Source organism: Ruegeria sp. CDSC068 (genome assembly GCF_059610545.1).
In genome coordinates, this window is the sequence record NZ_JBXWNV010000009.1 from 112,923 (window position 1) to 198,163 (window position 85,241).

Annotated in this window: 91 protein-coding genes (1 of these 91 only partly in view); 39 read left to right on the forward strand and 52 right to left on the reverse strand. The window is 58.0% G+C overall.

What is annotated here, in order from left to right; genetic code table 11:
* On the reverse strand, positions 1-629 hold the 5' portion of the coding sequence (locus AC2FID_RS17710; RefSeq protein WP_282120321.1) for a porin. Its footprint begins 397 nt before the window's first position; only the first 629 of its 1,026 coding nucleotides appear in the window; its start codon is at positions 627-629; the stop codon falls past the left edge of the window.
* A gap of 283 nt (positions 630-912) precedes the next feature.
* On the opposite strand from AC2FID_RS17710, the gene AC2FID_RS17715 reads away from it, so the two are divergent.
* The 4 genes from AC2FID_RS17715 to holA all read left to right on the forward strand — a co-directional run bounded on the left by AC2FID_RS17715 (position 913) and on the right by holA (position 5,694).
* The gene (locus tag AC2FID_RS17715; RefSeq protein ID WP_108861114.1) at positions 913-1,401 is read left to right on the forward strand and encodes a DUF3576 domain-containing protein; all 489 of its coding nucleotides are present in this window, start codon (positions 913-915) and stop codon (positions 1,399-1,401) included.
* Positions 1,402-1,473: 72 nt separating this feature from the next.
* Positions 1,474-4,191: a leucine--tRNA ligase gene (gene leuS / locus AC2FID_RS17720; RefSeq protein WP_496837984.1), complete on the forward strand. Its 2,718-nt coding sequence runs from the start codon at positions 1,474-1,476 to the stop codon at positions 4,189-4,191.
* Positions 4,178-4,669: an LPS assembly lipoprotein LptE gene (gene lptE / locus AC2FID_RS17725; protein WP_496722006.1), complete on the forward strand. Its 492-nt coding sequence runs from the start codon at positions 4,178-4,180 to the stop codon at positions 4,667-4,669. Before leuS ends, lptE begins: the two co-directional genes overlap by 14 nt.
* Positions 4,666-5,694, forward strand: a complete 1,029-nt coding sequence (holA, locus tag AC2FID_RS17730) for a DNA polymerase III subunit delta (protein WP_496837987.1) — start codon at positions 4,666-4,668, stop codon at positions 5,692-5,694. Before lptE ends, holA begins: the two co-directional genes overlap by 4 nt.
* Here the strand turns inward: holA and AC2FID_RS17735 are convergent.
* Positions 5,691-6,875 carry a TIGR03862 family flavoprotein gene (locus tag AC2FID_RS17735; protein WP_282170503.1) on the reverse strand — a complete coding sequence of 395 codons (1,185 nt, stop codon included), beginning with the start codon at positions 6,873-6,875 and terminating at the stop codon, positions 5,691-5,693. The two genes, holA and AC2FID_RS17735, sit on opposite strands and share 4 nt — an antisense overlap.
* A gap of 48 nt (positions 6,876-6,923) precedes the next feature.
* Here AC2FID_RS17735 and AC2FID_RS17740 point away from each other — a divergent pair, with 48 nt between their 5' ends.
* Positions 6,924-7,220, forward strand: coding sequence for an HNH endonuclease (locus tag AC2FID_RS17740; protein ID WP_282120326.1), 297 nt, complete (start codon positions 6,924-6,926; stop codon positions 7,218-7,220).
* Here AC2FID_RS17740 and AC2FID_RS17745 read toward each other — a convergent pair whose 3' ends face one another.
* From AC2FID_RS17745 to AC2FID_RS17755, 3 genes are read right to left on the reverse strand one after another with little or no spacing between them, the layout of a single operon-like run.
* Positions 7,221-7,958: a VOC family protein gene (locus AC2FID_RS17745; RefSeq protein WP_496837989.1), complete on the reverse strand. Its 738-nt coding sequence runs from the start codon at positions 7,956-7,958 to the stop codon at positions 7,221-7,223.
* On the reverse strand, positions 7,955-8,563 hold the full coding sequence (locus AC2FID_RS17750; protein WP_496837991.1) for an enoyl-CoA hydratase/isomerase family protein: 609 nt from the start codon (positions 8,561-8,563) through the stop codon (positions 7,955-7,957). Before AC2FID_RS17750 ends, AC2FID_RS17745 begins: the two co-directional genes overlap by 4 nt.
* Positions 8,560-9,303 (reverse strand): SDR family oxidoreductase, encoded by a 744-nt coding sequence (locus AC2FID_RS17755; protein ID WP_058272579.1) that lies wholly within the window; start codon positions 9,301-9,303, stop codon positions 8,560-8,562. The genes AC2FID_RS17750 and AC2FID_RS17755 overlap by 4 nt, the downstream gene beginning before the upstream one ends.
* A gap of 131 nt (positions 9,304-9,434) precedes the next feature.
* On the opposite strand from AC2FID_RS17755, the gene AC2FID_RS17760 reads away from it, so the two are divergent.
* The 5 genes from AC2FID_RS17760 to lpxK all read left to right on the forward strand — a co-directional run bounded on the left by AC2FID_RS17760 (position 9,435) and on the right by lpxK (position 15,483).
* Entirely contained in the window at positions 9,435-10,958 is a 1,524-nt protein-coding gene (locus AC2FID_RS17760; RefSeq protein ID WP_109310654.1) for a DUF2125 domain-containing protein, read from the forward strand.
* A 174-nt stretch (positions 10,959-11,132) separates the two neighbouring features.
* Complete coding sequence (locus AC2FID_RS17765; RefSeq protein ID WP_058272581.1) at positions 11,133-12,479, forward strand: TldD/PmbA family protein; 1,347 nt, start codon at positions 11,133-11,135, stop codon at positions 12,477-12,479.
* Complete coding sequence (locus tag AC2FID_RS17770; RefSeq protein WP_496837992.1) at positions 12,466-13,266, forward strand: inositol monophosphatase family protein; 801 nt, start codon at positions 12,466-12,468, stop codon at positions 13,264-13,266. The genes AC2FID_RS17765 and AC2FID_RS17770 overlap by 14 nt, the downstream gene beginning before the upstream one ends.
* Positions 13,263-14,498, forward strand: coding sequence for a 3-deoxy-D-manno-octulosonic acid transferase (locus tag AC2FID_RS17775; RefSeq protein ID WP_496837994.1), 1,236 nt, complete (start codon positions 13,263-13,265; stop codon positions 14,496-14,498). Before AC2FID_RS17770 ends, AC2FID_RS17775 begins: the two co-directional genes overlap by 4 nt.
* Complete coding sequence (gene lpxK, locus AC2FID_RS17780) at positions 14,485-15,483, forward strand: tetraacyldisaccharide 4'-kinase (protein WP_109310650.1); 999 nt, start codon at positions 14,485-14,487, stop codon at positions 15,481-15,483. Before AC2FID_RS17775 ends, lpxK begins: the two co-directional genes overlap by 14 nt.
* 38 nt (positions 15,484-15,521) lie before the next feature.
* Here lpxK and AC2FID_RS17785 read toward each other — a convergent pair whose 3' ends face one another.
* Positions 15,522-16,184: a DsbA family protein gene (locus AC2FID_RS17785; protein WP_496699425.1), complete on the reverse strand. Its 663-nt coding sequence runs from the start codon at positions 16,182-16,184 to the stop codon at positions 15,522-15,524.
* Between the two features lie 14 nt (positions 16,185-16,198).
* Positions 16,199-16,705: a DUF721 domain-containing protein gene (locus tag AC2FID_RS17790; protein ID WP_108861099.1), complete on the reverse strand. Its 507-nt coding sequence runs from the start codon at positions 16,703-16,705 to the stop codon at positions 16,199-16,201.
* An 81-nt stretch (positions 16,706-16,786) separates the two neighbouring features.
* On the opposite strand from AC2FID_RS17790, the gene mutY reads away from it, so the two are divergent.
* Both mutY and AC2FID_RS17800 read left to right on the forward strand, forming a co-directional pair.
* Positions 16,787-17,842 (forward strand): A/G-specific adenine glycosylase, encoded by a 1,056-nt coding sequence (gene mutY, locus AC2FID_RS17795; protein WP_496837996.1) that lies wholly within the window; start codon positions 16,787-16,789, stop codon positions 17,840-17,842.
* Between the two features lie 59 nt (positions 17,843-17,901).
* Complete coding sequence (locus AC2FID_RS17800; protein WP_282170513.1) at positions 17,902-19,038, forward strand: alkane 1-monooxygenase; 1,137 nt, start codon at positions 17,902-17,904, stop codon at positions 19,036-19,038.
* A gap of 82 nt (positions 19,039-19,120) precedes the next feature.
* On the opposite strand, the gene AC2FID_RS17805 is transcribed toward AC2FID_RS17800, so the two are convergent.
* From AC2FID_RS17805 to AC2FID_RS17820, 4 genes are all read right to left on the reverse strand, one after another.
* Complete coding sequence (locus AC2FID_RS17805; protein WP_496837998.1) at positions 19,121-20,503, reverse strand: adenylate/guanylate cyclase domain-containing protein; 1,383 nt, start codon at positions 20,501-20,503, stop codon at positions 19,121-19,123.
* 144 nt (positions 20,504-20,647) lie between these two features.
* On the reverse strand, positions 20,648-21,751 hold the full coding sequence (locus AC2FID_RS17810; protein WP_058272589.1) for a site-specific DNA-methyltransferase: 1,104 nt from the start codon (positions 21,749-21,751) through the stop codon (positions 20,648-20,650).
* A 107-nt stretch (positions 21,752-21,858) separates the two neighbouring features.
* Positions 21,859-22,476 (reverse strand): ribonuclease HII, encoded by a 618-nt coding sequence (rnhB, locus tag AC2FID_RS17815; RefSeq protein WP_496838000.1) that lies wholly within the window; start codon positions 22,474-22,476, stop codon positions 21,859-21,861.
* A 110-nt stretch (positions 22,477-22,586) separates the two neighbouring features.
* The gene (locus AC2FID_RS17820) at positions 22,587-23,054 is read right to left on the reverse strand and encodes a hypothetical protein (protein WP_496838002.1); all 468 of its coding nucleotides are present in this window, start codon (positions 23,052-23,054) and stop codon (positions 22,587-22,589) included.
* A 177-nt stretch (positions 23,055-23,231) separates the two neighbouring features.
* Here AC2FID_RS17820 and AC2FID_RS17825 point away from each other — a divergent pair, with 177 nt between their 5' ends.
* From AC2FID_RS17825 to AC2FID_RS17835, 3 genes are all read left to right on the forward strand, one after another.
* Positions 23,232-23,516: a hypothetical protein gene (locus tag AC2FID_RS17825; RefSeq protein ID WP_058272591.1), complete on the forward strand. Its 285-nt coding sequence runs from the start codon at positions 23,232-23,234 to the stop codon at positions 23,514-23,516.
* Complete coding sequence (locus tag AC2FID_RS17830) at positions 23,488-24,189, forward strand: winged helix-turn-helix domain-containing protein (protein ID WP_058272592.1); 702 nt, start codon at positions 23,488-23,490, stop codon at positions 24,187-24,189. The genes AC2FID_RS17825 and AC2FID_RS17830 overlap by 29 nt, the downstream gene beginning before the upstream one ends.
* A gap of 106 nt (positions 24,190-24,295) precedes the next feature.
* Positions 24,296-25,867, forward strand: coding sequence for a DUF427 domain-containing protein (locus AC2FID_RS17835; protein ID WP_282170517.1), 1,572 nt, complete (start codon positions 24,296-24,298; stop codon positions 25,865-25,867).
* Positions 25,868-25,954: 87 nt separating this feature from the next.
* Here AC2FID_RS17835 and AC2FID_RS17840 read toward each other — a convergent pair whose 3' ends face one another.
* The 6 genes from AC2FID_RS17840 to AC2FID_RS17865 all read right to left on the reverse strand — a co-directional run bounded on the left by AC2FID_RS17840 (position 25,955) and on the right by AC2FID_RS17865 (position 29,643).
* Positions 25,955-26,746: a DUF1217 domain-containing protein gene (locus AC2FID_RS17840; protein WP_496838005.1), complete on the reverse strand. Its 792-nt coding sequence runs from the start codon at positions 26,744-26,746 to the stop codon at positions 25,955-25,957.
* Positions 26,746-27,144, reverse strand: a complete 399-nt coding sequence (gene flbT / locus AC2FID_RS17845) for a flagellar biosynthesis repressor FlbT (protein WP_109310643.1) — start codon at positions 27,142-27,144, stop codon at positions 26,746-26,748. The genes AC2FID_RS17840 and flbT overlap by 1 nt, the downstream gene beginning before the upstream one ends.
* Positions 27,144-27,518: a flagellar biosynthesis regulator FlaF gene (gene flaF / locus AC2FID_RS17850; protein ID WP_282120341.1), complete on the reverse strand. Its 375-nt coding sequence runs from the start codon at positions 27,516-27,518 to the stop codon at positions 27,144-27,146. The genes flbT and flaF overlap by 1 nt, the downstream gene beginning before the upstream one ends.
* A 77-nt stretch (positions 27,519-27,595) precedes the next feature.
* Complete coding sequence (locus tag AC2FID_RS17855; RefSeq protein ID WP_282120390.1) at positions 27,596-28,807, reverse strand: flagellin N-terminal helical domain-containing protein; 1,212 nt, start codon at positions 28,805-28,807, stop codon at positions 27,596-27,598.
* A gap of 211 nt (positions 28,808-29,018) precedes the next feature.
* Positions 29,019-29,378 (reverse strand): flagellar biosynthesis protein FlgN, encoded by a 360-nt coding sequence (locus tag AC2FID_RS17860; RefSeq protein WP_282120342.1) that lies wholly within the window; start codon positions 29,376-29,378, stop codon positions 29,019-29,021.
* Entirely contained in the window at positions 29,362-29,643 is a 282-nt protein-coding gene (locus tag AC2FID_RS17865) for a rod-binding protein (protein WP_282170519.1), read from the reverse strand. Before AC2FID_RS17865 ends, AC2FID_RS17860 begins: the two co-directional genes overlap by 17 nt.
* 111 nt (positions 29,644-29,754) lie before the next feature.
* On the opposite strand from AC2FID_RS17865, the gene AC2FID_RS17870 reads away from it, so the two are divergent.
* Genes AC2FID_RS17870 through AC2FID_RS17880 form a run of 3 tightly spaced genes read left to right on the forward strand, consistent with a single transcriptional unit; the run spans position 29,755 to position 32,555 of the window.
* On the forward strand, positions 29,755-30,966 hold the full coding sequence (locus AC2FID_RS17870; protein ID WP_496838007.1) for a flagellar hook-length control protein FliK: 1,212 nt from the start codon (positions 29,755-29,757) through the stop codon (positions 30,964-30,966).
* Complete coding sequence (locus AC2FID_RS17875) at positions 30,963-31,634, forward strand: flagellar hook capping FlgD N-terminal domain-containing protein (protein ID WP_496838009.1); 672 nt, start codon at positions 30,963-30,965, stop codon at positions 31,632-31,634. The genes AC2FID_RS17870 and AC2FID_RS17875 overlap by 4 nt, the downstream gene beginning before the upstream one ends.
* A gap of 54 nt (positions 31,635-31,688) precedes the next feature.
* Positions 31,689-32,555, forward strand: coding sequence for a phosphotransferase (locus tag AC2FID_RS17880; protein WP_496838011.1), 867 nt, complete (start codon positions 31,689-31,691; stop codon positions 32,553-32,555).
* Here the strand turns inward: AC2FID_RS17880 and AC2FID_RS17885 are convergent.
* The 5 genes from AC2FID_RS17885 to AC2FID_RS17905 form a co-directional block, all read right to left on the reverse strand.
* Entirely contained in the window at positions 32,552-33,862 is a 1,311-nt protein-coding gene (locus AC2FID_RS17885) for an NAD(P)/FAD-dependent oxidoreductase (RefSeq protein WP_496838013.1), read from the reverse strand. The two genes, AC2FID_RS17880 and AC2FID_RS17885, sit on opposite strands and share 4 nt — an antisense overlap.
* Positions 33,859-34,677, reverse strand: coding sequence for an ABC transporter permease (locus tag AC2FID_RS17890; RefSeq protein ID WP_496838015.1), 819 nt, complete (start codon positions 34,675-34,677; stop codon positions 33,859-33,861). The genes AC2FID_RS17885 and AC2FID_RS17890 overlap by 4 nt, the downstream gene beginning before the upstream one ends.
* Positions 34,674-35,564, reverse strand: a complete 891-nt coding sequence (locus AC2FID_RS17895) for an ABC transporter permease subunit (RefSeq protein WP_108861206.1) — start codon at positions 35,562-35,564, stop codon at positions 34,674-34,676. The genes AC2FID_RS17890 and AC2FID_RS17895 overlap by 4 nt, the downstream gene beginning before the upstream one ends.
* Positions 35,564-36,691, reverse strand: coding sequence for an ABC transporter ATP-binding protein (locus AC2FID_RS17900; RefSeq protein WP_109310740.1), 1,128 nt, complete (start codon positions 36,689-36,691; stop codon positions 35,564-35,566). The genes AC2FID_RS17895 and AC2FID_RS17900 overlap by 1 nt, the downstream gene beginning before the upstream one ends.
* Before the next feature lie 69 nt (positions 36,692-36,760).
* Positions 36,761-37,846, reverse strand: a complete 1,086-nt coding sequence (locus AC2FID_RS17905; RefSeq protein WP_282120349.1) for a polyamine ABC transporter substrate-binding protein — start codon at positions 37,844-37,846, stop codon at positions 36,761-36,763.
* Between the two features lie 140 nt (positions 37,847-37,986).
* Here AC2FID_RS17905 and AC2FID_RS17910 point away from each other — a divergent pair, with 140 nt between their 5' ends.
* Together AC2FID_RS17910 and AC2FID_RS17915 are read left to right on the forward strand one after the other, a co-directional pair.
* Entirely contained in the window at positions 37,987-38,670 is a 684-nt protein-coding gene (locus AC2FID_RS17910; RefSeq protein ID WP_496838017.1) for a GntR family transcriptional regulator, read from the forward strand.
* Positions 38,671-38,746: 76 nt separating this feature from the next.
* Positions 38,747-40,144 (forward strand): aspartate aminotransferase family protein, encoded by a 1,398-nt coding sequence (locus AC2FID_RS17915; RefSeq protein ID WP_282120351.1) that lies wholly within the window; start codon positions 38,747-38,749, stop codon positions 40,142-40,144.
* A 390-nt stretch (positions 40,145-40,534) separates the two neighbouring features.
* On the opposite strand, the gene AC2FID_RS17920 is transcribed toward AC2FID_RS17915, so the two are convergent.
* From AC2FID_RS17920 to AC2FID_RS17930, 3 genes are all read right to left on the reverse strand, one after another.
* Complete coding sequence (locus tag AC2FID_RS17920) at positions 40,535-41,719, reverse strand: lytic murein transglycosylase (protein WP_496838064.1); 1,185 nt, start codon at positions 41,717-41,719, stop codon at positions 40,535-40,537.
* Positions 41,679-41,825 (reverse strand): hypothetical protein, encoded by a 147-nt coding sequence (locus tag AC2FID_RS17925; RefSeq protein WP_496838066.1) that lies wholly within the window; start codon positions 41,823-41,825, stop codon positions 41,679-41,681. The genes AC2FID_RS17920 and AC2FID_RS17925 overlap by 41 nt, the downstream gene beginning before the upstream one ends.
* A 71-nt stretch (positions 41,826-41,896) precedes the next feature.
* Positions 41,897-42,610, reverse strand: coding sequence for a helix-turn-helix transcriptional regulator (locus tag AC2FID_RS17930; RefSeq protein WP_496838020.1), 714 nt, complete (start codon positions 42,608-42,610; stop codon positions 41,897-41,899).
* 82 nt (positions 42,611-42,692) lie between these two features.
* On the opposite strand from AC2FID_RS17930, the gene AC2FID_RS17935 reads away from it, so the two are divergent.
* Complete coding sequence (locus tag AC2FID_RS17935) at positions 42,693-43,391, forward strand: glutathione S-transferase family protein (RefSeq protein ID WP_496838021.1); 699 nt, start codon at positions 42,693-42,695, stop codon at positions 43,389-43,391.
* Positions 43,388-43,774, forward strand: coding sequence for a DUF1801 domain-containing protein (locus tag AC2FID_RS17940; RefSeq protein WP_496757124.1), 387 nt, complete (start codon positions 43,388-43,390; stop codon positions 43,772-43,774). Before AC2FID_RS17935 ends, AC2FID_RS17940 begins: the two co-directional genes overlap by 4 nt.
* On the opposite strand, the gene rnr is transcribed toward AC2FID_RS17940, so the two are convergent.
* From rnr to dapE, 3 genes are read right to left on the reverse strand one after another with little or no spacing between them, the layout of a single operon-like run.
* Positions 43,765-46,026: a ribonuclease R gene (gene rnr / locus AC2FID_RS17945; RefSeq protein ID WP_496838023.1), complete on the reverse strand. Its 2,262-nt coding sequence runs from the start codon at positions 46,024-46,026 to the stop codon at positions 43,765-43,767. The genes AC2FID_RS17940 and rnr overlap by 10 nt on opposite strands.
* Positions 46,027-46,072: 46 nt before the next feature.
* Positions 46,073-46,648, reverse strand: a complete 576-nt coding sequence (locus AC2FID_RS17950; protein ID WP_496838025.1) for a TIGR04282 family arsenosugar biosynthesis glycosyltransferase — start codon at positions 46,646-46,648, stop codon at positions 46,073-46,075.
* Between the two features lie 3 nt (positions 46,649-46,651).
* On the reverse strand, positions 46,652-47,791 hold the full coding sequence (dapE, locus tag AC2FID_RS17955) for a succinyl-diaminopimelate desuccinylase (protein ID WP_496838027.1): 1,140 nt from the start codon (positions 47,789-47,791) through the stop codon (positions 46,652-46,654).
* A 209-nt stretch (positions 47,792-48,000) separates the two neighbouring features.
* Between dapE and AC2FID_RS17960 the strand changes: the two genes are divergently transcribed.
* Entirely contained in the window at positions 48,001-49,059 is a 1,059-nt protein-coding gene (locus AC2FID_RS17960; protein WP_496721939.1) for a transporter substrate-binding domain-containing protein, read from the forward strand.
* On the opposite strand, the gene AC2FID_RS17965 is transcribed toward AC2FID_RS17960, so the two are convergent.
* Positions 49,056-49,400, reverse strand: coding sequence for a DUF8846 family protein (locus AC2FID_RS17965; protein WP_496838029.1), 345 nt, complete (start codon positions 49,398-49,400; stop codon positions 49,056-49,058). The two genes, AC2FID_RS17960 and AC2FID_RS17965, sit on opposite strands and share 4 nt — an antisense overlap.
* Positions 49,401-49,514: 114 nt before the next feature.
* On the opposite strand from AC2FID_RS17965, the gene AC2FID_RS17970 reads away from it, so the two are divergent.
* Positions 49,515-49,850, forward strand: a complete 336-nt coding sequence (locus AC2FID_RS17970; protein WP_496838031.1) for a cupin domain-containing protein — start codon at positions 49,515-49,517, stop codon at positions 49,848-49,850.
* A 57-nt stretch (positions 49,851-49,907) separates the two neighbouring features.
* Here the strand turns inward: AC2FID_RS17970 and dapD are convergent, their stop codons facing one another.
* The 3 genes from dapD to AC2FID_RS17985 form a co-directional block, all read right to left on the reverse strand.
* Positions 49,908-50,735 (reverse strand): 2,3,4,5-tetrahydropyridine-2,6-dicarboxylate N-succinyltransferase, encoded by an 828-nt coding sequence (gene dapD, locus AC2FID_RS17975; RefSeq protein ID WP_496768641.1) that lies wholly within the window; start codon positions 50,733-50,735, stop codon positions 49,908-49,910.
* Between the two features lie 109 nt (positions 50,736-50,844).
* Positions 50,845-51,444 (reverse strand): GntR family transcriptional regulator, encoded by a 600-nt coding sequence (locus tag AC2FID_RS17980; RefSeq protein ID WP_496761245.1) that lies wholly within the window; start codon positions 51,442-51,444, stop codon positions 50,845-50,847.
* A gap of 44 nt (positions 51,445-51,488) precedes the next feature.
* Positions 51,489-52,406, reverse strand: coding sequence for a threonine/serine dehydratase (locus AC2FID_RS17985; protein WP_496838033.1), 918 nt, complete (start codon positions 52,404-52,406; stop codon positions 51,489-51,491).
* A 79-nt stretch (positions 52,407-52,485) separates the two neighbouring features.
* Here AC2FID_RS17985 and AC2FID_RS17990 point away from each other — a divergent pair, with 79 nt between their 5' ends.
* Both AC2FID_RS17990 and AC2FID_RS17995 read left to right on the forward strand, forming a co-directional pair.
* Positions 52,486-53,328 carry an LOG family protein gene (locus AC2FID_RS17990; RefSeq protein ID WP_058272611.1) on the forward strand — a complete coding sequence of 281 codons (843 nt, stop codon included), beginning with the start codon at positions 52,486-52,488 and terminating at the stop codon, positions 53,326-53,328.
* A 3-nt stretch (positions 53,329-53,331) separates the two neighbouring features.
* Positions 53,332-54,432, forward strand: coding sequence for a cystathionine gamma-lyase (locus AC2FID_RS17995; protein ID WP_496838035.1), 1,101 nt, complete (start codon positions 53,332-53,334; stop codon positions 54,430-54,432).
* Here the strand turns inward: AC2FID_RS17995 and AC2FID_RS18000 are convergent, their stop codons facing one another.
* Positions 54,433-54,816 (reverse strand): hypothetical protein, encoded by a 384-nt coding sequence (locus tag AC2FID_RS18000; RefSeq protein ID WP_058272613.1) that lies wholly within the window; start codon positions 54,814-54,816, stop codon positions 54,433-54,435.
* 158 nt (positions 54,817-54,974) lie between these two features.
* Here AC2FID_RS18000 and AC2FID_RS18005 point away from each other — a divergent pair, with 158 nt between their 5' ends.
* Complete coding sequence (locus AC2FID_RS18005) at positions 54,975-55,892, forward strand: DnaJ C-terminal domain-containing protein (protein WP_496838037.1); 918 nt, start codon at positions 54,975-54,977, stop codon at positions 55,890-55,892.
* Positions 55,889-56,233 carry a hypothetical protein gene (locus AC2FID_RS18010; RefSeq protein ID WP_109310624.1) on the forward strand — a complete coding sequence of 115 codons (345 nt, stop codon included), beginning with the start codon at positions 55,889-55,891 and terminating at the stop codon, positions 56,231-56,233. The genes AC2FID_RS18005 and AC2FID_RS18010 overlap by 4 nt, the downstream gene beginning before the upstream one ends.
* 7 nt (positions 56,234-56,240) lie before the next feature.
* On the opposite strand, the gene AC2FID_RS18015 is transcribed toward AC2FID_RS18010, so the two are convergent.
* From AC2FID_RS18015 to AC2FID_RS18035, 5 genes are all read right to left on the reverse strand, one after another.
* Positions 56,241-56,867: a cytochrome P460 family protein gene (locus AC2FID_RS18015; protein ID WP_282170534.1), complete on the reverse strand. Its 627-nt coding sequence runs from the start codon at positions 56,865-56,867 to the stop codon at positions 56,241-56,243.
* A 232-nt stretch (positions 56,868-57,099) separates the two neighbouring features.
* On the reverse strand, positions 57,100-58,287 hold the full coding sequence (gene rlmN / locus AC2FID_RS18020) for a dual-specificity RNA methyltransferase RlmN (protein ID WP_282152923.1): 1,188 nt from the start codon (positions 58,285-58,287) through the stop codon (positions 57,100-57,102).
* A 79-nt stretch (positions 58,288-58,366) separates the two neighbouring features.
* On the reverse strand, positions 58,367-58,744 hold the full coding sequence (locus AC2FID_RS18025) for a lysozyme inhibitor LprI family protein (protein ID WP_282170535.1): 378 nt from the start codon (positions 58,742-58,744) through the stop codon (positions 58,367-58,369).
* Positions 58,745-58,891: 147 nt separating this feature from the next.
* Positions 58,892-59,059 (reverse strand): hypothetical protein, encoded by a 168-nt coding sequence (locus tag AC2FID_RS18030; protein WP_186437396.1) that lies wholly within the window; start codon positions 59,057-59,059, stop codon positions 58,892-58,894.
* Positions 59,060-59,230: 171 nt separating this feature from the next.
* On the reverse strand, positions 59,231-59,764 hold the full coding sequence (locus AC2FID_RS18035) for an invasion associated locus B family protein (RefSeq protein ID WP_058272619.1): 534 nt from the start codon (positions 59,762-59,764) through the stop codon (positions 59,231-59,233).
* A 178-nt stretch (positions 59,765-59,942) separates the two neighbouring features.
* Between AC2FID_RS18035 and AC2FID_RS18040 the strand changes: the two genes are divergently transcribed.
* On the forward strand, positions 59,943-60,941 hold the full coding sequence (locus tag AC2FID_RS18040; protein ID WP_496838041.1) for an asparaginase: 999 nt from the start codon (positions 59,943-59,945) through the stop codon (positions 60,939-60,941).
* 2 nt (positions 60,942-60,943) lie between these two features.
* Here AC2FID_RS18040 and AC2FID_RS18045 read toward each other — a convergent pair whose 3' ends face one another.
* From AC2FID_RS18045 to hutI, 8 genes are all read right to left on the reverse strand, one after another.
* Entirely contained in the window at positions 60,944-61,264 is a 321-nt protein-coding gene (locus tag AC2FID_RS18045) for a YciI family protein (RefSeq protein WP_282120369.1), read from the reverse strand.
* Between the two features lie 23 nt (positions 61,265-61,287).
* Positions 61,288-61,716 (reverse strand): SRPBCC family protein, encoded by a 429-nt coding sequence (locus AC2FID_RS18050; RefSeq protein WP_282120370.1) that lies wholly within the window; start codon positions 61,714-61,716, stop codon positions 61,288-61,290.
* Positions 61,704-62,033 carry an ArsR/SmtB family transcription factor gene (locus AC2FID_RS18055; protein WP_282120371.1) on the reverse strand — a complete coding sequence of 110 codons (330 nt, stop codon included), beginning with the start codon at positions 62,031-62,033 and terminating at the stop codon, positions 61,704-61,706. The genes AC2FID_RS18050 and AC2FID_RS18055 overlap by 13 nt, the downstream gene beginning before the upstream one ends.
* A 40-nt stretch (positions 62,034-62,073) precedes the next feature.
* Complete coding sequence (gene serB, locus AC2FID_RS18060; RefSeq protein ID WP_282120372.1) at positions 62,074-62,952, reverse strand: phosphoserine phosphatase SerB; 879 nt, start codon at positions 62,950-62,952, stop codon at positions 62,074-62,076.
* A 68-nt stretch (positions 62,953-63,020) separates the two neighbouring features.
* A complete protein-coding gene (gene hutU, locus AC2FID_RS18065) occupies positions 63,021-64,703 on the reverse strand; it encodes a urocanate hydratase (protein WP_496782885.1) in 1,683 nt (560 codons plus the stop codon).
* Positions 64,700-65,518 (reverse strand): N-formylglutamate deformylase, encoded by an 819-nt coding sequence (gene hutG / locus AC2FID_RS18070; protein ID WP_496838044.1) that lies wholly within the window; start codon positions 65,516-65,518, stop codon positions 64,700-64,702. Before hutG ends, hutU begins: the two co-directional genes overlap by 4 nt.
* Entirely contained in the window at positions 65,518-67,053 is a 1,536-nt protein-coding gene (gene hutH, locus AC2FID_RS18075) for a histidine ammonia-lyase (RefSeq protein WP_496838046.1), read from the reverse strand. Before hutH ends, hutG begins: the two co-directional genes overlap by 1 nt.
* Positions 67,053-68,258, reverse strand: coding sequence for an imidazolonepropionase (gene hutI / locus AC2FID_RS18080; protein ID WP_496838048.1), 1,206 nt, complete (start codon positions 68,256-68,258; stop codon positions 67,053-67,055). The genes hutH and hutI overlap by 1 nt, the downstream gene beginning before the upstream one ends.
* An 81-nt stretch (positions 68,259-68,339) precedes the next feature.
* Here hutI and AC2FID_RS18085 point away from each other — a divergent pair, with 81 nt between their 5' ends.
* From AC2FID_RS18085 to AC2FID_RS18095, 3 genes are all read left to right on the forward strand, one after another.
* On the forward strand, positions 68,340-69,695 hold the full coding sequence (locus AC2FID_RS18085; protein WP_496838050.1) for a formimidoylglutamate deiminase: 1,356 nt from the start codon (positions 68,340-68,342) through the stop codon (positions 69,693-69,695).
* A gap of 29 nt (positions 69,696-69,724) precedes the next feature.
* Positions 69,725-70,429, forward strand: a complete 705-nt coding sequence (hutC, locus tag AC2FID_RS18090; protein ID WP_496838052.1) for a histidine utilization transcriptional repressor HutC — start codon at positions 69,725-69,727, stop codon at positions 70,427-70,429.
* An 82-nt stretch (positions 70,430-70,511) separates the two neighbouring features.
* Entirely contained in the window at positions 70,512-72,029 is a 1,518-nt protein-coding gene (locus tag AC2FID_RS18095; protein ID WP_496838054.1) for a malonate--CoA ligase, read from the forward strand.
* Here the strand turns inward: AC2FID_RS18095 and AC2FID_RS18100 are convergent.
* The 5 genes from AC2FID_RS18100 to AC2FID_RS18120 all read right to left on the reverse strand — a co-directional run bounded on the left by AC2FID_RS18100 (position 72,016) and on the right by AC2FID_RS18120 (position 77,660).
* On the reverse strand, positions 72,016-72,753 hold the full coding sequence (locus AC2FID_RS18100; protein WP_058272632.1) for a metallophosphoesterase family protein: 738 nt from the start codon (positions 72,751-72,753) through the stop codon (positions 72,016-72,018). The two genes, AC2FID_RS18095 and AC2FID_RS18100, sit on opposite strands and share 14 nt — an antisense overlap.
* A 118-nt stretch (positions 72,754-72,871) precedes the next feature.
* Positions 72,872-74,467, reverse strand: coding sequence for a phosphoglycerate dehydrogenase (serA, locus tag AC2FID_RS18105; RefSeq protein WP_496838055.1), 1,596 nt, complete (start codon positions 74,465-74,467; stop codon positions 72,872-72,874).
* 58 nt (positions 74,468-74,525) lie between these two features.
* The gene (locus tag AC2FID_RS18110) at positions 74,526-75,680 is read right to left on the reverse strand and encodes a phosphoserine transaminase (protein WP_496838057.1); all 1,155 of its coding nucleotides are present in this window, start codon (positions 75,678-75,680) and stop codon (positions 74,526-74,528) included.
* Positions 75,681-75,839: 159 nt separating this feature from the next.
* Positions 75,840-76,937: a Gfo/Idh/MocA family protein gene (locus AC2FID_RS18115; protein WP_496838059.1), complete on the reverse strand. Its 1,098-nt coding sequence runs from the start codon at positions 76,935-76,937 to the stop codon at positions 75,840-75,842.
* Between the two features lie 12 nt (positions 76,938-76,949).
* Positions 76,950-77,660, reverse strand: a complete 711-nt coding sequence (locus AC2FID_RS18120) for a GntR family transcriptional regulator (protein WP_496699515.1) — start codon at positions 77,658-77,660, stop codon at positions 76,950-76,952.
* Between the two features lie 106 nt (positions 77,661-77,766).
* Between AC2FID_RS18120 and AC2FID_RS18125 the strand changes: the two genes are divergently transcribed.
* Genes AC2FID_RS18125 through AC2FID_RS18150 form a run of 6 tightly spaced genes read left to right on the forward strand, consistent with a single transcriptional unit; the run spans position 77,767 to position 83,342 of the window.
* The gene (locus AC2FID_RS18125) at positions 77,767-78,921 is read left to right on the forward strand and encodes an LLM class flavin-dependent oxidoreductase (protein WP_496838061.1); all 1,155 of its coding nucleotides are present in this window, start codon (positions 77,767-77,769) and stop codon (positions 78,919-78,921) included.
* Entirely contained in the window at positions 78,921-79,811 is an 891-nt protein-coding gene (locus AC2FID_RS18130) for an aldo/keto reductase (protein ID WP_058272638.1), read from the forward strand. Before AC2FID_RS18125 ends, AC2FID_RS18130 begins: the two co-directional genes overlap by 1 nt.
* Positions 79,811-80,326, forward strand: a complete 516-nt coding sequence (locus AC2FID_RS18135) for a flavin reductase family protein (protein ID WP_058272664.1) — start codon at positions 79,811-79,813, stop codon at positions 80,324-80,326. The genes AC2FID_RS18130 and AC2FID_RS18135 overlap by 1 nt, the downstream gene beginning before the upstream one ends.
* Positions 80,327-80,378: 52 nt before the next feature.
* Complete coding sequence (locus AC2FID_RS18140) at positions 80,379-80,966, forward strand: TRAP transporter small permease (protein WP_058272639.1); 588 nt, start codon at positions 80,379-80,381, stop codon at positions 80,964-80,966.
* Positions 80,967-82,256 (forward strand): TRAP transporter large permease, encoded by a 1,290-nt coding sequence (locus AC2FID_RS18145; protein WP_058279679.1) that lies wholly within the window; start codon positions 80,967-80,969, stop codon positions 82,254-82,256.
* 24 nt (positions 82,257-82,280) lie between these two features.
* Positions 82,281-83,342, forward strand: a complete 1,062-nt coding sequence (locus tag AC2FID_RS18150; RefSeq protein WP_058272641.1) for a TRAP transporter substrate-binding protein — start codon at positions 82,281-82,283, stop codon at positions 83,340-83,342.
* Positions 83,343-83,375: 33 nt separating this feature from the next.
* Here the strand turns inward: AC2FID_RS18150 and AC2FID_RS18155 are convergent, their stop codons facing one another.
* Positions 83,376-83,846, reverse strand: coding sequence for a tetratricopeptide repeat protein (locus tag AC2FID_RS18155; RefSeq protein ID WP_282120386.1), 471 nt, complete (start codon positions 83,844-83,846; stop codon positions 83,376-83,378).
* Between the two features lie 84 nt (positions 83,847-83,930).
* Between AC2FID_RS18155 and AC2FID_RS18160 the strand changes: the two genes are divergently transcribed.
* The gene (locus AC2FID_RS18160; RefSeq protein ID WP_496757214.1) at positions 83,931-85,130 is read left to right on the forward strand and encodes a cytochrome-c peroxidase; all 1,200 of its coding nucleotides are present in this window, start codon (positions 83,931-83,933) and stop codon (positions 85,128-85,130) included.
* The last annotated feature ends 111 nt before the right edge of the window (positions 85,131-85,241 follow it).

The following is an 85,241-nucleotide window of genomic DNA, read 5'->3' on the forward strand; positions in this document are numbered from 1 at the left end:
GTTGCGCTGATGTCCCAGCGGTCTGCGTCCTGCGCAACACCGTCAAAAGCAATAGTTGCTTGGTCATATGACGCGCCGAATGCGAAATCGCCAACTGCGTACTGGAAGAACACAGCGTTCGAACCCGAACCGGTCGACGAGTAAGCCAGGAAGCTATAGTCAACGCCCGAGTACTGACCGATGAAGGCTTCCAGGCCAGGCTCGTTACCGTAGTAGTTTGCCAGGTTGTCGAAGGAACCCGCAACGTTGCCGGCGTCAACACGCAGACCACCGTAGATGACCGAGAAGCGTGCGCCGTTCAGGCCAGCGCTGTTCTGCTCACCGTTGCCGGCGTTTTCGTCAGCCTGCAGACGAACACGAGCCGAGAACTCAACGCCGCCATCGGTTTCTGCGGTGCCGTCGATGTTCAGACGGAAACGCGAGACCAGGATGGTGCTGTCGGTTTCGACGGTCGAGGTGCCATCAGCGATGATGTCGCCGTTTGCATCTGTGGTGAAGTTGTTAACAGTACCGGTACGATCTTCGTAGTAGCCAATACCAAAACGGCCATAGCCGCTGAATTTAACGTCGGCCGCTGCAACACTTGCGGTTGCGATCAGAGCGGTCGATGCGAAGAGAACTTTTTTCATCTTGTTTCCCTCGGTTTCAAAAGTTTTTCTACTCGACACATGCCTCAGCACATGTCTCAGCACGGGAACCGTTTCGCTCGAATTACCCCCTTCACGCAAGCTTGCCTTAAATGTGAAGGGTGCATTGGCCCCAAATTGGTGCAAGGATGCCACAGTCGATATTCGGGGGCTAAACTGCCGTCCACACTGACATGTGTAACAAGAATAGGGTTGTTGCTGAACTGGACCTTGTCTAGGAGTAACACGTAACAAAGTAGACCAAGTGAAACAGGACCAGTCGACAATGCGCCTGCAGACGATTTTCGGTTTGATCATAATGACTGCTGCCGTGTCGGCCTGCGGACAGAATCAGAGTGCGGCTCCGAATCCCGCGTTGCTGTATACAGATAGCACACGCACGGAAGAACGAGAGCTGAACGATCCAGAACGCACGACAATCTGGGACGTGTTCAACCGCGGGAATGCTGAACAGATCGTCAATGTGAACCGGTATTTGTGGGCGGCCTCACTGGATGTGCTGAATTTCCTCCCAATTCAGGAAGTTGATCCATTTACCGGCGTGATCGTAACAGGTTACGGCACGCCTCCTGGTGGCGGACGTTCTTATCGCGCGACCGTGCATATAAGTGATCCGGCCCTGGCGGCGCGGTCGCTTTCGGTAGCACTGCAAAGCAGCGGAGGCGCTCCGGTCAGCGCTGCAACGGCCCGGGCGGTCGAGGATGCGATCCTGAATCGCGCACGCCAGTTGCGCATTGCGGACAACAAACTCTAGCCACCCGCTGAAAATCACAATATTACCACGCCGGGTTCACGCCCGGCGTTTTCATTCACGAAGGACCGCACAATGTCGCGCTACTCGGCCACCGAAATCGAAGCAAAATGGCAAGAGGCCTGGGACAAGGCCGGGATCTTCACCGCCGACCATAAGGCGGACAAGCCGAAATATTATGTGCTTGAGATGTTCCCCTACCCGTCAGGGCGAATCCATATGGGGCATGTGCGCAACTATACGATGGGCGACGTCATTGCGCGTCACAAGCTCGCGACGGGGCATAACGTGCTGCACCCGATGGGCTGGGATGCCTTCGGGATGCCCGCAGAGAACGCCGCCATGGCCATTGGCGGCCACCCGAAAGACTGGACCTATAGCAACATCGCCGACATGCGCGGACAGATGAAGCCACTGGGTCTGTCCATTGACTGGTCCCGCGAATTCGCCACCTGTGACCCCGAATATTATGGCCAGCAGCAGGCTCTGTTCCTCGATATGCTCGATACTGGGTTGGTTTACCGCAAGAACGCCGTGGTGAACTGGGACCCGGTCGACATGACCGTTCTGGCCAATGAACAGGTGGAAAATGGACGTGGCTGGCGCTCGGGCGCGCTGGTGGAACGGCGCGAGCTGACCCAGTGGTTCTTCAAAATCTCGGACTATTCCGAAGAATTGCTGGATGCGCTTGATACGCTGGAGAACTGGCCTGCCAAAGTGCGGCTGATGCAGGAAAACTGGATCGGCAAGTCGCGCGGCCTGCAATTTGGCTTCGAACGTACTGATGGTGGTGAGCCCATCACCGTCTATACGACTCGGCCCGATACGCTGTTGGGCGCGTCCTTTGTTGGTATTTCGCCGGATCACCCGATTGCAAAGCAGCTTGAGGCCGAGAATCCTGAAGTGGCAGAATTCGTTGCCGAATGCCGCAAAGGCGGAACCACCGAAGAAGCCATCGAGACTGCCGAGAAGCTGGGCTATGACACCGGCATCAAGGTCAAACACCCGCTGGACCCGAATTGGGAACTGCCGGTCTGGATCGCCAACTTTATCCTTATGGACTACGGCACCGGTGCGATTTTCGCCTGCCCGGCACATGACCAGCGCGATCTCGACTTCTGCCGCAAATACGGGCTGCCTGTGGTCGATACGTTCTTTGCGTTGGATGATGATTCCCCGGTAGACAAGATCGCCTTTGTCCCGCCAAAGACCGAGAAAGTCCGCTGGGTGAACCATTTCGCTGGTCTGACCGAGGCCACCGGTGAAGAAGCGATCAACGCCACCGTAGATTTTGCGGAAAAGGCCGGATGGGGCGAAGGCGTCACCAAATACCGATTGCGCGACTGGGGCCTTAGCCGCCAGCGTTACTGGGGTTGCCCGATTCCGGTCGTGCATTGCGACAAATGTGGCACCGTGCCCGAGAAGAAAGAGAATCTGCCGATCGAATTGCCTTACGACGATGGCAACGGCAAACCCATCGACTTCTCGATCCCCGGCAACCCGCTGGACCGCCATGCCAATTGGCGTGACACCCCTTGCCCGTCTTGCGGCGCGCCTGCCAAACGTGAAACCGACACGATGGACACCTTCGTCGATTCGTCGTGGTATTTCGCCCGTTTCACCGCACCACGCGCTGACACACCCACCGATCTGGCCGAGGCCGAATACTGGATGAATGTCGACCAGTATATCGGCGGTATCGAGCACGCGATTCTGCACCTGCTCTATTCGCGCTTCTTCGCGCGGGCGATGAACATTACGGGTCACCTGCCTAAGAAAGCCATCGAGCCGTTCAATGCGTTGTTCACGCAAGGCATGGTCACGCATGAGATGTACAGGGTTCGCACGCAAGAGGGTCGAGCGTATTCTATTGAAGGCTTGAGCGAAGATAAAATTGCTGAATTAGAACTTAAATCTGCAGGAAAAAGCGAGTTTGCGTTCCCTGAAGACGTTGTTGTTTTCACTAACAATGGAAAGCGTGAAGCAGTTCTGAAAAGTCGCCTAGCGGAGAACAATCGCGACTCAGAAAATGAGAGTGATCTGCACATTCAGTGGGAAGAGGACTTCGGCAAAGTTGGCTGGGTACAAGTTATTCCGTCAGCCAAGATGTCAAAATCCAAAAAGAACGTGGTCGACCCGGTCAGCATCATCTCGGCCTTCGGCGCGGATACTGCGCGTTGGTTCGTCCTGTCCGATTCGCCGCCTGAACGGGATGTGGAATGGACCGCATCCGGGGCCGAGGCTGCGTTCAAGCACCTCAGCCGTGTGCATCGGATCGCCTCGGAAATCGCCGAATCGGATGTTCCGGCCAATGCCGAGGATGAAACCCTGCTGCGCGAGATGCACAAAGCCATCCATGACGTCACAGGCGGAGTCGAATCTTTCGGTTTCAACGCCTCAATCGCCAAGCTTTATGCTTTCACCAACACCCTGGCCAAATCCAAGGCGGGCACCGCAGCCAAACGCGAGGCCGCCAAAACGCTGGCACAGCTGATGTCGCCGATGACCCCGCACCTGTCCGAGGAGCTTTGGCAACTGCTGGGTGGCGAAGGGCTGGTTGCCACGGCATCATGGCCGGTTGTGGATGCAGCTATGCTGGTGGACGACACCGTCACCCTGCCGATCCAGATCAACGGCAAGCGCCGCGCGGAAATCAGCGTGGCCAAAGATATGCCCAAGGACGAGGTTGAAAAAGTCGCGCTGAGCACCGAAGCTGTGCAAAAGGCGCTGGATGGCGCCACACCCAAGAAAGTAATCGTTGTACCGGGCCGGATTGTGAATGTCGTCGTTTAACCGCAGAACCTTTTTGCTGATGCCGCTGGCCCTTGCCGCCTGCGGGTTTGAACCTGTGTACGCTCCGGGCGGATCGGGCTCGGCCCTTTTTGGTCGCGTAGAAGTGTCGGCACCAAACACGGTCACCAGCTTTCTTCTGGTCGAAGATCTGGAACAAAAGCTAGGCCGTAGCGCAACATCCGGCAGTGAATACAGTCTGGACGTTTCCGTCGTGACCCAGACGGTGGCGGCATCGATCACCTCAACGAACGAAACCAACCGTCTTATCATCAACGGGACCGCCAACTATTCGCTTAGATCGAAAGCGACGGGGCAAGTTCTTGCCTCTGGCTCGGTGACGGACTTCGTGGGGTATTCGGCTGCTGGTTCCACCGTATCCACCCTGGCTGATGAGCGGGATGCAACGCAGCGCCTGATGGTGATTCTGTCCGATCAGATCATCAGTCGGCTGTACGCCACGCCGGACCTGTCCGCATGAAGCTGAGCCCGCGCGAGGCCGAGGGATATTTCTCGAGACCCGACGCGGATAAGACCGGGCTGTTGATCTACGGTGCGGATGCGATGCGCGTGGCGCTAAAGCGGCAACAGGTTTTGGCCGCTCTGCTGGGCGCCAATGCCGAAGAAGAGATGCGGTTGACCCGCCTGCCCGGAAGCGATCTGCGTGGCGATCCGGCCTTGTTGCTGGACGCGGTCAAGGCGGTCGGGTTCTTTCCCGGGCCACGCGCTGTATTCGTCGAAGACACAACCGACACGGCCGCCCCCGCAATCCTTGCCGCGCTGGAAGATTGGGTAGCTGGCGATGCCCAAATCATCGTCACCGCCGGGCAGCTCAAGGCCAGCTCCAAGATTCGCAAAGCGTTCGAATCGCACCGCTCGGCCTATGCGGTAGGTATCTATGACGACCCACCATCCCGGGCCGAAGTCGAACGCATACTTTCTGAGGCCGGTTTGCAAAACATCCCGCGCGATTCGATGGCCGCGATTGCTGAGCTGGCAACCGGTATTAGCCCCGGTGACTTTACCCAAACGATTGAGAAACTGTCGCTTTACAAGCGCGGTGACAGTTCCGAGCTGACCATTGAAGACGTCGAAGCCAGCGCGCCCCGCTCGACCGAGGCCGCACTGGATGATGTGCTGAACGTGGTTGCCGATGGTCGCGCGGGTGAAATCGGCCCGCTGATCCGACGTTTGCAATCACAGGGAACCAATGCGGTCAGCCTGTGCATCGGCGCGACAAGGCACTTCCGCACTTTGTACGCCTGCGCATCCGATCCGGGCGGAGCAGCACAGGGCATCGGAAAGCTGCGCCCCCCGGTTTATGGGAAACGGCGCGACCGCATTCTGCGTCAGGCCCAAGGGTGGGGTGCGCCAAAATTGCAAACTGCGTTGACGGTTCTGACAGATACGGACCTGTCGCTGCGCTCGGCCGGGCAAACGGCACCGGCCATGGCATTGGTCGAACGTGCCATGATCCGTTTGGCGATGCTGGCGCGGACCCGCTAACCGCTTTGATCCAACCAATATGCCGCCGAACGCCCAGCCCAACGGCCGGTCGCCAGGCAGGCTGTCAGAAGGTACCCCCCGGTCGGGGCCTCCCAATCCAGCATCTCGCCCGCGCAAAACACTCCGGGACATGCAGTAAGCATGAGCCCCTCATTAAGCGCCGAACGTGGCACACCTCCTGCTGTGGAGATGGCCTCGTCCATCGGGCGCAGGCCCGAGTGTCTGATCTGCAGATGCTTGATCACGCTTACGTCTAGCGATGGAAACTGGCCATCGCGCTTGGACATTTCATGAAACAGGGCGACCTTTTGCGGAGACAGGTGCAGAGATTTCTTCAGCCACTGCGAAAAGGTCGTTTTCGATTTCTTTGACGCAAAACGACTTCGCAACGTATCGGCATCCAAATCCGGAACCAAATCGACAAAAAGCGGTGCTCTGTCACGCAAGGCCGGGGTCAGTGAGTACAATCCACCCCCTTCCAACCCTTTCGCCGAAACCGCAGCCTCGCCGCGACTTTCCAACTCTCCGGCCCTCCATCGCACCGATTTCAAAGCCGCGCCAAAATGCGGCTGCATATGGGGGCTCCATTCCACGGAAATGGCTGAGTTTGCGGGTGCGAAAGGTGTGAGGGGCACGCCTTTACCCGTCAGCACCGATGCCCATGCTCCGTCTGATCCCAACCGCGACCAGCTTGCCCCGCCCAGCGCAAGAACGGTCACATCGGGGAATAGCTTCTGCCTGCCATCATCCGTGTCGAATACGGCTTGGGCACCGTCCCAACCAACCCACCGCCAGCGTGTTCTGACCTGAACGCCAGCCTCTGCCAGCCGTGCCAGCCACGCCCGCAACAGCGGAGAGGCCTTCATCGATGTCGGAAACACCCGCCCGGTCGAGCCTGTGAACAGCTCTTGCCCCAACCCTTGCGCCCATGTTTGCACGTCCGAGGCATCAAATTCGGCAATCATTGGTCGCAACCAGGTCGCAGCCTCACCATAGGATCCCAGCAAAGTCTCAAGCGGCTCGTCCTTGGTCAAATTCAGCCCGGACTTCCCGGCCATCAGGAATTTTCGCGCCACCGAAGGCTTGGCCTCGGCCACAACAACAGAATGCCCGGCTTTGGCCATTTCCTCGGCCACCATCAGGCCTGCGGGTCCGCCGCCGATCACCAGTGCCTTTGCCATCCCTGCCCTCTTGCCTTTCGCGCCACCTGACGCAACCTTACCCTCGTCATGACGAACCGCGATCCGACCTGCCCGCTCTGCAACCGCCCGATCCCGGACGGGGGCGGAAGCCTGCACCATCTGATCCCAAAACTCAAAGGGGGCAAGGGCGGACCCACCGTCCTGCTGCACCAGATCTGCCATAAAGAGGTGCATGCGACCCTGACCGAGGCGGAGTTGGCCCGTGAATTCAACAGCGTCGAGGCTCTGCGCGCCCATCCGAGGCTGGAGAAATTCCTGAATTGGGTTCGCAAACGCCCGCCCGGCTTTCGCTCGAAAGTTCCGGGCAAGCGTCGAGGTCGTTGATCAGCCGGGATTAACCGGGTCGCCAAACGCGTCCCGGGTTGGCGCGGCAAGCCCCTGAAACTCCAACCCGCGATAATCGGGTACATAGGCAAACCTGACGCCTTTGACGTGTTGGAACTCCAACGTTGTGTAGGGGCGTTTCCACAGCCATTCGCGATTTTCTACTGACCAAGGGTCTGGATTTGGCGGAGCCTCGTCGGTGAACGCGTAAAAATGCAGATCAAAGCCGTATTGCCCAATGTCCTGCATCGAAAGCAGGCGCATGCCCTTGCCTCGGCAGAATTCATCCTCGGCTTCTATATTTCCGGTGCGCAGGGTGATCTGGCCGATACAAGCCTGTGCAAACGGATCGCCCGGGTCTGCAGCGTTTGGCGGCCGGTTGCCTTCAAAATCATGCTGAAGCAGCTCAATCACAAAGCCTTCGGGGTCTTTGAGGTGACACATATACCCGATGTCCAGAAACTGTTTCGGGTCCGAAACTTCAATTCCCTTTTCGCGCAGGAATGCGGCCGCCAGATCGACATCCGGTACGGTTATGCCGATTTTCCAATAACGTTGCCCTGTGTCATGAGTGTAGCCCCCGCCGCCAGGCATCAGCAACAAATCGGCGTCTTGCCCCGGATAGCCCATGCGCAGGCACACACCCTGGTTCCGAACTGACATACCAAGGGCGTTCGAATAGAAATCACTCAACTTTTCAGGATCAGCGACGCGCAGTCGCAAGCCAGAGAGCCTCATGCGCACAGCCCGGCGATACCGGCAGCGATCCTTGGATCGGCGGCGGTGCTATCAGCGACCAGCTCGCGCGCTGTTTGCATCAGGTCATCCGGTGCCACCACCCGATCCACCAGGCCAAAGGTATAAGCCTCATCCGCGGTGATCTTTTGACCGCCCATCAGGACCAACTTAGTGCGTGACGGCCCTATCAGCGCCGACATGCGCCCAGGATCGGACGGTTGCGGCAGAAAGCCCAGCTTCATCACAGGATAAAAAAACTTGGCGGACGGGACCGCTATTCGAATGTCACAGGCGAGCACCATCCCGTTCGCGCCGCCGGCCAAAGTGCCATTCAAAGCGGCAACGGTCAGGCATGGCAGGGCAGCGATCGCACCCGACAAACGCTCCCATACGTCCGAGGTTGCAAGCCCGGCGCGCGCCTCGTCCAGATCGGCGCCGGCGCTGAACACGCTGCCCGCTCCGGTCAGGATAAACGCGCGCGCCTCGGTAGCGGCTTCGGCAATCTCGGCCAATTCGGTCAACATCGCCCCGGTCAACGCGTTGGCTTTGCCGGGGTTGTTCAGAGTGACGATCCACAACCCGTCTTCTTTGTTCAGTTCGATCACGTCAGCCCAACCCTTTGTCGAATATCTTCACGCCGCAAGGAGATTTCGGTCCCCAAAAATTCATCCGCATCGGACGTGCACATCCACAGCAGCGCCTTCGCTGGCCAGTCGGCAGGGATATGATCGCTCCAGTCTAACTGGCTGACGGCGTTGATACCGCTTGTCTTGATAACCCGCTGCATATCCGTCGCCACGGTCCCCGGGGACAGACCCATGGCGCGGATACCGTGCAACGATTCCTCAAGATGGAGGCATTCCGTCAGCATTTTTGCACCAGCCTTGGAGGCACAATAGTGGCTCCATGCCTCAACCGGGTTCGAGGCCGCGCCTGATGATACGGTCAGCACGGTGCCTCCACCTGCTGCGCGCATGATGGGCAGGGCAGCGCGCATTCCGTAGAACACACCCTTGAGGTTTATGTCTATCGCCTTGTCCCAGGCCGCGACATCCGCGTTCGAAAGATGGAAGATCGGGTCAATAACACCGGCATTCCCGATCAGAACATCCAAACCACCAAAGCGGTCGACGCAATCTGCAACGGCCTGTTCGACCTGCGCAAAATCACTGACGTCACATTCCAGTGCGATTGCGTTTTCGCCCAGCGCAGATGCCAATGCGGCGATCTGATCGCGGCTACGCGCGAGCAGCGCCACGTTCGCACCTACTGCGGCAAAAAGGCGCCCTGCCTCTGCTCCGATGCCGCGGCTGGCCCCAGTTATCAGTACGGTTTTCCCCTGCATTTGGTTCCTATACCTCCAACGGTTTGAATTTGTGTGAATGCTTACCGCGCGAAGGGGGAAATGGTCCAGCCCTTGACGCCCGACGCCACAAGCACGACGATGCCGGCAAAATTATCTAGAAGGGTACTGTAATGTCCGTTTTCCTTCGCCGCAGTTGCGGTGCTGTTTTGGCTTATGCCGTTATCACACAAGGCGCACTTGCCGACCTGACCTCACAGGATGTCTGGAATGACTGGAAAACCTATCTGGGCCAAATGGGGTACACCGTTTCGGGCGACGAAACCGTTTCAGGCAATGTAACTACGATTGCCGACATGGCTGTTTCGATGGACCTGCCGGAAGAGGATGCAACCTTCCAGATGGTCGTTCCGGAAATGAGCCTGACGGAAAACGGCGACGGCACGGTCAGCATAGATTTCCCTGACACCTATGTGATGACCGTGTCCGGTCAGGGAGATGGCGAGGAATTCTCGGTCGATATCAACTATTCTGAGACCGGAATGAACCTGGTCGTTTCAGGCTCGCCCGACGAAATGACCTACGACTATTCGGCCGACACGATAGGTATCAAGCTGGATGGTCTGAATGTGGACGGCGAAAAAATGCCCGCTGATGCGCTCGCGCTCAGCTTAAACATGACAGATCTGGCTGGCAGCTCGGTCATGAAAATCGGCGAAAACCGTGACATTGATCAGAAGTTCACCGCGGGTGGGATGACCTATGATATGGCGTTCCAAGACCCGGACAGCGGCGACACGGCTAGGGTTGACGGCTCGATGAGCCAGCTGGCGTTTGAGGGCACAAACGTTATCCCATCCGAATTCGACATCTCGGACCCGCAGGCCTTCTATAAGGCGGGCTTCTCGTTCTCGGGGCTGTTCACCTACGGATCCGGCCAGAACGCGATTGCAGGCACCAGCGAAGGCGAGGCATTCTCGGTCGGAAGCGAGTCTCAGGGTGGCAAATTTGGCGCCAGCATCGACGCAGAGCGTCTTGCCTATGACATCGAGCAGAACAGCGCGAAAGTCGCAGTGACGACGGCCGACCTGCCCTTCCCGATCGAAATCGCGATGGAGAATGCCGGGTTCAAGTTTGAAATCCCGGTGCAGAAATCCGAGGAAATCCAACCGTTTGGGTTCGCCATGAACCTGACCGACTTCACCATGTCGGATATCCTGTGGAGTATGTTCGACCCAGCAGGCGCCCTGCCGCGCGACCCGGCAACGATTGCGCTGGACACCACCGGAACCGCCAAGGTTCTGTTGAACATCTTTGATCCCACCGCGGTCGAAAACCTGGATACATCCGACGCAGCCCCGGGCGAGTTGCACTCGCTGAAGATCAACGAACTTCTGGTGTCTCTGGTCGGAGCCAAGCTGACAGGTGAAGGCGATTTCACCTTCGACAACTCCAACGTCTCAGAGTTCGACGGAATGCCCACGCCGACCGGCGTTGCCAAGCTGAAACTGAATGGTGCCAATGCCCTGATCGACAAGTTGATCGAGATGGGGCTGGTGTCGGACAGCGATGCAATGGGCGCGCGGATGATGATGGGTCTGATGGCCGTACCGGGTGACGAGCCCGACACGCTGAATTCGGAAATCGAATTCACTGCGGACGGTCAGATTCTGGCGAACGGCCAGCGTATCAAGTAACACTTCGGGAAGGCGGCACCGCTGCCTTCCCAATCCTTCGCCGTGGTGCGAACTCCGGCACTGGGCGCATCGTGCCGAATTCCATTTCAATAGTTTGCTCAACCTAAAATAGCCGCAGGCCTTGCGAGACCGGCGGTCCAAGGCTAGGTCGAATGCACACAGACCGGAGGCCTCATGACCCGCACACCAGAAGAAATCAGCCATAACCTGCTGGACGCGGCCCGCAAAGCCGGGGCCGAAGCGGCGGATGCCATCGTTCTGGATGGCTCATCGGTATCGGTTGAAGTCCGCGGTGGCGCGCTGGAGCACGCCGAACGGTCCGAAGGCACCGACCTGGGACTGCGTGTGTTTCTAGGCAAGCGGCAGGCGATCGTCTCAAGTTCGGACAGTCGCCCCGAAACGCTGACGGCGATGGCGCAACGTGCAGTGGCCATGGCAAACGAAGCTCCGGAAGATCCTTTTACAGGGTTGGCCACGCCCGACCAGCTTGCAAAAGACTGGGATATCGCGGCGCTGGAACAATTCGACCCGACGCCGGAACCATCGGCGGATACGCTTTTGCAGGATGCACTGGCTGCCGAAGCTGCCGCTTTTGCCATAGAAGGCGTGTCCCAAGTATCAGACGCCGCGGCCGCTTATGGCACCCACCGCGTGCATCTGGCTGCCACAAATGGCTTTTCCGGCGGGTATTCCCGCAGCAGCCGCTCGACCTCTTGCGTTGCTATCTCGGGCCAAGGCACAGGGATGGAACGCGACTACGACGGCGACAGCCGCACATTCCAGAGTGACCTGCGCAGCCCTGATGAGATTGGCCGCTCGGCAGGTGAACGCGCCGTTGCGCTGATTGGGGCACAAAAACCCGCGACAGGCACATTCCCTGTCCTGTTCGACGAGCGGATTTCGTCTTCGCTGATCGGTCATCTTTTGGCCGCCAGCAACGGCGCCGCCATTGCCCGTGGTGCGTCATGGCTGAAGGACAACCTGGGAGAGCAGGTCCTGCCTGAACACCTGTCACTGATCGAAGACCCGCATCGCCCGCGTATCTCGGGCTCTCGCCCCTTTGACGCCGAAGGTTTGCCAACACAGCGAAGGGCCGTTGTTGAAAACGGAGTACTGACCGGGTGGACCCTGGATTTGGCCAGCGCACGAAAACTGGGCATGGCCTCGACCGGGAATGCGGCGCGTGGCGTGTCCGGCCCCCCGTCGCCCAGCAACTGGAACCTGAGCCTGACCCAAGGCACGCACAGCCGGGACGATCTGCTGCGTGACATGGGAACCGGCCTGTTGGTGACCTCGATGATCGGATCGACGATCAACCCCAATACCGGCGACTACTCACGTGGGGCATCAGGCTTTTGGGTCGAAAACGGGGAAATCACCCACCCCGTCAACGAATGCACGATCGCTGGCAATCTGCGTGACATGCTGAAACGGATTATTCCGGCAAATGACGCACGTACGTACTTGTCCCGCGTGGTGCCATCGATCCTAATCGAAGGAATGACACTTGCCGGCACCTGACCTGCAACTGCTGATTGACGCCGCATTGGAAGCCGGAAAGATCGCCACTCGGTTTTCGGGGACCACGGCGCAACGCTGGGATAAACCCGACGGAGCCGGCCCGGTGACCGAAGCAGATCTGGCCGTCAACGCGATGCTTGAGCAAATGCTGCCCGCAGCGCGTCCGGGGTATGGCTGGTTGAGCGAAGAGACCGAGGATTCAGCTGACAGGCTGTCGAAAGACCGTGTTTTCATCATTGATCCCATCGACGGCACCCGCAGCTTTGCCGAAGGCTCGCGGACCTGGGCCCATTCCTTGGCCATCGCCGAACAGGGCGAAGTGACGGCCGCTGTGATCTACCTGCCTTTGCGAAACCTGCTTTATGCCGCATCAAAAGGTCAGGGTGCTACACTCAACGCTGAAAAGATTCGGGTCAGCGAACTCGGTGTGTTGGAAAGCGCCGAGGTGTTGGCCGCGAAACCCAACATGCAGCCGCAACACTGGCGTCAGGGGCAGGTACCCGAGTTCAAACGGAACTACAGGCCATCTCTGGCCTATCGCATGGCCCTTGTTGCACAGGGACGATTTGACGGGATGATGACCCTCAGGCCCAGTTGGGAATGGGACATCGCCGCCGGTGATCTGATTATACGCGAAGCCCTCGGCCGGTGTTCGGACCGCGCGGGGCTGCCTCTGCAGTTCAACAATGCAATTCCGCGTCTGAACGGTGTGATCGCTGCGGGTTCAGGTGTTTATGGGCTACTGTCGGAACAACTCGAACCGGAAAGCCCTGGAATCGGACCATGAGCAAGCCACGCTCGTTAAGCCTTGCCGCCTATCGCGTGCTGTCCTGGGGTATGCAGAATACCGCCAGCAACGGCGATATTGCGCGCCCCGAGGGTGAGGTTCTGTGGTTGCACATAAATGCATGGGAACGTCACCGCGCTATTGTTGATTTTTGCCAGCGGTTGCAGCAGACGCGCCCCAATCTGTCGGTGGTTCTGACCGCGCCACCCGATGCAGATCTGACAAGATGGGCCAGCAGCGGATACCCTTTGGTCAACCTGCCCGCCGAACAAACCGGGGCTGCGCGCGCGTTTCTGGACCATTGGCGTCCGGATATCGGAATATGGGTCGGGGGCGGCCTGATGCCTAACGTGATCACGCGCGCCGAGGAACGCGGGATTCCCCTGATGTTGATCGAAGCACAGGCGGACGTGAAAATCGCACGGGGCGGCCGTTGGTTGCCCGATATCACAAGATACACGATTGACTGTTTTCAGACGATCCTGTGCACGACACCGGAAATCGCGCGTCAAATTCGGCGGCTAGGCGTCGCTTCGAACAAGGTGCATGAGGCACCGCCCCTTCATATCAGCCCAAATCCGCGCCCATGGCCCGAGGACGAGCTGATCGAAGTGAACCATGCGCTGTCTGGCCGACCGGTCTGGTTGGCGGCGTGGGTCCAGGACAAAGAATTCATCTCGGTCCTCAGCGCCCATAGACAGGCAATGCGCATGCTGCCGCGTTTGGCGCTGGTATTGCAAGTGGCCGATGTTACCGAAGCCGGACCGCTGCATCGGCGGCTTGAAGCGATGGATCTGCGCTGTACCAACTGGGATGAAAGCGGGACGATCGAGGATATGACACAGGTGATCCTCTCCGCCGTGCCCGAGGATCTGGGTCTTTGGCAGCGGGTATCGCCCGTTACCTTCATGGGCAGCTCTCTGGAACGCGGCGCCGGGGGCGCGGATCCGCTGATCGCCACGGCGCTGGGATCAGCTGTGATCCACGGCCCGTTTGTGCACAGCCAACAACAGCTTTACGATCAGCTTGACCGGGCCGGGGCCGCGCGCACGGTCAGGTCCGCCACCGAACTGGGCGATGCAGTGGTGGAACTGTTGGCACCGGATCAGGCCGCCAATATGGCGCTGGCCGGGTGGCAGATCGTTACCGAGGGTGCGCCGCAAGCGGATCACCTAATCGACATGATTCAGGACTACCTGGACCAGCGGAGTGCAGACGATGCGAGCACCTGATTTCTGGAATACCGCGCCAGATCGGCTGGACCTGCGCGCACGGCTACTGGCACCGCTTGGGCGGCTCTATGCTGGCGCTACGGCGCGTCGGGTCGCCTCGGAACCCGGCATTAACCCGGGTGTTCCTGTCATTTGCATTGGCAACCTGAACGCGGGTGGCACCGGCAAGACCCCGACTGTGATCTGGATGATCGAGCAGTTGCGCGATGCCTGGCATGAGACACATGTGGTCACGCGCGGCCATGGCGGCTCGCTCGAAGGGCCGGTGCGCGTGGACCCCGGCAAGCATACCGCGGCGCAGGTCGGGGATGAGCCCCTGTTGCTAGCGGCATTTGCCGATGTCTGGGTCGCCAAAGACCGCGCCGCTGGCGCAAAGGCAGCCGCCGCGGCGGGTGCCACAGTCATCGTGCTGGACGACGGGTTTCAAAACCCCTCGGTGGCCAAGGACTTCTCGGTCATTGTGGTGGACGCATCGCGCGGATTTGGAAATGGACTATGCCTCCCGGCTGGCCCCCTGAGGGAACCGGTGGAAGACGGGTTGCAGCGCGCTGATCTTGTGCTGTCTCTTGGCGAAGCTAATGCCCAAATCGAGTTTGCCGAACGCTGGGGGAAAAAACTGTCCGTCCCACATGCGACCGGCGCGGTTGAGCCGCTGCAAACCGGCATGGATTGGAGCGATACGCCTGTTCTTGCCTTTGCGGGCATCGGACACCCCGAGAAGTTCTTTGCCACTTTGCGCCAACAAGGCGCGACCTTGCTGCGGGCCGAAGCGCTGGATGACCACCAGCCGCTGACGCCCGCACTGATGACCCGTCTTGAAAACGAAGCCCGCTTGTTGCGCGCGCAAATGGTCACCACGGAAAAAGACGCCGTTCGCCTGCCCGCGGCTTTTCGCAGCAAGGTCATCACGCTTCCGGTTCGTCTAAAGGTCGATGAGGCGGACAAGATCAGGCAGATGCTTTTGCAGATCGCCCCGTCGCCCTGAAGGACGACCGGCCCGGATTGAGCCGGTCGTAAAAGCAATTAGCTGCCCAGTTCGTCTTCGATCAGCTTTTTGAAGCCGTCATAGGACTGATTCTCAACCGACTTGCCATTCACTATGAAGGATGGGGTCGCCTGAATACCGTCGCGCTCGGCGTTTTCCTGATACCAGGCGACCAGCGTCTGCGCGCGGGTTCCGTCCTGCAAGCAGGCTTCAAGCTGATCATTGTCGATACCAGCCAGACGCCCGATTTTGCGCAGCTCGTCCACGATTTCAGCGGGACCACCGGCTTTGGTCCACTCGGACTGACCTTCGTAGATCAGGTCGGAGATGCCAAAGAACTTTTCGGGCCCGCCGCAGCGTGCAACCATCGACGCCCACAGGCCATAGCGGTCAAAGTAGACCTCGCGGTAGATGAACTTCACCTTACCGGTGTCGATGAAATCCTTCTTGAGCTGCTTGTACGCTCCTGTGTGGAAATTCGCACAATGCGGGCAGGTATAGGACGCATATTCGATGATCTCGACTGGTGCGTCTTCGGCGCCCAGAGTCATCTCGACGATGGTCGAGGTGTCCAGATCGGCCTCTTGCGCCTCGGCGCTGCTAATCAGCGGATAGGCAGGGTTGGAATTTGACAGCGACAGCCAATAACCGCCAGCGGCCACGGCGACGGCCGCACAAATTCCGGTTGCAATACGGCTCATTTCTCAGCCCTTTCTCAGCGTTTTTGCTTGGATAAAACGTTACGGCCCAGACGTTCAAGGGCTGCGCGCAGATCACCATCGTGAACTTCCTGCGCAGCGCGGTCTGCCTCGGCTTCTATTTCTGGTTCGATCTTGGGTTTCGCTTGTTTCGGCTTGTGGTCGAAACTGGCCTGCCCCTCGGCAAATCCTGTCGGAGCGGTCTGGGTGATGCGCACCCGGCTGATGGCATTATAGCCATAAACCGCGTTCACCTTGCCACGCAATTGTTCCTTCTGCATCTCCAGCATCGGGGCCTGCGGTCCGGTGGTCAGAACCGTTAGCGTGGCACCAATACCACCCTTCCCGTAACCCACTTTTACCGGTCGCGCGATAGCGGCCATATCCTGTCCAACGATCTCGGACCAATGGGTCAGCAGGCGTGATACGGCAAAGCCCCGGCTTTCACCGGCGCGCCTGATCTGGTCGTTCAGCAATGTCGCGGTGCGTTTGAACCCGCGGGTCGAAGAACGTCTGCGCTGCATCTGGTTTCCACCTCCTGCGCCGCTATTGTAAAGGGCAGGACAACAGGCGCCAGCGAAACCCGACAGGGAGATAGATAAAACTTGCGTGACTCCGGTGAATTTGACGTGAGCAGTGCGCTGCTGGATTGGTACGACCGCCATGCCCGCGAGATGCCTTGGCGCGTAGCTCCCGCCGATCGGGCTGCGGGTGTGATGCCCGACCCCTACCGCATATGGTTGTCCGAGGTCATGCTGCAGCAGACCACTGTTGCGGCCGTACGCGACTATTTCGTGCGGTTCACAACCCGTTGGCCGACAGTTCAGGCACTGGCCGCCGCCCCGGATGATCAGGTCATGGGGGAATGGGCAGGACTTGGCTATTACGCTCGCGCCCGCAATTTGTTGAAATGCGCCCAAGTCGTAGCCGAACAGCATGGTGGAACGTTCCCCGATACCTATGACGCGCTTCTGAAACTGCCGGGAATCGGTCCCTACACCGCCGCTGCAATTTCCGCCATCGCCTTCGACCGACCCGAAACCGTGTTGGACGGCAACGTGGAACGGGTTATGGCCCGACTTTTCGACATTCACGACCCTTTGCCCGGTTCAAAACCGCAACTGAAAAACCATGCGGCTGCACTTACGCCTGCCACGCGACCGGGAGACTATGCGCAGGCGGTCATGGACCTGGGGGCAACAATCTGTACACCAAAATCTCCGGCCTGCGGTATTTGCCCGGTGCAAGCCCGCTGCGCCGCTCGCGCCGCTGGAACGCAATCCGATTTGCCTCGCAAGACTCCAAAAAAGCCCAAACCCACGCGATATGGCCATGTCTATATAGCCCAAGGCGACAACGGAGCCTTTCTGATGGAACGTCGTCCCGACAAGGGCCTGCTGGGTGGTATGCTGGGCTGGCCGGGGTCAGAATGGTCAGACGGCCCGGCCGAGGCACCGCCCTTTCCGTGCGAATGGCAGGTGCTGCCGGGTGAGGTACGCCATACATTTACCCACTTTCACCTGATCCTGCGGATCTGGACGACCACGCTGCCGGTCGGCTGGTCGCATGACGATCTGATTGTCATGGAAAAACACGCTTTCCGCCCCAGTGACCTACCAACTGTTATGCGCAAAGCGTATGACCTCTGGCGCTCTACGTAACCCATTGTGTGGCATTGCCGGGTGAGGCTAGTCTGCCCACAGTTTCTCGGAGCGAAGCGATGATCGCATCAGACAGTCTGTCACGCTGGCAAGCGGCATTGCCCTTCTGGGTGTCCTTCCTGCTGATCCCCGTCATTTGGCTTACCGCCGTTGCCGGAGGTTGGTGGGTCTTGCTTGTGCCTCTTTCGACTTGGTGGGCGTTTGCAGTTCTGGATCGGTTAACGGGGCTGAACCTTGAAAATGCCGATCCGGCCACGCCGGACGGCGGTCTCAAATGGTACATTCTGCTGACCAAGGCATGGGCCCCGGTTCAGTTTCTTACGCTGTTTGGGTTGCTATGGTACGCCACACATACCGATCACCTGTCTGTTTTTAGCAAGATTGGATTGTTCTTCGGGATGGGTGTGATCTCGGGCACCATCGGGATCAACTACAGCCATGAACTGATGCACCAGAAAGGGCGGTCGGAACGTTGGCTGGGTGATATTCTACTGGCCATGGTGTTGTATTCTCATTTCCGGTCCGAACACCTGCTGGTTCACCATCGCTATGTCGGAACACCACGCGATCCGGTCACTGCACGGTACAATGAAGGGTTTCACCGCTTCTATCCGCGCGTTCTGTGGCAATGCCTTGCGTCCGCCTTCCACGCAGAAAGGGACAAGCTGGGGCGCAAGCAACGTCCGTGGACCGACCCCGCGAACCCGTTCTGGCGCTATTGGGCGCTTCAGGCGGGTATGCTGGCGTTGGCTTTCGTGGTCGGGGGATGGCCGGGCGTTGCCCTGTTCCTGGTGCAGGCGGGCGTCGCCATATGGCAGCTGGAACTGGTGAACTACGTCGAACATTACGGCCTGACCCGCAAACACCTTGGCGATGGCAAGTACGAGCATGTCCAGCCGCGCCACTCGTGGAACGCTTCGCAAAAAGCGTCGAACTGGCTGCTGATCAACCTGCAGCGTCACTCGGACCATCACTACAAACCCAACCGACGCTTTCCGCTGCTGCAGCATCATTCGGAAGATGCGGCCCCGCAACTTCCCTATGGCTATCCGGTTATGACCGTCGCTGCGATGGTCCCACCGCTTTGGCGGCGCGTCATGAACCCCCGCGTTCGGGCCTGGCGACGTCAATATTATCCCGAAGTCACCGATTGGAAGCCGTACAACAGATCTCGCAACCCGTTGCCGCGGTCCTGACCGCAGCGCGCCCGCGCGCTGCCCGGCCCAACAGAATGACGCGCATCTCTGATGCGTGTCAGATCGGCGGGAGCTGCCCGTTCTACTGCGCCCAGATATCCATAGTGCCCTGCACCCCGCGGACTGGCTGGTTTTCATGCTTCACAAAACCTGCTGTCAGGTCAGCGGCGTTATTGCCCTCCTGCATCACCTGTGCCCGGATCGCGTCACTCAGCACCACGCGAACACCAAGGTCACGCGTCATCGCTTCGAGCTTGGCGGAGACATTCACCGCATCCCCGATAACCGCAAATTCCAGTCGGTTCGCTCCGATATCTCCCAATACCACCGAGCCATAGTGAACCCCAATTCCTACACGAATTTCCGGCTCACCTGCCCGTCGCCGCTCCAGGTTCCAGCGATCAATCACATCCACCATATCGCGCGCGCAAGCCACCGCGTTACTGGCATCCAATGGGGTCGTCACCGGCGTACCGAATGTGGCCATCAAACCATCCCCAAGATATTTGTCCAACGTGCCATGATGGCGAAACACTTCGGTTTCCATTCGGGCGTGAAAGCCGCGCAAAACTTCGATGACTTCATACGGGTCGCGCCCGGCAGCGAATTTGGTAAACCCCACGATGTCGATGAACAAAACGGCGATGTCTTCTTTGCGAACCTGCTTGAGCGGCTCATCATTCTGGCTGAGTTCGTCCACGACGTTCGGAGAGAAATATCGCGACAGGTTTGCACGCTCCCTCTCAAGCCCGGCATTTGTCATCAACAATCGATTGAGCCGCCGCATCGAGATACCAAGCGTAACCGCGACCATTAGGAATACGATCACCTGCTGAATACGCTGAGGGACCATGAAACTGTTGGGGTCCAGCAACTCCGCAACATCCGGATACCCGGCCAATGCCTCGTACACGCGCTCACTGATGCCCGGGATTGGCGTAGCCACCCACCAGGCGATGATCCAGCCTACTGTCCACATCGCCGCCGTCCACGTGCCGATAGCCACGACTGTGCGCCACGAATAGGCCAGAGTTCCCGCGGCTAGAATGATGAAGAAATACTGGAAGTTGTCGAACCGGTATTGCATTGCCAGCGGTCGAACATCATCGCTGAACGGGTTCGGCACGATCATCCCCAAAGTCATGATCAGCAAGTCGACGAAGATCAGTAAAAGCTCGACCCGTGACTGGCCCACGCTGCCAGCCCGCCGGATCAACCAACCATTGGCGCAAATCAATAACAGGATGAAGTGATACCACAGAACGTCCCAATGGGGGTTCAGATAGATCAACAAAATGCCGGTAAGGCCCATCGCCACCCAGCGGGCGCGGACGGCAAGTTCCAACCCTTCACGCTTGTGCCGTTCCAGCGCTGCCTCGGTGTACTTGTTGTCCAGATCATACTTGTCTGGCTGTGTTACAAAAAACCGCCCAAATCGGGATTCGCTGGCTGTTATTTCCGACATTGCCAAGGTTCCTTCCGTAAGCAGCAGGACAAGGAATCTCATATCGGAACTGAATGAGGAATAAAACAAAAGACCCCGCCGAGATCGGCGGGGCAAGGCGTAGTGCCTTGTGTCAGGCCACAGGCACCGGCGGTATTCTTGAAATCAGTTGTGCAACTCGGCCCGGATCTGCTGACGCAAAACGTCGATCGGCACCGTTTTGCCATCGCGTTTAAAGCACCAGTAAGTCCAGCCATTGCAAGAGGGCGCGTTTTCCAGATGCGCGCCGACCTGGTGGATCGAACCTTTGACGTTGTCGCCCACCAGCGTTCCGTCAGCCCGAACCTTGGCCTTGTGGCGTTGATTCATCGAATAAAGCTCTTCACCCGGGCGCAGCATGCCACGTTCGACCAGCTGACCGAAGGGCACGCGCGGCTCAGCGCGCTTGCTTGCGCTGACTTCCAGCGCCTCACGGTCGAACTTGCGGACTTTGGAAATCCGCTTCTCGGCGACCTTGCGATAGCTTTCCTCGCGTTCGATCCCGATGAATTCGCGGCCCAGCATCTTGGCGACAGCACCAGTGGTACCCGTGCCAAAGAACGGATCCAAAATAACATCACCGGGGTTGGTCGAACCGATCAGGACACGGTGCAAAAGGGATTCCGGCTTTTGCGTCGGATGCGCCTTGTCGCCGTTTTCATCCTTGAGGCGCTCATGCCCGGTGCAGATTGGCAGAACCCAATCGCTGCGCATCTGCACGCCTTCGTTCAGCGCTTTCAGGGCTTCGTAGTTGAAAGTATACTTAGCACCTTCGCGCTTTGAGGCCCAAATCATCGTCTCATGCGCGTTGGTAAACCGCTTGCCGCGGAAATTCGGCATCGGGTTCGATTTGCGCCAGACAACGTCGTTCAAAATCCAGTATCCGGCGTCCTGCAGGGCTGTGCCAACGCGAAAAATGTTGTGGTAGGACCCAATCACCCAAATCGCGCCATTGGGCTTGAGCAGACGATGCGCCGCTTTCAGCCATTCGCGGGTGAACTGGTCATAAACACCAAAGCTTGAAAACTGATCCCAGTGATCGTCGACCGCATCAACCTGGCTGTTATCGGGGCGATGCAGCTGGCCTTTGAGTTGAAGATTATACGGCGGATCCGCGAAAATCAGGTCAACCGATTCCGCAGGTAGACTGTTCATCACATCGATGCAGTCGCCAGATAGAATCGTGTTTAAAGGGAGCGCTTTTGCGCCCTTTTTAGTGGTTGTTGTCATTCTACTGCCTCAAGTATCCACGGCGCTTTTGCGCTCATTTGGTTGAGACAAGGATGAGTCAAAGTCGATTCGCCGTCAATTTCTTTTTTGAATCAGCGGCTTACGATTTACTCTTGATACAAGATATTGTGTACCGGCTTGAACGAACGTCTATGATGTGGGGTCACACCAAGTTTTTGCAGCGCTTCCCTGTGTTGTTTTGACGGATAGCCTGCGTTCTTCTCCCATCCATAGCCTGGATGCTGTTGCGCCAAATCCACCATCAGTTGATCGCGCCAGTTTTTGGCTATGATCGAAGCCGCTGCAATCGACACGGAATGCGCGTCGCCTTTGACTACCGCTTGCGCCGGGATCGTCAAACCGCGAGGGATCATGTTTCCGTCGATCAGCAGATAGTCAGGCGGCGGATCCAGGGCCGCAACCGCACGTTCCATCGCCAGATGCGAGGCACGCAAGATGTTGTGTTCGTCAATCTCGGCAACCGAAGCGTCGGCAATGGCGAATTCCGCCCGGTCGCGAACGGTAGCGTCCATTGCAACGCGCCGTTTGGCCGTCAGTTTCTTGGAGTCATTTAGCCCCTCGGGAATATCTTCGGGGTTCAGGATCACGGCGGCAGCAACCACAGGCCCGGCCAATGGCCCACGGCCCACCTCATCCACACCGGCAATGCGCAGATATCCTTGCGCCACTGCCGCCCGTTCAATCGAATAATCTGGCGTTGTCATACCAACCGAAAACCGCGTTTCGCACCCCACCGCAAGACAAAAAGAGAGGGCGGCTTGTGCCACCCTCTCCTGCGCGGCGCTTCTGTGGCACCGCTCCTGCTCGAAAGTGATTACTTGTAAACGACGCGGTATCCCTTCTGGCGCAGGCATGCGGGTTCATATGCCCGGTTCACCTTATTGCCGTTCCAGAAACCGACCTTGCACTCTTGCGGCAGGCTATTGGCATGTTTGTAGTGCTTCTTTAGGCAATTCGGTGCCAGAAGCGGGTGATTGTTCGAATAGGCGCTATACTTGCGCAGGCATTTCTGCGGCAGATCATACCGCGCGACGTGTTGCGGCAAGGGGCGCACTGGGTAACTGGGCTGGGCCACATAAGGCTGAGGCGTATAGGTCTGATGACGCGTTGTCCGGTCTTTGCGTTTTTCCTTGTTGTAGTAGTGGACCCCGGCACCGATGATCGCGATGGCAGCAAGCCCGCCAAGGATGTCCTTGGCATCCGCCGCCCGCGCCTGCGAGGCTGAGACGCCGGTGATGGTGATAGCGGTGGCAACGATAAAAGCGATGAACTTCCGGTGCATAGTGCGTGTCCTTCCTGGTGTTTCGGGGCGATCCGGCACAGACCGCAAACGTGATGCCCCAACACTGGGTCCGCACCCTTCAGACAAGCAATAACGGGCGGTTGTTATCCGATATCACGCCCCTCAAACCCCTTAGGTTATTGAATATCGTGCAAACCCATGCGCAGGATGCAGCCTATGAAACCGATCCTCTCTTCTCTGGCCGTTGCGGCCCTGATATCGCTTGGTACCGCCGCGTCGGCAGAGTGCTATGCGGACTACAAGGCCAAGCAGGACAACCCCCTGCGGCTGCATTATGGCGTGATGCAGGTTTCGGCCTGTGACAAAGGACAGGCTCAGCAAGAAGCCTCAAAACGCCTTAGTGCTTCGGGCTGGACCTTGTTGAACGTCATGTCTGTCTTTGGGCCGGAAGGATTGGATAAAAGGAAGGCCAATGCCGGACAATTCTATCTCCGTTACTGATACCCGGCGATCTGGCACAAGACTGGTCGGCGCAGGCATCGCGGCAATCGTCCTGATCCTGATAACCGCCGCCGTCTTCCTGTTCTGGACCCTGCCAGACGCCAACGCCTTCAACGCGCGAGTGGAGCGATTGTTTGTCGAAAGCGACCTGACGTCGCAGACGGAAATCCGGCTGCTTGAGATTCTGGCCCAGTCCGGCACCGCCTTTGCCGATACCCTGTCCAGCTATCGGATGGTGATTTTCGTATTGCTGGTCTTTGCCAGCGCCATGCTTGTGACGGCGCTGGTTTTTCTGGTGATGCTGGTGATGCTGAACCGCCGGATGGCGCAGATCGAGCGCACGGGTATTCAGGTCACGTCGCTGCTGATCAGTCGCGAGGAAAACACCGTATATCTGAATAATATGGACTTCAAACTAACCCCAGCTGCGATGGAGACCCTGTCGGTCCTTGCCGAATCCCGATTGGATGACGAGGTCCTGTCCGGCGTTCAGATCGAAGCAGTGATTTCGGGCAAAAGCGCCGCCGATTGTGACGAAGCCGCTGGCGCTACGCGGATAAAACGGCTGCGTGACGCCTTGGGTAATCAGATGGTCAGCGAATTGCTGGTCAAGAACATCGCCAAGAAAGGCTATATGTTGTCCATCGAAAAGGACGTGATCCAGATGGTCTGATCCAATAGGACCGCACAGCTATCGTGCAGAAAATGCCGAGGCTGCCCCTTGGAAAACCTCTTCACAAGGCCCATCCTATAGGGACCCCGCGCCAGGGAGGATGAAGATGAACGTCCACGCCACAGCAAGACCAAAAGGCTATGGAATCTCGGTCGAACGGTTAGATGGTAAGATTGCGATTTACCGGGACCAGACCCTTTTAGCTGAAAGCAGCAACGCCAAAGTCATGTACGAAACACGGCTGCCGCCGACGATCTACATTCCGCGCGAAGACGTGCTGGTGGATCTCAGCGACGAAACCGAGCTGCAGACTTTTTGCCCCTTCAAGGGCACCGCAACCTATCACGACGTCATTCTTGGCGGCGAACGGCTTGCCAATTCCGTTTGGGCCTACGAAGAAGCTCTCCCCGAAAGCGCCGCCATTCAGGGGCATATCGGGTTTTTACCCAATGCTTATTCCCGGATGGATTTGGGCGACAACCAACTGCGGGAACCCCAAGACGGCAATATCAGCGGCCCTTTGATCGATTGGTTGATGCGTGGGGCGTCCGCAAACAACACGCCTGAGGCGTTCACCAAAGCACTGGCTGAGAAAATGCTGGAACACGGGATTGCCATTCAACGCCTCAGCATTCTGACATGGTCCCTACACCCTTTGATCGCCGGCAAACACTATATTTGGGAAAAGGGCGAGGCTGAGATCTCGACCAATGTTCCGACCTATGAAATCCACGACCACCCGGCATACATCAACAGCCCGTTGCGCCATGTGTCGAACGGGCTAGGCGGTGTGCGTCAGCGGCTGAACGCCGAAAACCCCCACAACAGCTTTCCGATCATGGAAGACCTGCGGGAAAAGGGGGCAACCGACTATGTCGCCATGCCGTTGCCGTTCTCGGATGGGCGGACCAACGTTCTGACCCTGACCTGTGATCACCCGGACGGATTCACGACCGAAAACCTTGGGCTGGTGTTCGAATGTTCGCTGGTCATCGCCCGATTCTATGAGGTTTTCATGCAGCGCGAAAACGCACAGGTCCTGCTGGAAACCTATGTCGGCAAGCGCTCGGGCGCGCGTGTTCTTGGGGGTGAAATCCGTCGCGGTGACGGCGATGAAATTGATGCTGCCATCATGTTCTGCGACCTCCGCAATTCGACCAGTCTTGAGGAACAGCTTGGGCGCGAGGCGTATATCAATCTGTTGAACGACTTTTTCGAAACCGTTTCTGGCATCGTGCATGAAAATGGCGGCGAGGTCCTGAAGTTCATAGGCGACGCTGTCCTTGCCGTGTTTCCGGCAGGCGAGGATGCAAAAGCCGCCCGCGATAATGCCCAGCGCAGCGCCATCGATATCGTCGAAAAACTGGGAGAGCTGCGCCAATCAGGGTCCGATGTGCATTGCGATTGCTCCATCGGCGTTGCCTATGGGCGCGTGACCTACGGCAATGTCGGCTCGCGCGAACGGCTGGACTTTACCGTGATCGGACAAGCCGCGAATATCGCTGCGCGTCTGGGTGAATACGGAAAAACCAAGAACCACAGGATTGTCGTGTCTGCCGATATTCTGCCTGCTTGCGCCAACGCCTTTCCGCTTGGCGACGTCAAGCTGCATAACGTGTCGCAACCTGTCGAGTCATATGCTCTCAGGACTTCCGCGGATGCCGTTCTGAACGCTTGAAGTCCGCAATCGGCTTGCATGTTTCAAAGCGCTGAGTGTTGGGGTTTCTGATCAAGGTTCGGGTGCGTGACCAATGGTTTCCATGCCTTACCCGCCCAGTAGGATCAGCGCGGTCTGCGCCGGGGAAATGATGCTTTCAAGCTGGGCGATCTGACTGCGGGCAAGGAACTGATCTGTCAGCCGCCCGACCGCGGCCTCATCCTTAAACTGGGTCAGGTCGTCGGACCCGGTCAGCCCTGACAACCTGTCTTTGAATACTTCCAACTGTCTGTCGATGTTCAACTGGCCAAAGCTGGACGGTAACCCAAGTGCCGTCTCCATCATGCGTCGCAGCGGTGGCAGGCTCATCAAATCGAACCATTTGGTATCTTTGCTGCCCGCCTTTTGCGCCAGATCACCCAGCGCATGCTGGGCATACAAAGCGATACGCATCGTTTCATTTGACTCGCCCACCGCGATTTCAAAACGCGACACGACATTGTCGTGCGCAATGTCCTCCATGTTGATGATCAGCCCGGTTTTGCGAACCTCGCCCGGCCCCAGCCCAAACGCCTCGGAAAATTGCCGATACCTTTTGTCGGACAGACGGTTGGATAGCGCATCCTGGGCTTTTGTTCCGTCGGACAGGATTTTCTGGATGAAATAGCGATTGTCCAGGTCAGACTCCAACCCAAAGGCGCCCAGCGCGACTTGCAACAGCCGGCGGTCGGACACCAGATCCTCTGCTGTTTGGACCTTTTTGATGTTTTGCAGAAAGTACTCGCTGTCCCTCTTGTTGACGGAGGATGAGGAAAAGCTGTCGATCTGGGCGTCATATGTACGCTGCAGAAACCGCCAACCGACAATGCCGCCCGAAGGTATGACCGGCTGGAACGTCATTACTGGTAGGCCATCAGCCGCTCTTCGCGCGGCAGCAGCGCGCGCAGAGCCTTGAGGCATTTGTAAAATTGCTGGTCCAACAGCGCCTGGGTTGCCTCGGACAAAACCCGGCGACTGTCGGCGTCGGTAAAGACCTGGCTCAGCTCTTCGACGCGGCGCAACAATTGTTGGCGGGCCTGATCAGGTTCCATATCGCCAGACAGCACCAGCTGAGCGGCGTAGCAGACGCGTCGAACCGGCGTATTTACCTGATCCGGGTGAATCGCATCCCGCAGGCGCAATACGTTTGCCTCAGGCGTCATGATCGAAAACCGACTGCGCCGGTCGCCATTTTCAACGACTACGCCGTTGATCAAAACCCGCTCTTTCGGTGCCAATTTCAAAACCAATCCGGCCATCAGGTCGCCCCCATTTGGCGAAGGCCGCGCAGGACTGCCATGTTGATCTCTAACAAAGGTTCAACCGATGCTTTGTTCCCTAGTACCTGACTACTGTGCTGTTCGGTAAACTCGGCCAGATAGAATATCCGCGCACGCAGATCATTGGGTAAAGCATTGTCAGAGTCGGTGACACCACTGGCCAATACAGTCCACAGGCGCCGGTTTTCATGCAGAGCCTGCACAAATGCGCCAAAATCGGACTGCTGACCGGCCGCAGCGGCCTTGAGCCTGCGTGTGATTTTCGAAATCGCTTCGTATTCAGTGTCTCGCGGGGTACGCGTTGGCGCGGCGGTCTGTGCATATGCGCGTTGTGCAAGGGCTTGCGGTGTCACGTGAAATCCTTCCAGTAATCCGCCATTTGGCGGTTAGTATCGGGGCGTGTCGCCGCGCCCCGACCATTGTCCTGAACTTAGCGGAACAGAGACAAAATCGACTGCGGTGCCTGATTGGCAATCGACAGCGACTGGGTGGCCAGCTGCTGCTGAACCTGAAGAGCCTGCAGGCGTGCCGAGGTCTCCTCCATATCCGCATCGACCAACGCGCCGATCCCGGATTTGAACGAATCCGCCAGGTTCGAAATGAACTCTTTCTGCGTCTCGATCCGACCTTGCGAAGAACCAAAAGCGGCCGATGCGTCGATCGATGTGTCGATCAGCGTTTCGATTGTGGCCAACGCGGCCGTTGCCCCTGCACCGGTCGAAACGTCAATGCCGGTCAACGCGCCAAGACCACCCGAACCCGCGTTCACGTACTGGGCCGAGAACGAGATGTCTGTGCCGGTCGCATTGGCAACGGATAAGGTGCCTGCCGTACCCGAGTCATAGTCGACCGTCAGACCCGAGATACCCAGCTCTTCAATCTTCGCCTTCAGGCCAATGGCAACAATATCACCCGTGGTCGCGGCAGCCGCATCCGTTGCAGAAACCGTGTAGGACACGACCTGATCGTCGATCGCCACGACAACTTTGTCACCGGCCGCAAACGCACCACTGGATTCATCCGTAACCAGCGCAGTTGCCGAAGTTGCGCCGTTGTCAATCGTTGCACCCACACGGTCGTTGCCGGTGGAAGATCCGGTCGATCCGTCAAAGACCTGAGCCGCCGTGTACCCACCGGTCGAAAGGTCCTGACCCGCAACAGTGATGGAAGACGCGGTTACGTTGCCTGCATTGTCCCGGTCAAGGGACGCGAGGATCGAAGCGGATCCGGCTGAACCGTTAACCAGGTTGAGACCGTTGAATTGCGCGGCGTTCACCACCGAGTTGATCTGGTCCTTCAACGCGGTAACATCGTCGTTGATTTTGTCGCGATCTACGTTGTCTTCCTGTGCTGCAACGATCTTGCTTTTCATCTGAGACAGCAGATCGGTGACCGTTTCGGACGCGTTACGCGCAACCGCCACGGTGGATTCACCCAGGGCCAGGCTGTCCTTGATCGCATTGAAGCCTTTGACATCCGATTCCATGACCTTGGAAATCGCCCAGACGGCCGAGTTGTCTTTCGCAGTCGCAACGTCCTTACCCGTCGAGATCGCGTTCCGCGTTGCCCCAAGATCCTTGTTGACCGACTTGAGAGTTTGCAGCGCAACCATGGCGCCATTGTTTGTCAGAATGCTGGACATTAGCTTTCTTCCTTTTCCGTTCGGGCCCTTTGCGCCCATGCTCATCCCGCCACTGGTGCGGGCTTTGACGTCTTTCTGATCGGTGCGACCCGCCGTCGGGCTGTTCGCGCCACCTGATTTGTCCAGGTGCCCGAACACCTTTGACGTCGATCCCCTAACGGAGTGCTAAAGCGCGAAGGTCAGAAACCTCGGATTTGAATCAAACCCTTATCTATGCCCGTTTTTCCAGCTTGGCTTGATGGCGGACGGCAAATTCGCTGCGCTGCCCGTCCGCACCATAGGTGGTGAATTCTTGCCGCACGCGCCGTAACTCGGCCATGCGGTTGGCCACCGCGCGAATCCCTTCGGCGGCGCTGTTTAGTAACGCCTGGTTCCGCTCGACCTTTCTTTGCAGGCGGATCAGTTCATCACTATCAAAGACGTCAAGATCATTAATCGCACCGATCAGTTTTTCCTTTTCCGGAGCCGTGTTATGCAGACGATCCAGATCGCCCTGCACCAGCGCGTTTCGCTCAAGCTCAAGAACGTCTTCGAGTGATTTTACAAGGTCGGCTTCAGACGTCTTTGGCATCGGTTTTCTCCATCATGGATTGGAACAGGATTTCGGACAGCCCAACGCCACCGGATCTGGCCAGCGCACGGGCCTGATGCTGAACAAGAAATGAGGCAAACTGATCTTCGCCTGCACCGCCGCCAAAGGATTGGCGCGCTTTGCCCAGCCCGGCCGATTTCAGCATCTCACTCAGAAACGCAGCCTCTAGTTCTATGGCCGCCTCCCGCAATTTCTGGGAATAGGCAGGGGGTTGAGATGGGGAGAGAGGCGGGGAAACCTTCATTGCTTTCTCCAAAAATTGCATCGAACTTTTTCGATCAAAAGCGAAAGCAGTTAAAATAAACGTAACTTCCTGCAGGCAGGTTTCCGGTCACACAACCGGAGTCGGAGCAAAATGCCCAACCCTCTTTCAGTGATGTCATCCTCGCCGACCGCAACCGCAAAACCCCACGGGATCAATCCCGAGCAGGGGGATGAAAACGGCGCGACGTTTGAGGCCGTGCTCAATCAACACAAAGGTGAGAACAAGCAAGAAGCAGCCGCTTTTAAAGGCGCTGAACCTGAACAGGACGTCGACGTTGAAACGGACGAGGCTGTCTTGCTTGAAGATGCAGAAGTGTCCGCTGATCGCAACCAGAGTGAGCGGACACCCCTTTTGGACACGCGTCTTGAAGTGAGCACAAGACGCGATCCTGCCGAAACACCCGTGTCAGCTGCGTTACCCGACTCGCGCAGTCCGAAAGTGCCTGAAACCGAGCAAACCGGCCAGGCCAACACGGTCGATAAACCGGATGCAGGCATCAATGATTCGCGCAAAGTCACCCCGGATTTTCGGCACAGCTCGGCTTTGAGACCCGCGTCACAACCAATGGCAAGCCGGGGGCAGGCGGACCTCGCGACTTCTGTGTTGCAACCTGTGGGTATATCCCCAAAAGAGACCGCAGACCTGACCGTTCATCCAGAGCGGCACCAGCGTGAAACGCAACGTCCGCCGCAAAGCAATCTTGCACCTCAACAAACGACCAACCCGGATCGCGCACCAAGCATCGCTCAATTGCAGATGTTCGCGCCGGAAAAAACCCGCGCTCAGACTGACGCGCCAGCATTTCACGAGGTGGAAGACGTTCACGCCCTCACGGCAGATTCGCCCGTTTCGGCGGGTCGGGATTCGGTATCTTCTGCGCAAGTCATGGCACAGACTGCCCGGTCCGAGACAGCGCGCGCCGTCGCCGGGCAAATGGCGGCCGTCATCAATACTCAATCGAAATCCGGTTCAGTGGAGATCGCGCTGAACCCCGAAGAACTGGGGCGAGTGTCCATCATGTTGAACGGTCGCGATGACGGATTGCATCTGACAATTTCCGCCGAGCGCCCGGAAACCCTCGAGATGATGCGGCGTCATTTGGCGGTGCTGGAGGAAGAGTTCAAGAATTTTGGCTTGGGCGATCTGTCAATTGACCTTGGGACATCCGAAGACGCCGAGCATAACCAGGCCGGCCACCAGGATGGATCGCCTACTGAGACCGCGCAACTCACCGATTCCTCTTCAAACGCGTCACCCATTCCCAAAACCGGCCCCGTTGGCCGCATCGACATGAGGTTGTGAAATTGATTACCCCGACCCAACCCAACGCCCAACCGTCAGCCACAGCGCAATACAAAGACGCGCCAAAGCAAACAGGTCTGGCATCAGACTTTGAGACATTCCTTACAATGCTGACCGTACAGGCCCAGAATCAGGATCCTTTGAAACCATTGGATGCCTCAGAATATGCATCGCAACTGGCGCAATTCTCGATGGTCGAACAACAGGTTCAGACAAATGATTTGTTGGCGACACTTGGACAGGCGCTGGGTGGCGCAAATCTGGACAAACTCGGCAAATGGATCGGGATGAACGTGCGAGCGCCCGCGGCTTTCCAATATGAGGGCGAGCCTGTGACGCTGTTTGCCACACCTGCACCCGAGGCTGACAAGGCGGTCATGGTCATCCGCGACAGCGACGGTGCCGTTGTCGATCGTGTGGCTGTTTCCACGACCGACAACAAAACAGTTTGGACTGGTCAGGGAAGCGATGGGCAGCCTCTGGTGGCGGGAAGTTACTCGGCCACACTGGAAAGTTATGATGGTGACGAACTGTTATCGACACAGCTGGCAGAGACCTATGGCGAAGTTGTCGAAGCTCAGGTTACGGACAATCAGGTTATGCTGACCCTCGAAGGCGGGCAGGTTGTCGCTGCCACGACGGTAACCGGGGTCAGAGCCGGAACTTGATCTGCCGGGCAGGACAGTTCACACCTTGGCAGATTCGACTCGCTAACTGCATTGGTGAAACTCCTGCCTGCCCTAACCCACCCCCCTTCTGATCTGATCGACGATCTGCGCGCCCGTGGCCTTGTTCAGCCCGGCGCAGAGTTTCAAACGTTGTATGGCGGGCGAACAAATCAGGTCTGGAAAGTACTGGGTGGCAGCGGTGACAAGGTTCTGAAGCTGTATCGCGCTACACCGCGCAATCCACTGTTTCGCAACGATCCCGAACTCGAAGCGCAATGCCTGCGCGCCCTTGAGCCCACCGGATTTGTTCCCCGCCTGCGTGCGACCGGAACACATGATACAGGCCATTGGGTGTTCTACGATCACGCCCCCGGATCACCGTGGCAAGAAGGGCCTGAGAGTGTCGCCGGTTTGCTGCGTGAATTGCATAGGCTTGATGTTTCGGTCCAAGCGCCGGATGGCTGCAATGGCAGCTGGGATTTGGCTGAACATGCCGAACGTATTCTCAGCGTGTGCACCTCTGATACACGCGCACGGCTCGCAAAGCTGCGCCCCAAAGGCCATGTGCCCGCGACCACACACACATGCCTGATCCATGGCGATACCGTGGCCGGAAACATCCTTGTCGCGCCGACTGGCATGACCCTGATCGACTGGCAGTGCCCGGCTTGGGGCGATCCGTGTGAGGACATTGCGATGTTCCTGTCCCCGGCCATGCAACGGCTTTATCGGGGCGCACCCCTAAGCGTGACCGAGGAAGAGCGGTTTCTGGCTGCATATGGTCACGATGAAACTGTCGCGCGATACCGGGATATGCGCCCGTGGTATGCATGGCGCATGGCTGCCTACTGTTTGTGGCGGTTCGAAAACGGAGCTGCGGATTATGCCCAAACGCTCGAACTGGAAATCGCCGCGCTTTAGAGCGATAGCCGATCCGCGATTGCCATCGCGGCATAGGCGGGCGGCATCAAGGCGCGCCGCCAGAACCCAAGGGGAAAGCGGCCTGGCGGCTGTGCAATCGGCGCGGGCAACTCGGTCTGTCTATCCAAAACCTCGCGGGCAAGGGCGCGCCCGCAATACGTCCCCATAGCAACGCCGTTCCCGTGATAGGCAAAGGCGGCAAACATTCCGGGTTGATCGGGAACCGGCCCGACATAAGGCGTCAACTTGCGCGACAGGCACACCATTCCGGACCACATATGGGTCACATCCACATCTTTCCATTCCGGAAACATGGCCTGAAAGTCCCGACGCATTGTCCGGCGAATGGCGGCCTCGGCCCGAGGGGACGACTGTAACCCTCCGCGCATGCCGAACAGGAACCTCCGATCAGGCATCAGGCGGAAATAGTGCAGCAGGTTTCGGGTGTCATAACACATCTGCTCCGAGGTCCACCCCTGCGCTTGCAACTCAGCGTCTGTCAGGGGCCGGGTCACCAGAACCGTGGATTGCGTGGGCATGTAGCGTCCCGAAAACCACGGCGGCATATCCTCGCTGGAGTATCCGTTCGTGCAAATCAGAACATTCGTGGCGCGGATGTGACCTGATCCGGATTCAATATCGAACCCGGCCTGAGTTTTCCTGATGGTTTCAACCGGCGATTTCTGGAAAATCTGTACGCCCCGCGCCTTGGCGGCACTTGCCAAGCCAAACAGATACTTTCGAGGGTTAAGAGCGAAACCAACCGGATTTGTATATGCACCATGAAAGGAACCGCCCAGACCCAGGCGCTGCAGGTCATCAGAATCGTGCAAGACACCTGATGCTTCAGCGTTACGACGCAGCTTTTCCATCGCCCGTGCCGAATGAGCCAGTTGGGTTTCCCCTTTCGAATGGGTATCGGCGTCGATCTGATGCTGTTCCAGCAAATCTGCGACAAGCTGAACAGCATCTTCTTCCGCTTGTTCGTAGGACTGCGCAGCCTCAGCGCCAAACCCACGGACCAAAGACCCATGGCTTAGCTTAGACCCTCCGAGACAGCAAAATCCGCCATTCCGGCCCGAGGCACCCCACCCCGGGGTTGCGGCCTCAAGAACCGCAACTTTCACACCTGCCTCGGCCAGATGCAGGGCTGCCGAAAGCCCCGTGAAACCGCCGCCGACGATTGCGACGTCAACGTTCAGATCACCTTTATGGGTCGGCCAATCAGGTGCCGAAATTGTCTGATCCCACCAGCAGTTCTGACGGGGTCCAGGCCCATAGGTGTAGTCCGGAAAAAGACGCTTCATTCGGTGCGCGCAGCGGCAAGTTCATCCTGCTTTTGCCGAACCATTGCGCGTTTCGTCACCAGCGAGGCGGTGACAACGCCAACCGTGACGACTGCAATCATGATGGTAGACAGCGCGTTGATCTCGGGGCTGACGCCCAGACGCACCGCCGAGAATATCTTGATCGGCAGCGTTGTCGCCGACGGGCCCGAGGTAAAGGACGCGATAACCAGATCGTCCAGCGATAGGGTAAAAGCCAGCAGCCAGCCTGAAATCACCGCGGGCGCAATGATCGGCAGTGTCACAAGACGGAACGCCTGCGCTGGCGAACATCCCAGATCCAAAGCGGCCTCTTCCAGCGATTTGTCAAAGGTCACAAGACGCGAGGACACGACGACCGACACAAAGCACATCGAAAAGGTTGTGTGGGCCAGAACGATGGTCAGAATGCCCCTGTCCAGCCCAATGCCGATAAACAGCAGCAGCAACGACAGGCCGGTGATTACTTCGGGCATTACCAGAGGCGCGTAAATCATTCCGGAAAACAGTGTCCTGCCAAAAAACCGCCCGCCTCGGACCAGAACATATGCGGCAGCGGTGCCAAGAACCGTGGCCAATGTGGATGAGAACACCGCAACCCGTATTGTCACCCAGGCCGCGTTCAGAAATGCCTCATTCTGGGCAAGCTCACCGTACCATTTGGTCGAGAACCCTGCCCATACTGTGACCAGCTTGCTTTCGTTAAAGCTGAAGATGATCAGGATGACCATCGGGATATAGAGGAACGCAAAGCCCAGTGTCAGAGACACCGCGTTGAACCAACTCAGCCTGTTCATTGCTCGGCCTCCGTCTGTTTCTGCTGGTTGCGCTGGAACAGCACAATCGGGATCACGAGGATAAGCAACAACACAACGGCAACGGCACTGGCCACCGGCCAATCGCGGTTTGAGAAGAACTCTTCCCACAGCACCTTGCCGATCATTAGCGTGCTGGACCCGCCCAACAGCGACGGGATCACGAATTCACCGATCACCGGGATCATCACCAGAAAACAGCCGGCAATGATGCCGGGGCGCGACAGCGGTATAGTCACCAGCCAGAACGCCTTCAGACGGGAACAGCCCAGATCTTCGGCTGCTTCGATCAGGGATTCATCCATGCGCTCCAACGACGAATAAATCGGCAGGATCATGAAGGGCAAATAGGTGTAGACGATACCGATGTAGACGGCAGTGTTGGTGTTCAAAATGGTCAGCGGGGTCGAAATGATACCCAGCCACAACAGAATCTGGTTCAGATAGCCTTCATTGCTGAGAATTCCCATCCACGCGTAAACGCGGATCAGGAACGATGTCCAGAACGGCAGGATCACCAGCATCATCAGCGTCGGGCGCCATTCGGCTGGCGCACGAGCCATTCCATAGGCAATCGGATAACCCACCAGCAACGTCAGAACCGTCGAGATCAGAGCGATCTTGACGCTGGACAGGTAGGCTTTCCAGTAAAGGTCATCTTCGGTCAGCCAGACGAAGTTTTCGAAATCCAACTGGCTGAAAAAGTCGGTTATCCCAGACCAACCCTGCGACAGATCCAGTGTCGGCGTATATGGCGGGATCGCCAGTTCGACATCCGACAGCGAAATCTTCAGAACGATGAAAAACGGTATCAGAAACAGGGCCAGCAGCCAGACGTAAGGAACAGCGATCAGAAGGGCGCGGCGCATCAGTTTGCCAACAAAACCGCAGCCGTTGCCGTCCACGACAGCCAGACCGGGTCTTCCCATGTAAAGGATCGGCGCGAGATTCGGCGCGTGTTGGCCGATTGCGCCTTGATGATCGTGCCATTCGGCAGTTCCACGTAGTACGTGGACAAGTTGCCCAGATAGGCAATGTCAAGCACCTTACCCTGTACCGCATTGATGGCATCCGCCGGGCGGTCGGCCGAGATCGTCACCTTTTCGGGGCGGATCGCAAGATGGCAGCTTTGCCCGTTCGAGAATTCTGTCGACGAGGTTGCGGTCAGCGGCGATTGCCCCTCGGCCCAGTCGATTTGGTAGGCTTCATCGCCGTTCGCAGTCGCCCGGCCTTCGATGATATTCACATCCCCGATAAAGTCAGCGACATAGACTGAGTTGGGGTTTTCATAGATCCTGTCCGGCGTAGATACCTGCATCAACTTGCCCTGATCCATCACGGCGACGCGGCTGGCAACAGTCATCGCCTCTTCCTGATCGTGGGTCACGATCACAAAGGTGGTGCCGGTCTTTTCCTGAATATCCATCAGCTCGAACTGAGTGTCCTGCCGCAGTTTTTTGTCCAGCGCACCCAAGGGTTCGTCTAGCAACAGCAGTTTTGGCGCTTTTGCCAGTGACCGTGCCAGCGCGACCCTCTGCCGTTGGCCACCCGAAATCTGGTGCGGTTTACGGCGGGCGAATTGCTCAAGCCGGGTCAGGCGCAACATCTCTTCCACGCGGTCTTCAAGGTCCCGCTTGGGCATGTTGTCCCGGCGCAGACCGAAGGCGATGTTCTCCCAGATGCTAAGATGAGGAAACAGCGCATAGGACTGGAACATCATGTTCACAGCCCGCTTGTTTGGCGGGATCGGGTCGATGTCCTGCCCGCCCAGCATGATGTGCCCTTCGGTAGGCTTTTCAAACCCTGCCAGCATCCTCATCATGGTCGTCTTGCCGCAGCCGGATGGACCGAGCAAAGCAAAGAATTCCTGTTCAAATATGTCCAGTGACAGGTTGTCGATCGCCGTGAATCCGCCAAAACGTTTGGTCACATTCTGGAATTGGATCAATGGTTTCGCCTGTGGATCTTCCCACGGCGCAAAGACGTTTGTGTTCAAGGCGGCCCCCGTTCGACGGTCTGATTGAAAGGGCAAGGCGGTCGGACCGCCTTGCTCAGATACTTCGGTTCAGGTGCCCGATTTGATTTTGGTCCACAGGCGGGTCACGCTCCGCTGCGTTTTGACGGGATAAGGCGTCGTGATGTAGAGATTCTGCATCGTGGCATCACTCGGATAGATTGCCTGATCACCAATCACGTCTTCCTCAAGGAACTCCTGAGAAGCCTTGTTGCCATTGGCATAGTACACATAGTTCGATGCGGCAGCCATGTTGTTGGCGTCCAGAATGAAGTTCAAGAACTGGTGTGCGCCTTCCGGGTTCGGAGCATCCGCCGGGATGGCCATCTGGTCGAACCACATCAGCGAACCTTCAGCGAATGGGTGGTATTCAATTTCCACGCCATTTTCGGCCTCGGCCGCGCGATCCCGCGCTTGCAGGATGTCACCTGACCAACCGACAGCTACGCAGATATCGCCATTTGCCAGCGCGTTGATGTATTCCGAGCTGTGGAATTTCTGGATATGCGGGCGAACGCCCGCCAGGACTTCTTCGGCTTTACCGATCACTTCGGTGTCATGGCTGTCCGGATCTTCACCGATATACTGCAGCACCATAGGAATAATCTCGGCCGGAGCGTCCAGGAAATGGACGCCGCACGAGGCCAGCTTTTCCATATTCTCCGGCTTCAGAACCAAGTCCATGCTGTTCAGAGCAACGTCATCGCCCAGCACTTCCTTAACCTTACCAACGTTAACGCCGAGGCCGGTCGTCCCCCACATGTAGTTGATCGAATAGGCGTTGTTCGGGTCATAGCCTGCGGTACGTTCCTGAATCACATCCCAAAGGTTTCCTGAATTCGAAAGCTTTGCTTCGTCCAGTTCCTGAAAGGCGCCAGCTTGAATCTGACGCTGTAGAAACGTGCCCGACGGCACAACCACGTCATAGCCTGATCCTCCGGCCAGCATCTTGGTTTCCAGAACCTCGTTGCTGTCAAACACGTCGTAGATCAGGGTCAGCCCTGTCTCTTCTTCGAATTTTTTCAGTAGATCCTCGTCGATATAGTCGGACCAGTTGTAGACGCGCACCTCTTCGGCAAAAGCCGCCGAAGTCCCCAGCGCGACAATCGCTGTCATCGTCAGCGTTTTGATTGACATATTTCTCTCCCTGCAAGTGTACGGGTATTCTCCCGTTTTTTTTGATTTGATCAAGTTTTGCGTTTTCCCCCGATCCATCGTATGGTTTCACGAGGTCAGGCGTCTGGCAAGTCGACACCACGCGAAACAGGGTAAACCACTTGGATTTGATCAAAAATAAAGCATCCAGCTCGAAGGTGGATGAGGGAAAAAGACCGGCGCATGAACAGGTGTACCAAACCCTGAGATCGCAGATCATGTACGGTGATCTGGTCCCGGGACAACCCGTCACGATACAGGGTTTGACCGAATCGCTCGGGGTTGGAATGACCCCCGTCCGCGAGGCGATCCGGCGGCTGATTTCGGATGGCGCACTGGTGTTTCAGGGCAATCGGCGCGTCAGCGTGCCTTTGTTGTCGGGCACCGATGTCGAGCAGATGATTTTTGCCAGAATATCAATAGAATCAGAGCTTTCCAGACGGGCAACCGCGAATCTAAAACCTGCTGATATCGATCAGCTCGAGAAGCTTGATCAGCGATTGGATCAGACCATCACAGACGGCGACGTCAGTGGTTATTTGCGCTTGAACCACCAGTTTCATGAAACGCTCTATGCGCATGCGGATGCCCCGATTCTCAACGATCTGGCCGAGCGGCTTTGGCTGCGGTTCGGCCCCTCACTACGCGTTGTCTGCGGACGGTTCGGAACACATAGCCTGCCGGATCGGCACAAGGACATCATCGCAAGCTTGCGGGCGAAAGATGCGGAAAAGGTCGCGAAAGCAACCGCTCAGGACATTGAGCAGGGTATGGAATTGATGTTGGACGCTTTGATCTCTGCCTGATTCAGGTCGATTCGATTGACACAAAAAAATTTGATCATATTGTGACGGGTAACCGCCTTTTGCAGGAGATTCTCTGATGTCGACCATCACCAATCACATGCCGACCGCCGAATTGCAGGCGCTGGATGCGGCGCATCATATGCACCCGTTTTCGGCCAACGGATCTTTGGGCGAGGAAGGTGCGCGCGTCATCACTCGTGCCAAGGGCGTGTACCTGACTGATAGCGAAGGCGAAGAGATTCTGGACGCCATGGCCGGTCTTTGGTGCGTCAATATCGGTTACGGTCGCGATGAACTGGCCGAGGTTGCTGCCCGTCAGATGCGTGAACTGCCCTATTACAACACGTTCTTCAAAACGACCCATATTCCAGCCATCGCTTTGGCAGCCAAGATCGCAGAACTGGCGCCGGGGGATCTGAATCACGTGTTCTTCGCGGCCGGTGGGTCCGAGGCAAATGACACCAACATTCGCCTGGTGCGCACCTATTGGGCTGAGAAGGGTCAGCCGGACAAGAATATTATCATCAGCCGCCACAATGCCTATCACGGGTCCTCCGTTGGTTCGGCCTCTCTGGGCGGTATGGCGGGCATGCATGCGCAGGGCGGCATCCCGATCCCGAACATCCACCACATCAACCAGCCGAACTGGTGGGCAGAAGGCGGCGACATGGCGCCGGAAGAATTTGGCCTGGCCCGCGCGCGAGAGCTGGAAGAAGCCATTCTGGAACTGGGCGAAGACCGCGTCGCGGCCTTTATTGCCGAACCCGTGCAGGGCGCGGGCGGGGTGATCGTTGCCCCCGATACCTACTGGCCCGAGATCCAGCGCATTTGCGACAAATACGATATCCTGTTGATCGCCGATGAGGTGATCTGCGGCTTTGGGCGCACAGGCAACTGGTTCGGGTCCGAAACCGTTGGTATCAAACCGCATATTATGACCATCGCCAAGGGCCTCAGCTCGGGTTACGCGCCCATCGGCGGATCCATCGTGAATGACGAGATTGCCGAGGTGATCGGCGGCACCGAGTTCAATCACGGCTATACCTATTCCGGCCACCCAGTTGCGGCGGCAGTCGCTTTGGAGAACCTGCGCATCCTCGAAGAAGAAGGCATCGTCGACCACGTCCGCGACGTGGCCGCCCCTTATCTGAAAGAGAAATGGGAGGCCCTGGCCGATCATCCATTGGTCGGTGAGGCCAAGATCGTCGGCATGATGGCCTCAATCGCTCTGACGCCGGATAAGGCCAGCCGCGCCAAATTCGCGTCCGAGCCCGGTACGGTCGGCTACATCTGCCGCGACCGCTGCTTTGCCAACAACCTGATCATGCGCCATGTGGGCGACCGGATGATCATCTCACCCCCGCTGGTCCTGACTCCTGCGGAAATCGATGAGATGTTCGTGCGGATTCACAAGTCACTGGACGAGGCGCAGGCCGAGATCATCGCGCAGGGGCTGATGAAAGCAGCGTCATAGTCCAGATTGCTACTTTCCGGGTTTAAGGGGCGCACTAAAATGCGCCCCTTCTCACTTTCTAAATCGCAATTGCACGTCAATCGATCCAGCTTAATTGCTGAACACAGCTAGATTCAATCAAATCGATCGACAAAAAGAAGTAATCTTGTATCGCGCGGCAACTAAAAATTTATCGCGCGATAAATATCTTGATTTGATGTGTCTCAGATTCAAGTATGCGAATGCGAGTCGGTTATTTGTATTACCTCTACCGGCGTCGCGACCCGCTCTACTGCTGGGTCCACCTCCCGTCTATCGTAGTGAGTGCCGGTAGTCGGGAGGTTGCACAGCCAATAACTGAGAGAGTATCAGCGGCGCATACCCAGGCAATAGATCAACGCCCTTCCATTGTCACCGCAACGCTTCCAAGAGGTTCAGACTGGCATATCCGTCTGGCAGCAACCCCTGCGCCAATTGATAAGCCCGAACAGCTTTGACTGTGTTTGGCCCTGTGCGCCCGTCGACGCCTTGGGTATCAAATCCAGCCTCTGTCAGTCGGGATTGCAGTTCCTTTTTCTCGGTGAAACTCAACACCCGGTCACCACGCGGCCATTCGGTCTGGAATGACCCCCGTCCAGCCAGACGGTCGGACAGATGGCCGATGCCGATCACATAGGCGTCGGCACCGTTGTATTTCTCAATGACTTTGAAATTATCGAAGATCATCAGCGCGACGCCCTGCCCTCCGGCTGGCAACAGGATCGCCGCCTGCCCGTGATCCGATACAGGCGCGCCGTTCGCCGCCACCACTCCACGTGCGGCCCATTGTGAGGGCATCAATGTGTGATCCCGCCTTGCGGTGGAGTAGTCGAACCCTTTGGGCAGGGTCACCTCAACGCCCCACGGCTGCCCCTTGGTCCACCCATGTCGCGCCAGATAGGCGGCGGCCGAGGCCAGCGCATCGGTTGGATCGTCCGACCAGATATCGCGCCGCCCATCCCCGTCGAAATCAACCGCATGGTCCAGAAACGAGGTTGGCATGAACTGCGTATGCCCCATCGCCCCGGCCCAGCTGCCCTTCATGTTGCGCGGTCTGACGTCGCCCGCCTGAATGATCTGCAAGGCAGCGATTAACTGGGTTTCGAAAAACTGGGCCCGCCGTGCGTCATACGCCAAAGTTGCCAATGATCGGATGGTGTGGTCGTTGCCCCGAAACGTTCCAAACGACGTCTCAAGTCCCCAGATCGCTGTCACGACCTCTTTTTCGACGCCGTACTTGGCTTCGATGCGGGTCAGTGCGTCGCGATGGCGCTCCAACCCCGCCCGGCCGTTTCTGATGCGCGTGTCTGAGACTGCAGAATCCAAATACTCCCAAATGGGTTTCGAAAACTCTGCCTGGTTGCGGTCGCGCCTGATCACGTCCTTATCGTAGGTCAAACCCGCCAACGACCTGTCCAGTGTTGAGGCTGATATCCCCTGCTCGGACGCCCGTTCACGAAATGCTCCAAGCCACGCCTGAAACCGTGCGTTTCCTTCCGTCGACACCCGGTACTCCTTAGCTGAGGGTCGTAAAACTGGCCGGATCGATATCGCCACGCCAGCTGATGCCAGCTGTATGGCCTGTGACCCGCCCAGAGTATTGATAGATTCCGCCTGCACAATGGATGCCCATAATGCGGCGGTCATAACGCCACCTATGCATTTACGCATTCCGAATTTTCCTGGTTACTGCTCGACTTCAGAGTACCGCAAAATTTGCGTTTTCCAAAGCGTTCAGCTTGACCCCTCGCGATCTTTTGCTTTGTGTTCCGCACGAATTCCGGCAAGTGCCTCACGCAGCAAAGGGATGCGGTTTGGTCTAAAGCTTTCGCCTGTCATGGACATTTCGCGTATCCGGTCAAGCCGAAAGACGCGAAAATCCTGTCTCAGATGGCACCAGGAAATCAAAACGCTGGCGCGGTCCATATAGACGATACTCAGCGGGTTTACCTTGCGGTGGGTGTCATCGCCCTTGGCATCGGTGTAGGCAAACTCGATCGTGCGTTCGTCCCATGTGGCCTGCCGCAGGTCAGCCACCGCAATGGTGGGCTTGGCTGGGCGATCAAACCGCGTCGCTGTCAACACGGCATGGGTCAGGCGGTGCGACTGGCGCTGGGGTAGGCGTCCCTGAAGTTTTCGTAACGCATGGCCCGCCGCATCCGCTAAACCGGGGTCGCCAATGGCCTGAACCTCTCGCAGCCCCAAAACCAGCGCTTCAAGTTCATCATCTGTGAACCCAAGCGGCGGCAGGGTTGCGTCTTCGATCAGGGTAAAGCCAAAACCGGCCTCACCGTCGATCACCGCCCCAAGCCCGCGCAACGATTCTATATCGCGATGGACGGTGCGCGGCGAGACGCCCAGATCCTGCGCCAGGTGTTGGGACGTCTTGGGTGACGGACCAGAGCGCAGGGCTTGCATCAATTGGAACAGGCGGGCGGTACGGGACATAATGCAGGTTAGACTAGACCTGATGACAGAAACTGTCATCAGACAACGCTAATCTTTGGGTGTCCCAAATACGGAGCCCCCAATGCTGACCCTTCTGATCTACCCATCGGCCTTTGGCCTGTTCAGCGCTAGCCCCTTCTGCGTCAAGGCCGCGTATATGCTGGAACACGCGGGCCAGCGTTGGCAGCGGTCTGATATGTTGGACCCCCGCAAGATGCCCCACCAGAAACTGCCGGTTCTGCGCACGCAAGAACGCCTTGTCCCCGACAGCGACCTGATCCGCGATTGGCTTGAGGCGCAGGGCGCGAACTTCGACACTGGGTTAAGTGACATACAAAAGGCGCAGGCACGAACGCTGATCCGCATGGCAGAGGAGCATATCTATTTTCAGGTCGTCCAGGACAGGTGGGCCAATGACGAGGTCTGGCCAATTCTGCGCAAGACCTTCTTTTCGGTTATTCCTGCGTTGATCCGAACGCCGGTGTCGAACTCAATCCGGAAAAAGGTCGTCCAGGGATTGGTGTTTCAGGGTGTCGGCCGCTTCTCTCCCACTGAGCGTCAGGATCGATTGGAGCGGGACCTTGAAGCGATATCCGCCTATCTGTGGCAATCGCCGTACCTTCTGGGCGACCGGCCAACATCAGCAGATATGAGCGTTGGGCCCATGTTGGCTGCAATGCGCGCAACACCGGTGGTAACCCCGCTGACCCAGCGGATCAAACAGGATAGGCTGCTCAACGACTACGTGGACCGAATGGAACAGGCGATACCGCTGCCATGACACCTTTTGACGACCCTGCCGTGCAGACCGCCTTTGAAGCGTTTCCCGAAGACACCCGTTCGGGTGTTCTCGTCTTGCGCGAGCTGGTGTTTTCAACCGCTGGGGCCTTGCCTAAAGCCCAGCCATTGAATGAAGCACTGCGGTGGGGTCAACCCGCCTATCTGGCGCCCAAAGGGTCAACCATCCGGCTGGGCGGGCACAAAGCGGCATCCTTTGCACTGTTCGTGCATTGTCAGAGCCGACTAATGGGTGATTTCACCACTGCCTTTCCGGGCGAGGATCGGTTGGACGGCAACCGGGCCATTCTGTTTGATGACCCGGATCAGATTGATGAAACGCGTCATGGCTGGCTGATTGCTCGGGCGCTAACCTATCACCTTTGACGACGTTTGCGTTCGACCTTGCGCTTGATCTTGTCCTTCTTGCGCTTGGTACTGACCGCCTTGCGCCGTGCGCCTCCCCGCTTAGCGGGCCCGCCTCCGCGCGGCAGGGCCTGGTCATCGATGGACAGCAGCTCCAGCTCGAGCCCGCCGGTAACAGGCGTGGCCTCGGTCAGGCGCACGGTGACACGCTGACCAATGGCGATGATCAAACCGGTGTCTGATCCCATCAGCGTGCCGGCTTCGCGGTCGAAATGGAAAAACTCGCGCCCCAGTGACCGGACGGGCACCAGGCCGTCCGCGCCAGTTTCGTCCATCTTCACAAATGCACCGAACCGGGCGATGCCGCTGATACGACCGCTGAACTCATTACCCACACGCTCGCTCAGATAAGCGGCCAGATAGCGATCCGTCGTATCACGCTCGGCCATCATCGAGCGGCGCTCGGTGTCCGAGATATGCGTTGCCGTTTCATCGAGCCGCGCGATCTCATCCTCGGTCAGCCCGTCATCGCCCCAGTCATGCGCCGTGATCAGCGCCCGGTGCACGATCAGGTCCGCGTAACGGCGAATGGGCGAGGTGAAATGCGCATAATTCCGCAACGCCAACCCAAAATGGCCGAAATTCTCTGGATTGTAATAAGCCTGTGCCATCGAGCGCAAAGTTGAAAGGTTGATCAGCTCTGCATCCTCTGTCCCGGCAGCCGCGTTCAGCAGTGCATTGAGATGCCGGGTTTGCAGCACCTGCCCCTTGGCCAGGTTCAGACCAGCTGCCTGTGCGGTTTCCCGCAGACTTTCCAGCTTTTCTTGCGCCGGTTCCTCATGCACGCGGAACAGCAACGGGCGGCGTTTGGCGATCAATGTCTCAGCCGCAGCCACATTGGCGAGGATCATAAATTCCTCAATCAGCTTATGCGCGTCCAGCCGGTCGCGGAAAGCCACGCTTTGGACCTCGCCCGCGTCACTGAGAACGATCTTGCGTTCGGGCAGGTCCAGTTCCAGCGGTTGCCGTTCTGCCCGCGCATTCTTTAGCGCGGCATAGGCATCATAGAGCGGCTTCAACACAGGGTCTAACAAAGGCCCTGTGCGGTCGTTTGGATTGCCGTCGATAGCGTCTTGAACTTCGGCATAGTGCAGCGACGCGGCCGAGCGCATCAGACCACGCACAAAGCGGTGACCGATCTTGTTTCCATCCGCATCGATCTGCATCCAAACAGCGATACAGGCGCGCGGAACGCCTTCGTGCAGCGAACACAGGTCTCCAGAGAGGCGATCCGGTAGCATTGGCACCACCCGATCCGGGAAGTAGCTGGAGTTGCCGCGCTTGCGCGCCTCACGATCCAGCGCGGTACCGGGCTGCACATAGGCCGCAACGTCGGCGATGGCGACCCAGATCACATGCCCGCCTGGGTTCTTGGGGTCATCGTCGGCGTGGGCATAACAGGCATCGTCATGATCCCGCGCATCTGACGGATCGATGGTCAGCAAAGGTATATCCCGCAGGTCTTCGCGGCCTTTTAGACCAACCGGTTTGGCCTTATCGGCTTCGGCAATCACCTTGTCGGGGAAATCATCCGGAATACCGTGCTGATGAATTGCAATCAGTGACACAGCCTTGGGCGCAGATGGATCACCCAGCCGTTCCACAATGCGCGCGCGCGGCAGGCCCATTCGGTTCTTTGGCCCAGCCTGTTCAGCCTCGACCAATTCTCCATCCTTGGCACCCAATACAGCCCCATCAGCAACCAGCCATTCGGTCTGACCGGCTTTGTCGATGGGCACGATCCTACCGCCTTCGGCCCCTTTGCGAAAGATGCCCACGATCTTGCGCGGGTTCGTCCCGACACGTCGGATCAGGCGTGCTTCGTAATTGTGGTCTTCTTCATGCACAACCGTGAGGCGGGCCAGAATGCGGTCGCCCTCGCCCAGCGCAGGATCGCTGGCACGGGTGATGAGCAGAATGATCGGCTCGACCCCTTCGCCATGCCATTCCAAGGGCCGTGCGAACAGGTCGCCATCCGCATTCGGAGCCTTCACCTGCAGCACACTGACCGGTGGCAGGCGGTCCGGGTCGCGATAGCTACGCTTGCGCTTCTCCAGATGCCCCTCGGCCTCTAGCTCTTTCAGGATGCGTTTAAGATCGATCCGGTCCGCGCCCTTGATACCAAAGGCTTTGGCGATATCGCGTTTCGAGGTCAGGGTGGGGTTCGCCGAGATCCAATCGAGGACCTCCTGCTTGGTAGGTATGCGAGTCATATCTCCGGCCTATCACGGGTATGCGACCGCGTCATGATCAAAAAGCTCAGGGTTTCAGGTCGGCCACCGAATCAACGTCGCGCAGATGGTCCAGCAATCCGACACGACAACCCGGAACTGAGGCCAGAGTGTCGGCCAGGGCGGTTTCGGTAGACCAGCGCACATTACGGAACAGGCTTGTCGGCAACGCCTTGTACCGCTGAGCCCCTACCAGCCAATAGCCACCGTCCGGCGCAGGGCCAAAAACGAATTGCGACCGCCCCAATTCCTCGAACGCCCGTGCGATATGCTGCGATGCGATCCCGGGAATATCCGCGCCGATCAGACAAACCGGTCCATGTGGCATCCCGCGTAGCATACGCCCCATACGATCGCCCAGATCGCCGTGCCCTTGACCTGCGCGGGGCAAGTCAGCGGGCCAGATGCGGCTGGTCAGACCTTCCCGATCCGGGGCGACGGCAAGCACTATCTGCCAGCGTGGGTCCCGCAAACGCCGGATCAGCGCGCGTGTCTGATGGCGAAACCACCATGCAGCACCAACCATGCCGATGTCTCGCCCCAGCCGCGTCTTGACCCGACCCGGGCGAGGTTCTTTCACCATGATGACTAATGTGCGTTGCATGGTTCAGGCGAAATAGTCCCGAAGGATGCGCGTGTAGATCGCCTTGAGCTGTTCGATCTGCGCCACCTCGACGCATTCATCGACCTGATGCATCGTTCTGCCGACAAGGCCGAACTCAACCACTGGGCAATGGTCTTTGACAAACCGCGCATCCGAGGTGCCACCTGTTGTCGACATCTCGGGGCGCACACCGGTTTCGGTCTCGACCGCTTTCGCGACCAGATCAGACAGGGGGCCGGGTGGGGTCAGAAAGCTCTCGCCTGAGATCTTGATCCGGACGTTGACCGCGACATCATAGGATTCAGCCACGGCATTGGCTTCGGCCTGCAACCACTCACTAAGGCTGGCGCCCGAGTGCAGATCGTTAAAGCGGATGTTCACCGCTCCGATGCATTGCGCCGGGATCACATTGGTAGCTGCGTTGCCCGTGTCAATATTCACAACAGCCAGGGTTGAGGCATCAAAATGGTCCGATCCCTGATCCAGTTCGTGGCTGGCCAGCTGATGCATCAAACGCGCCATGGCGGGCAGAGGGTTCTTGGCCCGGTGCGGATAGGCCGAATGCCCCTGCTCACCGGTCACCGTGAACCAGGCGGTCATCGAACCACGCCGCCCGATTTTCATCATCTCGCCCATTGTGTTTGGGCAGGTCGGCTCACCCACCAAACAGGCAGACATGCGTTCTCCGGCCTTGGACATGTAATCAAGCAGTGCCGTAGTGCCATCCACTGCGTCCGCCTCTTCATCGCCCGTGATCGCAAGAATAATCGCCCCGTTCGGGGGGGAGTCGCGCACGAAATCCACAGCGGCCGCCGCAAAGGCCGCCACGCCGGATTTCATGTCTGTGGCACCGCGCCCATACATCACACCTTCGCGGATTTCTGCACCGAACGGGGGCATCGTCCAGGCCGCTTCGTCTCCCACCGGGACAACGTCTGTATGCCCATTGAACCCAAAGCTGCGCGGATGGGCTATCGGCCCCCAGCGCGCGTACAAATTGCTGACATCGCCCCGGTCCACGCGGGTGCAGTCGAAGCCTGCGTCGGACAGAAGCTTCTCCAACAACACAAGCGCGCCACCTTCCTCAGGTGTGACTGATGGGCAACGGATCAGGTCCGCCGTCAACTTTACCGGATCTGTCATTTCTGGGCCCTTTTGGTTCGTTCAATCGCGGGATCGTGCACAGATTCAACGAATTGGACCAATTGCCAACCCCTCGCCACCGGATTCCGGGCGCTTTTTTTCGCGAGTCTTGAAATGACACCCCAATAAAACATGGCGGTTTACCTTGCGGCCACCTTGCCGTGCCTTTCAAATCTGCGTTAGAGGGCCGCGAAACAGGTGAATTGACGATGACACGTGCGCTTCTCGTTTGGATCTGCCTGACTTTCGCCGTTCTTGCACAGCAAAGCCAGGCGCAGACGCTTTCGGTCACGACCGTGACCCGCCCCCCGTTTTCCTATGTCGAGGACGGGGCCCAAACCGGTTTTTCAATGGACCTGCTACAAGCCTTGTCCGAGGCACTGAATTGGGACTACTCGGTCACCAGGGTCGAGGCCTTCAGCGATATGCTGGGTGCTGTGCAGGAAGGAACCGCGGACCTGGCTGTGGCCAATATCTCGATCACGGCTGCGCGTGAAACGCAGATGGATTTCAGCCAGCCCATATTCGAGGCCGGTCTGCAGATCATGGTGCCATCGGATGCAGCGCGCAGACCATCGCTGCTGCACGCTTTGCTGTCCGTTGAATTGTTCATCGCCATCGGACTGGCCTTTGCGATCCTGCTTGGCGGCGGGATGCTGATGTGGGGGTTTGAGCGTCGAGCCCAGCCCTATTTCGACCGTAAGCTGAATGAGGCATGGTTCCCGTCATTCTGGTGGGCGCTGAATCTTGTGGTCAATGGCGGATTCGAGGAACGCATGCCGCGCACTCCGTTCGGACGGTTGCTGGGCGTGGTACTGGTGGTGTCCTCACTGTTCATCGTATCGGTCTTCACAGCGCGCATCACGTCGGTCATGACCGTGGATGCCATCAGCGGCAACGTGAACTCGGTCAACGATCTTTACGGCAAGCAGGTGGGCACAATCTCGAACTCAACTGCCGCAAACTTCCTGAACCGGCGCGAGATTGAATTTTCCGGTTATGAAAACCTGGATGATGTGCTGACCGCATTCCAGGATAAGGAGTTGGACGCCGTAGTCTTTGACGCGCCGATCCTGTCCTATTACGCGGCGCATGAAGGGCGTCGGATCGCATCGATGACTGGCGGTGTTTTTCTGCGAGAGAACTACGGGATCGCGTTCCCAACCGGCTCGCCATTGGTCGAGGACGTGAACCAGGCTCTGCTCGCGCTGCGCGAAGACGGCACCTATGATGAAATTTACCGCAAATGGTTCGGGGTGCGAAACTAAGCCGGTTCTTCATCCCCGAAAAACGGCGTCATTTGCGCCACGATAACGGCGTTTTCGTCCAAGGCCCGCTGCATCAAGTCGCGTTCGTTCGGGTCGATGTCGTGCCCCTGCGCCTCACGCTCGGCCAGAGTTCCGTATCCTGTCACGTCCAGTGGCGCGGTGTCCGCCTGTTTCAGGATCGCCACGGTTTCACGTACCGCTTCAGCCTCATCCACCCCGCTGGCAAAACACATCAGCGCTGCTCCGGTCGCGCCTTCGGGCAAGCCGTCGCCTTCTTTGCGGCCAATCTGAACGAGCAAAGTGTAAACTTGCTGACGGGACGGTTTCTTTTGCTTTTCCATGCAGGGGGCCATAGCCGCGCGCCTGTCCGTGGTCAAGCAGCCGGGAATTGCGGGAAGCCCCCAGCACGTCCATAGTACCCGGGAAAACCCATTTCAAACTGCAAAGGATTTTTCATGGCCTACCCAAATTTTATTACAGACTTCCCTAGCCTCGACGTCCCATTCCCCGAGGACGTGGTGCAAACCGCCGTCATCCGGTCAGATGCGGGTTTGGTCGCGTTCTTCACCTTCCTCAAGGATTTCGAACTGCCACCGCATTCACACAAGGCGCAATGGGGCACGGTGGTCGAGGGCGAGGTTGAACTGACAATAGGCGGAGAAACTAAGACCTATCGCCCCGGCGACAGTTACTCGATCCCGTCTGGTGTTGAACACGGCGGGAAAATCAAAGGCGGCAGCCGCGTGATCGACGTGTTTGAGGAACCCGACCGCTATCCAGTCAAAGGATAAACAAAAAAAGGGCTGCAGCGAGATACGCTACAGCCCCGTTTCAAATCCGCACTTGATTTAGTCGCGCAGCAGTTCGTTAATCCCGGTTTTCGAACGAGTTTTCTCGTCCACGCGCTTTACGATCACGGCGCAATACAGGTTGACGTTGTTCTTGGACGGCATCGAACCCGCGACAACCACCGAATATGGCGGCACTTCGCCGTAAGTGACTTCGCCGGTTTCGCGATCCACGATCTTGGTGGATTTGCCAATAAAGACACCCATGCCCAAAACCGAGCCTTCGCGCACGATGCAGCCTTCGACCACTTCCGAGCGTGCGCCGATAAAGCAATTGTCTTCGATGATGGTCGGGCCGGCCTGCATCGGTTCCAGAACGCCGCCGATGCCAACACCGCCTGACAGGTGTACGTTTTTACCAATCTGCGCGCAGGAACCAACGGTGGCCCATGTGTCCACCATAGTGCCTTCGTCGACATAGGCGCCCAAATTCACGAAGGACGGCATCAGAACCACACCGGGTGCGACATAGGCCGATTTGCGCACAACACAGTTCGGCACCGCGCGGAAACCAGCGGCACGCCACTGGTTTTCACCCCAACCGGCGAACTTGCTGTCCACCTTGTCCCACCAGCCGCCGTCCTGCGGACCACCGGTCTGGATTTCCATATCCTTGATGCGAAAGCCCAGCAGAACTGCCTTCTTGGCCCACTGGTTCACATGCCAATCACCGCTCTCCAGCTTTTCAGCAACCCGCAACGTGCCGCTGTCCAGCGCGTTCAGCGTGTCTTCGATCGCTTCACGTTGTTCGCCGGTGGTGGCGGGCGTGATGGTGTCTCGCGCCTCCCAGGCGGCTTCGATAGCGGTTTCCAGTTGCGCGTTGGACATCGGATGGCTCCCTGCAGAATCTGTTCTCGTTTGTTTGGCCTATACGCAACTGCACCTCGCGGTGCAATGCGACGCAGAAGGTACGATTTGCGGCTAGCTTGACCTGTGTTCAGCTTGCGCGGCGGATATGGCGCGTCAGAATGGCCGTCGCCGTAGACGCGTCCTTGCGCTTGAGCGCTTGAACGATGGCTGCGTGGTCACCATCCGCACGGTGTACCCATTTGGGGCGCCAATGGGCAAACAGGTGGCGCGCGCCGGCAATATGAAGGTCATCGATTGCATGCAGCAGGCGTGGCAACCCGCACGGCGTCAGGATCGAGCGATGAAAGGTACGGTTGCACGCTTCCCACTCGGGCATCGTTTGCGCAGCATCACAGGCGATCCGAGCGTCATCCGCCTCTTTCAGCGCGCCAGGCGTCATATTCTGTACCGAATGCTGCAAGGCCAGGGATTCAAGCGCGACACGCATTTCAACCACTTCGCGCACTTCTGCCGGGTCCAGCGCCGAAACACGCATACCGCGGCGCGGCTCACTTTGGGCCAACCCGTGCGCTTCCAGACGCAGCAAAGCTTCGCGCACCGGTACATGGCTGGTCTCAAATGCCCGCGCGATGTGATCCTGACGCAGCTTTTCACCGGCAAGCAGTTCGCCGGTGATAATCTTCTGTCTAAGATTTTGGTAGATTGTGTCAGCGATCGTAGTGGTCATAGATTATCTATAAAATCACTAACCACCTTCCACAAGGCGATAATTTACTCCATCAACGGGTCAGGGGCAATATTTCCACCACAAACCAGAACGGCCACGCGTTCGTTCGGTTCAGGCTTATATGCACCCGAGGTCAAGGCCGCCAACGCAGTCGCCCCGGCCGGTTCGACCAATATGCGATGGGTTTGCCAAAGCAACTTTTGCGCACTGGCAATCGCAGCGTCTGACACAAGAACAGACGTCATTCCCTTCGCAAGTTCGAAACAAATCCCTCCGATCCGACGCGCGCCCAGCGCATTGGCGGCAATCCCGGATACAGAAACATCCACCGGCTCACCTGCCCGCAGCGCAGCATTCAGCGCGCAGGAGGTTTCCGGCTCTACCGCCACGACCTTGCGCGCACCGTCAAACCAACCCAAGGCCCCGGCGATCAGGCCGCCGCCTCCCACGGCAATCAGTACGGTGTCGGCCTGTAGTCCCTGCGCCTCCCATTCCGCAAAGCACGACCCCTGTCCGGCCACCGTTGCTGGTGCATCATAGGCGTGGATTTGCATCGCACCGGTGGTCGCCTCATGCGCCTTGGCCTCGCTCAGGGCGTTGGCATATTCGCCCTTTACCACTGTCAAATCTGCACCTGTCTGTTCGATCAGGGCAATTTTTGAGGGTCCGGCAAGGTCCGGCACGAAAATCTTGGCCGGATAGCCCAGCGTTTGCGCCGCATAAGCCGCCGCCGCTCCGTGATTGCCGCCTGATGCAGCCACGACGCCAGCCGTTGGCACATCCATACTGAGCAGCGTGTTAAACGCCCCGCGTGCCTTGAAGCTGCCCGTGTGCTGCATATGCTCGAGCTTCATTTCGACCGGATGATCCAATCCAGGTACCCGGCTTTCAATCACCGGTGTCACCTGCGCATAGCCATCGATCCGGTTGGCTGCGGCTGAAATTTCACTCTTCCAATTCATTCTTGTTCTTCCGTGACTGGCACTCTGCCTGCGAACCCTATAGCTGTTTTATGAACACGCAAGCAGGGAACCATCACCCATGAGAGAAGACCGCCTCAGCCCTTTCCGCGACGCCCAGACTGACCGCTCGACCGCGAGCGAGGTGCCGGACACGCCGCAGACGCGCTCACCCGCCTATCGCCTTGCCTTCGCAGACGATGATTTCCTGTGTCGGGATGAGCTACGCCCCGTGCGTTTGCAGCTGGAGTTGCTGAAGCCCGAGATGATCATGACCGAACGTGAGATCACCTCGACCATCGTCATGTTCGGTGGCGCACGCATTCCTGAGCCGTCGCAGAAACACACTGCGCGAACCCAGACGCTGGCCAACCTGTCGCAATATTACGACGAAGCGCGGGAATTCGCCCGTCTGATGACCGAAAAATCCAATGAAACCGGCTGCCGCGAGAACGTGATCGTCACCGGCGGTGGCCCCGGCGTGATGGAGGCGGGAAACCGTGGCGCCCAGGATGCTGGCGGTTGTTCGATTGGCCTGAACATTGTGCTGCCGCACGAGCAGGCGCCGAACCTGTATGTAACGCCCGATCTCAGCTTTAATTTCCACTATTTCGCCATTCGCAAGATGCATTTCCTGATGCGCGCCCGCGCAATCACCATCTTCCCCGGCGGCTTCGGCACGATGGACGAGCTGTTCGAGTCGCTGACGTTGATCCAGACTGGCCGGATGGAGCGTGTGCCCTTCCTGCTGTTCGGTCGCGAATTCTGGGAAAAAGTCATCAATTGGGAGGCGCTGGCCGATGCGGGGACCATCTCGGACGAGGATCTCGATCTGTTCCGCTTTGTCGATACCGCACAAGAGGCGGTCGACATTATCGATAACTGGGAACCGGCCCCACCGCGCGACGAAATACCGGGGCGCTGAAACATGAAACCGCCAAAAACCGGTGAGATGCTGCACCTGCGTGGGAACGCACTGAACAAGGGCGATCCGGTGGCCCTGCCGCTGACGCAAAGCAGCATGTACCACCTGCCCGGCGCACCGGATGGGCATCCGACCTATGGCCGGGTCGACAACCCGACATGGGTACATCTGGAACATGTGCTGGCACATCTGGAAGACGCGCCCTGCCTGACCTTTCCGTCAGGTATGGGGGCGATCTCTGCGGCTTTGTTCGCGACGGTCAAAGCCGGGTCCCATATCCTGATCCCCTCGGACGGGTATTATGTCACACGACTGCTGGCCGATCGGTTCCTGTCCAATCTGGGCGTCTCGGTTACTGAGCGTCCGACGACGGCGTTTGCCGAGGGCGGGTTTGACGGCTTCGACGTGGTCTTTTTGGAAAGCCCCTCGAACCCCGGGCTGGATATGATGGACCTGCCCGCGATCGCTAGCGCCGTTCGCGCAGCCGGCGGCCTCACGATTGCCGACAACACGACGATGACGCCACTGGGCCAACGCCCGTTGGATTTGGGCATCGACGTGGTGGTCGCTTCGGATACCAAGGCAATGGGCGGGCATTCGGACCTGCTAATGGGTCATGTCGCCAGCCGCAACGCGCAGATCATGGAACGGGTCGAAGAATGGAGGCGCGTTTCCGGCGCGATCCCCGGCCCGTATGAGGCATGGCTGCTGCATCGCGGGTTGGAAACGCTGGACGTTCGTTTCGACCGGATGTGTGCATCGGCGCAAGTGCTCGCGGAACGGTTGGCAGAACATGAGGCCGTGAAACAGATCCGCTATCCCGGCCTGTCGGATGACCAGTCCTATGCTCTGGCCAAGGCGCAGGCATCTCGGTTTGGGTTCTTGTTGTCGATCACGTTAGAGGCCGAGGAAAAGGCCGAAGCTTTCATCAACACCTGCCCGATGCTGCGACCGGCCACATCATTTGGCGGTGTTCACAGTTCTGCCGAACGACGCGCACGCTGGGGCGATGACGTCGATCCGGCCTTTATCCGCTTGTCTGTCGGCTGCGAACCGGCGGATGAACTGTGGCAGGCGATTGAAACCAGCCTGAACGGGCTTTGATTATTTCTTGGGCTCACGCAGTTCGGTGAACACATAGATCGGCAGCAGAACGCTGGCGATCAACGCGCCCAGCCAAACGAGCAGGGTCGCTGCTAACAGATTGGCAACGCCGCCAACGGTCAGCCCTGCCGTAATCAGATCCGTCACCAACAGACCGACAAACGTTACGATCAAAGCAATCCCACCTTTGATCGAGGGGGCTTTTTTCTCACCCAGCTTCAGGATCAGCGGCTCGGCCACCACCTGCACCAGGGTGAACACGATCACCACGACGATGAATGAAATTGGCTTGATCGCAAACCCCGACAACAACAGCGTCGCAAGCAACAACCCGATGGCATTCCCGGCCAACAGGGCCAGTGCGGATTTTATTCTGCGCGTCATGGGGTTCTCCGTGAATGATCAATTAGAAACATGCAGATGTTAACAGACTCGAAGGAATTTGCGAGCGGTTTCAAAAGCCACTTCCTTTTGGGTCATTGAAATCGCATGATAAAACACATTCATAAAGATCAGACCCACCCCCATCGACGAGAGATGTGATGAGCGACGATCCCTATACCGTTCTTGGTGTCGTTAAAGACGCCAGCGCCGCCGAGATCAAGAAGGCTTATCGGCGCATCGCCAAAGAGTGCCACCCGGACCTGAAACCCGGGGATGACGAGGCTGAAGCCAAGTTCAAGGCCGCCGCTTCGGCTTATGACCTGCTGAAAGATGCGGACACACGCGCGCGTTACGATAGTGGCGAAATTGATGCCTCGGGTCAGGAACGTCCCCAGCAGCAGTATTATCGCGAATATGCCGAGGCCGCCGGGAACCCTTATCGTGCGCGCGCAGCAGACCCGGATGACATGTCAGACATCTTTGCCGAATTCATGCGTGGCCGCGGAGGATACCAGCAGCGCACGCATGAATTCCACGCGCCGGGCCACAACCGCGCTTATAACCTGCAGATCAGTTTTCTGGACGCGGTGTTCGGCGCCAGCCAGAAGCTGACTCTGCCCGATGGCGATCGGATCGAAGTCAAAATACCCGCTGGCATCACCGACGGGCAGACCATCCGCCTGCGCGGTAAGGGTGATCCGGGGTTCGGCGACGGGCCCGCCGGCGACGCCTTGGTAACCGTGTCTGTGGCAAAGCATCCTGTATTCGATCGTCAGGGCGACGATATTCATATTACTCTGCCGATCACGATCGACGAAGCCATTCTGGGTGGCAAGGTACCCGCACCCACCATTGATGGCGGCGTCAATGTCAGTGTCCCCGCAGGCACCAGCAGCGGTAGGACGTTGCGCCTGCGCGGCAAGGGGGTCAAGAAGCGCGGCTCGTCCGATCGCGGCGATCAGTTGATCGAACTGACCGTGTCCATGCCCGATCAGATTGATGACGAGTTGAAGCAATTCATGGAGACTTGGCGCGAAAGCCACAGCTATGATCCGCGGAAAGGAATGCCGTCATGACCCGCGCCCTGACCGAAGAGCAACTGATCGCAACCGTCACGCGCCTGACCTCGACCCGCCTGACCGAATACCTGGCTGCCGAGATCGTCATTCCCGAGCAAACCGAGCAGGGGTTGGTGTATCACACCCTCGACGTGGCGCGGTTGGAGCTGGCGTGCGAGCTGCACGACCAATACGAGATGGAGCCTGATGCGCTGTCGATGATGATCTCACTGATCGACCAGATGCACGGCCTTCGGGCCGAGTTACGAGAGGTTCTGAATGCGGTAGAAACGCAACCGGAGCCGGTGCGTCAGACATTGATCGAGGTAATTGGAACGGCGCGGTTCGGTCGCAAGTAACCCGCGCTTAGTTGCCGACAACATACTCTTCGGGAACAAAGAAAGTGTAATCCCGATCAGCCACCGCTTCGTGACAATCGTGGCAATAGACGACAGCGTCCGAACGCGCGCCCATCGTGTCACCAAACAAAGACCCGTCCGGCATGACCATGATATAGCGCCAGTCCGCAGTTTCCGGGCTGGTGCCTTGACCGAGTTTTTCCATCACGAACAAAGCCCCGGGATGGACGTTGCCCTCGTCCGTGACCGTGACGCTGTCCTTGGCCAGCACCGACCCCATCGGCAGTTTTTCACCCTCGGCCAAAGTACCATAGTTGTGCGCCATGCGGTTGGCATAGCTGTTCACATAGCGCTGCCCATGGGTTGCCGAGATGTAAGGCGCGTCGTTGAACAGCGGCCATGCCTGATAGTTCATCAGCAAATCTAACTGCGCGGCGGCATAGCCACGCTCCATCCGTCGCTGCAGGGACTTGTAGATGCCCAAGGCTTCTTCTTTGGACAGCTCGGCAGGATTTTCAATGGCAAGGTGAGCATCCTCACCACTGGATTGAGCGCCAGCCTGATGCGCAGCAAGCCCCACCACAAACAAAGCCGCAAGAGATGTCGGAAACAGTCTTATAAATCGTACAAACATGTATTTGGCCCACCTGCTTCAAAAGGTTCGCCTGAACGCCGCAAGTTACGTGTAAAATGATAGCGGCCATGAACAAACGCGCCACGACCGGAATGCGACTCTCACTGCTTTGTGCGCAAGCGTGAGGCCTAGGCAGCCGGTTTCAGCCCCCAAAACATATCAAATTGTGCATACAAATAACAGCGGCCAGAAAATTAATTTCTCGGCGTAGTTTGCACGAAGTTTGGGCTTATCAGCTCTGCAATCCGGCTTCGGCTTCGATCTGCTTGCGCGATTTGCGCGCGCGCTCTGTGGCCGATTTTAACTGGCCACAAGCTGCCATGATGTCCTCGCCACGCGTCTTGCGAATGGGAGAGGCATAGCCTGCCTGATAAATGATGTTCGCAAACGCCCGGATGCGGTTGTTCGAGCTGCGCTTGTAAGGCGCGCCGGGCCATTCGTTGAACGGAATCAGGTTGATCTTGGCGGGAATGTTGTGGCTTTTGATGTGGTCGATTAGGCGGTGCGCATCTTCGTCACTGTCATTCACACCATCCAGCATCACGTATTCAAAAGTAATCCGCTCGGAATTGGACACCTTGGGATAGCTTGCCAGCGCCTGCAGTAGCTCTTGGATGTTCCAGCGCTTGTTGATGGGCACCAGAAAATCGCGGGTTTCATCCGTTGTCGCGTGGAACGAGATCGCCAGCAAGCAGCCGATCTCGTCAGCTGTGCGCGCAATTTCCGGCACCACGCCGGACGTCGACAGGGTGATCCGACGGCGTGACAGAGAAATGCCTTCGGGGTCCATGGCGATCTTCATCGCGTCGCGCACGTTTTCGAAGTTATAAAGCGGCTCACCCATGCCCATCAGAACGATGTTCGACAATAGGCGTGTTTCGTCCTTTGGCGCACCAGGGGTCGGCCATTCGTCCAGATCGTCGCGGGCCATCATCACCTGACCGACGATTTCTGCAGCCGTCAGGTTGCGCACCAGTTTCTGCGTGCCCGTATGGCAGAAGGAACAGGTCAGCGTGCAGCCAACCTGAGACGAGATGCACAGCGTCCCGCGATCCTCTTCGGGGATGTAGACAACCTCAACCTCATGGCCACCCGCGATGCGGCACAGGTACTTGCGCGTGCCGTCCTCGGACACCTGCCGGGTCACGACCTCGGGGATCTCAACAACGAAATTCTCAGCCAGTTGCGCACGATACGCTTTGGCGAGGTTGGTCATCTCGGCAAAATCGCGCACGCCCCATTGATAGATCCACTGCCAGATCTGCCCGGTCCGCATCTTGGCCTGCTTTTCCGGCGTGCCATGTTCGATCAGAGCGTCACGCAACTGATCACGGGTCAACCCGACAAGGTTGATCTTCCCCTCGGGCAGTTTGCGGGGGATGGTCATGACATCTTGAGTGATCGGCGCTTTGGGCGACATATTGCTATCTCAACGAATTCGGGCTTGGGATGCGCCTCTATATAGGATCGCGCGCAAAGATCAAAAGAATTCGTATCATTTAATTTGCCATGCGCAGCAATTCATCCACACGCGCCCGGCCCAGATCAACGCGGCAGGACGCAATGGCAATACCGGTACCAGAGCCGCCACCGTATGAGGCCCCCACTGCTTCACATTGCGCATCGCGATATCCTCTCCATGCCTCTTGTGCAGCCTCAAGTGCCGGTTGTGCGACCACACGGTCTGTGACCTCGTCCAACTCAACTGCGGACTGTATGGCGAAGCCATAGCTTGTCTCAACAGCCATATTCACGCGTTTCTCCATTTCCCCAACGCAGGCTCCGATTTCGACCTGCGAACCTGCGTCGAAACATTCCAGGCTGGGATCTGCCCACGCGGCCGAAGAGAAAAGCACTGCAATCAAGACGTAACGCATTATCCGTTTCCACATATGAACCCTTGTATGAGGCCACCGTAGCACGCGTTGCGCCATAGTCCCAATTGCAAGTCGGCCGCAAAGGCCAAACCGATGCGACCGAACTATCTGCATTGCGATTGCGAGGAATCAGATCAGGTAAACATATCAGATCCCTGCTGGCAGAATGTCGCAATCATCCGCGTCCAAAGTTTGCACGGGATCTTTCGGACCGCATTGCTCGCCAGAAACCGGATAGGTTTCGTTGTTTTTTTCACATGCGCTCAGAAATACGGCGGCGACCACCAACACAGCAGCAAGAGGTTTGTTAAGCATGGATAAGCTCCTTCCATATATTTGAACTGATTGGTTCAGAAAGATGGATCGCTTGCCTTGATGCGGATCAATTTGGGGTGGTGGACGTAGCGTAAAGATCGGATGACACGTATGATCGCCCACGAAAAAGCCCCGCCAAATGACGGGGCTGCGTAGACCTTTTGTCCTTGCTTATTGAGTGCAGCGCTTTTCGGCGTCTTCGATCGCAGCGCTGAAACCCAACAGCGAGAACGTGTCTTTGGTCTGGGTTCCGCGCTCGGACCGGGCGGTCAGAACGGCCTCGGTGCCGCGCTTCATCGCTGCGACGACCTTCAGGTCTTCGCCCTCGGTTGCCGGCCAGGCCCATTCACCTTCGGTGATCAAAGCGAACTCGGTGCCGTCAATCTCAAGGGTGACCGTCGATCCTGCCGCGAAAGGATAGCCGCCGGTAAAGGTCACCTGACCTTTGACTTCGGCATTCGGGCGGTAGAACACGAACAGCAGGATGTCGCTGCGGCGCACCGAAACCACGCGTCCACCTTTGGTGTTCACAGTCTCTTTGGGCGCGGATACGCTCCAGCACTCTGTGGGATCTTTCTCCACAAAAACGCTCCAGTCGGTCTTCGCAGCAACCCGATTGGTGCTGGTCGCCTGCTGAGCGATTGCGGTTGTGGCCATTCCTGCCACGCACAGACCCGCAATTGTGCGGACGAGTTTTAATCCCATCTGTCCAGCCTCCTAGCTCGACCTAATACCTCATACCCATCGAGACCGCATACGAACTCTGTCGGTTCGTCTGTAAGTTGCGTATTCCGATGATTGTCGACATACACACACTAACGCAGGTTTCGCCACAGGCGAAAGGGCGATTGGCAGATTTTTGCGCATATAATGGAGGGGCCAGATGACGCAGCCGGTACCAATGACAGAACTATGGCGAGGCCCCTTGTTGGAAAGCCTGCATCTGGGCCACGCAGTGATCTGTGACGACAGCGGTCATATCGTACGCAGTTGGGGCGATCCGGACGCGGTGATTTACCCTCGGTCTTCTGCAAAAATGATCCAGGGGCTGCCGCTGATCACATCGGGTGCAGCCGCCAAATATGGCCTGAACTCCGAGCATCTGGCCCTCGCCTGTGCCTCGCATAGCGGCGCACATATCCATACCGACAGGGTTACTGCCTGGCTGGATCACTTGGGCTTGACCGAACACGATCTGCGCTGCGGTCCGCAAGAACCGCAGGACATGGCCGCGCGCGACGGGCTGATACTTGCCGATGACACGCCCTGCCAGATCCACAACAATTGCTCGGGCAAACATTGCGGGTTTCTGACGGTCGCACAGCACATGGGCGCGGGACCGGAATACCTTGAGATCGACCACCCCGTACAGCAAGCCTGCCTGTCCGCGCTGGAAGAAACCACTGGGGAAACCAGCCCTGCCTATGGAATCGATGGATGTTCGGCCCCGAACTTTGCGACATCACTGGTGGGACTGGCACGTTCGATGGCGTGGTTTGCCTCGGCCGCTGACCGGTCGGACCGTGCCAGCGACGCAGCGCAACAGCTTACGGCGGCCATGATCAAGCACCCCGAACTGGTGGCGGGCGAAAGCCGCGCCTGTACCGAGTTGATGCGCGCTATGGACGGTCGCGCCGCAATCAAAACCGGGGCTGAGGCGGTGTTCATTGCCATCATCCCGGAAAAACGAATGGGTGTTGCGCTGAAAATCACTGATGGCACCACCCGCGCCAGCGAATGCGCAATCGCCGCGATACTGGTAAGCCTTGGTGTGCTGGAGGCCGATCACCCGGCCACCCGCAAATTCATGAATGCCACGCAATACAGCCGTCGCGGGCTGGAATGCGGCGTAATCAGACCTGCGCCGGGGTTCCCCGGCTAAGGTTACATTTCGATTTCATGCACCTCGGCCACCTCGACCGAGCCCGAACCGTTGACCACCATGGGACAGCCCTTGGCCATTTCGGTCGCGGCATCAATGCTATCGGCCTTTACAACCGTAAAGCCGGATGCCGGGTTTGCGCCGCCATTGTCGACGACGCTTCCGTTGCTGACCGTATAGGATTGACCAACCGGGTTGCCGGGAATGTCCAGCGCCTCACCCATGCCTTGAAACCATGCGCCCCAGGCGGCCATAGTTGCTTCGACTTCGGCAGGGTCGGTTGGTGTAGTTCCGCCGTGATAGACAAACAAATATTGTGGCATTTTATTTCCTCCCTAATGAAAACTTATCCAAACTGCGCCTCAAGCTTGGCCAGCGATGATGTCCAGCCCATGTTGTGGTTTGCTGCGGCCTCGGCATCTGCCAGTTCGCGGTGATCCAGAACTAGCCGCGCCCCGTTTTCGGTCGCAACGACCGAAAACGTCACGTGACTTTCCGGCCCGCGCTGATCCTGATCGTCATGCCAGGCCCAAGTGAACCCAACCGAATTGGGCGGATCAACATGGGTTACGTGGCCCGAGACTTTAAATGTCTGGCCTTCTGCGTTCTTCATTATTGAATACCAGGGCCCCGTGCGTGAGAAATTCAGGTCATGCTCGGGCACATGCACCCCTTCGGGCCCCCACCACTGCAACAGCTTCGCCCCGTCACTTATCCAGGCAAACAGGTTTTCGGGGGTGGTCGGGAACTCGCGTTCCAGTTTCAGGTCGGCCATGAGTTTTCCCTTTCAATCAGGTCGCCCAGACGATCGAGGCTGTTTTCCCAGAACTGACGTTTCGAGATCGTCCATTCCGCAATCGCCCGCAGCCCGTCGGGCTGGATAGAATACATCCGCTGGGTGCCGTGGACGCGCTGTTGCACCAATCCGGCCTCGCGCAGCACTTTCAGATGGCGCGAAATCGCTGCGCCCGACATACCGCGCCCTTGGATCAGGTCACCGGCAGGCAGCTCTCCGTCCTGCATCAGTTGCTCAACGATCGAGAACCGAGTGGAATCGGACAAAGCAGAAAAAGCATTTATCAGAGTGTTCATAGCCTTTATTTAACACGTACGTTAAATAAAGGGAAGACCTTTAACCGGACACAAATTCCGAGCGGCTATAGCCCTGAACGTACAGCAATGCTGTCAGATCGCCATGGTTGATCCGAACCTCGCATTGCTCGGCAACCGTGGGCTTGGCATGCAGGGCCACCCCTGTTCCCGCGCGGTGCAGCATCCCCAGATCGTTGGCCCCGTCGCCTACGGCAATAACGTCTTCTTCACGCAAACCCAGTCGCGCGGTGATCTGTTCCAAGGCATCCACCTTGGCTTGACGCCCCAAAATGGGCCGCAGTACATCCCCGGTCAGTTTTCCGTTTTGGGCCAGCAGGGTGTTGGCACGGTTCTCGTCAAAGCCCAGCACCTCGGCCACTTTTGCGGTAAACGCCGTGAAACCGCCCGAGACCAAGGCGGCATAGCTTCCGTTCTGGCGCATCGTCGCGACCAGTTCCTTGCCGCCCGGCATCAGAGTGATGCGTTCATCCAGTACTTTACCGATCACCGCCTCATCCAGACCTTTCAACAGACCAACCCGTTCGGTCAGCGCGCCCTCAAAGTCCAACTCGCCATTCATGGCGCGTGCGGTGATATCCTTAACGCGGTCGCCGACGCCGGCCTCATCCGCCAGTTCGTCGATGCATTCCTGTTGGATCATGGTGCTGTCCATATCGGCCAACAGCATCTTCTTACGGCGGCCTTCGGTCGGTTGGACAACCAGATCCACGCCCATTTGCTGCAGGTCCGCCCAGGCATCCCACCGGTTGCCCGGCATTTCGCTAAGATGGAACTCTGCTGCTTCATCCGGGCTGAGCCAAACGATCTCACCACCGCCCCATGCGTTCCGCAAGGACTCGACCAGCGACAATTCCAGATTAGACACATCGGGGTCGGTCAACAGGGTGGCAACGTACATATTCGATCTCCGGCAAGCTCACCTGCGCATATCGCAGGTGCAGCATTTTCGCCAGAGTCTGTTTCGAACTAGCCCAAAATACCCGGCAGGCGCAGCCCATGGGCCCGCGCGCAATCCTTGGCAATGTCGTACCCCGCATCCGCGTGACGCCAAACGCCCGAGGCCGGGTCATTCCAAAGAACCCGCTCCAACCGCCGGGCGGCATCTTCGGTGCCATCTGCACAGATCACAACACCCGCATGTTGGCTAAAGCCCATCCCGACGCCACCACCGTGATGCAGAGACACCCATGTCGCCCCGCTCGCCGTATTGATCAGCGCATTCAGCAACGGCCAGTCGCTGACCGCATCCGAGCCATCCAGCATCGCCTCAGTCTCGCGGTTGGGGCTGGCCACAGACCCCGAGTCCAAATGGTCGCGTCCGATCACCACCGGCGCCTTTAGCTCGCCATTGGCGACCATCTCATTGAACGCCAGCCCAGCCCGGTGTCGGTCACCCAATCCAATCCAGCAGATACGCGCAGGTAGACCCTGAAACGCGATCCGCTCTTGCGCCATGTCGATCCAGCGATGCAGGTGCTCATTCTCGGGGAACAGTTCCTTCATCTTGGCATCGGTTTTGTAGATGTCCTCGGGGTCGCCCGACAGAGCACACCAGCGGAACGGGCCGATGCCTTTGCAAAACAGCGGGCGGATATAAGCGGGTACAAAGCCGGGGAAGGCAAAGGCGTTCTCAAGCCCCTCATCCTGAGCGACCTGCCGGATGTTATTGCCGTAATCCAGCGTCGGAACGTCCGCGTTCCAGAAATCCACCATCGCCGCGACATGCTGCTTCATCGAAGCGCGAGCGGCTTTTTCCACCGATTTAGGGTCTGTTTCACGCTTTTCGCGCCACTCTCCCATAGTCCAGCCCAATGGCAGATAACCGTTAATCGGATCATGCGCGCTGGTTTGGTCGGTGACGATATCAGGACGCATCCCGCCCGCCTGCATCCGAGCATAGATCTCGGGGAAAACCTCTGCCGCATTGCCCAGCAGACCAACCGACTTCGCTTCGCCAGCCCTGGTCCAGCGGTCAATCATCTCCAGCGCTTCGTCCAGCGTTTCGGCCTTTTCGTCGAGGTATTTGGTCCGTAGGCGGAAATCGATGCTGTCCGGGTTACACTCAACAGCCAGACATGAGGCGCCTGCGAACACGGCCGCCAGCGGTTGCGCGCCGCCCATTCCACCCAGACCTCCGGTCAGAATCCACTTGCCTGTCAGGTCACCGTTGTAATGCTGACGCCCCGCTTCGGCAAAGGTCTCATAGGTGCCCTGAACGATACCCTGCGTGCCGATGTAAATCCACGAGCCAGCGGTCATCTGGCCGTACATCATCAGGCCCTTCTTATCGAGCTCGTTGAAGTGATCCCAGGTCGCCCAATGTGGAACGAGGTTGGAATTGGCGATCAGCACCCGCGGCGAATCCTTGTGCGTGCGGATGATCGCGACCGGCTTGCCGGACTGGACGATCAGCGTTTCGTCTTCCTCCAAATCCTTCAGACCGGCAACAATAGTGTCGAAATCCTCCCACGTGCGGGCCGCGCGACCGATACCACCATAGACCACCAACTCATGCGGGTTCTCGGCCACATCCGGGTGCAGGTTGTTCATCAGCATCCGCAGCGGGGCCTCGGTCACCCAGCTTTTGGCGTTCAACTCGGGGCCGGTCGGTGGATAGATATCGCGGGTGTTTTTGCGCGGATCGCTCATTTCTGGGCTCCTTGTCTGGTCAATTCGCCCGAGAGGGCAAGATCGTTGATGCGGGTCAGCATAGTTGTCAAATGGGGGCGCAGTTTCGCAGCGCGGTCCTCGCGCCATGTCCACGGGGGTGTCTCGTCCATGTAAGCCCGCTGCGCGATCTCCATCTGGATGGCGTGTATGCCATCAGAAGGGCGACCATAGTGGCGGGTGGTCCATCCCCCGCGAAACCGGCCATTCAGGACCGAAGTGAAACCTTCGGCCTTGCTCGCCACGTCGTGCACGGCTTGCTCAATGGCCGTGTCGCACGTCAGCCCATCATTGGTTCCAGTGTTGAACACCGGCAATTCGCCTTCGAACAGAAACGGGATCAGCGACCGGATCGAGTGGCAATCAAACAGGATCGCCATGCCGTGCCGGTCCCGAACGCGGCTCAGTTCATCCAGAAGGGCAGCGTGATAAGGTGCGTGGTATTTGCGCCGTCGATCTTCGACTTCATCCTCGGATGGTGATTGCCCGTCATTCCAGATCTGCTGCCCGTCGAAATCGGTCAGAGGCACAAGGGTGGTGGTATTCTGGCCCGGATATAGCGAGGCCCCGAACGGATCACGATTGGCGTCGATGACGTAGCGATGAACATGCGACTGCACGACCGTGACATCATCCAATATCCCCTTATAGAGCCTATTTATGTGCCAGTCCGTATCCGCCATACCGCGCCCGTTGTCATTCAGACGGACCGCTGTTTCGTCTGGCACATAAGTTCCGCCATGAGGCTGGCCCAGCACAATGGGACCTTCCCCGCGCTGAACGCTGAACACCTGCATCAGAACAGCCCCGGCATCTGGGCACCCACTGCCCCAAGGATGTCACCCTCAGCCACCAAGCACTTGGATGTTTCCAGATCGGGTGCCAAATAGCGGTCTTCGTTCAGTGTTGGGATCTCTGCCCGTACCCTATCCATGACCCGTTGCAACGGTTCGCTGGTTGCCAGCGGTGCGCGGAACTCCACCCCCTGAGCGGCGCAAAGCAACTCAACACCAAGAATGTAGTTCAGGTTTTCGACCATCCGCGTCAGACGCCGCGCACCATGTGCAGCCATCGACACGTGATCCTCCTGGTTGGCCGAGGTCGGTGTACTGTCAGTCACGCAAGGATTGGCAAGGTGCTTATTCTCGCTCATCAAGGCGGCGGTCGTGACTTCGGCAATCATCAGACCTGAGTTCAGGCCGGGATCAGGCGTCAGGAACGGCGGCAGATCAAAGCTGAGCGTCGGGTCGACCATCAAGGCAATGCGCCGCTGCGCAATCGCGCCGACCTCGGACACCGCCAGTGCAATCATGTCTGCGGCAAAGCCAACGGGTTCGGCATGGAAGTTCCCGCCTGAAACGATGGCACCCGCCTCAGTCAGAACCAGCGGGTTGTCGGTGGCCGCGTTCGCCTCGATCTCAAGCGTGGTGGCCGCTTGGCGCATGACATCCATGGCCGCGCCGGTGACCTGCGGCTGGCATCGGATGCAATATGGGTCCTGAACGCGCGTGTCGCCGTCCCGGTGGCTTTCGCGGATCTCGGACCCGGCCAGTGTGGCACGCATGGCGCTGGCGGCTTCGGTCTGGCCGCGGTGCCCACGCAGGGTATGGATTTCGGGTTGCAAGGGCGCAGTCGATCCCATGATCGCATCCGTCGACAGGGCCGAGATGACCAGCGCGCTTTGCGCTGCACGCCAGGCTTCGAACAGACCGGCCAGCGCAAAGGCAGTCGAGAATTGCGTGCCGTTGATAAAGGCAAGCCCTTCCTTAGGACCGAGTTGAATAGGCTCTAATCCAACCGATTTTAGCGCTTTCCCCCCCGGCAGGATGGTTCCGTCAACCTCGGCTTCACCTTCGCCGATGACTACGGCTGTCATATGCGCCAGGGGCGCAAGATCGCCCGAGGCCCCGACCGACCCCTGCGCGGGAATAACCGGGGTCACGCCCATGGCCAGCATCTGCTGCAACAGGTCGATCAGCTCCCAACGCACACCCGATGCTCCGCGTCCGAAGGACAACAGTTTTAGCGTCATCATCAGCCGGGTCACACGGCGTGGCACGGCCGAACCAACGCCGCAGCAATGGCTGAGGATCAGGTTGCGCTGAAGGGTCGAAGTATCCTTTGCCGCGATCTTGTGGCTGGCCAGTTTTCCGAACCCGGTGTTAACGCCATAAACCGGGTCTTCCCCGGCCGCAGCTTCGAGAATGCGTTTGGCTGCAGCCTCCACCTTGGGTTTGCACCCGTCATCCAGCGATACTGCGGGCTGCGACCAATACACTTCGGACAGATCCGACAGCGTGACCTGACCGGGCACAAGCGACAGGGTCTTCATTACAAACCTCCGAAAATGCGGGCGTGCAGCGGGTTGAAGCCGATCCGATAGGACAGCTCGGCTGGGTGCGTGATGTCCCATACCGTCAGGTCCGCGCGGTTGCCTTCAGTTATTGTGCCAGTGTCGGTCAGGCCCAAGGCTTGCGCCGCATTGCGGGTCACGCCAGCCAATGCCTCTTCCGGCGTCAGGCGGAACAGGGTGCAAGCCATATTCATGGACAGCAGAAGCGACGTCAGAGGAGACGAGCCGGGGTTACAATCCGTCGCCAGTGCAATCGGCACCCCATACTGGCGCAGCAGTTCAACCGGCGGCATCTGTGTTTCGTGCAAAGTATAGAACGCCCCCGGCAGCAGCACACCCACGGTTCCGGCCTGTGCCATGGCGGCCACGCCAACCTGGTCCAGATATTCGATATGATCTGCCGACAACGCCCCGTAAGAAGCCGCCAGGGCTGCCCCTCCGAGGTTCGAAAGCTGCTCTGCATGCAACTTGACCGGAAGGTTCAGTTCTTTCGCCACATCGAAGACCTTAGCGATCTGAGACGGATCAAAGGCGATCCCCTCACAAAAGCCATCAACGGCATCCACCAGCCCCTCTTCATGCGCCAAACGCAGAGTCGGGATGCAAACATCGCGAATGTAGGTATCAGCGCGCGCCTGAAACTCAGGCGGCACCGCATGTGCTCCTAGAAAACTTGTTTTCACTCGCACCGGGCGCACTTGGCCGATCCGGCGCGCGACGCGCAGCATCTTGAGCTCTGTGTCGGTGTCCAGACCATAGCCCGATTTGACCTCGATGCACGACACGCCGTCGGCCATCAGGGCGTCCACTCGCGTCAAGGCATCCTCTAACAGGGCCTCTTCGCTGGCCGAACGGGTCGCTGTGACAGTCGACAGAATTCCACCACCTGCGCGCGCGATCTCTTCATACGAGGCACCATTCAGACGCATTTCGAACTCGACCGCCCTGTTGCCACCAAAGACGACATGGGTGTGGGCGTCGATTGGCGCCGGCGTTATCAGCCGGTCGCCATAGTCCGCGGTCGGCCAGTCAGAATAGTCAGCAGGCAGTGCATTCCGAAGCCCGATCCAGGCAATTTTCTCACCATCAACAACAAGTGCTGCGTCCTGAACTATCCCATAAGGTTCGGCACCATCGTCCATGGTCGCCACCCGCGTGCTCAAAAGGACAGATTTTTTGACCATATCGATTCTTTTGGGCTCCCTTTGTCGTTAGATTTTTCGTATACGTATAAAAGTTTAAAGTCTACACAAAATGGAAATGCGATGACCATCCATGCGAAAACGGCTTTATTAGGCTCTGATTGGATCAGAAACTTGCGGGTAGAAATCGCGCACGGTCAGATCCAAAGCTTGGAATCACAAGCGACCGCGCGATCCGGAGACACACAGGTTGATGTCTTGCTGCCAGCCTTGGGAAACCTGCACAGCCACGCCTTTCAGCGCGCGATGGCCGGTATGACAGAAGTGCGCGCCGCCGGGCGCGAGAGCTTTTGGACCTGGCGCACTCTGATGTACCGGTTCCTGGACAGATTGACGCCGGATCACGTAGAGCCCATTGCCGCTTTGGTCTATCTGGAGATGCAAGAGGCCGGATATGCCTCGGTCGGTGAGTTTCACTATATCCATCATCAGCCGGGCGGCGGGCGCTACGACCACGTGTCGGAACTGAGTCAGCGCATATTTGCTGCGGCCACCCAAACTGGAATCGGTTTGACGCACCTTCCGGTTCTCTACACCTACGGCGGTGTCGAACAACAACCCTTGGCGGGCGGTCAGCTACGCTTTGGCAATTCTGTGGATCAGTTTCTGAACCTGGTCGAGGAATGCCGTTTAGCTCCACCGCATGCGGATTCTGTGATCGGTATCGCCCCGCATTCTCTGCGGGCAACATCGCCTTCGGATTTGCGCAAGGTTCTGAATGCCACTCCTGATGATCCCGTCCACATCCACATCGCCGAACAGCTGAAAGAAGTGGCCGATGTAGAGGCCGCGCTTGGACAGCGGCCGGTCGAGTGGCTGTTGGACCATGTCGACGTCGATGACCGGTGGTGCCTTATCCACGCAACTCATATGACCGATGCCGAAACACGCGCCGTTGCGCGTTCGGGCGCCGTTGCCGGGTTGTGCCCGATTACCGAGGCGAATTTGGGCGACGGTATTTTCAACGGTGCAGTTTATGTCGAAGAAGGTGGTCGCTTTGGCGTGGGATCAGACTCTAACGTAAGGATTTCTTTGCCTGAGGAACTGCGGACTTTGGAATATTCCCAACGCCTGCGGGACCATGCGCGGACGGTTTTGGTCAAAGACGAAGGCTCGGTCGGCCAGGCGTTGTATACAGGGGCCGCACAAGGGGGCGCGCAGGCATTGGGACGAAATACCGGGGAAATCGCTGTCGGCAAGCTGGCCGACCTTGTGGCGATCGACCGATCTCATCCCACGATCTGCGCACTAACTGACGAACAGGTGCTGGACGGTCTGTGCTTTGCAGCACCCGATGGATTGGTAACCGATCTTTGGTCAGCAGGGCGCCACATGGTGCAGCAAGGCCGCCACATTGAACGGGATCGGATCATTCCCGCGTACCGGTCGGCGATTGCCGATCTTTTGGCTGACGTCTAAACGCACCTATTCAGGTAACTAGAGGCACCATGACCCAATCTAACGAAACCACCAGCTACAGGGACATCAAGGAAACCGTGCTGGCACGCATTCGGTCGGGTGAGTGGCAGCCGGATTCGCTGCTGCCCAACGAGCAGGACCTGGCCGTCGAATTCTCGTGCACCAGAACGACCGTGAACCGCGCAATGCGAGAGCTGGCGGACGAAGGGTTTCTGGAGCGTCGCCGCAAAGCCGGTACACGGGTTCTAAGCGCGCCGCAAAGGCAGGCCCGTTTCACGATACCCAAGGTGCGGGACGAGGTTGAGGCGTTGGGCGGAATCTATCGCTATGCGCTGGTCTCGTCTGTTGCCGAGCGAGCGCCCGATTGGCTGTGCGCAAGACTGGCGTTGAAACCGGACCAACACGTGATGCATGTTCGCTGCATGCATTTTAACGGCAATACTCCGTTTCAATACGAAGACCGGTGGATCGTCATAGACTCGGTTCCGCAAGTGGCAAATGCGGACTTCGCCTCAATAGGCCCAAATGAATGGCTTATTCAGACCGTTCCCTTCACCAATGTCGAACTGAGTTTCCTGGCCAGCCGCGCCGATGAATCGGTGGCCGCATTCCTGGACCTGCCCATCGGTGAGCCGGTGTTTACGGGCGAACGGATCACATGGCTTGAGGGCCAGCCTGTCACCTTTGCAAAGATGTACTTCGCCGCCGGGTACCGGATGACCACTCAGTTCTGAGCTGACCGCGATTTCTGCTTTACCGTGCCCCTAATCCACGCCAGATTCAGCGTATTCTGATCCTGCGCGAAGGAAATATGGGATGGGTAACCCACTCTATGATCGGTTGTTTGGCATCCATGCAGGCAAGGATACACCTTTCCTTCTTCTGCCCGACGGCCAGACCATTACCCACGCGGCTTTTCTGGACACGGCAGCCCGAATCGCTAACGCTTTGAACGGGTACGAGCTTGAGCCCGGAGACCGAGTTGCTGTTCAGGTGGAAAAGTCACCAGAAGCGCTGGCGCTCTACGCGGCTTGCGCGCAAACCGGGCTGATCTTTTTGCCGTTGAACACGGCCTACACATCCGGCGAGCTTTGCTATTTCATCGAAAACAGTGGGGCTGCGCTGGTGGTTTGCGATGCCGCCAAACAAGCGGAACTGACGCCCATTGCCGAGGCGCAAAACGCCAGGTTAGAGACGCTCAACGCAGATGGGTCGGGCAGCTTGATGCGGCGGGCATTGGGTATGCTTCCTGCCTTCGAACCAGTCAAGCGAACCGAAGGTGATCTTGCCGCATTCCTCTACACCTCTGGCACGACCGGGCGCTCCAAAGGTGCGATGCTGACGCAAGCCAACCTGCTGTCCAATGCCGAGACGCTGGTGGACGAATGGCGGTTTACGCAAGATGATGTGCTGCTGCACGCCTTGCCGATCTTTCATACCCACGGGTTGTTTGTAGCGGCGAACGTTATTCTGGCCTCGGGCGGTTCGATGATCTTTTTGCCGAAGTTTGATCTGGATGATGTCCTGCGCCTGATGCCCAATGCGACCTCGATGATGGGCGTGCCGACCTTCTACACCCGATTGCTGGCGGATGATCGGTTCACCGGTGATCTGGCGCAGCACATGCGGTTGTTCATCTCGGGTTCGGCCCCCCTGCTGGCTGAGACCCATGAACGGTTCGAGGACCGGACCGGACACCGCATCCTTGAACGCTATGGTATGACGGAAACCAATATGAACACCTCGAACCCCTATGACGGTGAACGTCGCGCAGGAACTGTCGGGTTCCCGCTGCCGGGTGTCGAACTAAAGGTAACCAACCCTGAAACCGGCAAGGCATTACCGCAAGGCGAGATAGGAATGATCGAAGTGCGCGGACCAAACGTCTTCGAAGGTTATTGGCAAATGCCCGAAAAAACCGCTGCGGAATTGCGCGAAGACGGGTTCTTTATCACCGGTGATCTCGGACGCGTGGACGTGGATGGTTACGTACACATCGTGGGACGCGGCAAGGACCTGATCATTTCGGGCGGGTTCAACATCTACCCCAAAGAGGTCGAACTGGTGCTGGACGACCAGCCCGGTGTGCTGGAAAGCGCCGTAATTGGCGTGCCACACGCTGATTTCGGCGAAACCGTTCTGGGTATTCTGGTTGCAGAACCGGGCCGAGCGCCTGACCTTGATGCCATTATGGCCAGCGTTCAGAACCAACTGGCGCGGTTCAAACACCCCAGCCAACTGATCGTGCTGAATGAGCTGCCCCGAAACACTATGGGGAAAGTGCAAAAGAACGCCTTGCGCGAGCTTTACAAAGATATGTTTACCGCGGATTAGGCTCTAACGGGACCCGGCCGGCGTCCGTCAGCAACCAGCACTGACGCCCTTCGAACACGGCTGTGGCCAGTGGTCGACCATAACCTGCCCCTGCGTCCAGATTGACACGATTGCCGCAATGCTCCGCCGTATCCACGGGTGTGTGCCCATGCACGATCAGCCAAGGGTACGGGCTGGATTCGATTAAGAACTCTTGTCGTATCCAAACCAGATCATCCTCGGATTGCTGCGCCAAGGGGATACCAGGTCGGATGCCAGCGTGAACGAACAATAGCTCACCCTCTTGATGATAGGTTGGCAAAGCATTGATAAAGTCCAAATGTTCCGGCGGCACAGCGGCGCAGGCCCGTTCGTGAACCTGAAAGATCCGGTCATTGTCCGTGACCTCGACACCGTAGGATGCCAGCGTCTCTTGGCCCCCAAGCCGGGGATTCAGCCAGTTCAAAGTGATCGGCAACTGCTTGTCTGCGATCTCGCAATCCTGCACGAAACGGACCATCATCCGGTCATGGTTGCCTTTGACCATGACCCAGTTCCGCCCCGCCTTGCGCCCTTCGATCAGCAGATCCAGAACCTCCCGGCTGTTCGGGCCACGATCCACATAGTCCCCAAGAAAGACAACACGCGCATCCGGCCCGCCATCCGCCTCGATCCGGGATAGCGCGTTTTGCAGCATGCCCATTTGGCCATGGATATCGCCGACTGCGTAAATTGGGATGCTCAAAACGCTACCTCTTGGAATATGTCAGTCACTTTGTGCAACAACTCGGTTGCAGAAAAAAGACAATGCCCGCACATTTTTTGCACGGGCATCGCCAAGGTCACAATTTTCGGACAGAATCTTATGCTACGTCAAATTCCAGCGGTTTGATCTGAGTGAATAGCCCCGTTTCCGCCAGTTTCGCCCGCGCTTCGGCCGGAACAGGTTCGTCCACGTACAGCAAAGCAATCGCTTCTCCGCCCGCTTCGGCACGGCCCAGCGTAAAGTTAGCGATGTTCACGTCGTTCTCGCCCATGGTCTGACCCAGCGCGCCGATGATGCCCGGAACGTCTTCGTTGGTGGTATAGAGCATATGGGCACCGACTTCGGCGTCGATATTGATGCCTTTGATCTGGATAAAGCGTGGTTTGCCATCGCTGAAAACCGTACCCCCGATCGAGCGTTCGCGCTTATCGGTTACTACAGTCACCTTGATGTAGCCGTCAAAGACACCGGTCTTGTCCTGATTGGTGGTCGATAGCTGAATCCCGCGCTCTTTCGCTACAACCGGGGCTGACACCATGTTCACTTCCGGGTTGAATTTTTTCATGATCCCGGCAACCACGGCGCAGTTCAGAGCAGCCAGGTTCATCTCAGCCGCGACACCGTCATACAGGATGTTGATTGCCTTAACCGGTTCATCGGTCATCTGACCAATGAAACTACCCAGGTGACCGGCCAACTTGATCCATGGACCCATGACCTTGGCTTCTTCGGCAGTGACGCTGGGCATGTTCAGCGCGTTTTCCACCGCGCCAGTCAGCAGATAGTTCGAGATTTGTTCAGCCACCTGCAGGGCAACATTTTCCTGCGCTTCGGTCGTTGCAGCACCAAGGTGTGGCGTGCAGACGACGTTCGGCAAGTTGAACAGCGGGTTGTCCTTTGCCGGTTCTTCTTTGAACACATCAAACGCGGCCCCTGCGACATGGCCGGATTGCAGCATCTCGGCCAGCGCCTCTTCGTCGACCAGACCACCACGGGCGCAGTTGACGATGCGTACGCCGGGCTTGGTCTTGGCCAGGTTTTCACGGCTCAGGATATTGCGCGTCTGGTCGGTCAGCGGCACGTGCAGTGTGATGAAATCGGCGCGGGCCAGCAACTCGTCCAACTCGACCTTTTCGACGCCCATCTTGGCGGCTTTCTCTTCGCCGAGAAAGGGATCGTAGGCGACGACCTTCATTTTCAGGCCCAGCGCACGTTCACAAACAATACCGCCAATGTTGCCCGCGCCAATGACGCCGAGGGTCTTATTGGTCAGCTCGATGCCCATGAATTTGGTTTTTTCCCATTTGCCTGCATGGGTCGACGTGCTGGCCTCGGGGATTTGACGCGCAACGGCGAACATCATCGCAATTGCGTGTTCGGCGGTGGTGATCATGTTGCCAAACGGCGTGTTCATGACGATCACACCTTTTTTTGACGCGGCATCCTTGTCGACATTGTCGGTGCCAATACCAGCGCGACCGATCACTTTTAGATTGTCGGCTTTTTCCAGCAAGGTCGGCGTAACCTTGGTGGCCGAACGGATGGCGAGACCATCATACTGGCCAATCAGCTCGGCCAGCTTGTCCTTGTCCTTGCCCAGATCGGGCATGAAATCCACGTCGATGCCGCGGTCGCGGAATATCTGCACGGCGGTTTCGCTGAGTTTGTCGGATACGAGTACTTTGGGGGCCATGTTTGTGGTCCTTGAATGTCATGAAAAATCCGGGCCTGAGACGGCCCGGTAAAAAGGGTCAGGCAGCTTCTGTCTGCGCCGCGATCTCGGCCTCAAAGGCCCATGCCAGCCAGGGCAACATCGCCTCGATATCCGAGGTTTCAACCGTGCCACCGCACCAGATGCGCAGGCCTGCGGGTGCGTCTCGGTAGGCGCCGATATCCAATGCGATATTCTCAGCCTCAAGCCGCTTGGCCACAGCTTTGGCGAATGTCGCACCGTCCTGAATGCGTGTGTCGGTGAACTTCAGGCAGACCGAAGTGTTCGACTGTGTCGCCGCATCCTCTGCCAGATTGGCGATCCAGTCGTTTTGGCCGCAGAACGCGTGAACCGCACCGGCATTGGCATTCGCACGGGCGATCAGGCCCTGCAAACCACCAACCGAGCGCGCCCAGTCCAATGCGAACAAGTAATCTTCGACCGCCAGCATCGAGGGCGTGTTGATCGTTGCACCGGTAAATATACCGTCGATCAGCTTGCCGCCCTTGGTCAGGCGGAAAATCTTGGGCAGGGGCCATGCGGGGGTGTAGCTTTCCAGCCGCTCCACTGCACGGGGGCTCAGGACCAACATCCCGTGCGCCGCTTCACCGCCCAGCACTTTCTGCCAGCTAAAGGTGGTCACATCCAGTTTGTCCCAGGTCAGGTCCATCGCAAACGCAGCCGAGGTCGCGTCACAGATCGTCAGACCCTGACGGTCATCCGCGATCCAGTCGCCATTGGGAACCCGGACGCCCGAGGTGGTGCCGTTCCACGTAAAGACAACGTCATTGGCAAAATCAACCGAGGCCAGATCAACGAGCTGACCATAATCCGCCGTCTTCACCTCGGCGTCGATCTTCAGCTGCTTGACGACATCCGTCACCCAGCCGGAACCAAAGCTTTCCCAGGCCAACATCTCGACCTTGCGTTCGCCCAACAGCGACCACAGGGCCATTTCGACCGCGCCGGTATCCGAGGCGGGAACGATCCCGATCTTGTAATCCGCAGGGATGCCCAGCACCTCACGCGTACCTTCGATCGCGGCCTTCAGCTTGTCCTTGCCGACAGCTGCACGGTGCGACCGGCCCAGCGCGGCATCGGCCAGTTTGGTCAGATCAAATGTGGGGGGTTTGGCGCAGGGGCCTGAGGAGAAACGCGGATTTGCCGGCCGCGTCGCCGGTTGTTTAATGCTCATGTGTATTACCCTTACAGATACACGCCCCTCGTTGGGGAGGGGTGTCCCACAGACAGAGCTATTGCCTCGAACGACGCCCAGCAAGCGGAAAAGACGCATCGGGTGCCAAAAACGACACCCGATTATGTGCGTATCTGGAACGCGGGTTTCCTATCGGCATCAAGACGAGAGGCGCACAGTCTCTCCGGTTTCCAATGCCTGTTGCGCCGCCAAACCGATGCGCACGGCCCAAAGGCCATCGTTCAGGGTGACGTCAGGTTGTGCCTTTTCGCCTCGTAGAACAGCTAAGAACCCCTGATGTTGGTAGAAAGTTGAACCATTGTGGTCCCCGGCGGCCAACAGGCGCGGATCGACGGGTATTTCTTTGGTGACCGGACCTTTTGGGGAACGTGGGCTGACAATGATCTGCGGGACCGGCGGCGTGCCAAGATGCTCCGGCCAGAACCGCCCCGGCCCCGGCACCAACGCTTCGATTTTGGCGTCTGGCCCAACGGCCGAGATTTCCTCTTGATACCGTGATCCTTCGGCAAACATGCACAGCTCTAGCATCGCACGCGCGCCCGAGGCGAAGTCCACGATGACATAGCCATGGTCAAGGATATCGGGCGCTTCGCCCTCATAGGTCTCGTCCAGATGGTTGACCGCCTGCCCGCCGCTGGCTGTAACGCGAACCGGATCGGATTGCAGGATCAAACGCATCAGGTCGAAGAAATGGCAGCATTTTTCGACAAATGTGCCGCCCGTGTTGCGATTGAACCGGTTCCAGTTCCCGACTTTTTCCAGAAACGGAAACCGATGCTCGCGGATCGACAGCATCTTAACGCCGCCCGTGGCCTCTGCCTCGGCAATCAGCGCGGCAATGGGCGGCATATAGCGGTATTCCATCGCAACCCAGATCGGGTGCGGATAATCACGCTGCAGCGCCTCAAGCCGCGCCGCATCCACCGGATCTGTGAAAAGAGGTTTCTCTACCAACAACGGCAACGGGCGCGTCCGGGCAATCTCTTCGATTTGATCCACATGCAGGTGGTTGGGGCTAACGATGACGACGCAGTCCAGATCGTCGACCGCAAGCAATTCTTCGACCGAAGACACCATCACCGCGTCAGGCGCAATCGCCTGCGCTGCCTTCGCCATCTCGGCGTCAGGCTCAAAAATCGCTGAAACGCGCGTGTCGTCCAGCAGGGCAATATTGTGCAGGTGTTCCTGCCCCATCATACCGCATCCGATCAGCCCGTAGTGAATGGTCCGGGTCATGCGCAGTTCCTTTTACTTCAGTCGTTGGACATAGGTGGCTCGATCCGGGTCGAACCATGTTTTTGAAAACTCAACCGGTTTTGGTTTTTCCGACCAGCTGAACCGTTCGATGTAGCCAACCGTTTCTCCGGCTGGCCTGGTGAAATCAGGGGGCGTCCAATCCGGCAACATCCCGAGGGAAACCCTGTCTTCCGCACGCGTGATCCAGAACCCCAACTGGTGCTGGTAGTACCGATAAAGCGAGTCGGACAGCAGCTGTCGATCAATCAAACCAGCGGACTCATCCAGCCAGATTTCTTCAACCGCGATAATTGTATCATTCAGGTAGCGCATTCGACGCACCCGCGATCCCATGTCCGATGAACCAAAGCGCGGCAGGTCCACAGGCTTTTTCAGGTGGTCGACCGAGAGGATATCTGCCCGCGGCAACCCACCCCCCTCGGGCAGTTCAAGACGGAACATCGCATAGACGCTGTTCTGTGTTCCGGTCTCGCGTACGTAATTCCCTGATCCCTGAATACGCTCGAGCATCCCTTTTTTCTCTAGCTCAGCCAGCGATTTTCGCAGGGTCCCTACCGATACCTTCAGTTCCGCGGCAAGGTCCCGTTCGGGCGGCAAACGCTCACCATCAATCAGGCGACCGGCGGCGATGTCGCGGATCAAAAGCTCGGCAATCTGAACATAAACCGGCAGGGCGTTCGGGTTTCGGTTGGCAGAAGACATCTTTGGGCGCTTCACTCAGTCGCAGGAAAAATTGATACACCATTGATCTACATCAATGTGATTGCTACGCAAGAGGAAAGTCACAGCCACGCGGAGAACGAATCAGATGACCATCGTCCCCATCACCTCACCCGATCTGAATGCGGCCGAGGTTTCGTGGTTCGCGGCGCTGTGTTCGGACGATTACCAGTTTCTTGGAATGCCCGATGGTGGCCTGCGATCCAGCTGGGATCACTGTTCAGGCATCGTGAAAGAGGCCGAGGCGCAAGGGTTTAGAAACATCCTCTGCCCGTCGTCCTATCAGGTGGGGCAAGACACGCTTAGCTTTGTGGCAGGCTGCGCGCCGATCACCGACAAAATCAACATGCTGGCCGCGGTGCGCTGCGGCGAAATGCAGCCCATTATGCTGGCCCGCACCATCGCAACGCTGGATCACATGCTGCAGGGGCGTTTGACGGTCAACATCATCTCATCCGATTTCCCCGGAGAGAAAGCCGACAGCGCCTATCGCTATCAGCGTTCACGCGAAGTCGTGGAAATCCTGAAACAGGCGTGGACGCAGGATGAGATCAATCATGCGGGCGAGGTCTATAACTTCTCAGGGCTGACGACCGATCCGGCGAAGCCATATCAGACCGGCGGCCCATTGCTGTATTTTGGTGGTTATTCCCCATCCGCTCTGGATCTGTGTGGCGAGCATTGCGACGTCTACCTGATGTGGCCCGAGACCAAGGATCAACTGGCCGAACGGATGAAAGCCGTCCACGCGGTTGCCGAGAACTACAACCGCACACTGGATTACGGCCTGCGCGTGCACATGATTGTCCGCGATACCGAGGCCGAAGCGCAGGAATACGCCGACTACATCGTCTCAAAACTGGATGACGAATACGGTCGCGCCATCCGTGAGCGTGCTTTGGATTCGACATCACTGGGCGTCGCTCATCAGGCCAAAAACCGCGATCTGGCGGATGAATATGGCTATGTCGAACCCGGCCTTTGGACCGGCGTTGGCCGCGCACGGTCGGGGTGCGGCGCAGCACTGGTCGGATCGACCGATCAGGTCATGTCCAAGATCGAAGAGTATCAGAAGATGGGCATCCGCGCCTTCATCTTCTCGGGCTATCCTCACATGGACGAGGCCCGCCATTTTGGCAGCCGTGTTATGCCTAACCTGAAAACCTGTTCCCTTCCCGAAGCTTACGGAAGGGTTCCCGCAAATACCCCGGCCACCCCGCTGGGCAATGGAGTTCGCCGCTGATGCAACGTGTAAAACTATCTGACTCGCTGGACATGAGCCGCCTTGTCTATGGCATGTGGCGGCTGGGCGATGATACGGATACATCGGCAGACCATGTCGAGGCCAAGATTCAGGCCTGTCTGGATCAGGGCATCACCACCTTCGATCAGGCCGATATCTATGGCGGATACGCAGCAGAGGCCGTTCTGGGCAATGCCTTGCGCGCAAATCCAAGCCTGCGTCAGCAGATGGAAATCGTCACCAAATGTGACATCGTCGCGCCGATGGGTCGGTATGCGGACGCCAAGTGCAAATACTATGACACCTCGCGCGCGCATATCCTGAAATCGGTTGAGACATCGCTGTCCGAAATGGCCATCGATCATATCGACTTGCTGCTGATTCACCGCCCCGATCCATTCATGGATCATCACGAAACAGGTGCCGCGCTGGACGAAGTTGTCGCCAGCGGCAAGGTCGGCGCGGTTGGCGTGTCGAATTTCCGCCCATGGGACTGGAGCCTGCTGCAATCGGCGATGAAAACCCAATTGGTGACCAACCAGATCGAGATTTCTCTGGGCGAAATCGGCCCCTTCACCAACGGTGATCTGGCGTTTCATCAGCAGCATGGCCAGCCGGTGATGGCGTGGTCACCCTTGGGTGGCGGGTTGCTGATGGCTGGAAACCCTCCGGTCGGGGTTGTAGCGGACGAAATCGCTGAGGAATTCGGCGTGGATCGCGCCGCCGTGGCGGTGGCGTTTCTTCTGGCCCACCCTGCAGGCATTCTTCCAGTCTTGGGCACCAACAATCTGGACCGGATCAAGCGCATCTCTGACGCGCTGAAAGTCAATTTGGATCGCGAAAGCTGGTACCGCCTGTATGAGGCGGCACTGGGGCATGAGGTACCATGATGAATGCAATCTCAAAGGACATGACCCGCACATTCGTTCCCCACAGGGACGATACCCGAACCTTGCGCGACGCTTTTGGTCGTTTTGCCACCGGTGTCACCGTTGTCACCTGTGACAGCACGGACGGGCCGGTTTGCATCACCGCAAACAGTTTCTCGTCCCTTTCGCTGGACCCACCACTTGTCATGTGGGCGGGCGATCGCAACTCGCGCCGGTTCCGTTATTTCCAAGAAGCACGGCATTTCAGTGTTCACGTCCTTTCAGCGGAACAGGCCGAGCTTTGCTTTGGATGCTCGAAAGACGCGTTTGCGCTTCAGGATATCGACCACGAGCGCTGTGAAAATGGAACCCCGCTGCTGCCCGATTGTCTGGCCCGTTTCGAATGTGAGCAACACGCTTATCACGACGCTGGCGACCACGTTATCGTTATTGGAAAGGTCCTGCGTGCCAGTATGGCGGACGGAGACGCATTGACCTTCTACGCCGGAAAGCTCGGCCAATTCGCGCACCAGTAAGCGCGGAATAACTGTCGCGGTGGAAACCCGCGGCTGAAAAGGGAGGATCCGCATGGGCGGATTGACGTCGGTGCTTGCACCGATCGCGTTTGTTAATGAAACCGTGCTGCGATTGGGCCGCGCGGTTGGTGTCGTTGCGATTGCGCTTATGGTGATCGCGATCCTGATTCAGGTGTTTTTCAGATACGTTCTGGGCAACGCGCTGCCTTGGCCGGATGAGGCCGCTCGGTTCTGCATGCTATGGATGACCGGCCTGATGGCCCCCACGGCATTTCGGCGCGGCGGGTTTGTCGCTATCGACATGGTGCCCCTGATGCTGCCGCGAGGGGTTGGGCAAACCCTGAACATCCTGCTGCTGCTGGTTTCGCTGGCCGTTTTGCTGGTGGCCGTCAAAATCGGCTGGTCCGAGGTCACCGGGTTTGGCGGCAAGTTCGCCACCGCTGCGCTGTATCTGCCAACGTCCTTTGGGTTTGACGAGTGGTACCGCATTCCGCGCAGCTGGATGATGGCCTCACTGTTGGTTGGGGTCATCCTGCTGATTTCAGTCAATATCGAGCTGATCTTGCGCGCCGTCGTGACCCTGTTGGGCGGCGGTCATCTGCTGCCGGACATTGCCGATGCACCTGTGGGGGCCGAATAGATGCTGATATGGTTCCTGCCCACATTTCTGGTGTTTCTGCTGATCGGCCTGCCGGTCTTTTTTGCATTGCTGGCTGCACCAGGCATTCTTCTGTGGTTGAACGGTCAGACGGCCGACATCACGCTGCTGTATCGCAATGTCTATAACGGCATGGACAGCTTTCCGCTGATGGCCATCCCCTTCTTCATGCTGGCCGGAGAGTTGATGAACCGCGGCGGCATCACAATCCGTCTGGTTGAGTTCAGCCAAGCCCTGATGGGCCATTTTCGGGGCGGTCTGGCGCATGTAAATGTGCTGAGTTCGATCCTGTTTGCCGGGCTGTCAGGCTCAGCCGTGGCCGATACGTCGGCGCTGGGTTCAATGCTGATCCCAGCGATGGAAAAACAGGGCTATACCCGCAAGTTCGCCGCCGCGATCACGGCGGCCAGTTCCGTGATCGGACCGATCATTCCACCATCAGGCATCATGATCATCTACGCCTATGTCATGGGCGAAAGCGTGGCCGCTCTTTTTCTTGCCGGCATCGTACCCGGCGTGATGGTCGGCGTCGGCTTGATGCTGATGATCAAGGTGATGGCCGACAAATACGACTTCCCCGTCGCCAGCCGAAAATACACCTGGGGCGAGCGCCGTCAGGCCAGCCTCAAAGCGTTCTTCCCCCTGCTGACACCTGTCATCATTCTGGGCGGTATTCTGGGTGGTATCTTCACCCCAACCGAGGCCGCGGCGGTCGCTGTCGGCTATGCGTTCCTCATCGGCTTTTTTGTCCTGCGCACGCTGACGCTGAAAGAGGTACCTGAAATTCTCAGCAATGCGGGTCTGACCTCGGCCGTCGTTTTGTTGCTGGTCGGCGCGGCGATGGCCTTCAAAACCGTGGTCAGTCTCAGCCATGCGCCCGAACAACTGGCCGAGTTGATCCTCAGCCTGTCAGAAAATCCGCTGATCCTGCTGTTCCTGATCAACCTGCTGCTGTTTGTCGTCGGCATGTTCCTGGACGCAGGACCGGCGATCATCATCCTTGGCCCGATCCTTGCGCCGATCTTCACCAGCCTGGGCGTCGATCCGATCCACTTTGCCATCATCATGAGCGTCAACCTGACCGTTGGTTTGGCCACGCCGCCCATGGGTTTGGTCCTGTTCGTGGCCGCCGCCGTGTCGCGCGAAAAGGTCGAGACGATCGCCAAGGCGATCCTGCCGTTTCTGGCCGTCGAAATCATAGTGATCTTCCTGATCACTTATATCCCCGCACTATCCATGACGATCCCGAGAATAACGGGATTTGCAAACTGACTGAGTATCACAGGGAGGAAACGCATGCTCGGAAGATTTATCAAAACAGCAGCCTTAGCGACGTCGCTGGTTGCCGCAACCGCCATTGCGGCCACTGCGGCTGACTACACGCTGCGCGCGACCGCAAACTCAAACGAAAACGACGAGGATTATGACGGCCTGATCGTCTTCAAGAACTATGTCGAGGCGGCCTCAAACGGCGCGATTGAGGTGGAGCTGTTCATCGGTACGCAACTCTGTTCGAATGGCGCCGAATGCCTGCAGGGTGTGGCTGATGGCACAATCGACATCTACATCTCCACCTCTGGTGGCGCGTCGGGCATCTTCCCATATGTGCAGGTTCTCGACCTGCCCTACCTGATGGCGGATGACCGCGTGGCCGAGCGTGTACTATCTGGTGATTTCACCCGCACAATGCGCGAGATGGCGCTGGAGGATTCCGGCGGTGCGATCCGCCTGATGACCATCGGCAATACCGGTGGCTGGCGGAACTTCGCGAACACGCAACGCCGGATCGCAGAACCTGCCGACATGGAAGGCCTGAAAATCCGCACCGTGGTCGCCGACCTGCCTCAGGAACTGGTCAAGGCTCTGGGCGCGTCGCCCACCCCGATCCCGTGGCCGGAACTGTTCACCAGTTTCCAGACTGGCGTTGTTGAGGGATCCAAGAACGGCATCACCGACATCATGGGCATGAAGTTCCCTGATGCGGGCCTGCAATACGTCACGCTGGACGGCCACGCCTACATGGGTGCACTGTGGTGGATGAATAATGCCAAGTTCCAGGAGATGCCCGAAGAACTGCGCCGTGTTGTGGTGGATGGGTTCTATGCCCTGCAGCAAGCGACCTTTGCATCGCCCAAGCGCAAGTCGATCCAGGCCTATGAAGATTTCGTCGCAGGTGGTGGTGATCTGTACGTTCCAACTCCCGAACAGAAAGCCGCGTTCAAAGACGCAGCGACACCAGTTTACGAGTGGTTCCAGTCCAACGTGGCCCGTGGGGATGAGATCTTTGCCGCGCTGACCGAGGCCGTGTCCATCGCCGAAGGTGAGATCAACGCATCCCGCGATGCGGACCTGAACTAAGTGAAACTCGGTCGGGCCATTGGCCCGACCCCCTTACCGAAACGGGTACATCCACCCTTTGTAGTCGTTAACTAGAACATGCGCTTTTTCGATTTGTTCCGGCGACATTTTTTTGACCACTTCCTCAAGGCTGATCGCCGCATCGGGATCGCCGCCAATAGCGCTGAGCGTGTACCACATGTAAGCCCGCACCAAATCAGGCGCGGGCATGCCAAGGCCCAATTCATAATACCAGCCGACGCCGGATTGCGCCCCCGGATGCCCTTTCATCGAGGCGCGCAAATACCATTCAAACGCCCTTTCATAGTCTTGCTCGACGCCCAGCCCAAGGCCGTACATCACGCCAATCAGTTCCTCTGCCTCGGCATTGCCCGATCGGGCAGCGGGCATCAGTTCCTCGCGCGCGGCCTCGAACGCGCCGGCCTCCATCATGTCACGGGCCTGCTCCAGTTCGGCCAGCGCCGGGGTCGCAAGACAGCAAAGGGCAAATACAAACTGGCGCATGGGGCTGTTTTCCTTTTCGTCGGTGCGGCGGCGGCGCAGGAATTACCGCGCCCGCTGACGGATGATGATTTTATCCCCTTTGATATGGAACAGGCCACTATCGGTCATCAACTGTTTTACGATCCGATCCTGTCCGGCAATCAGAACATCACCTGCGCCCATTGCCATCACCCGGATTTCGGCACGTCCGACGGGTTATCGCTGGGTATTGGCGAGGGTGGTCAGGGGCTCGGCCCAGACCGAACCCCTGGTACCGGAGCGGAAAAAATCCTCAAACGTATTCCGCGCAATTCGCTGGGTCTATGGAACCTTGGGGCAAAAGACATTCATACGGTATTCCATGATGGCCGCCTGAGTATTTCAGACGTGTATGGCAACGGCTTCAATTCACCTGCGCAGGAATGGTTGCCTGACGGTCTGAATTCGCTGCTGGCCGCGCAAGCGCTGTTCCCACTGACCTCGCAATTCGAAATGGCCGGGAATGTCGCCGAAAACCAGGTCACGGGCGCGGTCCATGATCGCATCGACAAGGGTTGGCCGATTTTGGCAAAACGCGTCCGCACCGATCCGCGCTATGGCCCGGCAATGGTCGCCGCGTTTGACGAGGTCGAGACGACCGAAGACATCTCGATCACACAAATCGCCAACGCGCTGGCGGCGTTCATGGCCACCGAATGGCGCAGCACCGACAGCCCGTTTGATCGGTATCTGGCCAGGGACACAAATGCCCTGTCGCCGGCCCAACAGAACGGAATGAACCTTTTCTACGGAAAGGCGCAATGCTCTGACTGCCATTCCGGCCCGCTGATGTCCGATCAGAAATTCCACGCTCTGGCCCTGCCACCCTTTGGTCCCGGTCGTACCCGGCAGTGGGACCCTTATGTTCGCGACGTGGGCCGGATGGGCGAAAGTGACCGGCTTGAGGATGCCTATCGCTTCCGTACTCCGATGCTGCGCAACGTGGCCTTGACCGCACCTTACGGCCACAACGGCGCCTTTCCTGACCTTGAAAGCATGATCCGCCATCACCTGGACCCTTTGGCCAGTTTCGCAAACTGGGCACCCGAAATGGCGCAATTACCCAGTGTACCATGGCTGCAAAAGGCAGATTTTGTTGTTTGGCAGGACCAGTTTGAGATGCAGCGTGTGCGCAGTAAGATCGACATCGCTCCGGTGAAACTATCACAAACGGAAATCAGCAGCCTTGTCTCGTTTCTGCACGCCCTGACCGGGGCCAGCGTGGACACGCCACCCTTTGGCGTACCCGTTGACTTCGCACCCTAAGAAAAACCCCCGCTTTTCAACGGGGGCTTTGATTTTACTCAGCGGCTTCTTCGTAAGCGTCCATTGGGGGGCATGTGCAGATTAGGTTTCTGTCGCCATATGCGTTGTCGA

Bases quoted from the DNA above. Each gene is read 5' to 3' on its own strand.
- AC2FID_RS17715 (WP_108861114.1), top strand. From the start codon at position 913: ATGCGCCTGCAGACGATTTTCGGTTTGATCATAATGACTGCTGCCGTG.
- leuS (WP_496837984.1), top strand. From the start codon at position 1,474: ATGTCGCGCTACTCGGCCACCGAAATCGAAGCAAAATGGCAAGAGGCC.
- lptE (WP_496722006.1), top strand. From the start codon at position 4,178: ATGTCGTCGTTTAACCGCAGAACCTTTTTGCTGATGCCGCTGGCCCTT.
- holA (WP_496837987.1), top strand. From the start codon at position 4,666: ATGAAGCTGAGCCCGCGCGAGGCCGAGGGATATTTCTCGAGACCCGAC.
- AC2FID_RS17735 (WP_282170503.1), bottom strand. From the start codon at position 6,875: ATGGCAAAGGCACTGGTGATCGGCGGCGGACCCGCAGGCCTGATGGTG.
- AC2FID_RS17740 (WP_282120326.1), top strand. From the start codon at position 6,924: ATGACGAACCGCGATCCGACCTGCCCGCTCTGCAACCGCCCGATCCCG.
- AC2FID_RS17745 (WP_496837989.1), bottom strand. From the start codon at position 7,958: ATGAGGCTCTCTGGCTTGCGACTGCGCGTCGCTGATCCTGAAAAGTTG.
- AC2FID_RS17755 (WP_058272579.1), bottom strand. From the start codon at position 9,303: ATGCAGGGGAAAACCGTACTGATAACTGGGGCCAGCCGCGGCATCGGA.
- AC2FID_RS17760 (WP_109310654.1), top strand. From the start codon at position 9,435: ATGTCCGTTTTCCTTCGCCGCAGTTGCGGTGCTGTTTTGGCTTATGCC.
- AC2FID_RS17765 (WP_058272581.1), top strand. From the start codon at position 11,133: ATGACCCGCACACCAGAAGAAATCAGCCATAACCTGCTGGACGCGGCC.
- AC2FID_RS17775 (WP_496837994.1), top strand. From the start codon at position 13,263: ATGAGCAAGCCACGCTCGTTAAGCCTTGCCGCCTATCGCGTGCTGTCC.
- lpxK (WP_109310650.1), top strand. From the start codon at position 14,485: ATGCGAGCACCTGATTTCTGGAATACCGCGCCAGATCGGCTGGACCTG.
- AC2FID_RS17785 (WP_496699425.1), bottom strand. From the start codon at position 16,184: ATGAGCCGTATTGCAACCGGAATTTGTGCGGCCGTCGCCGTGGCCGCT.
- AC2FID_RS17790 (WP_108861099.1), bottom strand. From the start codon at position 16,705: ATGCAGCGCAGACGTTCTTCGACCCGCGGGTTCAAACGCACCGCGACA.
- AC2FID_RS17800 (WP_282170513.1), top strand. From the start codon at position 17,902: ATGATCGCATCAGACAGTCTGTCACGCTGGCAAGCGGCATTGCCCTTC.
- AC2FID_RS17805 (WP_496837998.1), bottom strand. From the start codon at position 20,503: ATGTCGGAAATAACAGCCAGCGAATCCCGATTTGGGCGGTTTTTTGTA.
- AC2FID_RS17810 (WP_058272589.1), bottom strand. From the start codon at position 21,751: ATGACAACAACCACTAAAAAGGGCGCAAAAGCGCTCCCTTTAAACACG.
- rnhB (WP_496838000.1), bottom strand. From the start codon at position 22,476: ATGACAACGCCAGATTATTCGATTGAACGGGCGGCAGTGGCGCAAGGA.
- AC2FID_RS17820 (WP_496838002.1), bottom strand. From the start codon at position 23,054: ATGCACCGGAAGTTCATCGCTTTTATCGTTGCCACCGCTATCACCATC.
- AC2FID_RS17825 (WP_058272591.1), top strand. From the start codon at position 23,232: ATGAAACCGATCCTCTCTTCTCTGGCCGTTGCGGCCCTGATATCGCTT.
- AC2FID_RS17830 (WP_058272592.1), top strand. From the start codon at position 23,488: ATGCCGGACAATTCTATCTCCGTTACTGATACCCGGCGATCTGGCACA.
- AC2FID_RS17835 (WP_282170517.1), top strand. From the start codon at position 24,296: ATGAACGTCCACGCCACAGCAAGACCAAAAGGCTATGGAATCTCGGTC.
- AC2FID_RS17840 (WP_496838005.1), bottom strand. From the start codon at position 26,746: ATGACGTTCCAGCCGGTCATACCTTCGGGCGGCATTGTCGGTTGGCGG.
- flbT (WP_109310643.1), bottom strand. From the start codon at position 27,144: ATGGCCGGATTGGTTTTGAAATTGGCACCGAAAGAGCGGGTTTTGATC.
- AC2FID_RS17855 (WP_282120390.1), bottom strand. From the start codon at position 28,807: ATGTCCAGCATTCTGACAAACAATGGCGCCATGGTTGCGCTGCAAACT.
- AC2FID_RS17860 (WP_282120342.1), bottom strand. From the start codon at position 29,378: ATGCCAAAGACGTCTGAAGCCGACCTTGTAAAATCACTCGAAGACGTT.
- AC2FID_RS17865 (WP_282170519.1), bottom strand. From the start codon at position 29,643: ATGAAGGTTTCCCCGCCTCTCTCCCCATCTCAACCCCCTGCCTATTCC.
- AC2FID_RS17870 (WP_496838007.1), top strand. From the start codon at position 29,755: ATGCCCAACCCTCTTTCAGTGATGTCATCCTCGCCGACCGCAACCGCA.
- AC2FID_RS17885 (WP_496838013.1), bottom strand. From the start codon at position 33,862: ATGAAGCGTCTTTTTCCGGACTACACCTATGGGCCTGGACCCCGTCAG.
- AC2FID_RS17890 (WP_496838015.1), bottom strand. From the start codon at position 34,677: ATGAACAGGCTGAGTTGGTTCAACGCGGTGTCTCTGACACTGGGCTTT.
- AC2FID_RS17895 (WP_108861206.1), bottom strand. From the start codon at position 35,564: ATGCGCCGCGCCCTTCTGATCGCTGTTCCTTACGTCTGGCTGCTGGCC.
- AC2FID_RS17905 (WP_282120349.1), bottom strand. From the start codon at position 37,846: ATGTCAATCAAAACGCTGACGATGACAGCGATTGTCGCGCTGGGGACT.
- AC2FID_RS17915 (WP_282120351.1), top strand. From the start codon at position 38,747: ATGTCGACCATCACCAATCACATGCCGACCGCCGAATTGCAGGCGCTG.
- AC2FID_RS17925 (WP_496838066.1), bottom strand. From the start codon at position 41,825: ATGCATAGGTGGCGTTATGACCGCCGCATTATGGGCATCCATTGTGCA.
- AC2FID_RS17930 (WP_496838020.1), bottom strand. From the start codon at position 42,610: ATGTCCCGTACCGCCCGCCTGTTCCAATTGATGCAAGCCCTGCGCTCT.
- AC2FID_RS17935 (WP_496838021.1), top strand. From the start codon at position 42,693: ATGCTGACCCTTCTGATCTACCCATCGGCCTTTGGCCTGTTCAGCGCT.
- AC2FID_RS17940 (WP_496757124.1), top strand. From the start codon at position 43,388: ATGACACCTTTTGACGACCCTGCCGTGCAGACCGCCTTTGAAGCGTTT.
- rnr (WP_496838023.1), bottom strand. From the start codon at position 46,026: ATGACTCGCATACCTACCAAGCAGGAGGTCCTCGATTGGATCTCGGCG.
- AC2FID_RS17950 (WP_496838025.1), bottom strand. From the start codon at position 46,648: ATGCAACGCACATTAGTCATCATGGTGAAAGAACCTCGCCCGGGTCGG.
- dapE (WP_496838027.1), bottom strand. From the start codon at position 47,791: ATGACAGATCCGGTAAAGTTGACGGCGGACCTGATCCGTTGCCCATCA.
- AC2FID_RS17960 (WP_496721939.1), top strand. From the start codon at position 48,001: ATGACACGTGCGCTTCTCGTTTGGATCTGCCTGACTTTCGCCGTTCTT.
- AC2FID_RS17965 (WP_496838029.1), bottom strand. From the start codon at position 49,400: ATGGAAAAGCAAAAGAAACCGTCCCGTCAGCAAGTTTACACTTTGCTC.
- AC2FID_RS17970 (WP_496838031.1), top strand. From the start codon at position 49,515: ATGGCCTACCCAAATTTTATTACAGACTTCCCTAGCCTCGACGTCCCA.
- dapD (WP_496768641.1), bottom strand. From the start codon at position 50,735: ATGTCCAACGCGCAACTGGAAACCGCTATCGAAGCCGCCTGGGAGGCG.
- AC2FID_RS17980 (WP_496761245.1), bottom strand. From the start codon at position 51,444: ATGACCACTACGATCGCTGACACAATCTACCAAAATCTTAGACAGAAG.
- AC2FID_RS17985 (WP_496838033.1), bottom strand. From the start codon at position 52,406: ATGAATTGGAAGAGTGAAATTTCAGCCGCAGCCAACCGGATCGATGGC.
- AC2FID_RS17990 (WP_058272611.1), top strand. From the start codon at position 52,486: ATGAGAGAAGACCGCCTCAGCCCTTTCCGCGACGCCCAGACTGACCGC.
- AC2FID_RS17995 (WP_496838035.1), top strand. From the start codon at position 53,332: ATGAAACCGCCAAAAACCGGTGAGATGCTGCACCTGCGTGGGAACGCA.
- AC2FID_RS18000 (WP_058272613.1), bottom strand. From the start codon at position 54,816: ATGACGCGCAGAATAAAATCCGCACTGGCCCTGTTGGCCGGGAATGCC.
- AC2FID_RS18005 (WP_496838037.1), top strand. From the start codon at position 54,975: ATGAGCGACGATCCCTATACCGTTCTTGGTGTCGTTAAAGACGCCAGC.
- AC2FID_RS18010 (WP_109310624.1), top strand. From the start codon at position 55,889: ATGACCCGCGCCCTGACCGAAGAGCAACTGATCGCAACCGTCACGCGC.
- AC2FID_RS18015 (WP_282170534.1), bottom strand. From the start codon at position 56,867: ATGTTTGTACGATTTATAAGACTGTTTCCGACATCTCTTGCGGCTTTG.
- rlmN (WP_282152923.1), bottom strand. From the start codon at position 58,287: ATGTCGCCCAAAGCGCCGATCACTCAAGATGTCATGACCATCCCCCGC.
- AC2FID_RS18025 (WP_282170535.1), bottom strand. From the start codon at position 58,744: ATGCGTTACGTCTTGATTGCAGTGCTTTTCTCTTCGGCCGCGTGGGCA.
- AC2FID_RS18030 (WP_186437396.1), bottom strand. From the start codon at position 59,059: ATGCTTAACAAACCTCTTGCTGCTGTGTTGGTGGTCGCCGCCGTATTT.
- AC2FID_RS18035 (WP_058272619.1), bottom strand. From the start codon at position 59,764: ATGGGATTAAAACTCGTCCGCACAATTGCGGGTCTGTGCGTGGCAGGA.
- AC2FID_RS18040 (WP_496838041.1), top strand. From the start codon at position 59,943: ATGACGCAGCCGGTACCAATGACAGAACTATGGCGAGGCCCCTTGTTG.
- AC2FID_RS18045 (WP_282120369.1), bottom strand. From the start codon at position 61,264: ATGCCACAATATTTGTTTGTCTATCACGGCGGAACTACACCAACCGAC.
- AC2FID_RS18050 (WP_282120370.1), bottom strand. From the start codon at position 61,716: ATGGCCGACCTGAAACTGGAACGCGAGTTCCCGACCACCCCCGAAAAC.
- AC2FID_RS18055 (WP_282120371.1), bottom strand. From the start codon at position 62,033: ATGAACACTCTGATAAATGCTTTTTCTGCTTTGTCCGATTCCACTCGG.
- serB (WP_282120372.1), bottom strand. From the start codon at position 62,952: ATGTACGTTGCCACCCTGTTGACCGACCCCGATGTGTCTAATCTGGAA.
- hutU (WP_496782885.1), bottom strand. From the start codon at position 64,703: ATGAGCGATCCGCGCAAAAACACCCGCGATATCTATCCACCGACCGGC.
- hutG (WP_496838044.1), bottom strand. From the start codon at position 65,518: ATGCAGGTGTTCAGCGTTCAGCGCGGGGAAGGTCCCATTGTGCTGGGC.
- hutH (WP_496838046.1), bottom strand. From the start codon at position 67,053: ATGAAGACCCTGTCGCTTGTGCCCGGTCAGGTCACGCTGTCGGATCTG.
- hutI (WP_496838048.1), bottom strand. From the start codon at position 68,258: ATGGTCAAAAAATCTGTCCTTTTGAGCACGCGGGTGGCGACCATGGAC.
- AC2FID_RS18085 (WP_496838050.1), top strand. From the start codon at position 68,340: ATGACCATCCATGCGAAAACGGCTTTATTAGGCTCTGATTGGATCAGA.
- hutC (WP_496838052.1), top strand. From the start codon at position 69,725: ATGACCCAATCTAACGAAACCACCAGCTACAGGGACATCAAGGAAACC.
- AC2FID_RS18095 (WP_496838054.1), top strand. From the start codon at position 70,512: ATGGGTAACCCACTCTATGATCGGTTGTTTGGCATCCATGCAGGCAAG.
- serA (WP_496838055.1), bottom strand. From the start codon at position 74,467: ATGGCCCCCAAAGTACTCGTATCCGACAAACTCAGCGAAACCGCCGTG.
- AC2FID_RS18110 (WP_496838057.1), bottom strand. From the start codon at position 75,680: ATGAGCATTAAACAACCGGCGACGCGGCCGGCAAATCCGCGTTTCTCC.
- AC2FID_RS18115 (WP_496838059.1), bottom strand. From the start codon at position 76,937: ATGACCCGGACCATTCACTACGGGCTGATCGGATGCGGTATGATGGGG.
- AC2FID_RS18120 (WP_496699515.1), bottom strand. From the start codon at position 77,660: ATGTCTTCTGCCAACCGAAACCCGAACGCCCTGCCGGTTTATGTTCAG.
- AC2FID_RS18125 (WP_496838061.1), top strand. From the start codon at position 77,767: ATGACCATCGTCCCCATCACCTCACCCGATCTGAATGCGGCCGAGGTT.
- AC2FID_RS18130 (WP_058272638.1), top strand. From the start codon at position 78,921: ATGCAACGTGTAAAACTATCTGACTCGCTGGACATGAGCCGCCTTGTC.
- AC2FID_RS18135 (WP_058272664.1), top strand. From the start codon at position 79,811: ATGAATGCAATCTCAAAGGACATGACCCGCACATTCGTTCCCCACAGG.
- AC2FID_RS18140 (WP_058272639.1), top strand. From the start codon at position 80,379: ATGGGCGGATTGACGTCGGTGCTTGCACCGATCGCGTTTGTTAATGAA.
- AC2FID_RS18145 (WP_058279679.1), top strand. From the start codon at position 80,967: ATGCTGATATGGTTCCTGCCCACATTTCTGGTGTTTCTGCTGATCGGC.
- AC2FID_RS18150 (WP_058272641.1), top strand. From the start codon at position 82,281: ATGCTCGGAAGATTTATCAAAACAGCAGCCTTAGCGACGTCGCTGGTT.
- AC2FID_RS18155 (WP_282120386.1), bottom strand. From the start codon at position 83,846: ATGCGCCAGTTTGTATTTGCCCTTTGCTGTCTTGCGACCCCGGCGCTG.
- AC2FID_RS18160 (WP_496757214.1), top strand. From the start codon at position 83,931: ATGGAACAGGCCACTATCGGTCATCAACTGTTTTACGATCCGATCCTG.